The organism is Pseudomonas segetis (genome assembly GCF_900188155.1).
Classification (GTDB): domain Bacteria; phylum Pseudomonadota; class Gammaproteobacteria; order Pseudomonadales; family Pseudomonadaceae; genus Aquipseudomonas; species Aquipseudomonas segetis.
In genome coordinates this window covers 1,054,696-1,169,176 of the sequence record NZ_FZOG01000002.1, presented here as the reverse complement: position 1 = coordinate 1,169,176, position 114,481 = coordinate 1,054,696, and the positions used below count along the sequence as shown (strand labels likewise).

105 protein-coding genes and 2 tRNA genes (1 of these 107 cut by a window edge) are annotated in these 114,481 nt (G+C 56.7%); 47 read left to right on the top strand and 60 right to left on the bottom strand.

Going from position 1 to position 114,481, the window contains the following annotated elements:
* Nucleotides 1-1,034, bottom strand: the 5' portion of a protein-coding gene (locus CHB79_RS11225; protein ID WP_089359915.1) for a cation:dicarboxylate symporter family transporter. It extends 178 nt beyond the left edge of the window; the window shows 1,034 of its 1,212 coding nt (coding positions 1-1,034); the start codon lies at nt 1,032-1,034; its stop codon lies beyond the left edge, outside the window.
* Between the two features lie 124 nt (nt 1,035-1,158).
* Between CHB79_RS11225 and CHB79_RS11220 the strand changes: the two genes are divergently transcribed.
* On the top strand, nt 1,159-2,103 hold the full coding sequence (locus CHB79_RS11220) for a LysR family transcriptional regulator (protein WP_089359914.1): 945 nt from the start codon (nt 1,159-1,161) through the stop codon (nt 2,101-2,103).
* Nucleotides 2,104-2,261: 158 nt separating this feature from the next.
* Nucleotides 2,262-3,890, top strand: coding sequence for a methyl-accepting chemotaxis protein (locus tag CHB79_RS11215; RefSeq protein ID WP_089359913.1), 1,629 nt, complete (start codon nt 2,262-2,264; stop codon nt 3,888-3,890).
* A 76-nt stretch (nt 3,891-3,966) separates the two neighbouring features.
* Here the strand turns inward: CHB79_RS11215 and CHB79_RS11210 are convergent, their stop codons facing one another.
* The 4 genes from CHB79_RS11210 to CHB79_RS11195 all read right to left on the bottom strand — a co-directional run bounded on the left by CHB79_RS11210 (nt 3,967) and on the right by CHB79_RS11195 (nt 6,387).
* Nucleotides 3,967-4,173, bottom strand: coding sequence for a helix-turn-helix transcriptional regulator (locus CHB79_RS11210; RefSeq protein WP_010488672.1), 207 nt, complete (start codon nt 4,171-4,173; stop codon nt 3,967-3,969).
* The gene (locus tag CHB79_RS11205) at nt 4,170-4,544 is read right to left on the bottom strand and encodes a hypothetical protein (protein WP_089359912.1); all 375 of its coding nucleotides are present in this window, start codon (nt 4,542-4,544) and stop codon (nt 4,170-4,172) included. The genes CHB79_RS11210 and CHB79_RS11205 overlap by 4 nt, the downstream gene beginning before the upstream one ends.
* A gap of 86 nt (nt 4,545-4,630) precedes the next feature.
* Complete coding sequence (locus tag CHB79_RS11200) at nt 4,631-5,311, bottom strand: DUF899 domain-containing protein (RefSeq protein WP_089359911.1); 681 nt, start codon at nt 5,309-5,311, stop codon at nt 4,631-4,633.
* A 311-nt stretch (nt 5,312-5,622) separates the two neighbouring features.
* Entirely contained in the window at nt 5,623-6,387 is a 765-nt protein-coding gene (locus CHB79_RS11195) for a 3-oxoacyl-ACP reductase family protein (RefSeq protein WP_089359910.1), read from the bottom strand.
* 120 nt (nt 6,388-6,507) lie between these two features.
* Between CHB79_RS11195 and CHB79_RS11190 the strand changes: the two genes are divergently transcribed.
* Nucleotides 6,508-7,428, top strand: a complete 921-nt coding sequence (locus tag CHB79_RS11190; RefSeq protein ID WP_089359909.1) for a LysR family transcriptional regulator — start codon at nt 6,508-6,510, stop codon at nt 7,426-7,428.
* A gap of 195 nt (nt 7,429-7,623) precedes the next feature.
* Here CHB79_RS11190 and CHB79_RS11185 read toward each other — a convergent pair.
* The 11 genes from CHB79_RS11185 to CHB79_RS11135 all read right to left on the bottom strand — a co-directional run bounded on the left by CHB79_RS11185 (nt 7,624) and on the right by CHB79_RS11135 (nt 17,587).
* A tRNA-Thr gene (locus CHB79_RS11185) sits at nt 7,624-7,699 on the bottom strand.
* A gap of 278 nt (nt 7,700-7,977) precedes the next feature.
* The gene (locus tag CHB79_RS11180; protein WP_089359908.1) at nt 7,978-9,192 is read right to left on the bottom strand and encodes a methyltransferase; all 1,215 of its coding nucleotides are present in this window, start codon (nt 9,190-9,192) and stop codon (nt 7,978-7,980) included.
* A gap of 45 nt (nt 9,193-9,237) precedes the next feature.
* The gene (locus tag CHB79_RS11175) at nt 9,238-9,927 is read right to left on the bottom strand and encodes an ABC transporter permease (protein ID WP_089359907.1); all 690 of its coding nucleotides are present in this window, start codon (nt 9,925-9,927) and stop codon (nt 9,238-9,240) included.
* Nucleotides 9,924-10,619 carry an ABC transporter permease gene (locus CHB79_RS11170; RefSeq protein WP_010488641.1) on the bottom strand — a complete coding sequence of 232 codons (696 nt, stop codon included), beginning with the start codon at nt 10,617-10,619 and terminating at the stop codon, nt 9,924-9,926. Before CHB79_RS11170 ends, CHB79_RS11175 begins: the two co-directional genes overlap by 4 nt.
* A 52-nt stretch (nt 10,620-10,671) precedes the next feature.
* The gene (locus CHB79_RS11165) at nt 10,672-11,424 is read right to left on the bottom strand and encodes an ABC transporter substrate-binding protein (RefSeq protein WP_089359906.1); all 753 of its coding nucleotides are present in this window, start codon (nt 11,422-11,424) and stop codon (nt 10,672-10,674) included.
* A 16-nt stretch (nt 11,425-11,440) separates the two neighbouring features.
* Nucleotides 11,441-12,214, bottom strand: a complete 774-nt coding sequence (locus CHB79_RS11160) for an ABC transporter ATP-binding protein (RefSeq protein WP_089359905.1) — start codon at nt 12,212-12,214, stop codon at nt 11,441-11,443.
* A gap of 448 nt (nt 12,215-12,662) precedes the next feature.
* A tRNA-Phe gene (locus CHB79_RS11155) sits at nt 12,663-12,738 on the bottom strand.
* A 133-nt stretch (nt 12,739-12,871) separates the two neighbouring features.
* The gene (locus tag CHB79_RS11150; protein WP_010488632.1) at nt 12,872-13,144 is read right to left on the bottom strand and encodes an oxidative damage protection protein; all 273 of its coding nucleotides are present in this window, start codon (nt 13,142-13,144) and stop codon (nt 12,872-12,874) included.
* A complete protein-coding gene (gene mutY, locus CHB79_RS11145) occupies nt 13,141-14,208 on the bottom strand; it encodes an A/G-specific adenine glycosylase (RefSeq protein ID WP_089359904.1) in 1,068 nt (355 codons plus the stop codon). Before mutY ends, CHB79_RS11150 begins: the two co-directional genes overlap by 4 nt.
* Nucleotides 14,205-16,418: an AsmA family protein gene (locus CHB79_RS11140; RefSeq protein WP_089359903.1), complete on the bottom strand. Its 2,214-nt coding sequence runs from the start codon at nt 16,416-16,418 to the stop codon at nt 14,205-14,207. The genes mutY and CHB79_RS11140 overlap by 4 nt, the downstream gene beginning before the upstream one ends.
* A 59-nt stretch (nt 16,419-16,477) precedes the next feature.
* The gene (locus CHB79_RS11135) at nt 16,478-17,587 is read right to left on the bottom strand and encodes an NAD(P)/FAD-dependent oxidoreductase (protein ID WP_089359902.1); all 1,110 of its coding nucleotides are present in this window, start codon (nt 17,585-17,587) and stop codon (nt 16,478-16,480) included.
* Between the two features lie 266 nt (nt 17,588-17,853).
* On the opposite strand from CHB79_RS11135, the gene hisB reads away from it, so the two are divergent.
* From hisB to CHB79_RS11100, 7 genes are all read left to right on the top strand, one after another.
* Nucleotides 17,854-18,447, top strand: coding sequence for an imidazoleglycerol-phosphate dehydratase HisB (gene hisB / locus CHB79_RS11130; RefSeq protein WP_010488624.1), 594 nt, complete (start codon nt 17,854-17,856; stop codon nt 18,445-18,447).
* Nucleotides 18,447-19,085, top strand: coding sequence for an imidazole glycerol phosphate synthase subunit HisH (gene hisH / locus CHB79_RS11125; protein WP_010488621.1), 639 nt, complete (start codon nt 18,447-18,449; stop codon nt 19,083-19,085). The genes hisB and hisH overlap by 1 nt, the downstream gene beginning before the upstream one ends.
* On the top strand, nt 19,086-19,346 hold the full coding sequence (locus CHB79_RS11120) for a DUF2164 domain-containing protein (RefSeq protein WP_089359901.1): 261 nt from the start codon (nt 19,086-19,088) through the stop codon (nt 19,344-19,346).
* 82 nt (nt 19,347-19,428) lie between these two features.
* Complete coding sequence (hisA, locus tag CHB79_RS11115; RefSeq protein ID WP_089359900.1) at nt 19,429-20,166, top strand: 1-(5-phosphoribosyl)-5-[(5-phosphoribosylamino)methylideneamino]imidazole-4-carboxamide isomerase; 738 nt, start codon at nt 19,429-19,431, stop codon at nt 20,164-20,166.
* Nucleotides 20,167-20,225: 59 nt separating this feature from the next.
* Nucleotides 20,226-20,996, top strand: a complete 771-nt coding sequence (hisF, locus tag CHB79_RS11110) for an imidazole glycerol phosphate synthase subunit HisF (protein WP_089359899.1) — start codon at nt 20,226-20,228, stop codon at nt 20,994-20,996.
* Nucleotides 20,997-21,134: 138 nt separating this feature from the next.
* Nucleotides 21,135-21,887, top strand: coding sequence for a substrate-binding periplasmic protein (locus CHB79_RS11105; protein ID WP_089359981.1), 753 nt, complete (start codon nt 21,135-21,137; stop codon nt 21,885-21,887).
* Between the two features lie 122 nt (nt 21,888-22,009).
* Nucleotides 22,010-22,765 (top strand): substrate-binding periplasmic protein, encoded by a 756-nt coding sequence (locus CHB79_RS11100; RefSeq protein ID WP_010488612.1) that lies wholly within the window; start codon nt 22,010-22,012, stop codon nt 22,763-22,765.
* A gap of 108 nt (nt 22,766-22,873) precedes the next feature.
* Here CHB79_RS11100 and CHB79_RS11095 read toward each other — a convergent pair whose 3' ends face one another.
* The 3 genes from CHB79_RS11095 to gpmI all read right to left on the bottom strand — a co-directional run bounded on the left by CHB79_RS11095 (nt 22,874) and on the right by gpmI (nt 27,121).
* On the bottom strand, nt 22,874-24,127 hold the full coding sequence (locus tag CHB79_RS11095) for a S41 family peptidase (protein ID WP_425439598.1): 1,254 nt from the start codon (nt 24,125-24,127) through the stop codon (nt 22,874-22,876).
* 95 nt (nt 24,128-24,222) lie between these two features.
* Nucleotides 24,223-25,470, bottom strand: a complete 1,248-nt coding sequence (locus tag CHB79_RS11090) for a murein hydrolase activator EnvC family protein (RefSeq protein ID WP_089359898.1) — start codon at nt 25,468-25,470, stop codon at nt 24,223-24,225.
* A gap of 112 nt (nt 25,471-25,582) precedes the next feature.
* On the bottom strand, nt 25,583-27,121 hold the full coding sequence (gene gpmI, locus CHB79_RS11085; protein WP_010488605.1) for a 2,3-bisphosphoglycerate-independent phosphoglycerate mutase: 1,539 nt from the start codon (nt 27,119-27,121) through the stop codon (nt 25,583-25,585).
* 140 nt (nt 27,122-27,261) lie between these two features.
* Here gpmI and CHB79_RS11080 point away from each other — a divergent pair, with 140 nt between their 5' ends.
* From CHB79_RS11080 to secB, 3 genes are all read left to right on the top strand, one after another.
* Nucleotides 27,262-27,675, top strand: coding sequence for a rhodanese-like domain-containing protein (locus tag CHB79_RS11080; protein WP_010488603.1), 414 nt, complete (start codon nt 27,262-27,264; stop codon nt 27,673-27,675).
* 1 nt (nt 27,676) lies between these two features.
* Nucleotides 27,677-27,928, top strand: a complete 252-nt coding sequence (gene grxC / locus CHB79_RS11075) for a glutaredoxin 3 (RefSeq protein ID WP_010488602.1) — start codon at nt 27,677-27,679, stop codon at nt 27,926-27,928.
* Between the two features lie 111 nt (nt 27,929-28,039).
* Nucleotides 28,040-28,528, top strand: coding sequence for a protein-export chaperone SecB (gene secB, locus CHB79_RS11070; protein ID WP_010488600.1), 489 nt, complete (start codon nt 28,040-28,042; stop codon nt 28,526-28,528).
* An 81-nt stretch (nt 28,529-28,609) separates the two neighbouring features.
* Here the strand turns inward: secB and trmL are convergent, their stop codons facing one another.
* Nucleotides 28,610-29,083, bottom strand: a complete 474-nt coding sequence (gene trmL, locus CHB79_RS11065) for a tRNA (uridine(34)/cytosine(34)/5-carboxymethylaminomethyluridine(34)-2'-O)-methyltransferase TrmL (RefSeq protein ID WP_089359897.1) — start codon at nt 29,081-29,083, stop codon at nt 28,610-28,612.
* Here trmL and CHB79_RS11060 point away from each other — a divergent pair.
* The gene (locus tag CHB79_RS11060; protein WP_089359896.1) at nt 29,082-29,522 is read left to right on the top strand and encodes a hypothetical protein; all 441 of its coding nucleotides are present in this window, start codon (nt 29,082-29,084) and stop codon (nt 29,520-29,522) included. The genes trmL and CHB79_RS11060 overlap by 2 nt on opposite strands.
* Nucleotides 29,523-29,680: 158 nt before the next feature.
* Nucleotides 29,681-30,988: a lactonase family protein gene (locus CHB79_RS11055; protein ID WP_176443167.1), complete on the top strand. Its 1,308-nt coding sequence runs from the start codon at nt 29,681-29,683 to the stop codon at nt 30,986-30,988.
* A 366-nt stretch (nt 30,989-31,354) separates the two neighbouring features.
* Here the strand turns inward: CHB79_RS11055 and CHB79_RS11050 are convergent, their stop codons facing one another.
* The 6 genes from CHB79_RS11050 to glnA all read right to left on the bottom strand — a co-directional run bounded on the left by CHB79_RS11050 (nt 31,355) and on the right by glnA (nt 37,415).
* Nucleotides 31,355-31,813, bottom strand: a complete 459-nt coding sequence (locus CHB79_RS11050; protein ID WP_089359894.1) for an SRPBCC family protein — start codon at nt 31,811-31,813, stop codon at nt 31,355-31,357.
* A gap of 138 nt (nt 31,814-31,951) precedes the next feature.
* Nucleotides 31,952-33,388 (bottom strand): nitrogen regulation protein NR(I), encoded by a 1,437-nt coding sequence (gene ntrC / locus CHB79_RS11045; protein ID WP_089359893.1) that lies wholly within the window; start codon nt 33,386-33,388, stop codon nt 31,952-31,954.
* Nucleotides 33,385-34,470, bottom strand: a complete 1,086-nt coding sequence (gene glnL / locus CHB79_RS11040; RefSeq protein WP_089359892.1) for a nitrogen regulation protein NR(II) — start codon at nt 34,468-34,470, stop codon at nt 33,385-33,387. The genes ntrC and glnL overlap by 4 nt, the downstream gene beginning before the upstream one ends.
* Before the next feature lie 186 nt (nt 34,471-34,656).
* Nucleotides 34,657-35,271 carry a DUF4124 domain-containing protein gene (locus CHB79_RS11035; RefSeq protein WP_089359891.1) on the bottom strand — a complete coding sequence of 205 codons (615 nt, stop codon included), beginning with the start codon at nt 35,269-35,271 and terminating at the stop codon, nt 34,657-34,659.
* The gene (locus tag CHB79_RS11030) at nt 35,271-35,843 is read right to left on the bottom strand and encodes a DUF4124 domain-containing protein (protein WP_089359890.1); all 573 of its coding nucleotides are present in this window, start codon (nt 35,841-35,843) and stop codon (nt 35,271-35,273) included. The genes CHB79_RS11035 and CHB79_RS11030 overlap by 1 nt, the downstream gene beginning before the upstream one ends.
* A gap of 165 nt (nt 35,844-36,008) precedes the next feature.
* The gene (glnA, locus tag CHB79_RS11025; protein WP_089359889.1) at nt 36,009-37,415 is read right to left on the bottom strand and encodes a glutamate--ammonia ligase; all 1,407 of its coding nucleotides are present in this window, start codon (nt 37,413-37,415) and stop codon (nt 36,009-36,011) included.
* 327 nt (nt 37,416-37,742) lie between these two features.
* On the opposite strand from glnA, the gene thiI reads away from it, so the two are divergent.
* From thiI to cptA, 3 genes are all read left to right on the top strand, one after another.
* Nucleotides 37,743-39,197 carry a tRNA uracil 4-sulfurtransferase ThiI gene (thiI, locus tag CHB79_RS11020; RefSeq protein ID WP_089359888.1) on the top strand — a complete coding sequence of 485 codons (1,455 nt, stop codon included), beginning with the start codon at nt 37,743-37,745 and terminating at the stop codon, nt 39,195-39,197.
* A 171-nt stretch (nt 39,198-39,368) separates the two neighbouring features.
* On the top strand, nt 39,369-41,180 hold the full coding sequence (typA, locus tag CHB79_RS11015) for a translational GTPase TypA (RefSeq protein ID WP_089359887.1): 1,812 nt from the start codon (nt 39,369-39,371) through the stop codon (nt 41,178-41,180).
* Nucleotides 41,181-41,401: 221 nt separating this feature from the next.
* On the top strand, nt 41,402-43,147 hold the full coding sequence (gene cptA, locus CHB79_RS11010) for a phosphoethanolamine transferase CptA (protein WP_089359886.1): 1,746 nt from the start codon (nt 41,402-41,404) through the stop codon (nt 43,145-43,147).
* 69 nt (nt 43,148-43,216) lie between these two features.
* Here cptA and CHB79_RS11005 read toward each other — a convergent pair whose 3' ends face one another.
* Entirely contained in the window at nt 43,217-43,618 is a 402-nt protein-coding gene (locus CHB79_RS11005) for a YkgJ family cysteine cluster protein (protein WP_089359885.1), read from the bottom strand.
* Nucleotides 43,619-43,965: 347 nt separating this feature from the next.
* Here CHB79_RS11005 and CHB79_RS11000 point away from each other — a divergent pair, with 347 nt between their 5' ends.
* The 6 genes from CHB79_RS11000 to CHB79_RS10975 all read left to right on the top strand — a co-directional run bounded on the left by CHB79_RS11000 (nt 43,966) and on the right by CHB79_RS10975 (nt 50,229).
* Nucleotides 43,966-45,621, top strand: coding sequence for a histidine kinase N-terminal 7TM domain-containing diguanylate cyclase (locus tag CHB79_RS11000; protein WP_089359884.1), 1,656 nt, complete (start codon nt 43,966-43,968; stop codon nt 45,619-45,621).
* Nucleotides 45,622-45,742: 121 nt separating this feature from the next.
* A complete protein-coding gene (estP, locus tag CHB79_RS10995; RefSeq protein ID WP_281254631.1) occupies nt 45,743-47,644 on the top strand; it encodes an esterase EstP in 1,902 nt (633 codons plus the stop codon).
* 80 nt (nt 47,645-47,724) lie between these two features.
* Nucleotides 47,725-48,732, top strand: a complete 1,008-nt coding sequence (locus CHB79_RS10990) for a class 1 fructose-bisphosphatase (protein ID WP_089359882.1) — start codon at nt 47,725-47,727, stop codon at nt 48,730-48,732.
* Nucleotides 48,733-48,735: 3 nt separating this feature from the next.
* Nucleotides 48,736-49,338 carry a DUF924 family protein gene (locus CHB79_RS10985; protein ID WP_089359881.1) on the top strand — a complete coding sequence of 201 codons (603 nt, stop codon included), beginning with the start codon at nt 48,736-48,738 and terminating at the stop codon, nt 49,336-49,338.
* Between the two features lie 65 nt (nt 49,339-49,403).
* Nucleotides 49,404-49,658, top strand: a complete 255-nt coding sequence (bamE, locus tag CHB79_RS10980) for an outer membrane protein assembly factor BamE domain-containing protein (protein WP_010488568.1) — start codon at nt 49,404-49,406, stop codon at nt 49,656-49,658.
* A 7-nt stretch (nt 49,659-49,665) separates the two neighbouring features.
* On the top strand, nt 49,666-50,229 hold the full coding sequence (locus CHB79_RS10975) for a lipocalin family protein (protein WP_089359880.1): 564 nt from the start codon (nt 49,666-49,668) through the stop codon (nt 50,227-50,229).
* 37 nt (nt 50,230-50,266) lie between these two features.
* On the opposite strand, the gene CHB79_RS10970 is transcribed toward CHB79_RS10975, so the two are convergent.
* Nucleotides 50,267-50,701 carry a hypothetical protein gene (locus CHB79_RS10970; RefSeq protein ID WP_010488566.1) on the bottom strand — a complete coding sequence of 145 codons (435 nt, stop codon included), beginning with the start codon at nt 50,699-50,701 and terminating at the stop codon, nt 50,267-50,269.
* A gap of 69 nt (nt 50,702-50,770) precedes the next feature.
* Between CHB79_RS10970 and pip the strand changes: the two genes are divergently transcribed.
* Nucleotides 50,771-51,742, top strand: coding sequence for a prolyl aminopeptidase (gene pip / locus CHB79_RS10965; protein ID WP_089359879.1), 972 nt, complete (start codon nt 50,771-50,773; stop codon nt 51,740-51,742).
* Nucleotides 51,739-52,176, top strand: a complete 438-nt coding sequence (gene dtd, locus CHB79_RS10960; RefSeq protein WP_089359878.1) for a D-aminoacyl-tRNA deacylase — start codon at nt 51,739-51,741, stop codon at nt 52,174-52,176. The genes pip and dtd overlap by 4 nt, the downstream gene beginning before the upstream one ends.
* A gap of 118 nt (nt 52,177-52,294) precedes the next feature.
* Here dtd and CHB79_RS10955 read toward each other — a convergent pair whose 3' ends face one another.
* Complete coding sequence (locus CHB79_RS10955) at nt 52,295-52,882, bottom strand: 2-hydroxychromene-2-carboxylate isomerase (RefSeq protein ID WP_089359877.1); 588 nt, start codon at nt 52,880-52,882, stop codon at nt 52,295-52,297.
* Between the two features lie 32 nt (nt 52,883-52,914).
* Complete coding sequence (locus CHB79_RS10950) at nt 52,915-53,646, bottom strand: SDR family oxidoreductase (RefSeq protein WP_089359876.1); 732 nt, start codon at nt 53,644-53,646, stop codon at nt 52,915-52,917.
* Nucleotides 53,647-53,749: 103 nt separating this feature from the next.
* Here CHB79_RS10950 and CHB79_RS10945 point away from each other — a divergent pair, with 103 nt between their 5' ends.
* On the top strand, nt 53,750-54,247 hold the full coding sequence (locus CHB79_RS10945; protein WP_089359875.1) for a winged helix-turn-helix transcriptional regulator: 498 nt from the start codon (nt 53,750-53,752) through the stop codon (nt 54,245-54,247).
* Nucleotides 54,248-54,253: 6 nt separating this feature from the next.
* Here the strand turns inward: CHB79_RS10945 and CHB79_RS10940 are convergent, their stop codons facing one another.
* From CHB79_RS10940 to ubiE, 9 genes are all read right to left on the bottom strand, one after another.
* Nucleotides 54,254-54,961 (bottom strand): 16S rRNA (uracil(1498)-N(3))-methyltransferase, encoded by a 708-nt coding sequence (locus tag CHB79_RS10940; protein ID WP_089359874.1) that lies wholly within the window; start codon nt 54,959-54,961, stop codon nt 54,254-54,256.
* Entirely contained in the window at nt 54,958-55,755 is a 798-nt protein-coding gene (tatC, locus tag CHB79_RS10935; RefSeq protein WP_089359873.1) for a twin-arginine translocase subunit TatC, read from the bottom strand. Before tatC ends, CHB79_RS10940 begins: the two co-directional genes overlap by 4 nt.
* The gene (gene tatB, locus CHB79_RS10930; RefSeq protein ID WP_010488555.1) at nt 55,752-56,198 is read right to left on the bottom strand and encodes a Sec-independent protein translocase protein TatB; all 447 of its coding nucleotides are present in this window, start codon (nt 56,196-56,198) and stop codon (nt 55,752-55,754) included. Before tatB ends, tatC begins: the two co-directional genes overlap by 4 nt.
* A 126-nt stretch (nt 56,199-56,324) precedes the next feature.
* The gene (gene tatA / locus CHB79_RS10925) at nt 56,325-56,558 is read right to left on the bottom strand and encodes a twin-arginine translocase TatA/TatE family subunit (RefSeq protein ID WP_089359872.1); all 234 of its coding nucleotides are present in this window, start codon (nt 56,556-56,558) and stop codon (nt 56,325-56,327) included.
* A gap of 26 nt (nt 56,559-56,584) precedes the next feature.
* On the bottom strand, nt 56,585-56,917 hold the full coding sequence (locus CHB79_RS10920; RefSeq protein WP_010488552.1) for a phosphoribosyl-ATP diphosphatase: 333 nt from the start codon (nt 56,915-56,917) through the stop codon (nt 56,585-56,587).
* Nucleotides 56,910-57,311 (bottom strand): phosphoribosyl-AMP cyclohydrolase, encoded by a 402-nt coding sequence (gene hisI, locus CHB79_RS10915; protein ID WP_010488551.1) that lies wholly within the window; start codon nt 57,309-57,311, stop codon nt 56,910-56,912. Before hisI ends, CHB79_RS10920 begins: the two co-directional genes overlap by 8 nt.
* Before the next feature lie 62 nt (nt 57,312-57,373).
* Complete coding sequence (ubiB, locus tag CHB79_RS10910) at nt 57,374-58,963, bottom strand: ubiquinone biosynthesis regulatory protein kinase UbiB (protein ID WP_089359871.1); 1,590 nt, start codon at nt 58,961-58,963, stop codon at nt 57,374-57,376.
* The gene (locus CHB79_RS10905; RefSeq protein WP_010488549.1) at nt 58,960-59,577 is read right to left on the bottom strand and encodes a ubiquinone biosynthesis accessory factor UbiJ; all 618 of its coding nucleotides are present in this window, start codon (nt 59,575-59,577) and stop codon (nt 58,960-58,962) included. The genes ubiB and CHB79_RS10905 overlap by 4 nt, the downstream gene beginning before the upstream one ends.
* Nucleotides 59,577-60,347: a bifunctional demethylmenaquinone methyltransferase/2-methoxy-6-polyprenyl-1,4-benzoquinol methylase UbiE gene (ubiE, locus tag CHB79_RS10900; RefSeq protein ID WP_089359870.1), complete on the bottom strand. Its 771-nt coding sequence runs from the start codon at nt 60,345-60,347 to the stop codon at nt 59,577-59,579. Before ubiE ends, CHB79_RS10905 begins: the two co-directional genes overlap by 1 nt.
* A 144-nt stretch (nt 60,348-60,491) precedes the next feature.
* On the opposite strand from ubiE, the gene CHB79_RS10895 reads away from it, so the two are divergent.
* From CHB79_RS10895 to CHB79_RS10885, 3 genes are all read left to right on the top strand, one after another.
* A complete protein-coding gene (locus CHB79_RS10895) occupies nt 60,492-60,770 on the top strand; it encodes a polyhydroxyalkanoic acid system family protein (RefSeq protein WP_089359869.1) in 279 nt (92 codons plus the stop codon).
* A 173-nt stretch (nt 60,771-60,943) separates the two neighbouring features.
* Complete coding sequence (locus tag CHB79_RS10890) at nt 60,944-61,384, top strand: phasin family protein (protein ID WP_089359868.1); 441 nt, start codon at nt 60,944-60,946, stop codon at nt 61,382-61,384.
* Between the two features lie 10 nt (nt 61,385-61,394).
* Nucleotides 61,395-62,258 (top strand): phasin family protein, encoded by an 864-nt coding sequence (locus tag CHB79_RS10885; protein WP_089359867.1) that lies wholly within the window; start codon nt 61,395-61,397, stop codon nt 62,256-62,258.
* A gap of 59 nt (nt 62,259-62,317) precedes the next feature.
* Here CHB79_RS10885 and CHB79_RS10880 read toward each other — a convergent pair whose 3' ends face one another.
* The 10 genes from CHB79_RS10880 to CHB79_RS10835 all read right to left on the bottom strand — a co-directional run bounded on the left by CHB79_RS10880 (nt 62,318) and on the right by CHB79_RS10835 (nt 75,574).
* Nucleotides 62,318-62,932, bottom strand: a complete 615-nt coding sequence (locus tag CHB79_RS10880) for a TetR/AcrR family transcriptional regulator (RefSeq protein ID WP_089359866.1) — start codon at nt 62,930-62,932, stop codon at nt 62,318-62,320.
* A 127-nt stretch (nt 62,933-63,059) separates the two neighbouring features.
* Nucleotides 63,060-64,742: a class II poly(R)-hydroxyalkanoic acid synthase gene (gene phaC / locus CHB79_RS10875; RefSeq protein ID WP_089359865.1), complete on the bottom strand. Its 1,683-nt coding sequence runs from the start codon at nt 64,740-64,742 to the stop codon at nt 63,060-63,062.
* Nucleotides 64,743-65,020: 278 nt separating this feature from the next.
* Nucleotides 65,021-65,878: a poly(3-hydroxyalkanoate) depolymerase gene (phaZ, locus tag CHB79_RS10870; protein ID WP_010488540.1), complete on the bottom strand. Its 858-nt coding sequence runs from the start codon at nt 65,876-65,878 to the stop codon at nt 65,021-65,023.
* 256 nt (nt 65,879-66,134) lie between these two features.
* Nucleotides 66,135-67,814 carry a class II poly(R)-hydroxyalkanoic acid synthase gene (gene phaC, locus CHB79_RS10865; protein ID WP_010488539.1) on the bottom strand — a complete coding sequence of 560 codons (1,680 nt, stop codon included), beginning with the start codon at nt 67,812-67,814 and terminating at the stop codon, nt 66,135-66,137.
* A gap of 316 nt (nt 67,815-68,130) precedes the next feature.
* Nucleotides 68,131-68,505, bottom strand: coding sequence for a gamma-butyrobetaine hydroxylase family protein (locus CHB79_RS10860; RefSeq protein ID WP_010488537.1), 375 nt, complete (start codon nt 68,503-68,505; stop codon nt 68,131-68,133).
* 195 nt (nt 68,506-68,700) lie between these two features.
* Entirely contained in the window at nt 68,701-70,041 is a 1,341-nt protein-coding gene (hslU, locus tag CHB79_RS10855; RefSeq protein WP_010488535.1) for an ATP-dependent protease ATPase subunit HslU, read from the bottom strand.
* 32 nt (nt 70,042-70,073) lie between these two features.
* Entirely contained in the window at nt 70,074-70,607 is a 534-nt protein-coding gene (gene hslV / locus CHB79_RS10850) for an ATP-dependent protease subunit HslV (protein ID WP_089359864.1), read from the bottom strand.
* Between the two features lie 173 nt (nt 70,608-70,780).
* A complete protein-coding gene (locus CHB79_RS10845) occupies nt 70,781-71,449 on the bottom strand; it encodes an SPOR domain-containing protein (RefSeq protein ID WP_010488531.1) in 669 nt (222 codons plus the stop codon).
* On the bottom strand, nt 71,450-73,189 hold the full coding sequence (argS, locus tag CHB79_RS10840; protein ID WP_010488529.1) for an arginine--tRNA ligase: 1,740 nt from the start codon (nt 73,187-73,189) through the stop codon (nt 71,450-71,452).
* A 165-nt stretch (nt 73,190-73,354) separates the two neighbouring features.
* Nucleotides 73,355-75,574, bottom strand: a complete 2,220-nt coding sequence (locus tag CHB79_RS10835; protein WP_089359863.1) for a primosomal protein N' — start codon at nt 75,572-75,574, stop codon at nt 73,355-73,357.
* Between the two features lie 166 nt (nt 75,575-75,740).
* Between CHB79_RS10835 and rpmE the strand changes: the two genes are divergently transcribed.
* The 3 genes from rpmE to CHB79_RS10820 all read left to right on the top strand — a co-directional run bounded on the left by rpmE (nt 75,741) and on the right by CHB79_RS10820 (nt 78,221).
* Entirely contained in the window at nt 75,741-75,953 is a 213-nt protein-coding gene (rpmE, locus tag CHB79_RS10830) for a 50S ribosomal protein L31 (protein WP_010488526.1), read from the top strand.
* A 26-nt stretch (nt 75,954-75,979) separates the two neighbouring features.
* Nucleotides 75,980-76,780 (top strand): thermonuclease family protein, encoded by an 801-nt coding sequence (locus tag CHB79_RS10825; RefSeq protein ID WP_089359862.1) that lies wholly within the window; start codon nt 75,980-75,982, stop codon nt 76,778-76,780.
* Nucleotides 76,781-76,952: 172 nt separating this feature from the next.
* Nucleotides 76,953-78,221, top strand: coding sequence for a malic enzyme-like NAD(P)-binding protein (locus CHB79_RS10820; RefSeq protein ID WP_089359861.1), 1,269 nt, complete (start codon nt 76,953-76,955; stop codon nt 78,219-78,221).
* A 79-nt stretch (nt 78,222-78,300) separates the two neighbouring features.
* Here CHB79_RS10820 and CHB79_RS10815 read toward each other — a convergent pair whose 3' ends face one another.
* Nucleotides 78,301-80,781, bottom strand: a complete 2,481-nt coding sequence (locus CHB79_RS10815; RefSeq protein WP_089359860.1) for a penicillin-binding protein 1A — start codon at nt 80,779-80,781, stop codon at nt 78,301-78,303.
* A 181-nt stretch (nt 80,782-80,962) separates the two neighbouring features.
* On the opposite strand from CHB79_RS10815, the gene CHB79_RS10810 reads away from it, so the two are divergent.
* The 12 genes from CHB79_RS10810 (at nt 80,963) to CHB79_RS10755 (ending at nt 97,649) form a co-directional block, all read left to right on the top strand.
* Nucleotides 80,963-82,027, top strand: a complete 1,065-nt coding sequence (locus CHB79_RS10810) for a pilus assembly protein PilM (protein ID WP_089359859.1) — start codon at nt 80,963-80,965, stop codon at nt 82,025-82,027.
* Nucleotides 82,027-82,599 (top strand): type 4a pilus biogenesis protein PilN, encoded by a 573-nt coding sequence (gene pilN, locus CHB79_RS10805; RefSeq protein WP_010488517.1) that lies wholly within the window; start codon nt 82,027-82,029, stop codon nt 82,597-82,599. Before CHB79_RS10810 ends, pilN begins: the two co-directional genes overlap by 1 nt.
* Nucleotides 82,596-83,219, top strand: a complete 624-nt coding sequence (pilO, locus tag CHB79_RS10800) for a type 4a pilus biogenesis protein PilO (RefSeq protein WP_010488515.1) — start codon at nt 82,596-82,598, stop codon at nt 83,217-83,219. The genes pilN and pilO overlap by 4 nt, the downstream gene beginning before the upstream one ends.
* The gene (gene pilP, locus CHB79_RS10795; protein ID WP_089359858.1) at nt 83,216-83,740 is read left to right on the top strand and encodes a type 4a pilus biogenesis lipoprotein PilP; all 525 of its coding nucleotides are present in this window, start codon (nt 83,216-83,218) and stop codon (nt 83,738-83,740) included. The genes pilO and pilP overlap by 4 nt, the downstream gene beginning before the upstream one ends.
* Nucleotides 83,741-83,794: 54 nt before the next feature.
* Nucleotides 83,795-85,861, top strand: coding sequence for a type IV pilus secretin PilQ (locus tag CHB79_RS10790; protein WP_089359980.1), 2,067 nt, complete (start codon nt 83,795-83,797; stop codon nt 85,859-85,861).
* Between the two features lie 4 nt (nt 85,862-85,865).
* On the top strand, nt 85,866-86,384 hold the full coding sequence (gene aroK, locus CHB79_RS10785) for a shikimate kinase AroK (protein ID WP_089359857.1): 519 nt from the start codon (nt 85,866-85,868) through the stop codon (nt 86,382-86,384).
* Nucleotides 86,385-86,435: 51 nt separating this feature from the next.
* A complete protein-coding gene (gene aroB / locus CHB79_RS10780) occupies nt 86,436-87,539 on the top strand; it encodes a 3-dehydroquinate synthase (protein ID WP_089359856.1) in 1,104 nt (367 codons plus the stop codon).
* A gap of 10 nt (nt 87,540-87,549) precedes the next feature.
* Complete coding sequence (locus CHB79_RS10775) at nt 87,550-89,097, top strand: AAA family ATPase (protein WP_089359855.1); 1,548 nt, start codon at nt 87,550-87,552, stop codon at nt 89,095-89,097.
* 243 nt (nt 89,098-89,340) lie between these two features.
* Nucleotides 89,341-93,789 carry a glutamate synthase large subunit gene (gltB, locus tag CHB79_RS10770; protein ID WP_089359854.1) on the top strand — a complete coding sequence of 1,483 codons (4,449 nt, stop codon included), beginning with the start codon at nt 89,341-89,343 and terminating at the stop codon, nt 93,787-93,789.
* Nucleotides 93,790-93,891: 102 nt separating this feature from the next.
* Complete coding sequence (locus CHB79_RS10765) at nt 93,892-95,310, top strand: FAD-dependent oxidoreductase (protein WP_089359979.1); 1,419 nt, start codon at nt 93,892-93,894, stop codon at nt 95,308-95,310.
* Nucleotides 95,311-95,508: 198 nt separating this feature from the next.
* Nucleotides 95,509-96,576 carry a uroporphyrinogen decarboxylase gene (gene hemE / locus CHB79_RS10760; protein ID WP_089359853.1) on the top strand — a complete coding sequence of 356 codons (1,068 nt, stop codon included), beginning with the start codon at nt 95,509-95,511 and terminating at the stop codon, nt 96,574-96,576.
* A 299-nt stretch (nt 96,577-96,875) separates the two neighbouring features.
* A complete protein-coding gene (locus CHB79_RS10755; protein WP_089359852.1) occupies nt 96,876-97,649 on the top strand; it encodes a ParA family protein in 774 nt (257 codons plus the stop codon).
* Nucleotides 97,650-97,703: 54 nt separating this feature from the next.
* On the opposite strand, the gene CHB79_RS10750 is transcribed toward CHB79_RS10755, so the two are convergent.
* From CHB79_RS10750 to CHB79_RS10735, 4 genes are all read right to left on the bottom strand, one after another.
* Nucleotides 97,704-98,501, bottom strand: coding sequence for a universal stress protein (locus CHB79_RS10750; RefSeq protein ID WP_089359851.1), 798 nt, complete (start codon nt 98,499-98,501; stop codon nt 97,704-97,706).
* A gap of 251 nt (nt 98,502-98,752) precedes the next feature.
* On the bottom strand, nt 98,753-99,196 hold the full coding sequence (locus CHB79_RS10745; protein ID WP_089359850.1) for a YiiD C-terminal domain-containing protein: 444 nt from the start codon (nt 99,194-99,196) through the stop codon (nt 98,753-98,755).
* 151 nt (nt 99,197-99,347) lie between these two features.
* Entirely contained in the window at nt 99,348-99,776 is a 429-nt protein-coding gene (gene trxC, locus CHB79_RS10740) for a thioredoxin TrxC (protein WP_089359849.1), read from the bottom strand.
* Nucleotides 99,777-99,840: 64 nt separating this feature from the next.
* A complete protein-coding gene (locus CHB79_RS10735) occupies nt 99,841-101,631 on the bottom strand; it encodes an SLC13 family permease (RefSeq protein ID WP_089359848.1) in 1,791 nt (596 codons plus the stop codon).
* A 352-nt stretch (nt 101,632-101,983) separates the two neighbouring features.
* Here CHB79_RS10735 and CHB79_RS10730 point away from each other — a divergent pair, with 352 nt between their 5' ends.
* The gene (locus CHB79_RS10730) at nt 101,984-102,679 is read left to right on the top strand and encodes an aspartate/glutamate racemase family protein (RefSeq protein ID WP_089359847.1); all 696 of its coding nucleotides are present in this window, start codon (nt 101,984-101,986) and stop codon (nt 102,677-102,679) included.
* A 14-nt stretch (nt 102,680-102,693) separates the two neighbouring features.
* Here CHB79_RS10730 and selO read toward each other — a convergent pair whose 3' ends face one another.
* The 5 genes from selO to CHB79_RS10705 form a co-directional block, all read right to left on the bottom strand.
* The gene (gene selO, locus CHB79_RS10725) at nt 102,694-104,154 is read right to left on the bottom strand and encodes a protein adenylyltransferase SelO (protein ID WP_089359846.1); all 1,461 of its coding nucleotides are present in this window, start codon (nt 104,152-104,154) and stop codon (nt 102,694-102,696) included.
* Nucleotides 104,155-104,231: 77 nt separating this feature from the next.
* Nucleotides 104,232-107,630 (bottom strand): mechanosensitive channel MscK, encoded by a 3,399-nt coding sequence (gene mscK / locus CHB79_RS10720; RefSeq protein WP_089359845.1) that lies wholly within the window; start codon nt 107,628-107,630, stop codon nt 104,232-104,234.
* A gap of 33 nt (nt 107,631-107,663) precedes the next feature.
* The gene (locus tag CHB79_RS10715) at nt 107,664-109,409 is read right to left on the bottom strand and encodes a potassium/proton antiporter (RefSeq protein ID WP_089359844.1); all 1,746 of its coding nucleotides are present in this window, start codon (nt 109,407-109,409) and stop codon (nt 107,664-107,666) included.
* A 212-nt stretch (nt 109,410-109,621) separates the two neighbouring features.
* Nucleotides 109,622-111,424, bottom strand: coding sequence for an acyl-CoA dehydrogenase (locus tag CHB79_RS10710; protein ID WP_089359843.1), 1,803 nt, complete (start codon nt 111,422-111,424; stop codon nt 109,622-109,624).
* A gap of 140 nt (nt 111,425-111,564) precedes the next feature.
* Complete coding sequence (locus CHB79_RS10705; protein WP_425439597.1) at nt 111,565-112,731, bottom strand: YbfB/YjiJ family MFS transporter; 1,167 nt, start codon at nt 112,729-112,731, stop codon at nt 111,565-111,567.
* Nucleotides 112,732-112,909: 178 nt separating this feature from the next.
* On the opposite strand from CHB79_RS10705, the gene CHB79_RS10700 reads away from it, so the two are divergent.
* Nucleotides 112,910-113,758: a 23S rRNA (adenine(2030)-N(6))-methyltransferase RlmJ gene (locus CHB79_RS10700; RefSeq protein ID WP_089359841.1), complete on the top strand. Its 849-nt coding sequence runs from the start codon at nt 112,910-112,912 to the stop codon at nt 113,756-113,758.
* Nucleotides 113,759-113,816: 58 nt separating this feature from the next.
* On the opposite strand, the gene msrA is transcribed toward CHB79_RS10700, so the two are convergent.
* Nucleotides 113,817-114,464: a peptide-methionine (S)-S-oxide reductase MsrA gene (gene msrA / locus CHB79_RS10695; protein WP_089359840.1), complete on the bottom strand. Its 648-nt coding sequence runs from the start codon at nt 114,462-114,464 to the stop codon at nt 113,817-113,819.
* Nucleotides 114,465-114,481: the final 17 nt, after the last annotated feature.

Genomic DNA, 114,481 nt, shown 5'->3' with positions numbered 1-114,481 from the left:
GCGGTCAGGGTAATAAACGCCGAACCGGCGACAGAGGTAGCACTCAGCGAAGTCAGCAAGCAGACTAGGAAAATGCTCAGGAGCAACTGTGGGGTGAGCTCGATATGAACCGACTGGGCGAGAAATATCACCGCGACCATCAAGTAGATATTGGAACCATTGAGGTTGAAGCTATAGCCGGTAGTCAGCGTCAGGCGTGCAAGCTTGCTGTTGCAGCCTGCGGCTTCCAGCTTGTCGATCAGGCGAGGCAATGCAGCCACCGATGAGCCAGTGGAAGCGACCAGAAAGAGTTCTTCCTTGATGTAGCCAAGCAGCCGCCACAGGCTGACGCCACTCAAGCCCAGCGCAAATGCGAGCACCACAAGAATATAGAGCAGGCTTGCGGTGTAGGCGGTGGCAATGAATTTGGCCAGGGGAATGGTCGCGGCGGTGCCGTAGGCACTGATGGTAAAGGCGATGGCGCCAAAAGCCGCCAGCGGGGCGAAGCGAATAATAAATCGCATTACCCGAAACACCAGCCCGACAGAATCATCAAGCATCTGCCTGAGTCGGATTGCCTTGTTACCTAAAAGGCCGAGCAAGAGTCCGGCAACCAGCGCCGCGAGCAGCACCTTGAAAATAATGCTGTGGCCAAATGCAGTGGCGAGCAAGGAGGGAATGTGCTCGATAGAGACAAGATCAACAGTTGCAGGCCTGTATATGAAGCCTTGCTCAGCCATGGGCATATCCACACCCGGTTGCAGGAACAAGGTAACCGACAAGCCACAAAGCAAGGACAACAGCGACATTAATTGCCAAAAGCCAACCGTGCTCAGGCCAAGCTTCAAGCTCGCGCCGTAACCTCGCAAGCCGGCGACGCTTGAAGCAATAAGTACGAACATCACAATCGGTGTGATCAAGCGCACCACTGCAATAAACAGGTCACTGAAGGCTTTCATCTCGATCGCCAGCGAGGGCTTCCAGACACCCAGGAGGCTACCAAGCACTACCGCCAGCACTAACTGAGCAAGGCCTGATCGTACAACTCTGAACATCAGCAGTTCTTAATTATTATTGGTTTGACCCCCTGCGCAGACTGGGGCCTGACATCCTATCCCATCACTCGTGGATTCGGTATCGTGCAGCGCAGTTACTCATTCGACACATGGTGAACTGGTCATGGAATTGCGTCATCTTCGTTACTTCGTCATGGTCGCCGAGGAGCAACATTTCACCCGTGCCGCTGCCCGGCTCAACATGCAGCAGCCACCCTTGAGTCAACAGGTTCGTGCATTGGAGCAGGAGCTTGGTTTTGATCTCTTTGTACGCCACCCCAAGGGTGTGGTGCTGACTGCGGGTGGCAAGGTGTTCCTGGGCGAGGCCAAGGATATTCTGCGTAGGGTCGAACTCGGTTCACTCAAGGCGGCGCGAGCCGCTCAGGGCATAGAAGGCACATTGAGCGTCGGCTTCACCAGTTCGGCAGCTTCACACCCGCTGATTCCGCAGATTATCCGCAACTATCGTGAGCGCTATGCAGGGGTGGATATCAGTTTGCATGAGGGCAATGCCAGCGAGCTGACCGAAAACGTCATGGCCGAGCGTACCGATATCGGCATTCTTCGCGCGCCTGTCGCGCACCCCAAGGCTGCTCAGTACCAGCACTTGTTGAATGAAGAATTATTGCTGGTCCTGCCTTCAGGTCACCCGTTGCTCAAAGGGCAATCGTCCGCCATTGAAATGAGTGTGTCGTTGGCCGATCTGGTGGATGAGCGCTTTATCCTGGTTCGTCGCCCTGGGGCACCCGGCATGTATGCCAACCTCGTGCAGGCTTGCCGCAACTCCGGTTTTGAACCGACGATTGCCTTTGAGGTTGAACGCATGTTGACCAACGTCAGTTTGGTGGCCGCGGGTGCAGGCATCTCGGTGGTGCCGGCTTCCATGCAGGGCTTTCATGAGGGGAGCGTCGTCTATTGTCGTATACGCGATGCCAAGCCCCGATTGACCGCGCCTGTCACATTGCTGTGCCGCAGTTTTAACCAATCGCCGCCGATCACCCATTTCATAGAACTGGCCCAGCAGTTAAGCAGCCAATACCGCAAGCGCTCGATGTCCAGGAGCCGTTAATGAAGCTGGATAACGAATAATCCGAGGGCCGTTCCTGATGCCTGGATATTCGATCATGCAGAACTTTTGCCTAGCAGTCAGTGGCTTCGTTGTTATCTAAGTAAAGTTTTTCTCCGGGGGTAACGATAGGTTAGTTACCAACCAAGGAGGGTACTGTGATGATTTTACGAAGACTGAAATTGGCTCCCCGTTCGGTTATTTGCTTTGGCTTTTTTTGTCTGATTATCGTGGCGATTGGACTGCTGTCCTTATACCAGGCAAACAAGCTTAACGACTTTGAAATGTACGTTGAGGTCAACGTCCTTAGCAGTATCAGAATCGTCGGCGAGGTGGGTGAAGAGTTCGCGAGGATCCGAGCCAATAATGCTCGCCTGCGCAACCCTATCGAACCTAAAGCACGTACCACCAAGGCGCTCAATGATATCAAGCAAGCCAGGGTGCGGATAAGCGGTCTTATGAAGTCGCTACTGCCATTCGTGACCACTGCAGGCGGGCGCGAAGCATATGATGCGTTTGTCAAAACACGCGACGCCTACACAGTTGTGCAAGATAGATACTTGGCGACAATCGAGGCTGGGCAGCTAGAGGCTGCTGTCGATCTATCAAGCAGCGAGATGCGGCAGGCCGCGCAGAAGGTCCAGTCTGCCCTGGATGGGTTGACCAAGGTCAATCAAGAAAAGGCGAGGCAGGCAGGTATCGAGGCCGATGTCATTTACCTGCAAGCCCAGATAATGGTTTGGGTCTCGATCGCCATTGGTTTTGCCGCTACTGTGATTCTCGCCTTGCTCTACACCCGCAGCCTAACGGTGCCCATCGGTTACTCATTGGTAATCGCTGAACGTATTGCCGCCAATGATTTGAGTCAGCAGATCACCGTTGATGGCTCGGATGAACCGGCGCGGTTGATTGCAGCATTAGCCACCATGCAGGCCAAGCTGCGTGAGGCCCTGGCAACGATTAGCGACTCATCAACCCAATTGGCAGCAACCTCGGAGGAAATGCATGCAGTCACCGAAGGAGCTGCACAGACAATTCAACGCCAAGGCCATGAAATTGAAATGGCAGCGACCGCCGTCAATGAGATGAGTGCTGCTGTCGAGGAAGTTGCCAGTAATGCGTCCTCGACATCGCAGATGACTTCGCAATCGAGTGATGCGGCTGCAGCGGGCAAGGCTCAGGTCGATGAAACGGTTAGTGCGATCAACCTCGTGGTCTCCAATGTCGAGGCAACTTCCAGCGAGGTGCAGTCACTGGTGGTGATGGCGACCGACATCAGCAAGGTGCTGGATGTGATACGGGCCATTGCCGAGCAAACCAATCTACTGGCGCTGAATGCTGCGATTGAGGCGGCAAGAGCTGGCGAGGCCGGTCGAGGTTTTGCCGTCGTCGCGGATGAAGTCAGGGCGCTTGCACACCGGACCCAGCAATCGACCCATGAAATCGAGCAGATGGTGAGTTCGATCCAGACCGGAACCTCAAATGCCGTGTTGTCCATGTCGCAAACCAATGCGCAGGCTCAGAAAACCCTTGAAATGGCGCATAGCGCAGGCAGGGCCCTTGTTGATATCACTGAATCCCTGACTCAGATAAACGAACGCAACTTTATGATAGCGACGGCGGCAGAAGAACAGGCTCAGGTCGCCCGTGAAGTTGATCGGAACCTGGTCAGTATTCGTGATTTCTCAGGGGAGACATCCGAGGGCGCCAGCCAGACAGCGCTGGCAACGGCTGAACTATCGACCCTGGCCACGGGCCTGAACCAACTGACCAAGCAATTCAAGATTTGAGATGGCATCCTCGCACCGCTTGGCCCTGTCTAGAGCTGGGCGGTGGTTGTGGGGAGGCCATCTGGTCCGAATCAACTCAGCAAGACGTTGGCGCTTCATCATCGAAAATGCTTTCGATGGGTTGCTGGAAAACCCGTCCGATCTGGAATGCCAGCGGCAAGCTGGGATCATATCGACCGTTTTCAATCGCATTGATTGTCTGGCGTGAGACGCCCAGCATTGAGGCCAGATCTTGCTGAGACCATTTGCGTTCGGCGCGAAGCGCCCTGAGTCTGTTTTTCATTGATAGCGGTGCTTGGCGATCATCAGTCCAATTATCCAAGTCGCCCCCATTACCGGCCACACGCAAAGCCATGACAGGTGAGGGGCGCCTACATTTTCCAGGAAGCCATAGCTGAAGGTCAGTAAAGCTGACGCTGCAAATGCAAAACCTAGCGCCTCAAACTGAATGCGCAGCTGCATTTCATCAAGGCGATGCAGTTGCCGAACAATGGCCCAGCAGAGCAAGCCAGCCGGAATCATCGGCGCCAGGGTGATCAATATGCGTAACGCCAACGGGGCGTCCTGGTACTGGCTAAGTAACAGGAGCGATACTGCCAGAACCAGCATGTAGAGGGCGATTGCGCCACCGAGTTCGTAATAGTACTTGGTCATGCCGTTTGCTCTGTGGAAAGGCTGCTTTACATTAGCCTGGTCTGTATTGCATGTAAAGCGCGCTTTCCATTTTGCGTGATCGGCTATTACAGCTCGTATTCGTCGTGGCGCCGATTCCAGCCATAGGGTTCGGTCTGCGGCCAGCCTGGCGGGGACTGCTCCCAGTTCTCCTGACGCCCATAAGGAGTCAAATCCAGGTAGCTCCAGTGCGTGCCAAGGTATTCAACACCGCGTGCGCCCGTGTAATAGGTTCGATAAACAGTGTCGCCGTCACGGATAAATACGCTGGCACCATGCTTTTCACCTGCCTGGGTGGTAGCGCCGAAGTCGTAGTTGAACTCGCTCCGGTATGACGAATACCAAGGGATAGCATCGGACCAGCCCATGCGGGTTCTATACTTTTCGAGCTTTTCCAGGGGCGCACGAGAAACCATCACCAATGATGTATCACGGGCAAGCAGGTGGGCCGGGTGAGTCATCGCATCCGCAACCCATGAACAGCCGTCACACCCGGCATTCCAATCGGGGCCAAACATGAAGTGATAGACAATGAGCTGGCGCCGTCCCTGGAATAGATCAAGCAGGGATGCGGTTCCCTTCGGTCCTTCAAACGAGTAGTGCTGTTCAATTTTTACCATTGGCAGCTTTCTGCGCTCGGCATTCAGGGCATCGCGGGCGCGGGTGAGCTCTTTTTCTTTTACAAGCAGTTGGTCGAGCGCTGCTTGCCAGTCTTGTTGGGACACAACCTTTGGCAGTGGTCGAGACATGACACAACCTCCCTTCTGATGCAGTCGAGGGTCAGACGATGACAATCAACTGCGGGTTATTGAGTGCAAATCCATGAGTTACATAGTCTAGTGCACAAGGCTGTTGATCATGTTTTTGACCTCGATAGGGTGGCTCGTCTGCTCACATGGTTCGCGTGGCAGGCCGTATCGCTCCAGGCGGTCGGGCGCTGCATATACCCGCCTTGTGTTGCTAGCCAGAGACACTGCGATACCCGGAGCTACTGGTAATCATTACGTCGCCATAAGCCCCGCAGGTGAGGCTCTGCGGGGCTTATGGGAATGCCTGTGGCTTATGCGGAGAAGCCACCATCAATCGAGAGGCTGGCCCCGGTGATATAACCGGCTTCAGGACCGGCCAGGTAGGCAACGAATGCAGCGATTTCTTCGGCGCGCCCGTAGCGATCAATTGCCATCAGGCCCTTCAAGGTTTCCGCGAAGTCACTGTTCTGCGGATTCATATCGGTGTCCACCGGCCCTGGTTGCACATTGTTCACTGTGATGCCGCGAGGCCCCAGATCACGCGCCATACCGCGTGTCAGCCCAACAATGGCCGACTTGCTCATGGCGTAGACACTGCCACCAGCGAATGGCATGCGGTCTGCATTGGTGCTGCCGATGGTGATGATGCGACCACCTTCGGTCATGTGCCGTGCGGCTTCCTGGCTGGCAACGAACACGCTACGTACGTTGATGGCCAGGGTCCGGTCGAAATCGTCCAGGCTGAAATCTTCAATCGGTGCAATCGCCAGTACTCCGGCATTGTTCACTAGAATATCGATACGCTCGAAGTGGCTTAACGTCTGGCTGACGGCGCTACGAACTGCGTCGGCGTCGGCGCTGTCAGCCTTGATGGCAAGGGCACGGCCACCAGCCGCCTCGATGTCTCGTACCAACTCGGCAGCTTTTTCTGCCGCGCTTATATAGGTAATGACCACTGCCGCGCCTTCGTGGGCCAGGCGCTTGGCGATAGCGGCACCGATGCCCCGTGAGCCACCCTGGATTAGGGCGACTTTGCCAGTGAGGTTGTTACTGCTGGAAGAGGTGATGCTAGACATGCTCGTTGCTCCGATTGAACGGGCGACTTGCCCGGATGAAACGAGTATCTGCCGCCGATTGCATATTGATAAGCCATCAATCACTCTATTCACTCGATCCATTTGGTTTACGGAGATGATATGGAAACGCTCATGGGGCTCGACTGTTTTGTGCGCAGCGCGGAGGCCGGAAGTTTTGCCGAAGCCGCACGCCGCCTGGGCATAACACCCGCCGCAGTGGGTAAGAACGTGGCCAAATTGGAGGCCAGTGTCGGTGTGCGCCTGTTCCAGCGAAGTACCCGTAGCCTGACCTTGACGGAAGCCGGAGAGCGATTTCTGCTCGAAGTCCGCGGTGGACTGAGCAGCATTCAACACGCCGTCGCCAACCTGGCCAGCTCAGCCGGGCAGCCAGCGGGTACACTTAAGGTCAGCATGGGCGTTACCTTTGGGCGCGATTACGTCCTGCCGATGCTGGATACATTTCTTCAGCGCTATCCGGCGATCACGCCTGATTGGCATTTTGATAACAGCCCGGTCGACCTGATCGCTCAAGGCTTCGATGCCGCCATCAGTGGGGCGATGGATCTATCGCCTGGGGTAGTGGCTCGTAAGTTGGCACCGGCCCGCCGTGTTCTGGTGGCATCGGCTCGCTACCTGGACACTCGTTCTCCTGTGTCAGTGCCAGGCGACTTGGCGCAACATACCGGCATCCTGATTCGCTCTCCGCAAACGGGGCGAGTCCGCCCATGGACGCTACGCAATCTCAGTAACGCAGAAGTGGCTATCGAACTGCCGGCACGCATCACTATGACCGACCCGGATGCGGCTTGCCGCACAGCGGAAATGGGCTTGGGCATCGCTCTGGTCAGTTTGCCCCACGCCCTTCCTTATCTGGATCAAGGCAGCCTGTTGCGGGTGCTGCCCAACTGGTATGTGGATGCGGGGCATATAGCGGTGTATTTCTCCGCGCATAAATTGCTTCCGGCGAAAACTCGCGCCTTTGTGGACTGTCTCGTCGAGCACTTCGAATCGCAGAACCTGGCTGAGCGGTTTTCCTGTTGAGCCAGACCCAGCGTTCGGCAAAATGCAGAACGGCAGTAACTGGACGGCGAGGTCTTGGTGTCTAGGAAGTGGGACTGCCGGCCTAACATGCAAGCCCAATGAGCTGTGTGAAGGCTGTACATTGGGTTTTTATGTCGGATTCTAAGTATTTCAGGCACAAAAAAAGGCCCACATCACTGTGGGCCTTTCTGTATATGGTGCCGGCACCAAGAGTCGAACTCGGGACCTACTGATTACAAGTCAGTTGCTCTACCAACTGAGCTATACCGGCATTTGTGGGGCGCATTATATAGATAAGTTTCTGGCTGACAAGGGCTTTAGGCGCGTTTTTTTGTACGCTTGGCTATGAGCAGCAAAATCCTTATGCACAATGGCTAGGTATTTAATCAATTGGTATGGGGTAAATGTGCTTGCCATCACATTGCTATGCAAGCTTATGTTTTTGTTACTAATTCGCTATTGGTCAAACTGGGTCGGTTTTTTGCAAGGTGGATTTCAGCGGCTTTGGGACGACTTTTGCAGAATCTATCAACAAAGTTATCCACAGCCTTATCGGGCAAAAGCGATACGTTCGGCGACCAGCATCAGGTTGCGCGGAGTGAGCTCCCGTGAGCAGAAGGTACCAAGCTGGACGGCGTAGCCTTGCTCGCGTAAATACAGGGCGCGGTCAAGCAGTAGCCAGACTTCCAGCGGTCGACGAAACAGACTGCGCAGCAACTCCAAATTGCGCACCTGAGCCAGTAACTCCCAGCCTTTTGCTTCGAGTTTTATCCAGTCGGTGGTGGCCGGCGGGGATGCAATATCTTTGAGCTTGGCGAGGTCGATACAGAACTCGGCGAAGGGTTTGTTGAGCCAGGCTGAGGCAAGCGGTGGTGTGGGCAAATATTCGTCGAGCCCACGTATTTCGCGCTGTAGACAGTCGAAGGCCAGGCGCCGGGCCATGGAAATATCGCGCTGCTTTTGCACGCGAGCACCGGCAGTTACCGTTTCGCTCAAGGGCAAGCCGAGGTCTTGTATGGACAGTTCAAGCCCTGCTGCCTTGGCCGGTTGGGACAGCGGTTGATAGTGGCGGGAGCCGATCCGGTTATAGCAACAAGGCGCGATTGCCAGTTGCTGGCAACCGACCTCGCTCGCCAGTTTCATCAACCGCACGTGCAGGTCGCCACAAGCGTGCAACGCTACTGCCGTGTGCTCGCTTTTGAGTCGTTCTATTGCGTTTGGGGCCAGCACATCCTGTTCAATATGCTCGGCATTAATGCCCTGCTTTAGACTGAGCCGCGCACCTTTATCCACAAGCTCGGGATCATGTTCCAAACAGCTCAGGGCTTGGCCTTGTCGGGCTAACAATCGTCCCAGGTGGCCTTTGCCCGAGCACCAGTCGAGCCAGTGCCGTGTTGGCTGGTCAAAGTTCAGGCTGCTGGCGAATGCCTGGATTTGCAGCCATTTACGACCAGGAATGTCGGTGCTCAGGCGATTAGGCCATCGAGGACTGTCAACCTGTGGCAGCGGGGCGATATGGCACAGCGCCCGGGCTTGCTTGGCCAGGCTCGCAAAGGGCTCAGGCGCTTCTAGTGTGTGCGGTTCAGCCTGGGCCTGCTCGGCCTGGGCCAGGCTGCGCGATTTCAGCCAGTTCGCCAATTGCGGGTAGGTGTGTTCCCAGGCCATGGGCCGGTCACTGAATGGGCGCGGGCGCCAGAGCGCCTGGTGATCGCCAAGGAAGCGATTTAGCGCCTCAAAGTGCTCGGCTAGGTCCTTGGTTGGCATGGGCGTGTCTTCGTCAGGCTGCAGGCCGTTGCGGCCTGCAGTGTTTTAGCGACCTTGGCAGGCGTCTACCCGTAGCCAACGCTCAAGCAACCTGAATGCCTGGACGAGGACGTAGGCAATCACCAGGTAGAACATGCCTGCTGCAAAGAATATCTCTACGGGCAGGTAGGTTCTGGCGATGATGGTGCGCGCCATGCCGGTCAGTTCGAGCAAGGTCACTGTGCTGGCCAGGGCGCTGGCCTTGAGCATCAGGATGACTTCGTTGCTGTAGGCGGGCAGGCCTATGCGGGCCGCGCGTGGCAGGATAATGCGCAGCATGGCTTGGCTGCGTGACATGCCAAGTGCACGCGCTGCTTCGATTTCACCCTGCGGGACTGACTGAATCGCACCGCGCAGAATCTCGGCAATATAGGCGGTGGTGTGCAACGTCATGGTAATCACGGCGCACCAGAATGGGTCGCGCAGGATAGGCCAGAACGGACCATTGCGCACCGCATCGAATTGAGCCAGGCCGTAATAGACCAGGAACAGCTGGACCAGCAGCGGTGTACCGCGAAAGAAAAAGATATAGCCGTAGGGAAGGCCACGGACCAGCAGGTTCTTTGAGGAGCGGGCGATGCCCATTGGTATTGCCAGGATCAACCCGGCAATGACCGCGATTGCAACCAGTTCCAGGGTCAGTACCGCGCCTTCTGCCAGGCGTGGTAGCCACTTGATGATCACTTCCCAGTTCATGCGGCGCTCCTGCTAAACCCGCGACCTGCGCGCTTCTCAAGGAAGTACATGCCTGTCATGGCAATGATCGTCAGGCCAAGATAGATAAAGGCTGCAACCAGGAAGAAGGTGAAGGGTTCTTTGCTGGCGGTGACGGCGATTTGCGAGCGGCGCATGATTTCATTGAGGCCGATCACCGAAACCAGGGCTGTGTCTTTCATCAGGATCATAAACAGGTTGCCCAGGCCGGGCAGGGCGATGCGCCACATTTGCGGCAGAATCAAGCGCCAGAAGATACGTGCCTTGGACATGCCCAGCGCCTGGCCCGCTTCACGGTGGCCTTTGGGAATGGCCAGGATAGCGCCACGAAAGACTTCAGTGGCATAGGCACCAAAACAAATGCCCAGGGCGATAACACCGGCAGCGAAAGGGCTGAGTTCGAGGCTTTCAAGCCCAAGGACGTCGGCCAAGGTGCGCATCATATTGACGGTGCCGAAGTAAATCAGCAGCACCCAAAGCAATTCGGGTATGCCACGCACAATGGTTGAATAAGTACCGCCCAACCATTGCACAGGCTTGTAAGGCGATGTTTTGGCCAGCGCGCCAAGCAGTCCAAGTACCAGGCCCAACACCAGCGCAGAAAGCGCCAGCTTAATGGTCATCAAGGTACCGGCAGCGAGTGCGGGGCCGAATCCGTAGAGGTCAAAATTCATGGGGGCTCAGATGCTTGCGCCGCCAGGTGAGTGGCGGCGCAAAGCTAGCAGCTTAGTAAATGCTGAAAGGGAAGTACTTGTCGTTGATCTTCTTGTAGGTGCCGTCAGCGACGATCTCTTTCAGAGCAGCGTTGAGCTTCTCGCGCAGAGGGTCGTTCTTGCGCACGGCAATACCGATCTTGTCGTTGTCGAATACTGGGTCGCCTTTGAACTCGAAGTTCTTGCCAGCATCGCTCTTGAGCCATTCCCAGTTGACGAAGGTGTCAGCCAGTACGCCATCAAGACGGCCAGAGGCAAGGTCCAGGTAAGCGTTTTCCTGGGTGTCGTACAGCTTGATGTCGACAACATCGCGCATGTTGTCTTCCAGCCAGGTGCCGGCGATGGTTGCGCGCTGAGCACCGATCACCTTGCCCTTGAGGCTGGCTTTGTCGGTGGTGAAGGTTTTGTCTTTTGGTGCAATGAATTGCAGCTTGTTGGTGTAGTACGGGTCGGTGAAGTCGACCGCTTGCTTACGCTCTTCGGTGATCGACATGGATGCGATCAGGAAGTCGAACTTCTTGGCGTTCAGGGCCGGGATGATGCCGTCCCAGTCGGAAGTCACGACTTCGCATTCGGTTTTCATCTTGGCGCACAGTGCCTGGCCGATTTCGACGTCGAAGCCGCCGACTTTGCCGCTTGCGTCAATCAGGTTGAAGGGAGGGTAAGCGCCTTCAGTACCGAGTTTTAGTTTGTCAGCGGCGACTGCGCTGGTGCCAAAAGCCAGAGTGGCGGCTGCAGCCAATAAGATTTTTTTGTAGTTCTGCATTCAATGTTGCTCCGTGTTAGCGATTGCTTGACATGAATTGTTTGCAACGCGCCGAGTCAGGGTTGTTAAACACCTGCTCGGGCGTTCCTTGTTCTTCTACCAGGCCCTGATGCAGGAAAACCACTTCACTGGAAACCTGACGAGCAAAATTCATCTCGTGGGTGACCAGTAACATGGTGCGGCCTTCATCTGCGAGTGCGCGGATCACATTAAGCACTTCTTGTACCATCTCCGGGTCGAGCGCCGAAGTAGGTTCGTCGAAAAGAATCACTTTTGGCTGCATTGCCAGTGTGCGAGCAATGGCTGCACGCTGTTGCTGACCGCCAGAAAGCTGGTTGGGGTAGACGTGGCGCTTGTCGGCAATACCCACTTTTGCCAGCAATGCTTCGGCGGTTTCAATCGCCTCGGCCTTGCTTTGACCCAGTACGCGGCGCGGCGCTTCGATGATGTTATCGAGCACGCTCATGTGCGGCCACAAATTGAAATTCTGGAATACAAAACCGATTTCGCTGCGCAGGCGGTTGATCTGCTTGCCATCGGCAGCAACCAGTCCGCCATTTTTTGCGGATTTGAGCTTGAGCTCTTCACCGGAGACGATAATTTGCCCCTGGTGCGGGTTTTCCAGCAGGTTGATGCAGCGCAGGAAGGTTGATTTGCCAGAGCCGGAAGAACCAAGAATTGAGATCACATCGCCATCGTGGGCGGTGAGTGAAATGCCCTTGAGCACTTCGAGGTCGCCGTAGCGCTTGTGCAGGTTGCGGATTTCCAGCGCGGCAGCTGCATCGGCCATGGGTTGTCCTCTTGTTATTGGATTAGCGCCAAGTATCAATTGGCCATCCTAGTAAAGCGCCAAGCTAGCACAGCGTCTTGTGGAGCGCCAAGCAGGCTGGAGCCGGTAACGGGGCTGAGTGTGCAAGGGTGTCGCATCACTGCAGTTGCCTGTCGCGCAGATACAAAAACACCAAGCATGCCCGGCATTTTATCCACCTGGTTAAAACAGGGTGTTCGAGTCTAGGCTAAATCAATTTGCTGGGTACTGCGCGTAAATGTGCGCTAAGGAACTGAATACGCAGCAAAATCCGGCAAATTATGCCCGAGCAATAGCGCTCAATGCCAGCGAGAAGCGACAGACTTGCATGGCAAAGCACGGATGGAAAATTACAGGCAACAAAAAACCCGCACTAGGCGGGTTTCTTGTGGGCTTTCGGGTGGTTTTGGCACCACCTGAAATGAATTAGTGGTGCCCAGAGACGGAATCGAACCGCCGACACGGGGATTTTCAATCCCCTGCTCTACCGACTGAGCTATCTGGGCAACGGGGCGTATTAGACGGATTTGACGAAGGCATGTCAAGCGAAGGTTTGAAAAATATTTAAAGATAACGGGCGCTTACGATGAATTCGGGTGAAATCGATCAAGTTTTGATCAGTTTCACCCTCGCTCGAATTTACTCGCTGGGCGGCACGTAACCTTCAGCCTGCGCGTAATCTTCGCCAGACAGGAATTTATCCATCTCAACCTGGAGGAATTTGCGGTCCTCGGCGTTCATCATGTTCAGGCGGCGCTCGTTGATCAGCAGGGTTTGGTGTTTCTGCCACTCATCCCAGGCTTGCTTTGAGACATTGTTGAAGATGTCTTCACCTTTGGCGCCTGGGTACGGCGGGCGCTCAAGGCCTGGAAGTTCTTGCTTGTGCTTACGGCACATTACGGTGCGGGTCATGACAATTCTCCTGCATTCAAGGCATCTGCCGCGCGCTTGAGCAACTTTTTGACAGGGGCTGCCAGGCCTAGGCGCGGCGGTTGGGCGAGGTTATACCAGAGCCAGTCGGCTTCGGCCACGCTAGCCGGGGCCGTGGTGACCCTGACCAGCCATGGATCGATGGCCAGTTGGAAATGACTGAAGGTATGGGTCAGTTCGGCGAGTTGCTGGCGCGGGCCGATATCCAGTTGATGACTGTTGGCGAGTGATTCCAGTTCTTGCAGGTCAGTCAGCTCTGGCAGGCTCCATAAGCCGCCCCAAAGGCCGCTTGAAGGCCTGCGGTAAAGCAGGATATCACCTGCGTGATTAGCCAAGATTGGCATCAGCGTGCGCTTTTGTGGCAGCGTCTTGCGCGGCTTTGGGACTGGGTAGCGAATTTCAAGGCCCAGCAAGTGGGCCTGGCAGCCAGTCTTGAGCGGGCACAACAGGCAGCTTGGCTTGCTGCGCGTACAGAGGGTGGCGCCAAGGTCCATCATCGCCTGGGTGTAGTTATTTACCCGCTGCTGCGGGGTGAAGCGTTCCGCGACGTCCCAAAGCTGCTGGGCGACTTTGGGCTCGCCGGGATAACCCTCCTGCGCGACATAACGAGCCAGTACACGTTTGACGTTGCCGTCGAGAATTGGGGCGCGCAGGTTCATGCTCAGGCTGGCGATGGCGCCTGCGGTTGAGCGACCAATGCCGGGCAGGGCGATCAGTGCTTCGAGATCCCGTGGAAACTCGCCAGCGTGTTCGCTCATTATCAACCTGGCGGTTTTTTGCAGGTTGCGGGCGCGGGTGTAGTAGCCCAGCCCGGTCCATAAATGCAGCACCTCATCTTCCGGGGCTTCGGCCAGGTCGCGCACCGTTGGCAGCGCAGCCATGAATCGGTCGAAGTAACCCAGGACAGTGCCGACCTGGGTTTGCTGGAGCATGATTTCAGAAACCCAGACGCGATAGGGGGTTATGTCCTGTTGCCAAGGCAGGTCCTTGCGACCATGCAGGTCATACCATTGCAGAACCGCGCTTGAAAACTGCTCGGGACTCATCGCTTGAACAGGCCCTTGAGCGCGTCCTTCAGTTCCGGGCTGACTTTGTCGCCGAGTTTTTCCTCAAGTTTCTCGGTGAGCTTGTCGCCCGCTAGCTTGGCCGCAACCTTGCCTAGGCCGTCTTTATCCAGGCGGCAAGCCTTGGCGCCAAGTTCGAGTGGGCCACGGCAGCGAATCGGCCACTCAAGGCCCACATAGCGTTCGTTAACCTGGCAGGCCGGATCGGGCATTGCACGGGTGTCGCCGAGCAGGGTGACGCCAATGCGGTAGTCCAGGCCCAGCACGCGCAGGTCGAGGTCGCCATCGCCGGTTACATTCAGGCCCGGTACTTCGACTTTCAAGTCTGGATTGCTGGCCACGCCATTGCGAAATGTCAGGTTGCCATTCAGGGTTTTGAATGGCGTGTCCGTGCCGTTGATTTCACGGGTCAGCTGCTTGCGATTGAGTGTGGCGATGCCCTGGCAGATTTGCTGCTCGAGATTGGCGCCGACCAGTACGCCGTTTTCCAGGGCAAAGCTGCTGGTGCCGTTGAGGGCTTCAACCCAGGCTTTTTGACTGTTGCCGCTGGTGGTCAGGTTCGCTTGCAGGTCGAGCAGCCCCCTGACCGGTGCCTTGTTTTCGGCGGTGGTCAGGAAGGGTTCGACTGGCAGGCGCTTGAGGGTGCTTTGCAAGCTGAGTACCGGGGTCGCTGGACGCACATCCACCCGTGCCTTGGCGACGAAACTGCCGCTGCCAAGGCTACCGCTGGCATTGTCGAGCGTGAGCAGGCCGCCTGCGCTTTTTGCTTGCAGGTCGACATTGCTGAAGTTCTGTTTGTCTGCTGTCAATTGATCAAGGTTCAGCGCAACCTGCATGTCGAGTTTGCGCAGGCGGTCGATCGGCAGCACCTGGGCGGAGCTCCATGCCTGCTGGGTCGGTGCATTTGGTAGCTCTGAAGTACCGGCCTTGCCTGCCTTGGCCACACTTTGCTTGACCTCGGCATCACGAGCACTGGCCTCTTTCGACTTTGGTGGCAGGTAGCGATCAAGGTCGAGCTTGTCGCCCTTGAGCTTGACGCGCAGTGCCTGCCTGGAGAAATCGTCCACCGCCAACTCGCCGTTGAACGTGCTGTCGTCGAGCTTGAGTGTCATCTCATTGAATTTGATGCTGCTTGGGCTGCCGCTGAGGCGCGTCACCAGTTCAAACTTGTTCAGTGTGTTTTCGTCGGCCATGGCTGGGATTTCCTGGCCAATGCCCTTGAGGAACTGGCGCAGGTTGACTTCGGCAACCGAGAAGCCACCGCTGAGCTTTGGCTTGTCGCGCAAGTCGGTAACCTTGAGCTCGCCAATTGCCCGCATTTGGTTGGCAGACAGTTTGAGGCTACTCCATTGGGCAATATTGGCGGCCATATCGACACTCAATTGACCTTGCAGGGCATAGGTCAGGGTTTGGCCGTTAAGGGGCTCGCCGGATGCTTCACCGGAAACCTTGGCGTTTTCAAGTTCGTAGCGTTTCAGTACCCGGTCAAAGCGCAGGTCGCCTTGCAGTTCGGTACGGGCGCGCATCACCGGCTTGTTGATGCCAAAGAAAGCGCTGAGCTTGACCGGTACGCTGGCGCCTTCATGAATGGCGCCGGTGGTCAGCTGGATACTTTCAGCGCTGAATTGCTGGCCCTTTTGGGCGTTGTGGTAGTCAACTCGTGCGCTATTGACGATCAGGCTGTCGATATCCAGCTTGATCGGGTCGCTGGGTTTGCTTGGGGCCTGGGGGGCGGCTTCTGCGGTTTTGTCAGCGGAGTCTGGGGCATCAGTTGCGCTGGCGGTCTTTCTTGGATGGCCGACGTTTTCCCAGTTGCTGTGGCCCTTGTCGTCGATTTCGAGATTCAGGTTGAGGCCATCAACGCGGATATCGCTCATCTGCACTTCCTTGCGCAGCAGCGGCAACACACGCACGGATAAGCCAAGCAGGCGCAAGTCTGCAAAAGGTTTGTCCGGGGTATCGGCGCTGGCCAGGGTGGCGTCGGTCAACTCAAGGCCCAGCCAGGGGAACAGGCTCCAGCCGATATCGCCATTGAGGGTCAGTTCAAGGTTGGCTTTTTCGCGGGCGAGGTCGCGGATCTCGTCTTTATAGTCGTTGGGATCGAACAAGTGGGTCAGGGCAAAGCCCAGTGCCACAATGATCAGCAGCAGTCCGAGGAAAAATAGGCCCAGGATTTTGCCGAGCGATTTCATGACCGATTCCTTGTATGCATTAGCTTGAATATAAACGGATAAGTATAGCGTTGCGTGGGTTACAAATTAACGCCTGCAACGCGTTCGGCAATTGCCAGGCTGGCAGTAAGGCCCGGCGACTCTATGCCAAACAGGTTGATCAACCCGTCCAAACCGTGGTCGGCAGGGGTTTGGATGACGAAGTCGGCAGCCGGTTCCCCTGGCCCTGACAGCTTTGGACGGACGCCACTGTAACCCGGCACGAGGCGAGAGCTGTCGAGTTTCGGAAAATATCGGCGGATTGCCTGGGCGAAGGGTTCGAGCAAAGTGGCATCCAGGCTGTAGTCAATGTGTTCGACGTAGCGGGTGTCGGGGCCGAAACGCAGTTGGCCACCCAAGTCCAGCGTGGCATGGACACCCAGTCCAGTCGCATTGGCCTCTGGCATGGGGTAGATCAAGCGACTAAATGGCGAACGTGCGCTGTAGCTGAAGTAGCGACCCTGGCACAGGTGCAGCTTAGGTATCGAGCCCGCATTGAGTCCAACGGTGTTCTGTGCCAGTTGCTGGGCAAACAGCCCGCCCGCGTTTATTACCTGCTGAGCCTTGAGGCTAAAGGGCTCGCCGCAGCTGACACCCTGGACAATCCAGCCGCTGGCCGAGGGCTCGAGTTGCTCAATGCGTGTGTCGAGCACCAGTTGCGCGTCCTTGCGTTCAGCGCTGGCGAGCAGCGATTGCAAATAGACATGACTGTCGATGATCCCGGTGTTTGGCGACAGCAAGGCCTCTACCCCGTGAACTGCAGGTTCGAGGTCGTGCAGTTGTTGCTGGCTTATGGCTTGCAGCTCATCAACGCCGCAGGCGCTGGCATTCTCGGCGATGGCTGTGAGCTGGCTGCGTTCGTCATCGTTGACCGCCACCAAAAGCTTGCCGATGCGTTGATGCGGCACCTGATGCTCGACACACCAGGCATACAGCCGTTCGCGACCTTCAAGGCACAGCTGCGCCTTGAGGGAATTGGCTGCGTAATAAACGCCTGCGTGAATGACCTCGGAGTTGCGGCTGGAAGTGTGGCTGCCGATGAGTTTTTCACGCTCGACAATCAGGGTGCTTTCGCCAGGCTTGGCAAGGCGGGCGGCGCAGGCCAGGCCGAGTGCGCCGGCGCCGATGATCAAACGGTCAATTGTGTCCATGCTGGTTCGTCTAAGTCTGCTGGGGTCATGGAGAAATAGTGCCGCAAAACGATGGCTTGGGCCTATTGCTGTTTTAGCAGCGCCTGTTGCTGTCCCGTGTCGCGCGACAGGCAAGGGCTGCGATGCCTGCATAGGCACTGGGTTTCGGACAATTTCCTACTAACGGTAATTGGCTGGACGTGCGCAATGGTTATCCCCGGTAGCCGCCTAGGATAAGGCTGCCTATAATGGCTACCCTTTTGCATAACGATTGAGTGGAGCAGGTGATGGCCGAACGTACGGCATTCGTCGAGCGCAACACACTGGAGACCCAAATCAAGGTCTCGATCAACCTGGATGGTACTGGCAAGGCACGATTCGACATCGGCGTGCCATTTCTTGAGCACATGCTTGACCAGATCGCTCGCCACGGCCTGATTGACCTTGATATCGAGTGTAAGGGTGACTTGCACATCGACGACCACCACACAGTCGAAGATGTTGGCATTACCCTCGGTCAGGCCTTCACCAAAGCCATTGGCGACAAGAAAGGCATGACCCGTTACGGCCACTCCTATGTGCCGTTGGACGAGGCGCTGTCGCGCGTGGTCATCGACTTCTCGGGGCGCCCCGGCTTGCAGATGCATGTGCCTTTCACCCGTGCGGTGGTGGGTGGCTTTGACGTTGACCTGTTCCAGGAATTCTTCCAGGGCTTCGTCAACCATGCACTGGTGAGCCTGCACATCGACAACCTGCGTGGCACCAACACCCACCACCAGATCGAAACCGTGTTCAAGGCATTTGGTCGCGCGCTGCGCATGGCGGTTGAGCTTGATCCGCGCATGGCCGGGCAGATGCCATCGACCAAGGGCGTGCTCTGATGCAGACGGTAGCCGTTATCGACTACGGCATGGGCAACCTGCACTCGGTGTCCAAGGCGCTCGAACATGTGGGCGCCGGCCGTGTTCTGGTGACCAGCGATGCCCAGGTGATTCGCGAAGCTGATCGCGTGGTGTTCCCGGGTGTCGGTGCGATTCGCGATTGCATGGCCGAAATCCGCCGTTTGGGCTTTGACCAATTGGTGCGTGAGGTCAGTCAGGATCGCCCGTTCCTCGGTATCTGCGTGGGTATGCAGGCCTTGATGGATCGCAGCGAAGAAAATGGCGGCGTCGAGTGCATCGGCCAGTTCCCGGGTTCCGTGCGTTTCTTTGGCAAGGGCCAGGTTGAAGATGGCGAGGCGCTGAAGGTCCCGCACATGGGTTGGAATGAAGTCGCGCAAACGGTCAAGCATCCGCTGTGGCACAACATTCCGGACATGGCGCGTTTCTACTTTGTGCACAGCTACTACGTCGAAGCGGGCAACCCCAAGCAGGTGGTCGGTCGTGGGCATTACGGCAACGATTTTGCCGCAGCGCTGGCTGACGGTTCGCGTTTTGCCGTGCAGTTCCATCCGGAAAAAAGCCACACCCATGGACTGCAATTGCTGCAGAACTTCGCTGCGTGGGACGGTCGCTGGTAAATGGCCCGGGGCAAGGATAAAAGCCCAGTCCTGAGCCTCGAACCGGCCCAGGAAGCGGCTGCGGTTGCCAGCCTGCAGAAGTTTCTCGACCAGCGTTTCGAACTTGAGCTGGGCTCGTTTGAAGTGCAGGAGATTCTCGAACTGTTCAACCGCGAGATCGCGCCGCTTTACTACAACAAGGCTGTTGATGATGTGCAAAGCCTGCTTAGAGACAGGTTCGAGAGCATCGAAAGCGACTTGTGGGCGCTGGAAAAAAGTTAATGAACCGCTGGATCGCCTCGTGCAGGTGGGAGGCTTCAACGGCTCGCTGTGATTAATGCTAAGACTTGAATAGGTTCAACCGATGCTGATTATCCCCGCAATCGACCTCAAAGACGGCGCCTGTGTGCGTCTGCGCCAGGGCCGCATGGAAGATTCCACGGTGTTCTCCGATGACCCGGTGAGCATGGCTGCCAAGTGGGTCGACGGTGGCTGCCGTCGTCTGCATCTGGTCGATCTCAATGGTGCATTCGAAGGCCAGCCAGTCAATGGCGAGGTGGTTACTGCAATCGCCAAGCGTTATCCAAATTTGCCGATCCAGATCGGTGGCGGTATTCGCTCGCTGGAAACCATCGAGCATTACGTCAAGGCAGGCGTAAGCTACGTGATTATCGGCACCAAGGCGGTCAAGCAGCCAGAGTTCGTGGCTGAGGCCTGCAAGGCTTTTCCGGGCAAGGTCATTGTCGGTCTGGATGCCAAGGACGGTTTCGTCGCCACCGACGGCTGGGCTGAAGTCAGCAGCGTGCAGGTTATCGACCTGGCCAAGCGCTTTGAAGCCGACGGCGTCTCGGCCATCGTTTATACCGACATCGCCAAAGACGGCATGATGCAAGGCTGCAATGTGCCGTTCACCGCCGCATTGGCCGCAGCGACTTCGATTCCGGTCATCGCCTCTGGCGGTATCCATAACCTGGGTGATATCAAAAGCCTGTTGGCCGCCAAGGCCCCGGGCATTATCGGTGCAATCACCGGCCGGGCGATTTACGAAGGCACCTTGGATGTTGCTGAAGCCCAGGCATTTTGCGACAGCTACACGGGTTGATCGACTTGCTTCAGTAGGTGGGCAATCCCTGGATTGCCCGCCCCAAACAGGACTCCATCATGGCACTGGCTAAACGTATTATTCCCTGCCTCGACGTCGACAATGGCCGCGTGGTCAAGGGCGTTAAATTCGAGAACATCCGCGATGCCGGTGACCCGGTAGAAATTGCCCGTCGCTACGACGAGCAAGGTGCTGACGAGATCACCTTTCTCGATATCACTGCAAGCGTTGATGGCCGCGACACCACCTTGCATACCGTCGAGCGCATGGCCAGCCAGGTGTTTATTCCGCTGACTGTTGGCGGCGGGGTACGTACGGTGATGGACATTCGCAACCTGCTCAATGCGGGGGCCGACAAAGTCTCGATCAATACCGCTGCGGTGTTCAACCCCGAGTTTGTCGGCGAGGCAGCGCAACGCTTCGGTTCGCAATGCATTGTCGTGGCGATCGATGCCAAGCGGGTTTCCGCGCCTGGCGAGACGCCGCGTTGGGAAATCTTCACCCATGGCGGGCGTAAGCCAACCGGCCTGGATGCGGTGTTGTGGGCGAAGAAGATGGAAGACCTGGGAGCAGGTGAAATTCTCCTGACCAGCATGGACCAAGACGGCATGAAGAGCGGCTTTGATCTTGGCGTTACCCGGGCGATCAGCGAAAGCGTGGGTATCCCGGTGATCGCATCCGGTGGCGTGGGCAATCTCGATCACTTGGCTGACGGCATTATCGAAGGCAAGGCGGCCGCGGTCCTGGCTGCCAGCATTTTTCACTTCGGTGAATACACGGTGCCCGAGGCCAAAGCCTACATGGCCAGTCGCGGCATTGTTGTGCGTTAGCATTGGTCAATGCTCCAACTCGGGTCATGGAGGGTGATCTGGGTCGCAGCTATGAATATCGGATTGTTGTCTGCACAAAAACAGGGCTAGTCTTGCCCGATTAAAAATATGCGTTCTGAACTAGGGTTGTGATTGATGTTGAAGCGTCTGTTGTTGGCAAGTGCTGGGGCACTGCTATTGATGTCTGGGGTGGCGCGAGCCGAAATCGACGAAAACTACCGCATGGTCTTGCTGACCGAAAACTTCCCGCCATACAACATGGCAATCAACGGCAAGAATTTTGCGCAGGAAGATAACCTCGACGGCATTGCCGTGGATATCGTGCGCGAAATGTTCAAGCGGGCGGGGATTCAGTACAACCTGACACTGCGCTTTCCGTGGGACCGCATCTATAAATTAGCCCTGGAGAAGCCGAACTACGGCGTCTTCGTGACCGCGCGCCTGCCTGAGCGTGAGGAACTGTTCAAGTGGGTAGGGCCAATAGGTCCGGACGACTGGGTTTTGTTAGGGCGCAGTGATAGCAACATCAGCCTGAACAACCTTGAAGACGCCAAGCAGTACAAGGTTGGCGCTTATAAGGGGGATGCGATTGCTGAGCATCTCCAGCAGCAGGGCCTGACGCCGATCACCGCATTGCGCGACCAGCTCAATGCCACTAAGTTGGTGTCTGGACAAATCGATCTCTGGGCAACCGGCGATCCAGCCGGGCGTTACCTGGCGAAACAAGAAGGCATTTCTGGTTTGAAGACAATCCTGCGTTTCGATACTGCCGAGCTTTATCTGGCGCTCAACAAGGAGGTGCCGGACGAGGTGGTACAGAAGCTGCAGGCTGAGTTGGACAAGATGCGCAAAGAGGGCTTTGTCGACGACACCCTCAACAGCTATCTGTGATACCAAACGGGCCTTTTCAGGCCCGTTTGTCTAACAGGAGTTTATGAAAGTGAGCCACAGGTCACGCGGATACGGACGTCGCTAACCAAATAATCACAATATATGCGGGCGGGGTAAGCAAGATGTTGAAGAAAGTAAAGAGTGGTCTGTTGCTGGGGCTGGCGCTGATGGCGAGCGTGGCGCATGCCGAGTTACCCGAAGACTACAAGGTAGTGTTACTGACTGAGAACTTTCCACCCTTTAACATGGCGGTGGACGACAAGAACTTCGCTCGCGATGACGGTATCGACGGTATCAGTGCCGACATCGTACGGGAGATGTTCAAGCGTGCTGGCATCAAGTACACCCTGACCCTGCGCTTCCCGTGGGATCGCCTGTATCGCCTGACCCTGGATAAGCCTAGCTACGCACTATTCTCGACCACCTATACCGAAGAGCGTAAACCGCTGTTCAAGTGGGTCGGCCCACTGGCCAAGACCGGCTGGGTATTGCTGGCGGCGCCAGGTAGCGATATCAAGATTACCAATCTCAAGGATTCGGCGAAGTACAACGTTGGTGCCTACAAGAATGACGCGGTCAGCCAGGCCCTGGAAAGTGAGGGCCTGAAACCAATCAACGCCTTGCGTGACCAGGAAAACGTCAAGAAGCTGACCTCCGGCAAGATTGATCTCTGGGCAACGACTGATCCGGTTGGGCGTTATATCGCCAAGCAGGAGGGCGTCAGTGGCCTTAATACAGTGCTGCGCTTCAAGGAAGCCGAGCTGTATTTGGCATTGAACAAAGATACCCCGGATGAAGTGGTGCAGCGTCTGCAAAAAGCGCTGGATGAACTGCGCGCAGAAGGCTTTATTGACGACATAACCAACAGTTACCTGTAATAGCGCAGCATAAAAAACCGGTCTGGCTTAGCACCAGACCGGTTTTTTTGTGGGCGCCGTTCAGGCCGGTGTGACAACGCCAAGCTTCAAACAGCAATGCGTTGATGTTCAGTTACGAGTGATATTCAGGCCTTTGAGCAGGTTCAGAGCCTGGCTCAGTTGGTAGTCATCATCCTGCGGGCGCGCCTGAGCGGCTTTGGCGCTGCTGGTTGGCCTGTCGGCGCCGCCATTGCCATTGCCCAGGTGGCCTTGCAGGTCAGCTTCTTTATAGTTGAGGCTTGACGCGGGACCTTCGCGAGTGAGCTTGGCGCGCGTCACTTCAATGTCAGGGACAATGCCCTGCGCCTGGATCGAACGGCCATTGGGGGTGAAGTAAAGGGCTGTGGTCAGTTTCAACGCACGGTCGCTGCTCAGTGGCAGTACGGTTTGCACCGAGCCCTTGCCAAAGCTGTCAGTGCCCATCAACACGCCGCGCTTGTGGTCTTGCAGGGCGCCGGCAACAATTTCAGAGGCCGAAGCGCTGCCGCCGTTGATCAACACCACCAGCGGTACACCTTCGCTGGCGTCGGCCGGATCTGCGGAGAAGCGCAGCTCGGAGTTGGCGATTCGGCCCTTGGTGTAGACGATCAAGCCTTTCTTGAGGAAGTGATCGGTGACCTCAACCGCTGCCTGCAGCACGCCGCCCGGATTGTTGCGCAGGTCGAGAACCAGGCCGCTGAGCTTCTTGCCGTTCTCTTTGCGCAGGGTGTTCAGGGCTTTTCCGACTTCCTCGCCGGTATTGACCTGGAACTGCGAGATGCGGATGTAGCCGTAGTTCGCTTCGAGCATCTGGCTTTTGACGCTCTTGACCTTGATCGCGGCGCGAGTCAAGTTGACTACAAAAGGCTTGCCGCCGTCGCGGACTATGGTCAACTTGATCTTGCTGCCAGCCTTGCCGCGCATCTTGTCGACGGCGTCGAGCATCGACATGCCTTTGGTTGGTTGGTCGTCAATCTTGATGATCAGGTCACCCGGTTGAATACCAGCCTTTGAAGCCGGGGTGTCATCAATCGGCGAGACGACTTTTACGAAGCCATCCTCCATGCCTACTTCAATGCCGAGGCCGCCGAACTCGCCGCTGGTGCTTTCTTGCAGGTCAGCGAAGTCCTCTGGCCCCAGGTAAGCAGAGTGGGGGTCAAGATTGCTGATCATGCCTTTAATGGCATTCTCCAACAGTTCCTTGTCGGTAACCGGCTCGACGTACGAGCTCTTGATGCGATCCATCACCTCAACGAAGGTGCGTAGCTCATCAAGTGGCAATGGCGCCTTGTCACTGGCTGGAGCGGCTGCTGGTGCGATGATCTCTGCTGCATGGGACATCATTGACACGCCACTGAACAGGGCGATCGCTAAAGCCAGAGAGGTAAGGCGGGGCAAATGCGGCATGTCGAACAAACTCCTACGGAATAAATAAGCGCTTATCCTTGCGCGCGGCACCATTGTGCCGGATCGCTTGGGCGACCCTTTTGGCGGATTGCAAAATACAATGCAGGCGTATTCTGCCCGCCGCTGGTGCCCACTGTTGCGATTGGATCCCCAGCTTTAACCACGTCGCCCGCGTCCTTGAGCAGGCTCTGGTTGTGCCCATACAGGCTCAAATAACCATTACCATGATCGAGAATGACCAGAAGTCCGGCGCCGCGCAACCAGTCGGCAAAAACAACCCGGCCACCATGCACTGCGCGTACCTGGCTGCCGGCGGCTGCACTGATCAGTACGCCATCCCACTTGGTTCGAGCGTCTTCGCCGCGCGGGGTTCCATAACGTGCCAGCAGACGGCCATTAACTGGCCAAGGCAACTTGCCCCGTGCATTGGCGAATTGACCACCGTAGACCGCACCAGAGCTGACTATGGGCCCGCTGTTGCTGGAGGGTGACGCAGCGTTCTGGCGTTTGGCCTGGTTGGCCGCGGCGAGCGCCCGTTGCCGTGCTGCGGCAGCTTCGCGGGCTTGCCTTGCAAGGGTTTCATCGATGGTTTTAATGACTTTGGCCAGTTGCGCCTGATCGCGCTGGCGGGCTTTGAGCTTCTTGTCTCGTGCCGAATAGTCGCTGTTCAGCTTGGCCAGCGCAAGTTGGCGTTGCTTGCGCACTTGCGCCAGCTTTTCGGTCTGGGTGTCGAGGGTGCTTTTGCGTTCAAGCAGCTGGTGCTGCTGGGCGGTGATCTCGTTCTCGACGTTTGCCAGTTGACGCAGTGTTTCGTTGAAGGTGTTCAATTGCTCCATGCGCGCCTTACTTACATAGTCGTAATAGGTCATGGTGCGTGAGAATTTTTCGGGGTTCTGCTGATTGAGCAGCAGCTTGATGTACTCCTGGCGCCCGCTTTGGTAAGCAGCCCGGGCTTGAATGGCGATCAGGCGTTGCTGTTCAATTTGCGCGCTCTGGAGTTTTTTTTTCTCTGTTTCGAGGCGCTTGATCTCTTCTTCGCCGTCGTTGAGCTGCTCTTGTAGGTCCTTGACCTGCTTTTCCAGCTGGCCCATCTCGGTTTCGGTCTGCTTCAGCGATTTCTGTACGCCAGATTTTTCCTGCTGGATTTTCTGCAGCAGTTTTTTCAGCTCGACAACGTCAGACTGGGCGGCATTAAGCTGTTTTTGCGCGTCAGCTTTCTCATCTGCAAACGCAGGGGAGAGCAAGCACGTCATCAATATCAGAACTAGGGCGCGGAACATTGGGCGAAGGCATACCTGTGCATAAAGTGACCCTAGTATGCCCGTGGTCCGGAGCAAAAAAAATGCCCCAGACCAGCGGGCTGAGGCATTTATGCTTTTTATTAACCAATACTCACTTGTTGAAGGTGAGAATGCTGGTGCCGGTCATCTCTTCTGGCACAGGCAGGCCCAGCAGCGTGAGCATGGTTGGGGCAATATCTGCCAGTACAGCGCCATCACGGACCTGGGCGTCGCGCTTGCCAACGTAGATAAATGGCACTGGCTCGCAGGTGTGGGCAGTGTGTGCCTGCCCGGTGCATTCATCTTCCATTTGCTCAACGTTGCCGTGGTCGGCGGTAATCAGAGCCTCACCACCGACTTTGTCGAGCGCGCTGACAATACGGCCGACACAGCTGTCCAGGCATTCAACCGCAGCCACTGCGGCCTCGAAGACGCCGGTGTGGCCGACCATGTCGCCGTTGGCGTAGTTGACCACAATCACGTCGTAACGCTGGTTTTCGATGGCGTCGACTATCTTGTCGGTCACTTGCGGCGCGCTCATTTCTGGCTGCAAGTCATAGGTGGCGACGTTGGGCGATGGGATCAGGATGCGTTCCTCGCCTGTGAATGGTTCTTCGCGACCGCCGGAGAAGAAGAAGGTCACGTGGGCGTATTTTTCGGTTTCGGCAATGCGCAGTTGGGTCTTGCCGTTGTTGGCCAGGTACTCGCCAAGTACGTTGGTCAGTGGTGTTGGCTTGAATGCGCTTGGCGTATCAATGCTCGCGGCGTATTGGGTGAGCATGATGAAGCCAGCCAGTTGCGGTGAGCGCGTGCGCTCGAACTCATTGAAGTCCGGTTCGACGAAGCTGCGCGTCAGTTCGCGAGCCCGGTCGGCGCGGAAGTTCATGAAGATCACGGCGTCACCGTCTGCGACTGACACCGCGTCACCCAGGGTGGTGGCTTTCACGAATTCATCGCTTTCGCCCCGCGCATAGGCGGCTTCCAGGCCGGCGCTGGCGTTGGCTGCGTTGTATTGGCCCTGGCCATTGACGATCAGGTTGTAGGCCTGCTCGACACGGTCCCAGCGATTGTCACGGTCCATGGCGAAGTAGCGGCCAATCAGGCTGGCGATGCGGCCTTTGCCAAGTTTGGCGAAGGTATTGTCCAGCAGGTCGATCGACGATTGCGCGCTTTTTGGTGGCGTATCGCGACCATCCAGGAACGCATGTAGGTAAATTTTTTCAGCGCCACGCCTGGCTGCCAGTTCGACCATGGCGGCAATGTGATCCTGATGACTGTGCACGCCGCCGTCAGATAGCAGGCCGAGGATATGCACGGCTTTGGCGTTGCTCACGGCACTATCGACCGCCTGGGTGATGGCTGGGTTGTCGAAAAACTCGCCATCGCGAATGGCCTTGGTCACGCGGGTGAAGTCTTGGTACACCACACGACCCGCGCCCAGGTTCATATGGCCCACTTCCGAGTTGCCCATCTGGCCGTCTGGCAGGCCGACATCCATGCCACTACCCGAAATCAACCCATTGGGCTGCGTGGCGCGCAGGTGATCATAAACCGGCGTGTTGGCGGCAAAAATGGCGTTGTATTCGGGGCTTTCGCTGTGGCCGAAACCATCAAGAATGATCAGAACCAAAGGTTTTGGCGTGACGCTCATAAAGCTGGCTCGCTCTGCTGTAGGCATAAAGATTGACCATTTTAAGGCCTAGACGCTATCAAGTCACCGCCGGACGGGGTTTGGCCGACTTGTGGGGCTGTGTATACTGGCCGGCATTTTACCGTCCTGGAATATCCCTGATGCTTGCTCACGCGATTGAATTTGTTACTAACCACTATTTGCTAGCCGGTGCTTTCGTCATTCTGCTTGTGCTGCTGCTGGTCACTGAGTTGCAAAAAGGCGGTAAGAGCTTGAGCAGCCGTGAGCTGACAGCGCTGCTTAATAGCGAGCAGGGCGTAGCATTGGATGTGCGTTCGCAAAAAGATTTTTCTGCCGGCCACATTGTTGGCTCGCTGCATATCCCTTATGAAAAACTGGCGACCCGTATCGCAGAGCTGGATAAGCACAAGGCCAAGACCATTGTGGTGGTGGACGCCGCCGGCCAGCACGCCGGTACCGCTGCTCGTGAACTGCAAAAAGCAGGTTTCAGCGCTGCAAAGCTCTCAGGTGGGATGGCTACCTGGCGCGGTGATAACCTCCCGGTGGTGAAGTGATATGGAGGTCGTGATCTACTCAAGCGATTATTGCCCCTTCTGTATACGGGCAAAGCAGTTGCTCGCTCATAAAGGGGTCGCATTCACCGAAATGCGAGTCGATGGCAACGCTGCATTGCGTGCAGAGATGACCCGCAAGGCTGGAAGAACCTCGGTCCCACAGATTTGGATCGGCGAAGTCCATGTGGGTGGCTGCGACGAACTTTATGCCCTGGAGCGCGCCGGTAAGCTCGACGCATTGCTCAAGGCATAATCCTGATATCCGCGGGATCTCAGCAAGAACAGCGAGCGACAGGCGCACAAGGCTGCAAACCGCTGCTCTGGGGTCTCTTCAACTTGGTTTAACTAACAATAAGGCTTTGGTATGACTGAACAAGCAAACACTGGCGCTGGCGCAACTGAAGAGCAAACCCCGCAATTCTCGTTGCAGCGTATCTACGTACGTGACCTTTCTTTCGAAGCACCCAAGAGCCCAGAGATTTTCCGCAAGGAATGGACCCCAGCAGTCGAGATGGACCTCAATACCCGTCAGAAACCGCTGGATGGTGACTTCCACGAGATCGTGCTGACCTTGTCGGTGACGGTCAAGAACGGTGACGAAGTGGCCTTCATCGCTGAAGTTCAGCAGGCCGGTATCTTCTTGATCAAGGGGCTGGATGCGGCGTCGATGAGCCACACCCTTGGCGCTTTCTGCCCGAACATCCTGTTCCCCTATGCCCGTGAAACCCTCGACAGCCTGGTGGTTCGCGGCTCGTTCCCAGCATTGATGCTCGCGCCGGTGAACTTCGACGCGCTCTATGCACAAGAGCTGCAACGTCTGCAGCAGGCTGCACCGGAAAACGCTACCCACTAAGCTCTTCCCGCCAGGGATGACTTGCAAAAAAACGCCTTCACTGGCGTTTTTTTGTGGCTGTAGATCAACGGCTGAATGGTGTTAGCGATTAGCTGGCGGCATGGCAAAGCCCTGCTGTCGCCATGCTTCGTAAACGGCTATTGCAACGGTATTCGACAGGTTCAGGCTGCGGCAGCCTTCGCGCATTGGCAGGCGTACGCATTGCTCAACTGGCAGGGCATCACGCACCTCTTGTGGCAGTCCACGGCTCTCCGGGCCAAATAGAAAGGCGTCGCCGGATTGGTAGCTCACCTCGTGGAAGCCTTGCGTACCCTTGGTAGTGAAGGCGAACACCCGAGGCTGGCCAATGCTGGCGAGGCAGCTCTGAAGGTCTGCATGACGCTGCAGTGTGGCGTATTCGTGGTAGTCCAGCCCTGCGCGACGCAAGCGTTTATCATCCAATTCAAAGCCAATTGGCTCGATCAAATGCAGGTTGCAACCGCTATTGGCACAGAGCCTGATAATGTTGCCGGTATTGGGTGGTATTTCTGGTTGAAAAAGGATGACGTGAAACATGCGCGGCTCCGAGCGTGAAGGCGGGCAATATTCTACTCCTGATATAGGCGATCGGCCTCGTCCTTGGTTGCGAGTGATTGGCTCTCTGGCCATTTTTGGCTTTTTGATCGGCTTGATGTTTGGTGATTTGTTTCGCCCGGATGCACTGCGCCTTGATCGAATCGAGGTGCGCGATGCTGGGCTGCAGCTGTGGTTCAACGAGCAACCAACCCCGCAAAGCGGTGAATACGACGGCGCTTATGTGCTGCGTTTGCGAACGCTGGGGCGTGAGCAGCAAGGCCAGTTGCAGCTCAATGGACGAGCGGTTAACTGGCGGCTGCAAAGAGATGGGCGGGATATGCAGTTGACCGTTATTGCGGCCCGTCCCTTGCGCGGCGAATGGCGCGCTGATCAGGTAGACGGGCAATGGCGGCTAACGGTCAGTCTGCAGGAAAAATAATCCAATTACTTTTTGCGAGATCAGTCCTACGGAGAAACAGGATGGAGGGGGAGGTTTTGTTCTCCCAATTAAATTTATGCTTAACTTCAGACAAGACATTACCGGATTAGATGTCAGTAGCTGTACTTTTTGCAAAATACCTTCAAGGACGAGACCGCATGAAAAAAATATTATGTTGTTTACTGTTTGCCTGTTCGTTACCGGCGTTCGCCAATGAGATAACAGGCGGCGTCTATGTAGCGACCAATAATGCAGATGAAAATTCCGTTGTTGGTTACAAGCAATTCGCTGACGGGACGCTAGCGCAGGTCGGTGAGTACAAAACAGGTGGCAAGGGCACGGGCTTTGTTGAGCTATTCGGCCTGCCTTATGACCCTACAACCGGCCATACCTTTACCGATGGTATCGACCCTTTGGCCGCAGCCTATGGCCTATGGCGCTCTGCGGATAACAAGAATGTTCTGGTTGTAAACGCTGGTAATGGCACGCTTTCGTCATTACGTGTTCAGGACGACCTGTCTCTGAAACTGACTAACGTCGTCAAGGCTGGCGATATCAAGCCCAACGGCATTGCGTCCTACAAGAACCTTGTCTACGTCGTCAGCATGGGCAAGAAGCTTGAAGACCCTAGTGACGGCAATATCAAGGGCTTCACCATTGATGACAATGGCTTTCTTAAAGAAATTCCCAACTCCATTCGCCCGCTTACCGGTCGCCCGGCAAGTGTCGAGTTCACAGGTGATGGCAAGTATCTGATTGTGGTTGAGATCACGACTGGCGTTACTCACGCCTATGCTGTTGACGAAAATGGCTTGCTGTCTGAAAAGCCGGTATCAAGCATCGATTCTCCACAGGCTTCGAAAGACCGTTTCTTCGCCTTGCCGATCGGCACGAAAATCGTAAAAGGTGAAGATGACAATTACACGCTTCTGGTTACCGAGACCCGCTTCATCACCAGCGATCACAAATTTTACAACTCGTCTGCCGAGCATAAAAAGAAGTACCCCTTCCTGCGCTTGTTTGAAGGGCAATCAGGTTCTGTCACTTCATACAACATCGACAAAAACGGCAAGCTCAGCGTTATTTCCCCTGACGTTATTGCCGGCAAAGGCTATTGGGGTGGCCAGCAGGCAGTATGCTGGGTAACTATCTCGCGTGATGGGAAATACGCTTGGACAACCAACCCTTTGACTTCAAGCATTTCCACCTACGCCATCAATAAAGACGGCAGCATCAAGCTTAAGCAAGAGATTGCGTATCAGGACAGTAAGTACGATGAATACTTTCTCGATATGGATCTGAGCGCAGACGGTAACTATGTAAACGTTATCAGCGGAAACACAGGAAAAACCTGGGTGTTTAAGATTAACCACGAGACGGGAGAGTTGACAGTCGTTGATGGTTATCCTGGCAGTGCCCTGACTCACTCTTACGGGATCGTGACTATTCCTTATAAGAGCAACTAAGTTCTACTACAAATAGACAAAAGCCCGGTCCATGCATTTCATGGGCCGGGCTTTTGTCTATTTAGGGTGAAGCAAATGTAATAAAAGAGGGGAATCCCCGGCCTGCCTGTACCAAGGCCCCCGAAACTGGAGTTACTTAGGTATATGCAGGCAGTGTGCCAACTTTTGCATTGTCGCTTGATGTCAGTAAAAACAGGCTGTTTGCGCCATTCAAAGCCTATTGATCCGCGCCTTTGGTCACTGAAAGTGTCTCTGATGAGTGCATGCGCACTGTTTTGAGCGCTGTTATTGGGCATCGCTTAGTCGGCCGCGTAATGGATGGCGGCTGGTTTATTGCCAATGCTGCTGAGCCATGGCCCGTTGTTGTCAGTCATGCTCGGCAATATTCGCTTCCACAAGCCGTGCCAGTTGGCTCAGGGACTCTTGCCAACCCAAATAGCACATTTCCTCTGGGATGGCAGAGGGAATGCCTGTTTGAACAATATGAACATCGGTTCCGCAGCTAACGGCTTTCAGGTCGATCGATACCAGCATTTCACCGGGCAGGTGCTCGCTGTCGAAGCAGTCTCTATGCTGGATCCGCTCGTGGGGTACAAGCTCGGTATATTCAGCACTAAAAGAATGGCTGCTTGCGCTGGCAAAGTGGGTGAAAGACATTCGATAGCCTCCTCCCACGCGGGCATCCATTTCATGGACCGTCCCGATAAAACCATAGGGAGGCAGCCAGCGTTCCAGGGCGCCCTTATCGGTAAAGGCCTTGTAGATGGATTCAGGCGGTGCACGAAGCACGCGGTGTAAGCGGACTGTACCGGTCTTGTCAGGCATGGGGTTCTCCTGCGATTGGATCGCCGTCAAAGGCAGCATTCATCAGCCTAGTCCAAACCCAATGTATCGAATTGATCCCTGTGCATAAAAAAACGGGCCAAGGCCCGTTTTTGTGCTGCTTAAATGTTGATGACTGGTTTAGTTGTCATCGCTGTCGTCGTCATCGCCACCGTCGATGTTCATGCCCAGCTCTTTGATCTTGCGGGTCAGGGTATTTCGGCCCCAGCCCAGCAGGATAGAGGCGTCGCGGCGTCGGCCTGCGGTGTGCTTGAGGGCCGTTTCAATCATGATCCGCTCAAATGCCGGTACGGCTGTATCGAGCAGGTTTGACTGGCCGCGTGCCAGCGACTGGTCGGCCCACTGGCGCAGCGCCTGCTCCCAATTACTGACCGGGGCACTGTCTTGCGGCTGCGACAGCAGTTCGGGTGGCAGGTCGTCGATGTGCACCTCGCGGCCAGAAGCCATGACGGTGATCCAGCGACAGGTGTTCTCCAGCTGGCGCACATTGCCCGGCCATGACAGCTGTTGAAGATAATCTTCGGTTTCGTTTTTCAGCAGCTTTGGTTCGACCGACAGTTCAAGCGCCGCGCGGCTGAGGAAATGGCGGGCCAGTGTTGGAATGTCTTCGCGGCGGTCTGACAAGCGCGGAATATGAATACGAATAACGTTGAGGCGATGGAACAAGTCTTCACGGAATTTACCGGCATGCACCAGGCCCTCAAGGTTTTGGTGAGTGGCGGCAATGATCCGTACATCAACCTTGACCGGTGTATGACCGCCCACGCGGTAGAATTCGCCATCAGCCAGTACCCGCAGCAGGCGAGTCTGGGTGTCGGCCGGCATGTCGCCGATTTCATCGAGAAACAGGGTGCCGCCATCGGCTTGCTCGAAGCGACCGCGGCGCTGGTTGGCTGCACCGGTAAAGGCGCCTTTTTCATGGCCAAAGAGCTCGGATTCCATCAAGTCCTTTGGAATTGCCGCCATGTTCAAGGCAATAAAGGGCGAGGCCGCGCGCGGGCTGTGGCGATGCAGGGCGTGGGCAACCAGTTCCTTGCCCGTGCCCGATTCACCATTGATCAAAACCGTGATGTTGGAATGTGACAAGCGGCCGATGGCGCGAAACACTTCCTGCATTGCTGGTGCTTCACCGATGATTTCCGGTGTTTGCGCTTCAGCAACGGGCACGCTGAGGTTTTGCTGTTCCTGGGCGTGCTGGTTGGCACGCTTGACCAGTGACACGGCTTCATCAACGTCAAACGGCTTGGGCAAATACTCGAATGCCCCGCCCTGATAAGAGGCAACGGCGCTGTCGAGGTCCGAATGTGCGGTCATGATGATGACGGGCAGGCGCGGGTGCAGCTCTTGGATACGCGCCAGCAAGTCAAGCCCACTGACGCCAGGCATGCGGATGTCGGAAATAATCACATCGGGCTGTTGCCGGGCCAGGCGGTTAAGCAGGCCGTCGGCATTGTCGAAGGTTTGCGTGGCCATGCCTTCTTGCTGCAAGGCTTTTTCCAGTACCCAGCGGATAGAACGGTCGTCGTCGACAATCCAGACGGTTTCACTACGGCTCATGGCTGAGTTGCTCCTTGTTCCAGCGGCAGGAAGATCGTAAATACGGTATGGCCCGGATGGCTTTCGCATTCGATCAGCCCTTGGTGCTGACTAATAATGTTCTGGGTGATTGCAAGGCCAAGGCCGGTGCCGTCGGCGCGGCCACTGACCATGGGGAAGAAAATGGTTTCTTGCAGGTCCGGAGGAATGCCTGGGCCGTTATCGATGATTTCAATTTTGGTCACCAGGCGATGACGGACATGGCCAATGGTGAATTGGCGCAGCGCCCGTGTGCGCAGGGTGATGCGGCCCAGGCGCATATCACTGAGCGGGGAAAGCGCCTGCATGGCGTTGCGCACTATATTCAGCACGGCCTGGATCATTTGTTCGCGGTCGATCAACACGTCCGGGATGCTTGGGTCGTAGTCGCGCACCAAAGTAATGCAACCTTGGCTTTCGGCTTCAACCAGGCTGCTGACGCGTTCGAGCACTTCATGTACGTTGGTCATCGATAGCAGTGGCAGCTTGTTTGAACCAAGCATGCGATCAACCAGATTACGCAAGCGATCAGCCTCTTCAATGATTACGTTGGTGTAGTCCTTGAGGTTTTCCTCGGGGAGTTCACGGGCCAGCAACTGAGCGGCGCCACGGATGCCGCCCAAAGGGTTCTTGATTTCGTGAGCCAGGCCGCGCACCAGGAGTTTGGTGGTCTCTTGCTTAGACAGCTGGGCCTCTTCCTTGGTGATGCGCAACATGCGGTCACGTGGGAACACTTCGAGGAGCAACAGGGTTGCGCCGCGGCTGATTACTGGGGTGACGGCGTAGTCTACGGTCAGGTTTTGCCCGGTTATGGAGGTCAATACCGCTTCGCGCTTATTGAACGGATGGGCTTCCTCAACGGCTTGGCGCAAAGAACTCACGGCTTCAGCGGATTCAGTAAAGAGCTCGCTGATGAACTGGCCATGGCTGCGTTGGCCGCTAATGGCCAAAAGCATTTCGGCGGCTGGGTTCATGTACTCAAGGCGCAGTTCCGCATCGAGCAATAATGTGGCGGTTGTCAGGTTGTCGAGTAGCAGGCGGTGCAGTGCGTCGTTAATGATCATAGGCATCGGCTTCCGGCAGTGGTTATAAAAATGCAAGAAGCAAACCAAAGCCCTGAAAAGTAGCGTTTTCCCTGTGTAAATAGCGACAACGCCCACAAATAGATGTAGGCCGCCACGTGCAGGGCGACCCAAAACAGGGAGAGTATAGAAGTGACTGCCTTTATGTGCGCCTAAATGGTGCGTTTGCTACATAAAGGGAACGAAGGGGATGTCTCTTTCTTCTTCAGGCTTGTCTTTGAGTGGGCATTCAGGGCGCACGCCGAAGTCTTTCCGCTTGCAGGGATTGACCTGGCGTTTTTGCGCAAGCGAGGTGCGCAGCAGGTGAAATGGCTGGCTGGGTGTTCGTTCAATGATGCGCTCATGCTCATCGATGATCTCAACCGCCAACTGGTGCGTTCCCCTGTCGATATTTTCCAGCGGGAAAACCGGGCTGCGACCGGCCTCGCCAATTGCATTACCGTCGAGAATCAGGCGAAAGCGATGCCCGGGCAGCAGCTCGGGTTCGCTGGTGGCGCTGACAATCAGGTTACCGGCGTTATCGCGGATCGTTGCATCAGGTTGCGGCACCAGGATGCGTAGCATCTGGTAGGACAGCACCAGGGGTTGCTCGTCTACGACTTCTGGCTTGAGCTTGATGGTCGGGGTGATCCGATTGGTAGGTGCTATCTGCACCGGCTTGGCATTACCGCCCCTGGGTCGGTCGGTAAATACCCGGTTTCCTTCTGCATCTATATAGGTGTAGACCTGTGCCGACGCGGACAGGCTGCTCAGTAGCAATAAACAGGTTAAAAGTGCGCGCATCAAGGGGCTGGCTTAGGTCTTGGGGTGGGTTTGGGTTTAGGGGTGAATGCGGGACTGTTATTGGTGTTGACCCTTTGTACGGTGAATGTGCTGGTCTCGCTTTGCTGCACCGTGCCGCTGGTGCTGATTACCTGTACCGCGAGCGAGTGTTCGCCACGATCAACATTATTGAGCTGGAGTCGCGGCACGTTGCTGGGTTCGCCATAAGGTTGGCCGTCGAGCAGCAGCTGCAAGCGGTGCGCCGGTGACAGGCGTGGCTGAATGTTAACCCCGACGCTGAAGGTGCCGTTGTTGGCGCGCAACGCGGCTTCATCTGGCAGGCCGGTCAGCTCCAGTACTTGATAGGAGGCCTGGACTTGCGCGGGAGCATTATCGCTTGCTTCACTTGTCGGTTGTTTCGGGGTTTGCATCTCCACCGTATTGGTTTTAGGCAGCTCGATGGTTTCGGTGTCTACGCCCTGTGGCGGTTCGTTAGTGAAAACGGTATTGCCGTTGGCGTCGGTGTATTTATAGATTTGCGCGCTGGCCGGCAGGGCGGCGGCGAGTATAAGGCAGGCAACTAGTGTGCGCATGAGCGATCCCTCAACGTGGCTTGTTGATTAAGATTGCACTGCGCGGCGTTACTGGCAAGTGTCGGCATGTTGCAGTGTGTGCGGGCGCATAAAACAATGGGCTGAGCGGTGCATTGGCAAAAACAAAAGGCCACCCGAAGGTGGCCTTTTGTCATACCGGCTGGATTAGACGCTGTAGTACAGGTCGTATTCCAGTGGGTGTACGAAGGTGCGAACTTTGATTTCTTCTTCGTGCTTGAGTTCGAGGTAAGCATCGATGAAGTCGTCGCTGAACACGCCGCCCTTGGTCAGGAACGCACGACCTTTGTCGAGCTCTTCCAGGGCTTCTTTCAGGCTGCCGCAAACCTGTGGGATCAACTTGCCTTCTTCTGGTGGCAGGTCATACAGGTTCTTGTCAGCTGCATCGCCAGGGTGGATCTTGTTCTGGATACCGTCGATACCGGCCATCAGCAATGCTGCGAAAGCCAGGTATGGGTTGGCTGCTGGATCCGGGAAGCGTGCTTCGATACGACGAGCTTTAGGGCTGGCAACGTAAGGAATACGGATCGAGGCCGAACGGTTGCGAGCCGAGTAGGCCAGCATTACTGGAGCTTCGAAGCCAGGGACCAGACGCTTGTAGGAGTTGGTCGATGGGTTGGTGAAGCCGTTCAGTGCCTTACCGTGCTTGATGATACCGCCGATGAAGTACAGGGCGATGTCAGACAGGCCGGCATAGCCTTCGCCGGAGAAGGTGTTCTTGCCGTCTTTGGAGATCGACATGTGAACGTGCATGCCCGAGCCGTTGTCGCCGTACAGTGGCTTAGGCATGAAGGTAGCGGTTTTACCGTAGGCATCGGCTACGTTGTGTACGCAGTACTTCAGGGTCTGAACTTCGTCAGCCTTGTTTACCAGGGTGTTGAACTTGACGCCGATTTCGTTCTGGCCAGCAGTCGCCACTTCGTGGTGGTGAACTTCGATCACCAGGCCCATATCTTCCATGGCATTACACATGGCAGTACGGATTTCGTGGTCGTGGTCGCACGGCGGAACTGGGAAGTAACCACCTTTGACGGCTGGACGGTGGCCCTTGTTGCCGCCTTCGATGTCGCCGTCAGTGTTCCAGGAGCCTTGCTCGGAGTAGATCTTGAACATCGAGCCGGAGATGTCCGACTTGAACTTCACTTCGTCGAAGATGAAGAATTCTGGCTCCGGGCCAACAAATACAGTGTCACCGATGCCGGTCGACTTGAGGAACTCTTCAGCGCGCTTGGCGATGGAGCGTGGGTCGCGGTCGTAGCCTTGCATGGTGCTTGGCTCAACGATGTCGCAAACCAGAATCAGGGTTGGCTCTTCGGTGAATGGATCCAGCACGGCGGTTTCGTCAACCGGCATCAGGATCATGTCGGAAGCTTCGATGCCTTTCCAGCCATGAATGGAGGAGCCGTCGAACATCTTGCCGTGCTCGAAGAAGTCTTCGTCCAGCGCGTCGCGGGCTGGCATGGTTACGTGGTGCTGCTTACCCTTGGTATCAGTGAAGCGCAGGTCAACCCACTTCACGTCGTGTTCTTTAATAAGTTGAATCGACTTCGACATGCTGTCCTCCAGGCGGATAAGGCTCAATCTGTTGAGCCCACAAAATTCGGAAAAGCTCGGCGGATACTCCGCCAGTACTACCTGCCTCACAAGGGAGCAATTTGCATGCCAGTGCACTGTGATGGACTAAAGCCCGCAAACGCAGGCGCACCGGGGGATTATTCCCAGTTGTGCTGATATTGCTGCACCAAGCCGGTGCCAAATAAAACGACAAGGCACCATGATGGTGCGACTAAATGTTTAACTAAGGTTTTTGATCAAACCTTGCACAATTTCCGCTATAATCCGCGCCCCTGTTTTTTCGCGAGCTTGGCGCGCGTTGCTTCCATGAAACTGATCGTAAAAGTTTTCCCAGAAATCACCATCAAGAGTCGGCCTGTTCGCAAGAACTTTATCCGGCAGTTGGCGAAGAATATCCGCTCGGTGTTGCGCGATCTTGATCCGCAGCTCTCGGTTACCGGTGTCTGGGATAATCTGGAAGTTGAAACAACCCTGACCGATGCCAAGCTGCTGGGCGAACTGACTGAGCGTCTTCGCTGTACGCCGGGCATTACTCATTTCCTTGAAGTGAATGAGTATCCCCTAGGCGATTTCGACGATGTGCTGGAAAAGTGCAAGCTGCATTTCGCCGACCAATTACCGGGCAAGATTTTCTCTGTGCGCTGCAAGCGTGCGGGCAAGCATCCGTTCAGCTCGATGGACGTTGAGCGTTATGTGGGCAGCCAGTTGCGCCAGCAGTGCGGCGCTGCCGGGATCTCGCTTAAAGATCCGGATGTTGTTGTGCGCATGGAAATCCGTGACCAGCGCCTGTTTGTCATTCACAACCAGCATGACGGGCTCGGCGGTTATCCACTGGGTTCACTGGAGCAGACGCTGGTATTGATGTCGGGTGGCTTTGATTCAACCGTCGCCGCCTACCAGATGATGCGCCGCGGCTTGGTGACTCACTTCTGCTTCTTCAATCTAGGTGGCCGCGCCCATGAACTGGGCGTGATGGAAGTCGCGCATTATTTGTGGAAGAAGTTCGGCAGCTCGCAGCGCGTACTCTTTATTAGCGTGCCTTTTGAAGAAGTACTCGGTGAGATCCTCGGCAAGGTCGATAACAGCCAGATGGGCGTGGTGTTGAAGCGCATGATGTTGCGCGCCGCCACCCAGATCAGCGACCGCCTGCAAATTGATGCATTGGTGACGGGCGAGGCTATTTCGCAGGTGTCGAGCCAAACGCTGCCGAACCTGTCGGTCATCGATGCCGCCACTGAGAAACTGGTGTTGCGTCCGCTCCTGGCCAGCCACAAGCAGGACATCATCAATACCGCGACGCAGATCGGCACTGCCGACTTTGCCAAGCATATGCCCGAATACTGCGGTGTGATTTCGGTGAATCCGACCACCAAAGCCAAGCCCGACCGGATTGCCTATGAAGAAAAGCAGTTCGACATGGCGGTGCTTGAGCGAGCAGTACAGAGCGCAACCCAGTTGCCGATCGATAAGGTTATCGACGAGTTGGGCAAGGATATTCAGGTTGAGGAAGTCAGCGAAGTCCTCGCCGGTCACGTCATCATTGATATCCGTCATCCGGATAGTGCCGAGGACGAGCCGCTGCGGCTGCCTGGCACCGAAGTGCAGGAACTGCCGTTCTATGCACTCAACAGTCGCTTTAAAGAGTTGGATCCGAGTCGCCAGTATTTGCTGTATTGCGACAAGGGTGTCATGAGTCGCCTGCATGCCCACCACCTGCTAAACGAGGGGCATGCGAATGTGCGCGTTTATCGTCCGACATAAGACGCCCGGGTTGAATGGCGGCAGCATCCGCCATCGCCCTCCCGACATACAGGCGGCGTAAAAGCTTCTGAGTCGCGAGCGGCTCAATGTGCTTTTACGTCGTCTAGCACAACCTTAATACTCGCCGTCTACACTATGCGGCAAACTGAATCCTCTGATCGAGATACACAAGTGATCGATAATCTACGTAACATCGCAATCATTGCCCACGTTGACCATGGTAAGACCACCCTGGTAGACAAACTCCTGCGCCAGTCCGGCACGCTTGACCGTAAAGAGCTTGAAAACGAGCGCGTGATGGACAGCAACGACCAGGAAAAAGAACGTGGTATTACCATCCTGGCGAAAAACACCGCTCTGAAATGGCACGACTACGACATCAACATCGTAGACACCCCCGGCCACGCCGACTTCGGTGGTGAAGTAGAGCGCGTAATGAGCATGGTTGACTCCGTGCTGCTGGTGGTTGACGCCCAAGACGGCCCAATGCCACAGACTCGCTTCGTAACCCAGAAGGCGTTCAAGGCTGGCCTGCGTCCTATCGTTGTAATCAACAAGATCGACCGTCCGGGCGCGCGTCCTGACTGGGTTGTCGACCAGATTTTCGACCTGTTCGATAACCTGGGTGCAACCGAAGAGCAGCTCGATTTCCCAATCGTGTACTGCAGCGCCCTGAACGGTATTGCAGGTCTTGAGCACGATAAGCTCGAAGAAAACATGGATCCGCTATTCCAGGCGATCATCGACCACGTACCGGCTCCAGCCGTAGACGTCGATGGCCCGTTCCAGATGCAAATCTCGCAACTGGACTACAACAGCTTCCTGGGTGTTATCGGCATCGGTCGTATCGCTCGCGGCAAGGTCAAGACCAACACCCCGGTGACCGCTATTGGCACTGACGGCAAGAAGCGTAACGGCCGTATCCTCAAGATCATGGGGCACTCGGGTCTGCAGCGCGTTGAAGTCAACGAAGCGCAAGCCGGCGACATCGTTTGTGTCAGCGGTATGGACGAGCTGTTCATCTCCGACACCCTTTGCGATCCGACGAATGTTGAAGCCCTTGAGCCGTTGACCGTTGACGAGCCAACCGTGAGCATGACTTTCCAGGTCAACGACTCGCCGTTCTGCGGCAAGGAAGGCAAGTTCGTCACCAGCCGTAATATCAAAGAGCGTCTCGACAAAGAGTTGCTGTACAACGTTGCCCTGCGCGTTGAAGAAGGCGATAGCGCTGACAAGTTCAAGGTTTCCGGCCGTGGTGAGTTGCACCTCTCGGTACTGATCGAGACCATGCGTCGCGAAGGCTTCGAACTGGCTGTAGGCCGTCCTGAAGTGATCATCCGCATGGTTGACGGCGTTAAGCACGAACCATTCGAAAACGTCACCATCGACCTGGAAGAGCAACATCAGGGCCCGATGATGGAGCAGATGGGTAACCGTAAAGGTGACCTGACCAACATGGTTCCAGACGGCAAGGGCCGTGTACGCCTTGAGTACACCATTCCTGCGCGCGGCCTGATCGGTTTCCGTAACCAGTTCCTGACCCTGACTTCGGGCTCGGGCATCCTGACCAGCATCTTCAGCCACTATGGTCCGATGAAGTCGGGCGATATGGGCGGTCGTATTCAGGGCGTTCTGGTTTCCAGTGCAACTGGCAAGGCTTTGACCTACTCGCTGGAAACCCTGCAGGCTCGCGGCAAGCTGTTCCTGGGCCACGGTGACGACGTTTACGAAGGTATGTTGGTTGGTATCAACAGCCGTGACAACGACCTGGTTGTTAACCCAACCAAGGGCAAGAAGCTCGATAACATGCGTGCTTCCGGCAAGGACGAAACCATCGCTTTGGTTCCGCCAATCCGTTACACCCTGGAGCAGGCCCTGGAGTTCATCGAAGACGACGAGCTGGCTGAAATCACGCCTAAGTCGATCCGTCTGCGTAAGAAGTTCCTGCTTGAGACAGACCGTAAGCGTGCCAGCAAGAGCTAAGCATTAGTTTTCGCGGCATCTGAAAGCCCCTGGCAGCTTGGCTGCCAGGGGCTTTTTTGTGCCTGTTGCTTTTTGGTTTAGCGACCGCAGGCCAGCACGCCGGCAAACAACATTCTTTTCACAATGTGTCTGATACGGTGGCCGGCTTTATTGCTGGGCCCCGTATTAAACGCAGTCATGCGGGGCGGTTGAGTGTATCGAGAGTGAGTTGGGAGTTGAGTATGCAGGCATCGGCACAGGCCAAGGGGCATAAACGCTGGGATTGGGCAGGGCTTGGCTGGTTATTTCTGTTCTTCTGGTATTTTTCCGGCGTTACCCAGTTATTGATTCAACTGACTGATACCACGGGTTTCGTCAGTTTCCGTCAGGCGTTTCTGGTCAGTGCTATATGGCTGGTTCCGGTCTTGCTGTTTCCCCGGCGCACCAAAACCATCGCCGCTGTTGTCGGCGTGATTTTATGGGCGTGCTCCTTGGTCGGGCTGGGCTATTTCTGCATCTACGGCCAGCAATTCTCACAAAGCGTTATTTTCATCATGTTCGAATCGAACATGGCCGAAAGCATGGAGTATTTTGGCCACTATTTTGTGTGGTGGATGATTCCGGTCTACCTCGGCTATACCTTTGTCGCCTGGCTGCTGTGGCGCAAGATTCGACCCTTGGAGTTCGGCGTTACCCAGGCGCGGGTGCTGAGCGTCGTGCTGCTGCTTGGCTTGATTGGTTATCCGCTGGCCAGGGAAGTCAGCAAACGTCCAACGCTGGGCGTGGCCCTGGAGAAGTTTGAAGAGCGCATTGAGCCAGCAGTACCTTGGCAACTGGTCGTGGGCTTTCGTAAATATCGCCAGCAACTCGATAGCATGGAGAAGCTCCTGGCTGAAAACGCCAAGCTTGCGCCGCTCGATGCTATGAAGGACTCCCGCGCCGGCAAGCCGACAACCCTGGTGCTGGTTATTGGTGAGTCAACCAACCGTCAACGCATGAGTCTGTATGGCTACCCGCGCGAGACCACGCCCGAGCTGGACAAGCTGCGTGATCAACTGCAGGTGTTCGACAACGTCGTTACTCCGCGGCCCTACACGATCGAGGCATTGCAGCAGGTGCTGACCTTTGCCGATGAGAAGAACCCGGACGGCTACCTGACCACACCGTCACTGGTCAACATGATGAAGCAGGCGGGTTACAAGACCTTCTGGATCACCAACCAGCAGACCATGACCAAGCGCAACACCATGCTCACCACCTTTTCTGAACAGGCCGATGAACAGTATTACCTGAATAACAACCTGAATCAGAATGCACGCCAATACGACGGTGATGTGCTTGAACCCTTTGCCAAGGTGCTGGCTGACAAAGCCCCGCGCAAGCTGATTGTGGTGCACCTGCTTGGTACGCACATGCGCTACAAGTACCGTTATCCGGAAAGCTTCGAGAAATTCACCGATAACAAGGGCGCGCCCAAGTGGGTGACCGAGGACCAGTTGGCGACCTACAACAGCTATGACAATGCGGTGCTGTATAACGATTTCGTTGTGTCCAGCCTGATCAAGCGTTTCTCGGCAAGCAAGCCGGATGGTTTCCTGTTGTACCTGTCGGACCATGGCGAGGCGGTGTTCGATAGCCCAAAAGGTGGCGTGATCGGGCGTAACGAAGGCAAGCCAACCTCACCGATGTACACCATTCCATTTATAGTCTGGGCCTCGGATAAGTGGAAAACCCACGCCTCCTTTGACTTCAGCAGCATGCTTGAGCGGCCTTACAGCAGCTCGAACCTGATTCATACCTGGGCTGATTTGGCTGGGCTGAGCTTCAGTGAGCTGGACCGGAGCAAGAGCCTGGTCAGTAACAGGTTCATCGTACGCCCACAGATCATTGGTGATCCCTATGAGCCTAAGTCGTTGATTGACTTCAGTTTGATCAAACCCAAGAAGATCCAGCTGAACAAGGATGATTTAGCGGCCAGTCGACCCTGAACTGGCCAGAGAAAAAGCCCTGCAAATTTTGCGGGGCTTTTTATTTCTGCAACAGGTGCCAGTTCCGCTTCAGCGGGTCGGCTTGGGAATATAGGCGCAGTAGCCGGGGCGCGGGCCGATCTTGGGGTGGTTGCGGCAGGTTTCCGGGCGCACGTCGTAGATGGTGCACAGGCGTGATTTGCGGTCCAGGTAAAGGCAGTCATTATTCGACAGGCGTGTCAGGGTGAAGATGCCGGACTTCTGGTTGAAACGCTCGATAATGCCTTCTTTTTGCAAGCGCTTGGCCACATTTCTCGGTGGGTCGCCTCTTTCAAACTCATCGGCCACGCCCATGCGAATCAGGTCGCTGATGCGCACTTCCACAGGCAACTGGCAGCAACTGGAATTGCAGCTGTGGCACATGTCGCGAGTAAATTTTGCCCAGGTGTCCAGGCGGTCGATTTCTGCGGCGGCAATCAGGTTGTTTTTCATGGGTCTGCTAAGTGTAGGAGGGGGCGCGGCGGGCGATGATAGCGATGTCAGGCGCTTTGTGAAGAGATATCTGCCGACCGGTTGTAGCCGGCAAGTTTAGCAGTGCGCGGGATGCTGGTGTTTATACGAGGTGGTAAACTGCCAAGGCATTGCGCTTCAGCGGTTGGTTGCGCGATTTTGAACTAGGCGATAGGCAGTAGTTTACGGCTATTTAGGCCTACATTTTCTTCTGGTTTAGATCAGGGTGATCGTTTGCACATCGTGGCTTGTGGGGCGTGGTCAAACTCGGGTTTTAGTCGCAGTCCCTGTCTGTGTCTGAGTGTCGTGCCGCTGCGCTCGAGTGCAGTGTGTTGAGTCTTCTCAGTTCTTGCAGTCAGTCTGGCTGGGACTTCCCGGTACAGCTGTTGATCACCGGGGTGGTTTGTTTCGGGGTGCTGCTGTTATCGCGCTGGGTTTCGCAGCAACGTTATTTTCCAGGGCAGAGCAACTTTATCTGGCTGCACCTGGCCTGTCTTTGGTGGATGCTCGCGGCGAGCGTCGAAATGGCTGCGCAAGGCGCCGAGTGCAAAGTGTTCTGGGCGAGCATGGCCTGGCCCGGGATTCTCCTGACGCCCACATTCTGGGCGGTGTTTCTCTGGCAATATATCTATGGCAAGCATCAACGCCTGAGCAGTCCCGTCCTGGCGATGCTGATGCTCGCGCCCGCACTATGCTGGCTCCTGGCGCTGACCAATCCCTGGCACCACCTGATGTACACCGAGCAAACAGCGCCGCTGAGTGGCGACTACGGCTCGCCGATCAAGTATGTCCACGGCAGTGCCTATTACGTCGCAACAGCCTATGGCTACATTTGCATGCTGTTCTGCTCCGGTATTGTGATCCGTGCGGTGCTGCAAAGCAGCGGCCTATATCGCCGCCACTACCTGGTTTTTTTGTTGCTCACATTGGTGCCCTGGGCGGTTAACGCCAGCCATGTGTTCCTCGGCATGTCGCTTTTTGGTTTTGATCCGACTCCGTTCAGTTTCGCATTCACCCTGATGGCCTTTGCCTGGCTGATTGTCGGGGTGCGCCTGTTCGACTTGTTGCCAGTGGCCCGCAATCTATTGCTCGAGGCGCTGTTTGACCCGGTCCTGGTGGTTGATTCGCAGATGCGAGTGGTCGAGGTGAACCCTTCAGCGCTGAAGCTTTCAGGGCTTGAGCGCGGCTGGCAGGGGCGGCGCCTGCAGGATTGGCCCGTGCTGGGGGCAAAGCTCCACGAGCTTATGAGTCAAGCCGATGGGTGCGAGCCGAACCAATTGCTGTCATTACCCTCCCTTGATCGGTACTTCGAGTTGAATATCCGCGCGGTTGAGCGCACCACGCGCCATGAGGTGACACTGCTGGGGCAAATGCTTTATCTGCGGGATGTCTCGCAAAGGCATATCAGCGAGTTGCAGCTGGCTGATGCCCTGGCGGTCAGCGAGCAACGGTTGCAGACCATCCTTGAGCTGCATGAGCAACTGCGTGAGCAGGCGCTCTGCGACCCCCTGACCGGGCTCTATAACCGGCGTTATCTGGAAGAGTTTTTCGCGCGGGAAATAGACCGCGTGCAACGCGAGCAAAAACCACTATCACTGGCTCTGATAGACCTCGATCACTTCAAGCTGCTCAACGACAAGCATGGTCATCTTGAGGGTGACGATGTGCTCAAGGCACTGGCTGATAAGTTGCGCCGCAATGTGCGCAGTTCCGATGCTGCCTTCCGCATTGGTGGCGAGGAGTTTCTCCTTGTGTTGCCGGGAGCGGATCTTGAGGAAGCATCTAAGCGCTTGAATATCATCTGTAAACAGCTGGCGCAGCAGCCATTGGAAACCCGTGGAGGCCTGCGCCAGGTGACCCTGTCTGCTGGTATCGCCTGCTGGCCAACCCAAGGCCTCAACCTTGACGAGCTGCTGGATGTTGCCGATGCCGCGCTCTACCAGGCCAAGCGCGCGGGGCGTAACCAAGTGGTCACATTTGGCTGAGTAACGTCCCGGTAATGACTGCTGTGGGTTATTGAGTCATATAAGCTCGTGCAATCAAGCGCAAAACTGGCTAGATTTGAGCTGTTGGTACTGCCTATAACAATAAAATAAGGACGACCCAGTGAAACGTACCCTAACTCCGCTCGCCTTGGCGTGCATGCTTGCCAGCTATTCGACTTTTTCCAGTGCTGGTCCCTTCAGTAGCCTGATTGTCTTTGGCGATAGCCTAAGTGACGCCGGACAGTTTGCCGATGCAGACGGTCCCGCTGGTGCAACGCGCCGCTTTACCAACCGGGTCGGTCCGACCTATCAGAATGGCAGCGGTGAAATCTACGGTTCAACCTCACCCATGCTGCTCGGTGAGGCGCTTGGATTGGGGCCGCAAGCGCCTTCGACTTCGCAGGTATATGCCGACCAGGGCTTGCCTGATGGCAATAACTGGGCAGTCGGCGGTTACCGCACTGATCAAATCTACGACTCAATCACCCAGGCCGGTGGTTCGGTTGCAGGTACGCGCACGCGCGATGGCTACCTGGTCGATCTGGCAAATCGTGGTTTGAGTCTCGACCGCGATGCGCTGTTCTACGTCAATGGCGGCGGTAACGACTTCCTGCAAGGCACCATCTTCAGCTCGGGCCCGCAAGCGGCGGCAACGCAACTGGCCGATAGCGTGCGCGCGCTGCAGGGTGCGGGTGCTCGCTACATCATGGTCTCGCTGCTGCCGGATGTCGGTACCACACCCGCAATTTCAGGCACTGCCTTAGCGCCGACCATTACCTCGATTGGCCGAGATTTCAATACTGAGCTGGTTAGCCAGTTGTCGCAGATCGATGCGCAAATCATTCCGCTCAACGTTCCGGTACTGTTCAGTGAAGTGCTTGAAAATGCGGCGGCTTTTGGCTTTGACACCACGCAAAACCTGACCGGCAGCTGCTTTGCCGATTGCGGCGACGTGAACGCGACCTGGGGCATCAATAGTGCGACGCCGGACCCAAGCAAGCTGATTTATAACGACAGCGTGCACCCGACCACCGCCGTGCAAGAGATTTTCGCCGATTACGCCTACTCGCTGCTGGCGGCGCCTTGGGAAGCCAGCCTGTTGCCTGAAATGGCCCATGGCACCTTGCGCGCGCATCAGGACCAACTGCGTAACCAGTATGTTGCCGATTGGGAATCCTGGCAGCCTGTTGGCCAATGGCGAGCAATAGTATCGGGCGCCGGTCAGCACTTGGACTTTGACAGCCAGGCCGCATCGCCAAGTGGTGATGGCGATGGCTACAGCCTCAATGTGGGTGGTAGCTATCGTGTCGATGACAGCTGGCGCTTTGGCGTGGTGATGGGGCTATACGAGCAAAACCTTGAAGTCGGCAGTGCGGACTCAGACTACGACATGCGTAGCTATCTGGGCAGCGCATTCGCCCAGTATCAACACAATCGCTGGTGGGCGGATGCGTCCGTGACTGCTGGCTATCTTGACTACCATGACCTCAAACGCAAGCTCGAGCTCGGTCGGGTCACCCGCTCGGAGAAAGGCGATACTGATGGCACCTTGTGGGCATTTTCCGGGCGGGTTGGCTACGACATCGCGCAACCTGGCAGCGAATGGCACCTGAGCCCGTTTGTCAGCGCCGACTACGCGAAAGTCGAGGTCGATGGCTACGATGAACGCGGTGCAAGTTCAACGGCCCTCAATTTCGGTGATCAGGATCGCACCTCGAAGCGCCTTGGTATTGGTATGCAAGGGCGTTGGGCTATCACCCAGGCCACTCAGGTTTTCGCCGAAGTCGCCCATGAAACCGAATACGATGACGACAGCACCGACGTTCGGGTTTCGCTCAATAGCCTGCCGGGCATTGACTACAAGCTGGATGGCTACACCCCGGATGACAACCTCGACCGCGCCAGTCTCGGCTTTAGCCAGCAACTGGCTAGCGACCTTGCATTGCGTGGGGTTTACAGCTTGAGTAAGAGTGACGACAACAAGCAGCAAGGTGTTGCGCTGTCGCTGGCCTGGGACTGGTAAGTACCGATGGGCGGCAGCACAAGACGCTGGCGCCCATAACCGGTTAAACTGCGCGCGATTTCTTATCTCCGGAGCCTCACATGTCCCGCGTTACCCTGAGTCGCTATCTGATCGAGCAAACCCGCAGCCACAACACCCCGGCTGATCTTCGCTTCCTGATTGAAGTTGTTGCACGGGCCTGTAAGGCGATCAGCCATCAAGTGTCCAAGGGTGCGCTTGGCGGCGTGCTAGGCAGCATGGAAACCGAGAACGTCCAGGGTGAAGTGCAAAAGAAGCTCGATGTTATTTCCAACGAGATTCTGCTTGAAGCCAACGAGTGGGGCGGACACCTGGCTGGCATGGCGTCGGAAGAAATGGACAACGCCTACCAGATCCCGGGTCGTTACCCAAAAGGCGCATACCTGCTGGTCTTTGACCCGCTTGATGGCAGCTCGAATATCGATGTAAACGTTTCTGTGGGAACCATTTTCTCGGTTCTGCGTTGTCCTGACCGCAAGGGTGACGAAGGTGATTTGGGCGAAGACGCCTTCCTTCAGCCTGGCACCGAGCAGGTTGCCGCCGGTTATGCAATCTACGGTCCGCAGACCATGTTGATGCTGACGCTGGGTAACGGCGTCAAAGGCTTCACCCTGGACCGCGAGCTGGGTAGCTTTGTGCTGACCCACGACAATATCAAAGTGCCTGAAACGACCCAGGAATTTGCTATCAACATGTCCAACCAGCGCCACTGGGAAGAGCCGGTCAAGCGCTACGTGGGCGAATTGCTGGCCGGTGAAGAAGGCCCGCTGAAGAAGAACTACAACATGCGCTGGATCGCCGCCATGGTGGCCGACGTGCATCGTATTCTCACCCGTGGTGGCTTGTTCATGTATCCGCGTGATGGCCGTGAACCCGAAAAGCCAGGCAAGCTGCGCTTGATGTACGAAGCGAACCCGATGTCCTTCATCATCGAGCAGGCTGGCGGTGCTTCGACCAACGGCGAACAGCGCATCATGGATATCCAGCCGACTTCTTTGCACCAGCGTGTCGCGGTGTACCTGGGTTCCAAGGAAGAAGTCGAGCGCGTTACCTCTTACCATAAGAAGTAAGCCGTGAATCAGCCTTGGCACGAATTGCTTGAGTGGTGGTTTGGTCCATCGACAATTGCTGTCGAGGCTGCTGGAGCACGCTCCAAGCTCTGGTTTGGCAAGCGTGACAGCCAGGATGCCGAGGCGCGCGAGCGCTTCGGTGGCTGGGTCGAGCAGGCGTTGGCGGGGCAATTGCTTGAGTGGCGCGAGCATCCTGAGGGCTGGCTCGCACTGACGCTCTTGCTCGATCAGTTGCCACGCATGATCTACCGTGATGATCCACGTGGCTACAGCGGCGATGCCTTGGCCCAGCAGTATGTTCAAGCAGGAGTCGCGCAAGGCCTCGACCTGCAACTGGCACCTATCCAGCGGGTGTTTATCTATTTGGTGCTGGAACACGCCGAAGACCTGCGCCTGCAGGATCAGGCGGTTGCTGCCTTCGTCGGGCTTTTTGACCAGGCCCCACAGGCTGAACAAGCACTGTTTGCGGACTACCTGGATTACGCCGAGCGCCATCATCGAATTATCGCGCGCTTTCAACGCTTCCCGCATCGCAACAAGGTTCTAGGTCGTCCCTCGACTGAACAAGAACAGTTATTTTTGCAGGAACCCGGCTCGGGTTTCTGACGTCCTATGCGGCAGATGATGGACTATGCCAAGCTAGATTAACTAATAAACAGGGAGCTTTAGTTATGTCGCTGCGTAATTTCGCGTTGCTATGTTTTTGTGTTGTGCTGGCTGCATGCAGCAAAGTCACACAGGAAAACTATTCCAAACTCAAAACCGGAATGACTAAAGCCGAGGTGGAAGCATTGCTCGGTGATCCAACTGATTGCGCGGGCGCCATGGGGCTGTCGAGCTGTACCTGGGGCGATAAAAAGCAATTTATCAGCGTTCAATACGCCGGCGACAAAGTCATGATGTTTTCGGGTGAAGGCCTGAACTGAGGAAACTATGAAACGCATTCTTTTAGGGGTATGCGCGGCTGCAATGCTGGCTGGCTGCGCCAATTCCGGCACCGGAGCCGTGCCGCCAAGAACGGTAGACAAGGTTGACCTGGAACGTTACCAGGGCACTTGGTACGAACAGGCACGCTTGCCGATGTTCTTCCAGCGCAACTGTAAGCAGTCCGAGGCGCATTACGCGCTGCAGGCTGACGGCAGCATCAGCGTGGTCAACAAGTGCCGGGACGCTGAAGGAAAATGGCAGGAGGCCGTGGGCCAGGCAGTGCCCCAGGTCGAGGGCAAGACCGACAAGCTCTGGGTGAGCTTCGACAACTGGTTCAGCGATCTGTTGCCCGGTGTGGCCAAGGGTGATTACTGGGTGCTGTACCTGGATGACGACTACCAGCATGCGCTGGTCGGCAGCCCTAACCACAAGTACCTGTGGGTGCTGTCGCGTAGCACTGAGTTAAACCCGGAGCAGCGCGCTAAATTGCTTGAAGTAGCCCATGACCGCGGTTATGACACCGAAAACCTGATCTGGCGTACGCCGGACGCAGAAATGCCTAAGCAATAACCGGATGCGCCCGGCATTCAATGCACTGCCGGGCGTATTATTGCCAGCCGAGCCGTGCGAGCTTCCAGGTATCATCTTCAAGCCACCACTCAAGCTTGACCGAATAGTGCCGGGCGCTATCGGGGATCAGGCCCTCCCCTCCGGTGAGGGCAACCTGGGCATCGGTATAGGCTTTGCTGTTGTAGGTTGAGTCGATTCGACTGTCTTTACTCAAGGCGATGATGTTGACCTTTTTGTAACCTAAGAACATTAAGGTCATGGTGCGCCTGGCCCAATCAGAGTCAAACTGCTGCTGCGCTGCGAAGTCCGGGTGCAACTGTTCGAGCACCGCGTTGGTCTTTTTCGCTTCAAGGTTGTCCTGGAGTTGCTGTACCGCTCTGTCTAGTGCAGCCTGTGGAGATTCCTTGGCACCGCAGCCGCAGAGTAGGGTGAAACTCATCAATAGCGTCAAGGCGATTGGTTTTACAGGCATACTCGAATCCTACTCCATGGTGGCCGGCACAATGCGCGACACTGTATAAAAAAATTAAAGGAGCTGACCATGCAAAGCTTGTATCCGGAGATTAAGCCCTACGCCCGCCATGAGCTGGCAGTGGAGGCGCCGCATGTGCTTTATGTGGACGAAAGCGGATCGCCGGATGGTTTGCCCGTGGTGTTTATCCATGGCGGCCCTGGGGCTGGCTGTGATGCGCTGAGCAGGCGTTTTTTTGATCCGAACCTGTATCGCATTGTCACTTTTGACCAGCGCGGTTGCGGGCGCTCGACCCCCCATGCAAGCGTTGAGAACAACACCACCCAGGATCTGGTCGCAGACCTCGAGACCATTCGCCAGCACCTGGGGATCGACAAGTGGGTGGTGTTCGGCGGCTCCTGGGGCTCGACCCTTGGCCTGGCCTACGCCCAGGCGCATCCCGAACGGGTCCACGGCTTGATCTTGCGCGGGATATTCCTCTGTCGGCCACAAGAACTGCAGTGGTTTTATCAAGAAGGTGCCAGCCGCCTGTTTCCTGATTACTGGCAAGACTACATTGCGCCGATTCCGCAGGAAGAGCGTGGCGACCTTATGCGCGCGTTTCACAAGCGCCTGACCGGAAGCGACCAGATTGCCCAGATGCATGCCGCCAAGGCATGGTCTACCTGGGAGGGGCGCACCGCGACACTTCGACCCAATCCGCAGGTGGTTGACCGCTTTTCTGATTCGCACCGGGCCTTGTCCATTGCGCGAATCGAGAGCCATTACTTTGTCAACAATGGTTTCCTTGAACCTGACCAGCTCATTCGCGACATGCACAAGATTGCCCATCTGCCCGGCATTATCGTGCACGGCCGCTATGATGTGATCTGTCCGCTGGACAATGCCTGGGAGCTGCATCAGAACTGGCCAAACAGTGAACTGCAGATTATTCGCGATGCTGGCCATGCGGCGGCTGAAGTCGGCATTACCGATGCCCTGGTGCGTGCAGCGGATCAAATCGCCCGGCGTATCCTCAATTTGGCGCCGGATGAAGCATGAAGGCACTGATCCAGCGCGTGAGCAGCGCGCAAGTCACAGTTGAAAGCGAAGTGGTTGGTGCGATTGAACAAGGTTTGCTGGCGCTTGTCGGCGTCGAGCCGCACGATACCCCGGCCAGTGTCAGCAAGATGTTGCACAAGCTGCTCAAGTACCGCGTGTTCAGTGATGCCGACGGCAAGATGAACTGTTCATTGAGCGATGTAGCTGGCGGCTTGTTGCTGGTGTCGCAGTTCACTTTGGCGGCGGATACCAAAAGCGGGCTGCGGCCAAGCTTCTCGACGGCCGCACCACCTGCACTGGCCACTGAGTTGTTTGACTTGCTGGTGCAGCAAGCGCGCAGTCAGCACCCGGTTGTTGCCACGGGCCGTTTTGCCGCGGACATGCAGGTACAGTTGACCAACGATGGACCCGTAACCTTCCTGCTCGAGACCTGAGTGATAGCGACTCGGGTATCACAGCGCATAGCTTGTCCAACGAATACCCAAAAGACTGCCCTGCTTGCGGGTGTAAAAGCGCTGCGTTGCCCAGCCTCGAGCAACGCTGTTTAAGCGGCTAGCGGGCCAGCGCCTCGGCGACAAAGTCGAGGCGATCCTGGCCGAAGTGCAGTTCGCCGTCGACAAAAAAGCTTGGCGCCCCAAATACACCGCGCCCGATGGCTTCCTCGGTATTGGCTTTCAAGCGTTCCTTGACCGTCTCGTCCGCGACCAGTCGCACGAATTCTTCGGGCTCGAAGCCAGCGGCTGTAAGCACCTGTGCAACCTGCTGTGGGTCGGCCAGGTTCTTGCCGTCTACCCACATCGCCTGGAATATGGTTCTGACAAACAACTCGAAGCGCTCGTCATCGAGATATCCGGCTGCGCCGCGCATCAAGGTCAGGGTGTTGATCGGGAAGTTTGGGTTGAACCGCAAGGGCACCTTGTAGCGTTTGGCGAAGCGATCAAGGTCATGCAGCATGTAACGACCCTTGGCTGGGACTTGCACGGGAGAGCTGTTGCCAGTGGCTTTGAATACGCCGCCCAGCAACATGGGGCGCCAGTTGATTTGTGCGCCCGCATTGGCTGCAATCTTTGGCAATTGGGTCCAAGCCAGGTAGCTGGCTGGGCTGCCGAAATCAAAGAAAAACTCGACCTGTTTGCTCATTGGGTAACTCCTGGTATTTAGGGCGCGCGGCTTTAAAAGGTTTCCATCCAGGGACGCAGGTCCAGCTCATGGGTCCAGCTGTCGCGCGGCTGGCAATGCAATTGCCAGTAGCTGTCGGCGATGTGTTCCGGATTGAGAATACCGTCTTGTTCTTTCTGGGCGTAACGCTCCGGGAAGTTGTCGCGGATAAAGGCAGTGTCGATGGCGCCGTCGATGATCGGGTGGGCCACATGGATGCCCTGCGGGCCTAGTTCGCGGGCCATGCTTTGGGCCAGTGCGCGCAAGGCAAACTTGGCCCCGGCAAAGGCGCTAAAACCTTTGCCGCCGCGCAGTGACGCCGTTGCGCCAGTAAAGATGATGGTGCCCTGGCCGCGTGGCAGCATCACTTTGGCAGCTTCGCGGCCGGTGAGGAAACCGGCCAGCGTCGCCATTTCCCACACCTTGCGGTATACCCGCTCGGTGGTTTCGGTGATGGAGAAGTTCACGTTGGCGCCAATATTGAAGATCACCGCATGCAAGGGACCGACTTCACGCTCAATGGTGGCGAACATCTCAATCACCTGTTCTTCAATACGGGCGTCACAACCAAAGGCCCGGGCGCTGCCGCCAGCTTGTTCAATGCTATCGACCAGGGGCTTCAGTTTTTCCGCGTTGCGCCGGGCTACGCAGGCAACAAAACCCTCACGGGCAAACCGTTTGGCGATCTCGCCACCGGTTGCGTCACCCGCGCCTACTACTAAGACTGCTTTGCGTTGAGTTGTCATGGCTGCTCCGATTGTAGGTTCTTTTTTGGAACTAATATGAATAGTCAGTTCCATTTTGGAACCTGTCAAGCTATTCTTGTCCGGGAATTTGTGGAGGCGGCCTATGCGCTGGGAAGAACTTGATCAACAGCCTTGTTCCTTGGCGCGTACCTTATCGGTGGTCGGCGATCGCTGGACATTGCTGGTACTGCGCGAGTGTTTCATGGGGATTCGCCGGTTCGATGACTTCGAACAGCGCCTCGGCGTGACCCGGCACCTGTTGTCTGATCGCTTGAAGAAGCTGGTCGAGGCGCAGGTGTTGAGCAAGCAGGCCTATCAACAGCGACCTGTTCGCGAGGAGTATCGCCTCACCGCCAAGGGGCGCGATCTGTATCCAGCAATCATGGCGCTGGTGCATTGGGGGGATGTGCATATGAGCGAGGCGGGCGAGGCGCCAATTCGCCATCGTCATGTGACATGCGGCGAGCAGATGCACGGGCTAATGGTTTGTTCTCACTGTGCCGAGCCATTGGTGCCGCAAGAGGTGCAATTAGAGGAGTCGCCACAGTATCGCGGCAAGCTGCTGCCTGCGCATTGGTCGGTGCGTGCGCTTGGCGATTAAGCGTTGTTAAAAGAGGCGGGCGAGCAGGGCGGTAACCGCCGTTTCGACGCGCAGGATACGATCGCCGAGTTGAACCGGATCTAGACCGGCTTGCTGCAGTTTTTCCACTTCATAAGGAATCCAGCCGCCTTCCGGACCGATGGCGAGTGTCACCGGGCGCTCCACTGCACGAGGGCAAGATGGATAGTCTCCAGGGTGAGCGATCAGGCCCAGGCTATCGCCAACCATCTGCCCCAGATGATCTTCAACGAAGGGCTTGAAGCGTTTTTCGATACTGATCTCAGGCAGTACCGTATCGCGAGCCTGTTCCAGCCCCAGGATCAGTTGCTCACGAATGGCCTCTGGTTGCAGGAAGGGAGTCTGCCAGAAGCTTTTTTCAACCCGGTAGCTGTTGAGCAGCACCACGCGGGCAACGCCCATTGAGCTGATGCTTTGCAGAACGCGACGGAGCATTTTCGGGCGGGGCAGTGCCAGCAGCAAGGTTAGCGGTAGTTTGGCTGGCGGTGCTTGATCAAGCTCGAAGCGAATATGCGCCTGCTGTGCGTCCATGTGCAGGATCTGAGCGTTGCCCATTAGTCCGTTGATGCGACCGACACGCAGGCTGTCTCCGGCCTCTGCGCGATGCACGTCCTGCATGTGCTTTAGGCGCCGTCCACTGAGTATGGCTTGGTCGGCGCTAATGCAATCGCTGTCTTCGAGCAGCAGCAGGTTCACGGTTTGGTAGCAGGCGGCTGATCGGTTTTATCGTCGGCTTCAGCTGTCTCGGCTTCCTGTTCTTCGCGGCGCTTGACCATGGCCCCGCAGAGCAGGCCTGCTTCAAACAGCATCCACATAGGCACGGCGAGCAGGGTTTGCGAGAAAATATCGGGTGGTGTCAGCACCATGCCAATGGCAAAGCAGCCGACCACGACATAGGGGCGACCTTTGCGCAGGGTCTGCACGTCCACGATACCGACCCAGATCAGCAGGAAGGTGGCCACCGGAATCTCGAAGGCTACGCCGAAGGCGAAGAACAAGGTCAATACAAAGTCGAGGTATTGGCCGATGTCCGTCATCATCTCGACCCCTTCCGGGGTGACGCTGGCGAAGAAGCCGAACATGATCGGGAAGACCACGAAGTAGGCGAACGCCATGCCGCCGTAGAACAGCAGGATGCTGGAGATCAGCAGGGGCACGGCAATGCGCTTTTCGTGCTTGTACAGGCCAGGTGCGATAAAGCCCCAGATCTGATGCAGGATCACCGGAATCGCCAGGAACAGCGCCACCATCATGGTCAGCTTGAAGGGCGTCAGGAACGGCGACGCCACGCCTGTCGCGATCATTGTCGCGCCCGCTGGCAAATAGGTGCGAAGTGGCGCCGCTACCAGCGCGTAGATGTCTTGCGAGAAGTAAAACAGCCCGGCAAACAGGACAAATATGGCCAACACACAACGCAACAGGCGAGTGCGCAGTTCGGTCAGGTGCGAGACGAGCGGCATTTCGTCGTCGTGTTCAGGTAAACGGCTCATGGTTGTCGGGTTTTATCCTGGCTGGCAGCGGTGCTGGGCTCTGGGGCTGGCGTTGTTGCAGCAGGTGCCGTTTCGTCTGGCGAGTTTGCAGCGGGCGACTCACCAAATGGGGCTTGGGCCACGTTGTCTGGCTCTACGCCTGGTACTGCTGGCGGCGTTGCTGCTGCCGGTTTTTCTGCGCTTTTGCCTGGGGCGAGAATGTCGTTGCGCATTGACTTCATTTCGCGCTCAAGGTCGAGAATCTGCTCGTTGTGCAATTGGCGACGAATTTCATCTGCGCCAATCTCACGCTCGACATCAGCCTTGATCGCGTTGAAGCTACGTTTAATCCGGCCAATCCATAAGCCCGCTGTCCGTACTGCGCCCGGCAAGCGCTCAGGACCGAGCACCACGAGCGCCACAAGCCCGCACAAAAGCAGTTCAGTGAAACCGATATCAAACATGAGGCCGACTCTTTGGACCTGTACAACAGGACCTGCTGAAAACGGGTAAACAGCCAGCAAGTGCTACGCGTTGAGCGAGCGTAGCATCAGGCGGCCATTTGGCTGAAGCGAGCGTCTGGCGCTGGCCTAGTCTTTCTTTGCCGGGTCTTCGACCTTGCGCGCCTGGGCGTCAAAGGTCTGGCCTTTTTCGTCTTCGACTGGCGGCTTGTCTGCGTCTTCGTTACCCATCGACTTGCGGAAACCCTTGATCGCGTCGCCGAGGTCGGAACCGACACCTTTCAAACGCTTGGTGCCAAATAACATGATCACGATCAGCAGGATGATCAAAAGCTGCCAAATGCTAATTCCACCGAAACCCATGATGTGTTCTCCGATTTAAATAAGGTTCAGGACTCAGGACGTGCAGCTTTTTCTGCATGCCCGGACAGTCCAAAGCGTCGATCCAGCTCGTCCAGCACGGCTTGGGGATGTTGCCCAAGGGCGGCCAGCATAACCATGCTGTGAAACCACAGGTCGGCTGTTTCATAAATCACGTTGCTGCAATCACCACTGGTTGCAGCATCCTTCGCGGCGATGATGGTTTCAACCGATTCTTCACCGACTTTCTCCAGAATCTTGTTCAAGCCCTTATGATACAGGCTTGCCACGTAGGAGGAATCTGCCGCTGCGCCTTTGCGTGCTTCAAGTACTTCAGCCAGGCGGGTCAGGGTATCAGTCATGGCTGTGTCCTTCGGCATATATTGCTTTTGGGTCCTTGATCACCGCGTCTACTGTTTTCCAGGCGCCGTTTTCGAAGACGCGATAGAAGCAGCTTTCACGTCCGGTGTGGCAAGCGATTCCACCCAGTTGCTCGACTTTGAGAATGATCACGTCGGCGTCGCAATCCAGGCGCAGTTCATGGAGCTTTTGCACATGTCCGGATTCTTCGCCTTTGCGCCACAGCTTGCCGCGCGAGCGCGACCAGTAGATTGCGCGGTTTTCACTGGCCGTCAACGCCAGTGCATCCCGGTTCATCCACGCCATCATCAGCACACGGCCAGTTTGGTGGTCCTGGGCAATTGCTGGAACCAAGCCATCGCTGTCCCAGTTTATTTCATCAAGCCAATCGTTCATTACGGGTTCCGCCCAGTTCGGGCTCTTCGAGTCTCTAGTTTGCCAGTACGGCTCGGGTGTGGCTATCGGCGCAGTACCAGATAAATGCCCGCGACGAGCATTGTCCAGCTCGGCCAGGCCATTAGTTCAAGCGATAGCCCCTGGCTGACCGCACCTGCGATCAAGGCTCCGCCGAGCAGGCGAGCCGGCCAGATAGAATAACTTTGCTCAACGGTCTTGACCGTTAGCTGCTGCTGATTGAGCTTTTCCAGGGTGTCGCGGGCAATTTGCGACAGATGCGGCACCTGCTCGGCCTGCTGCTGCAGGTTGCGTAGCAAATGCAGCGGGCTGATACGCTCGCGCATCCAGCGTTCCAGAAATGGCTGGGCTGTGCTCCACAGGTCAAGATCGGGATAAAGCTGGCGGCCCAGGCCTTCAATATTGAGCAAGGTCTTTTGCAGCAGCACCAACTGCGGCTGGACCTCCATATTGAAGCGTCGCGCTGTCTGGAACAGGCGCATCAGCAATTGGCCGAAGGAGATATCCTTGAGTGGACGCTCGAAGATAGGCTCGCAGACAGTACGAATCGCTGCCTCGAAATCATTGACCTTGGTTTGCGCTGGCACCCAGCCGGAGTCGATGTGCAATTGGGCGACGCGGCGGTAGTCGCGCTTGAAGAATGCCAGCAGGTTACGCGCCAGATAATCCTGATCCTCTGGCGTCAGGCTGCCGATGATGCCGCAATCGATGGCAATGTACTTCGGGTTCCAGGGTTGGCTGGTGCTGACGAAGATATTGCCGGGGTGCATGTCGGCGTGGAAAAAGCTGTGGTCGAAGACCTGGGTAAAGAAAATCTCGACGCCGCGCTCGGCCAGCAACTTCATGTCGGTGCGCTGATCCGCCAGGGTCGCAAGGTCAGTTACCGGAATGCCGTAGATGCGCTCCATGACCAGCACTTTAGGGCGGCAATAATCCCAGTAGATTTGCGGTACGTAGAGCAGTGGCGAGCCTTCGAAGTTGCGCCGCAGCTGACTGGCATTGGCCGCTTCGCGTAGCAGGTCCAGTTCGTCGTAAATGGTCTTCTCGTAGTCGCTTACCACTTCGACAGGTCGCAGGCGCCGGGCATCTGCCGAGGCTTTTTCAGCAACCTTGGCGATGATGAACAGCCAGGCGATATCCTGGCGAATTACCGGCTTGAGGCCGGGGCGGATGACCTTGATCACCACTTCTTCGCCAGTTTTCAGCCGGGCTGCATGAACCTGGGCAACCGACGCGGAGGCCAGAGGTTGTGGATCAAAACGGGCAAAGGTGTCCGCGACCTTGGCGCCGAGCTGCTCTTCGATAAGCGCCAGTGAGTGGGCAGGATCGAACGGCGGCACCTGATCTTGCAGCTTGCTCAGCTCATCGGCGACGTCGAGCGGCATTAAATCGCGGCGGGTTGAGAGCAGTTGGCCAAACTTGATGAAAATTGGCCCGAGTTCTTCAAGGGCCAGGCGCAATCGTTCGCCGCGACTCAGGCCCAGGTCCTGGCGCGGCAGCCAGCGCCACGGCAGGGCATAGCTGAGGATGCGCAGCCACAGCGGCAACGGCAAGGCAAAGAGTAAGTCATCCAGTTGATAGCGGATGATTACACGCAGGATTCGGAACAAGCGACGTGCGGCGAGCAGCTTCATTCGTTGGGCTTATTACGTTGGGCGAGACGTTCGATGCGTGCATCGAGACGGTCGAGGGCTAACTTCAGGTCATCCAGTTCGGCGAAGCGCGCATTGGCTTCACGCTGGCCAACCAAGGTGCGTGACTCCTCGCTGAGATAGTCGGCGAGGTTCAAGCGCAAGGTGTCGAGTGTTTGGGTAGTCCAGTTGACGCGGCTGCGCAGGTGGCTGCCGAGCAATTGGCTGCCGACCGGACCCAGCCAGCGCGACAGTTCGTATTCCCAGTCCAGCTCCAGGTCCTGGAGTACGGCGGCAAGGTCGAGCAATACGGCGCTGTCACCCTCAAGCTCGACATCCGGGCTGTGCAGCACTGCAGTCTTGTCGCGGCTGGTGGCCAGGCGAATCAAGCTGGATGCGGGGGCGCGCAGGCGGCAGTCAACCTCGCCTTCCCAGCGTGCGGCGAGCATCAGGCCTTCGCCATCGGGCATGATAAACAGGCTCGTTGCCGGCGACTGGCAGTCCACGGCAATCACCTTGCCTGCCAAATGCTCAAGGCGTGGCAAGGCTGTGCTGTCCAGTTTCAACACCTGGTTGAGGCCGGTTTCAACCCCGGCCAGTAGCCCGCTCAGCAGCATCAGGGCTTGATACCCCGGTGCAGTGCGACGATACCGCCCGTCATGTTGTGGTAGGTGGTGCGCTCAAAACCCGCATCGACCATCATCGCCTTGAGCGTGTCCTGATCGGGATGCATGCGGATTGACTCGGCCAGATAGCGGTAGCTTTCTGAGTCATTGGTGATCAGCTTGCCCATCAGCGGCATGACGGTGAACGAGTAGCGGTCGTAAATTTTCGACAGCAGGGCGCTAGATGGCTTGGAAAACTCAAGAATCAGCAGGCGCCCGCCGGGCTTGAGTACCCGCAGCATGGAGCGGATTGCATCTTCTTTGTGGGTCACGTTGCGCAGGCCAAAGGCGATGGTCACGCAGTCAAAGTGATTGTCCGGGAATGGCAGCTTTTCAGCATCTGCCTGGACAAACTGGACGTTATTGGCAACTCCGCGATCAAGCAGGCGGTCGCGGCCGACCTTGAGCATGGAGTCATTGATGTCAGCCAGCACCACTTCGCCGGTAGGCCCCACCAGGCGTGAGAACTGGCGAGTGAGGTCGCCAGTGCCGCCGGCGATGTCGAGCACCTTGTTACCGACCCGAACACCGGACAGTTCAATGGTGAAACGCTTCCACAGACGGTGCATACCGCCGGAAAGCAGGTCATTCATGACATCGTATTTTGCAGCCACCGAGTGGAACACTTCTGCGACTTTTTCAGCTTTTTGGCTTTCCGGTACGTCTTTAAAGCCAAAGTGTGTGGTCGGTTCGCTGTCGCTGTTCTTGCGCGGATCGTTCATGTTGCGCTCACTTGAATCATAGTGGGCTACATTCTAAACCTGCGACGAGGCTTATGTCTTGGCATGCGCTGCATGGCCGCGAGCAGAGCGACCAACAGGCCTGCTATAGTCTGGCCAAACAAGGTCGCAGCCCCGAGGAATCCAATGGCCAAAATTGACATTCAACGCCCCCATTCACTGGGCCGTGAAGCCGCCCGCGAGAAAGCTGAGTATCTGGCACAGCGCCTGGCCAACGAGTATGGCGTGCGTTATCAGTGGCAGGATGATGTGCTTGAGTTCAAGCGCAGCGGCGCGGATGGTCGAATTGAGGTGGGCGAGGATCAGGTTCGTGTTCAGCTAAACCTTGGGTTAATGCTTTCGGCATTGAGCGGGACTATCAAGCGTGAGATCGAGCAGGTCCTGGATAAGCACCTCAAGGCATAGCACCCGCTGGCTAGCGCTTTTTACCGGGTTGGTCCGGCAGGTCCATTTAGGTGGCGCGGCAAAAACATCGCATTTTTCGTGCTTAGTATGTGGTTTCTAATTTTCATCGATATGGTGTGTCTCAAGCCTGCACTTTGTGGGCGTTTCCTCTTAATTTCTGAGTGAGGTGCACCATGTCCAAAGTTGCTATCAAAAAGAAAGTTGTGGTCGAAGACAAAGCCTCAGTGCTGAGCGACGCCAAAGTCTATGCGCGGAAAATCTGGCTGGCAGGTTTGGGCGCATATGCCAAAGCCGGTCAGGAAGGCGCCGAGTACCTCAAGGACCTGATCAAGGCCGGCGAGACCGTTGAGCAAAAAGGCAAGAAAATCGTTGATCAACAAGTCGATGCGGCCAATAGCCAGATCGACAGCGCCAAGAGCAGCGTGCGCAGTAATGTCAGCAGCGTCAAAGGCAAAGTCGAATTGCAACTCGACAAAATCGAGAAGGCATTCGACACTCGTGTTGCCTCTGCTCTGAACCGTATTGGTATTCCGTCGAAGCAGGATATCGATGTTCTCTCTGCTAAGCTGGATGAGTTGAGTGCATTGCTTGATCACGTCTCGCGTACCAAATAAGGAGAGTCGGATGGCTGTTAAGAAGAAAGTCGAAAAAGAAGCTAGTTCGTGGATCGGCGGCGTAGAAAAATATTCACGCCAAATTTGGCTTGCCGGTTTGGGCGCCTACTCCAAAGTCAGCAAGGATGGCACCAAGCTGTTCGATACGCTGGTCAAGGATGGCGAGAAAGCTGAGAAGCAAGCCAAGGCTGAAGTTGATAAACAGGTTGGCGCAGCTAAATCATCGGTTGACGCACGCGTGGGCTCTGCCAGGTCGCGAGTCGAAGAAGTACGTGGCAAGGCAATCGGCAAGTGGGGCGAGCTCGAAGAAGCTTTTGACAAGCGTTTGAACAATGCGATTTCGCGTCTTGGTGTTCCAAGCCGCAACGAAGTCAAAGCGCTGAACGCCAAAGTTGAAAGCCTGACCAAACAAATCGAGAAGCTCACTGGCGTCTCGGTAAAGTCAGTCAAGCCGGCCCCTAAAGCTGCAGCCAAGCCAGCACCGAAGGCGGCGGCCAAGCCTGCGGCCAAGCCAGCAGCGAAAAAGCCGGTGGCCAAGGCCGCGGCTAAACCAGCCGCCAAGCCTGCCGCAAAACCAGCAGCAAAAGCCGCGCCCAAGGCCGCAGCCAAGCCTGCCGCCAAACCCGCAGCTAAACCTGCATCCAAGGCGGCTGTAAAACCAGCGGTGAAAACTGCGGCCAAGCCAGCTGCCAAACCGGCGGCAAAGAAACCGGCAGTGCGCAAGCCAGCGGCTAAACCTGCAGCCAAGCCCGCTGTGGCCAAGCCTGCCGCTTCAGCCACGCCAGCGGCCCCGGCTACACCGTCTACACCGGCTGCACCAGCAGCTACACCAACGGCAACGCCAGTAACGCCAGTAACGCCTACCCAGTCGTAAGCGTTTGGCGGTAAAACAAAAAGCCCGGCATCAGTGCCGGGCTTTTTGTTTTCTGTGAATTAGCTTTCGAGGTAGCGTTGAGCCAGATGCTCGGCGGCAAAGCGCGATTCGGCGCTCAGGTGTGGCGCGACCAGCATCATGACCTGATAAACCACCAAGCGGCTTTCGCCTTCACTGCCAATAATGCGCTGATAGTCGAGCGAGAACAGCAGCGTCAGGGTTATCTGCTCAACGAGCTGGCCAAGTGACTGGGTATCACTAAGCAGCTGGTTTTCGGCCTTGAGCCGCGCCAGCAGAGCAGCCAGTGTACGCTTTAGCGCATTCAACCAGTGGCGCATGCCCCGGGCAATCTTGGGCAGGCGCCCAGTCAGGTTCGACAGGTCCTGAAAGAGAAAGCGGTAGTGGGCCATTCGTTCGGCAATCAGGTGCAGGAACAGCCAGTAATCTTCAACATCCAGGTGCGCGTCTTCAGGCGGGTCGAGCAAGGGCGCAAGCTCGGCTTGAAAACGCTCAAACAGTCCAGTGATCAAGGGCTCCTTGCCATGGAAGTGGTAATAGAGATTGCCCGGGCTGATGCCCAGCTCGTTGGCAATTTCAAGGGTTGAGACGTTAGGCTCACCCTCCTGATTGAACAACATCAGGGCACATTCGAGAATCCGTTCACGAGTTTTCATGCTGATTTCTTATGGTTGATGCTCATGGCTTGAAGATAACCGTGCCACGGGATTTGGAACAGTAGCGAATTGTGTCCGCGCTGTATTGGCAAGCGTTTAGCGCCTGCAATGCCGGCAATTGATGGGCTTAGCGCACATGCACATAGTTACCGGGCGCATCAGTCAGCTGCGGATGGTTTTGGTCGCCGATGGCCATGATGGTTTCGCGTTCAGTGCCCGAGCGTGCCTGGATCCATTCCAGCCATTGCGGCCACCAACTGCCTTGCTGATTCTTCGCGTCGTGGTACCAGGCGCGTGGGTCAGAGGTGAGCTTGGGATTTTCGAAGAAGTTGGCCTTGGGGTTGCCCGGTGGGTTGAGAATACTTTGAATATGCCCGCTGTTGGACAAGATAAAGCGCCGGTTGCCGCCCAGGAGCAGGGTTGAGCGATAGACCGCATCCCAGGGTGTGATGTGGTCATTGATCCCAGCGATGTTGAAACTGTCGACATTGACCTTCTGCATGTCTATCGGCGTGCCGCAAATTTCCAGGGCGCCAGCACGGGTCAGGGGGTTGTACTTGAAAAACTCGATCAGGTCGCCATGCAACGCTGCCGGCAGGCGCGTGTTGTCGTTATTCCAGTACAGGATGTCGAATGCTGGCGGTAGCTTGCCCATCAGGTAGTTGTTGACCCAGTAGTTCCAGATCAAGTCGTTGGGCCGCATCCAGGCAAACACCTTGGCCATATCGCGCCCATCGAGCACGCCTTGTTGATAGGAGCGCCGCTTGGCGGCTTCAAGTGTTTTCTCGTCGGCGAATAACATGGCCGGGCTTTCGATCTGGCTGTCGAGCAGGCTGACCATGTAGGTCGCGCTAGAAACTTTGCGCAGTTGTCGCTTGGCCTGCAGGTGGCCTTGTAGGGCTGCAATGGTCAGTCCGCCAGCACAGGCACCGAGCAGGTTGACGTCTTTGCTGCCGGTAATGGCGCGGCAGGTGTCGAGCGCCTCTTCAAGGGCTTGTACATAGCTGGAAAGGCCCCATTCGCGATGCTGCGGGTCTGGGTTGCGCCAACTGACAACAAAGGTTTGCAGGTTGTTTTTCAGGGCGTACTGGATAAAGCTTTTCTCGGGCGAGAGGTCGAAAATGTAGTACTTGTTGATTTGCGGCGGCACGATCAATAGCGGTTTGGCGTATTGCTTTTCGCTCATCGGCTTGTATTGGATCAGTTCCAGCATTTCATTGCGAAACACCACCGAGCCGGGTGTTGTCGCCAGGTTCCTGCCGACCTCGAATGCATGCTTGCTGACCTGGCTGGGCATGCCGCCGTTGTTCAGCAGGTCATCCAGCAAGTGGTTAAGCCCCTTGAATACGCTGCTGCCGCCACTGTTGAAAAGTTCTTTCAAGGCCAGTGGATTGAGCAGGCTGTTGGACGGTGACAGCGCATCGCTCAACAGCGACGAAACAAAACGCGCGCGCGTGCGGTCATCGGCTGACAAGGTGCTTTCATCTATCCAGCTGTTGAGCTGTTTTTGCCATGCCAGATAGGCTTGCAGGCTGCGACGGTAGAAGGGATTGTGATGCCAGGTCGGATCGCTGAAGCGACTGTCTTGCGGGTTGACCTTGTGCGGAGTGTCGCCCACCAGCACGCGGCCTAGTTGACTGCCAAAAGCCAGCAGGTGCTTGGCGCTGTGCACCGGCTGCTTGAGTCCCTGTAGCGCCAGGACGCGGAATGTGGAAATGACATCGCGCCCGCGAAGGCCGGAAATGGCGTTTTGAGCATTCATGGCTCTTGCTGAACGTGGCAAGACGCTTTTGTTAATTTTATCAGGCATGAAATAACACTCCGTCGTTATTACGCTGCGAATCCTTGTATGCATCTCCTTGGCGATCTACAGCGTCAAGCAAAAGGCGAATGCATACCAGGGTGCCAGGACTCGTTGTTTTGTTTGAGCAGCAAGGCTTGTACCAATGTAGGCAAAGCTGCGTTGCAGAGCCTGCGGGGCTTTGAGGCTGAAAATGCCGAGCCCTTAAATGAGTCAACTATAGGGGGCAAGCACTACAAGAGTGCGACAGTCAGATGACGGCGCACTCTGCAGACGGTCCGATACGGCTAGTGGGCCGAGGCGGCAACGGGAACTGGGTGCATGACCGCCCGTTGGCGTTCTTCATCGAGGAACTTCATGATCAGTGGCGCAACCGTTTCAGCCCGGGTTACGAGAAACAGATGGCCGTCATCGATCACATGCAGTTCAGCATTGGGAATACGCCAGGCCAGCATGCGCATGTTGATCAAGGGGATGATCGGGTCGTCATCGCCGGCCAGCACCAAGGTGGGTTGGTGAATCTTGTGCAGCCAATGGATGCTGGTCCAGCCAAGCCCTGCGAACAGCTGCCAGTAGTAGCCGACTTTACCGGATGAGCGCACTTTACTGGCATGGGCCATGGCCAGCTTTGGATCACGACGGAAGGCACCGCCATAGATGGTTGGCGCGATTTGCACCCCATAGGACGGCTGGATATAGCGCCGCGGGCTGGCCATACGCAGCAAGACCTTGGGTTTTCCCGGAACCATAAATGCACCGGCTGAGGTTGCCGCCAATACCAGCTTTTTACAGCGTTCAGGGTAGTCGTAAGCGAATTGCTGGGCCAGTGCTCCGCCCCAGGATACGCCGATTACATTGACCTGGCCGTAGTCGAGGTAGTCGAGCATCCGCGCCGCGAGCTTGGCCAACCCGGGGAAACGATACGGCGTACTGGGCGTGGATGAGCCGCCCACCCCGGGCACATCGAAGGCAATGACTTCAAGCTCGGGGTCGAGTGCTTTAACGAACGGCATGACCAGCTCAAGGTTGGCGCCTATGCCATTGAAGATCAGCAGCGGCGCTATCTTGCTGTTTCCGGGCCGAACCGCAGTCCGGATTGTCTGGCCATCCAGCTCGATGGTGCGAAATACAAATGGTAGCGACATACGCATAACCCTATCAGTTAAACCGTTGGAGTGGACGGTCCCGGCTATAGCCACCAGAGAATCCTGTTCCGCTGAGTTTCAGCGAGCAGCGCTTGGTAGCGCTGCAGGCATGGGTGCGCAGTGCGCAATTAGGCAACCATTGAAAAACTACTGCGCTCGATAATGTGAAGGAGGTTGCGTTCGCCCTTCGGCTACTCCCGCTGGCCGTTGCACCTTGCTCTATCGTCGCGCGCTACATTCTCCAGAGTTCCCAGTGTTAACGTTCGTGTACATAAGTGCCCGGTGCGGCTTCACCGGCCGGGTATTTCTTATTTCCAAGCTGGGCTTTCGCCGGTTTGGTTTCACCTGAGCGCTGCGCGAGCCACTGTTGCCAGTGCAGCCACCAGGAGTCGGTGTGCTTGGTAGCGCTTGCCTGCCAGTCTTTGGCGTCATCGGGCATTTCGCTATTGGTCATGTAGCGTGACTTTGGGTTGCCCGGCGGATTGAGAATGCTCTGGATATGACCGCTGTTGGACAGAACAAACTCACATTCGCCACCAAATAACTTGGCTGACTTGTAGCAGGATTCCCAAGGCGTGATGTGGTCGGTATTGCCCGCGACGCAGAACAGATCGCTTTTAACCTGCTTAAGGTCGATCGGGGTGCCGCAGACTTCCAGCGCGCCCGAGCGTGTCAATGGGTTGGTCACGAACATGTCAATGAACTCGCCATGCAAGGCCGCCGGCAAGCGCGTGGTGTCGTTGTTCCAGTACAGGATATCGAAAACAGGTGGCTCGTTACCCAACAGATAGTTGTTGACCCAGTAATTCCAGATCAGGTCATTGGGTCGCATCCAGGCAAATACCTTGGCCATGTCGCTGCCTTCGAGCACGCCCGCTTGATAGGAACGGCGCTTGGCCGCTTCAAGGGTTTTCTCATCGGCAAACAGTGCGACCTGGGTATCCATCTGGGTATCGAGCACACTCACCAGCAGGGTCAATGCATGGACTTTCTGCTCGCCCAGCGCAGCGTAATGGCCAAGCAAGGATGTTGTGGTCAAGCCGCCGGAACAGGCGCCGAGCATGTTGACATCTTTGCTGCCGGTGATGGCGCAGACCACATCAATTGCCTCTTTAAGGGCTTCGATGTAAGTGCTCAGGCCCCACTCGCGCTGGGCTTTGGTCGGGTTGCGCCAACTGACGACAAAGGTCTGTATGCTGCTGCGCAGGAGAAAGCGGGCGACGCTTTTTTCCGCCGACAAGTCGAATACATAGAATTTGTTGATCTGCGGTGGCACCACCAGCAGTGGCCGCTGGTGCACTTGCTCGGTGACCGGGGCGTACTGAATCAGTTCGAGCAGGTCATTGCGAAAGACCACGGCGCCTTCGGTGGTCGCCAGGTTCTTGCCAACCTCGAAGGCCGACATATTGACCTGGCTTGGCATGCCGCCGTTGTTGACGAGGTCCTTGGCAAGGTGGGAGAGACCGTCGAGCAGGCTTTTGCCGCCCGTTTCAAAGAACCGCTTGACCGCCATAGGGTTGGCCAGGGAGTTGCTTGGCGCCATGGCTTCGGTCATGAGGTTGACCACGAAATGGCCACGGCTGGCGTCCTGGGGTGACAAGGTGCTTTCGTCGATCCACTGGTGCAGTTCCTTGCGCCAGGCCAAGTAGGTTTGCAGGTAGCGTCGATAGAGCGGGTTCTGGCTCCAGGCCGGGTCACTGAAGCGCCGGTCAGTCGGGTCAACCTCCAGGTCAGACTGGCCAAACATGACGTTCTTGAGCTCAAGGCCAAAATGAGCGGCGTGCTTGGCACTGTGCAAAGGTTGTTTCAGCGCGAGGGACAGAACCATCCGCGCCGTTGTGAGCAGGTCTTTGCCACGGATCCCAACAACGGGATTAAGGCCTAGGGTGTGTTCTGAAGCTTGTTGCTTCAGAGCATCATTATTTTTATCAGCCATTTGACGCTCCATTGTCCAGAGACAGCTACCGCAAATGCATTATGCGCATGGACATAATGCAAGGCTCGGTATGACTCGGGTTACCCTGTGTAATTAATATCACTACTGCATGCATCCGGAGCACCAGATGCAGGTAACTTGCCAGTTACTTGGTTACCCGAGTTTTTAACTTTACGCAAGGCGTGCGCAGTTTCTGCTTGGCAGCAGTATGCCTTCAGATATTAGAAAATGCGTTCTAACTGTGCGCCTGGTCTTGATCGCGAGCGCTGAAATGGCCGCTTTGGTGCGCGTCTTTCTGCGCGGCGGACTGCGGTTGTTACTGCATGAGCCGGACAATTGACTCGTTGGGATCGCGCGACTTTCCGGCGGCTCGCAGTTCGGCAAGGTAGTCTGCCCAGAGCTGTTCCTGACGAGTGGCTAGCTGGTACAGGTAGTCCCAGCTGTACAGGCCGCTGTCATGGCCGTCGTCGAAGCACAGTTTTAGTGCGTAATTGCCAGCGGGTTCGATGCGACTCAAGCCAACGTTGATCTTGCCGGTTTGCAGTATTGGGTTGCCATGGCCCTGGACCTCGGCAGAGGGGGAGTGCACGCGCAAGAACTCGGCGGACAAGGTATAGCTGTCCTCGGCGTATTTCAGCGTCAGGGTCTTTGAAGCTTTATGCAGTTCGATTGCGCTGGGGATCTTCGCCATGGAGAGTGCTTACGCCGTGCTGATGAATAAAAACAGTCGTTGGTCTTGCGTAGGGTGTGGCAACGCGAAGCTTGCCCACCATTGTGCATACACCAAAACTTTCAATAGTTAGCAAATAGCTTAGCTGTCTGAAGGTGCGATGGTGGATGACAAAAGCGTCATCCACCCTACGCTACGCCAAAGGCAAGCGCTCGACTAGAGAATGTAGCGCGACAGGTCTTCGTCTTCAGCCAGGTCACCCAGGTGGCTGTTGACGTAGGCTGCGTCGATCTGGATCGGCTTGCCAGTGTGTTCGGCTGCCAGGTCGCCAGCGCTGAAGGATACTTCCTCGAGCAGGCGTTCAAGCAGGGTGTGCAGGCGTCGCGCACCGATGTTCTCGGTCTTTTCGTTGACCTGCCAGGCAATCTCGGCGATGCGCTTGATGCCGTCACCGAGAAACTCTATACCCAGCCCTTCGGTGTTGAGCAGCGCTGCATATTGCTCGGTGAGCGAGGCGTGGGGCTCGGTGAGGATGCGCTCGAAATCTTCCGGGCTCAGGGCCTTGAGTTCGACCCGGATCGGCAGGCGGCCCTGCAGTTCCGGCACCAGGTCGCTTGGCTTGCTGAGATGGAAGGCGCCAGAGGCAATAAACAGGATATGGTCGGTCTTGACCATGCCCAGCTTGGTATTGACTGTGCAGCCTTCGATCAGTGGCAGCAGGTCGCGCTGGACACCTTCGCGCGATACATCGGCGCCGCCGGTGTTACCGCGCTTGGCGACCTTGTCGATTTCGTCGATAAAGACAATGCCGTGCTGCTCAACGGCTTCCAGGGCACGGGTCTTGAGTTCTTCCTCATTGACCAGGCGCGCAGCTTCCTCGTCGCGGACCATCTTCAGGGCGTCCTTGACCTTGAGCTTGCGGCTCTTGGTCTTGCCCTTGCCCATGTTCGAGAACAGGTTTTGCAGCTGGCTGGTCATTTCTTCCATGCCCGGCGGGGTCATGATTTCAATACCGGCTGGGCTGTCGGCGACTTCGATTTCGATTTCCTTGTCATCCAGCTCGCCTTCACGCAAGCGCTTGCGGAACAGCTGGCGGGTGTTGGAGTCGGTGCTCGGCGCTGCTTCTTCCTGGAAGCCAGTGCGTGCAGGCGGCAAGAGGGCGTCGAGGATGCGATCTTCCGCGGCATCTTCGGCGCGGTGACGCACGCGGATGATTTCTTGCTCGCGGAGCATTTTCAGTGCCGCATCGGCCAGGTCGCGAATGATCGACTCGACATCGCGGCCGACATAACCGACCTCGGTGAATTTGGTCGCTTCAACCTTGAGGAAAGGCGCATTGGCAAGCTTGGCAAGACGTCGGGCGATTTCGGTTTTACCGACCCCTGTCGGGCCAATCATCAGGATGTTCTTGGGGGTGACTTCCGCGCGCAATTCGGCGGGCAGCTGCATGCGTCTCCAGCGATTGCGCAGGGCAATCGCGACGGCACGCTTGGCATCATCCTGGCCAATGATGTGACGGTTGAGTTCGTGGACAATTTCACGGGGTGTCATGGACATGGGTAATAGGCTCCAAACGGCGCTCAGGCGGGTTAAACCGCCGAGTCCAGTTCCTCGATAGTCAGATTCTGATTGGTGAACACACAAATAGAAGCGGCAATGTTGAGGGCGCTTTCAGCCACTTCGCGCGCCGACATATCTTCGGTATTTTGCAGCAGGGCGATTGCCGCGGCCTGGGCGAATCCGCCGCCAGAGCCCATGGCGATCAAGCCGTGTTCAGGTTCAACCACATCGCCATTGCCGGTGATGATCAGCGATGCGTCCTTGTTGGCGACCGCGAGCATGGCCTCGAGGCGGCTCAGTGAACGGTCGGTTCGCCAGTCCTTTGCCAGCTCGACAGCGGCACGGATCAAATGCCCCTGATGTTTTTCCAGCTTGCCTTCAAAACGTTCAAACAAGGTGAAGGCGTCTGCAGTTGCGCCTGCGAAACCTGCAAGGACCTGGCCGTGGTAAAGGCGGCGAACTTTTTTCGCGTTGCCTTTCATCACGGTATTACCCAAGGAAACCTGGCCGTCGCCGCCCATGACGACTTTGCCGTGGCGGCGCACTGATACGATTGTGGTCAAGGGGAGAGTCTCCACGCTGCGGGGCGAAAATGCCCAATGTAGAAACAAATGGGGGGGCGATGGCGGCTTTTCAACCGGGGCAGGGGGATTTTTGCTTGAACGGAGCTTGAGGGCGTAACAGAAAATTGCTGACCGGCTATGATCAGCCGGTCATATACAGGGCTTGCCGTTGCCTAGTTGGCCTGGCGCTGTTGCAGTAACAGATTGCTGAAACCGTTGGCGGCCAAGGTTTTTTGCGACTGCGACAGTTGCTCGCGCGACGAGAACGGCCCGACTAAAACGCGGTGCCAGGTTTCGTCTTTTACGGTGCCGGCTTCCACTCGTACGTTTTGCCCGAGCAGGGTGATTTGCGCACGCACGCTTTCGGCGTCGTCCTTGCGCCGGAACGAACCGGCCTGCAGGAAAAACTGGGTCGTCACCGGTGCGACCTGGGCGATAACCGGTGGCGGTGGTGGCGTTTCACCCTTGAGCGCAGCTTCAGCCCGTGCAGCATCGATCTTTGCGGCTTCCGCAGGGGTTACCGGTTTCTGCGCTGGCTTGCTTGGCGGAACCGCTTCAGGCGGTACTATGACTTCCGACTCGGGCAACAAGGTATAGAAGTCATACTTGGGCTTGCTTGCTTCAGGCTTGGCCACAGGTTTGGCCGGTTTTGCGTTGCGCGCATGTTCCGTGCGATCGCGTTGCACCTCGCCGCTGCCAGGCTTGAGGTTCATCAGGAGCATGACAAACACGCCGATAGCCAAGCCACAGGCGAGCCAGATCCACCCGGGAATGGGTTTCTTTGCGGGTGCTTTATAGCGACTGGCTCCGCGCTTGGGGGCCGGTTTTTTGCGGGCTGCCACTTACATGCGCTCCAAGGTTTCCAGGCCGAGTAATTGCAGACCTTGTTTGAGTGTTCGGCCGCTCAGAGCTGCAAGGCGCAGGCGGCTTTGTTGAGTTTCCGGACTTTCGGCGGTGATGATCGGGCAGTGCTCGTAGAAGCTTGAGAACAAGCCAGCCACATCGTAAAGGTAGCTGCACAGGATATGCGGCGTGCCTTTGTCGGCGACACTGTTGAGTACTTCGCCGAACTGGGCAAGCTTGCCTGCCAGGTCGATTTCTTGCGGGGCCTGCAGGTCGAGCGGGCCGTTGATCTCGTCAAATGACTTGCCGAGCTTGCGCAGCACGCTGGCGACACGGGTATAGGCGTAGAGCAGATAGGGCGCGGTGTTGCCTTCAAAACTGAGCATCAGCTCGAAGTTGAAGCTGTAGTCGCTGGTGCGATGCTTCGACAGGTCGGCGTATTTAACGGCGCCAATGCCAACGGCGTGGGCAATGGTGCGCAGCTCGTCTTCGGCGATATCGGGGTTTTTCGCTTTGACCAACTGATAGGCGCGCTCTTCGGCCTCGTCGAGCAGGTCGATCAGCTTTACCGTGCCGCCATCGCGGGTCTTGAAGGGGCGACCGTCTGCGCCATTCATGGTGCCAAAGCCCATGTGTTCAAGCTGCATGTGTGGTGCGACAAACTCGGCGCGGCGCGCCACTTCAAATGCCATCTGGAAATGCAGCGCCTGGCGCTGGTCGACAAAATACAAAGCGCGGTCAGCCTTGAGCGTCTGGCTGCGATAACGCATGGCGGCAAGGTCGGTGGTCGAATACAGGTAACCGCCGCCGGCTTTCTGCACTATCACTGGCAAGGGATTGCCTTCGGCGTTCTTGAACTCATCGAGGAATACGCACTTGGCGCCTTCGCTTTCGCTGAGCAGGCCTTTGCTTTGCAGGTCTGCGACTATGTTGGCCAGGTCGTCGTTGTAGGCGCTCTCGCCGCGAACATCGGCTGGGGTCAGTTTGACGTTGAGGCGGTCGTAGGCTTTCTGGCAGTGGCTCAGGGAGATTTCATTGAAGCGGTGCCACAGGCGCATGCATTCGGGTTCACCGGCCTGCAGTTGGACCACCAGCTCGCGGGCGCGGTTGGCGAAGTCTTCGGATTCATCAAAGCGCTTTTTCGCGGCCCGGTAGAACACTTCGAGGTCGGACAGCTCGCTCTTTGCCGCCTCGGGATTCTCTTCCATATAGGCCAGCAGCATGCCGAACTGGGTGCCCCAGTCGCCAACATGGTTTTGGCGGATGACTTCATCACCAAGGAATTCGAGCACGCGCGCCACGGCGTCACCAATGATGGTCGAACGCAGGTGGCCGACGTGCATCTCCTTGGCCAGGTTGGGTGACGACAGGTCGATAACAACCCGTTGCGCCGCGCCAGCCTTGCGCACATTCAGCTGTGGATCAGCCAGCGCGGCTTCAAGGCGCTGGGCCAGCGCTGCGCTGTTTTGATAGAAGTTGAGAAAGCCTGGGCCGGCAATTTCGACCTTGTTGATTTGCGGGTCGGCCGGTAGCGCGGCAACCAGTTTTTCAGCCAGGTCGCGTGGTTTCATCCCGGCGGGCTTGGCCAGCATCATGGCGATATTGCTGGCGAAGTCCCCGTTGCTCTTGTCTTTGGTGTTCTCCACCTGGATCGTCGGGGTCAAGCCTTCTGGCAGCACGCCGTCAGCGGTCAGGACGGTCAGGGCTTGTTGGATCAGGTGGCGAATGCTGTCTTTCATGGTCTGCTCTGTCGGCCGATCTGGCGCGGCTGCGCGTGGGGCACTGGTTGAAAACTGCACATTATCGGCAGCTTGGGGGGCTCGCATCAAGGGCAAAGCTCTCAGTGGTGGCTAAAACCCTGATTGATTGCTTATCAAGCCTAGCCTGTTGGCGCCTGCAATGGGTTAGAACAAGTCAATTGGATCGACATCCAGTGACCAGCGCACGGCTCGGCCGCTGGGCATTTGTTCCAGCGCGTTGAGCCAACTGTGAAGCAAACGGTGCAGGGGTGCCCGGGCATTGCTTTGGATTAGAAGTTGCGCACGGTAACGTCCAGCTCGACGCTCCATTGGTGCGGGGACAGGCCCCAGTAATTCGATGCCGCTCAGTTGCAGCTCTTCAAGTTGTAACTCGGCCTCGGTGCAGGCCTGATCGAGAAAACCTTCAGCCTGGCCTGGCTTGTGCGCCTCTGCACGGAGCAGGGCCAAGTGAGTGAATGGCGGCAAGCCTGCACTGCGGCGCTCGCTGAGGGCTTGTTCGGCGAATGCGAAGTAGCCTTGCTCGGTGAGCTGTACCAGCAGCGGATGATCAGCTAAATGACTTTGAATGATGACCTTGCCTGGTTCTTCAGCCCGTCCTGCGCGCCCGGCGACTTGCACAATCAACTGGGCCATACGCTCGCTGGCGCGGAAGTCCGCGGAGAACAGGCCGCCGTCGGCATCAAGAATGGCCACCAGTGTCACGCGGGGGAAGTGATGCCCCTTGGCGAGCATTTGCGTGCCGACCAAGATGCAGGGCTCGCCTTTCTGGATGGTGTTAAACAGCTTGGTCATCGCGTCCTTGCGTGAAGTGCTGTCACGGTCGACGCGCAGTACCGGGATATCCGGAAAGAGTATTTCCAGGCGCTCCTCGGCACGCTCGGTGCCTGCACCAACTGGTCGCAGGTCGACGCTTTGGCATTTCGGGCAGTTGTGTGGCTGGCGTTCAGCGTGGCCGCAGTGGTGGCAACGCAGTTCGCGAGAGCGCTGGTGTACAGTCATCCTGGCATCGCAGCGCGGACACTCCGACAGCCAGCCACAATCATGGCATAGCAAAGTTGGCGCAAAGCCGCGCCGGTTGAGAAATACCAAGACTTGTTGGCCTGCCTCCAATGTCTTGCGTATGGCTTGCTGCATGGGGCCGGAAATCCCGGAGTCGAGCGGCAGGCTCTTTACATCAAGCCGCAGAAACTTGGGCGCCTTGGCGCTTCCCGCGCGCTGATTGAGGCGCAACAGGGCATAGCGGCCTATGTTGGCGTTGTGCAGGCTTTCCAGGGATGGCGTGGCCGAGCCGAGCACAATCGGGATGTTCTCTTGGTGGGCGCGGACAATGGCCAGGTCGCGGGCGTGGTAGCGCAGGCCTTCCTGCTGTTTATAGGAGGCGTCGTGTTCTTCATCGATGATGATCAGCCCCGGATTTTTCATCGGCGTAAACAGTGCTGAGCGGGTGCCGATAATAATATCGGCCTCGCCGTCGCGTGCCGCCAGCCAGGCATCGAGCCGGTCGCGATCATTGACGGCAGAATGCAGTAAGGCGATGCGGGCATTAAAGCGCCGTTCGAAGCGCTCCAGGGTTTGGGGGCCAAGATTGATTTCCGGGATCAAAATCAGCGCCTGCTTGCCAGCCTCCAGTGTTTCGCGGATGAGTTGCAAATAGACTTCGGTCTTGCCGCTGCCGGTCACGCCTGCGAGCAGGTAGGTATTGAAGCTACCAAGCCCTGAGCGGATCGCTGTGGCGGCTGCGCTTTGTTCGGGGTTCAGGGTCAGCTCGGGTTGCGCCAGCCAGTTGGTCGGCCGTGGATGGGCTGCATGGCGTCGCACCTCGATGCGTACCAGATCCTTTTCGCGAAGTAACTCAAGGCTGTCTTTATTAAGCTGCAACTGGCTGAGCAGGCCGTGTGCCACGCCGTGCGGGTGTTGGGCGATGGTTTTCAAGGCGTCTCGCTGGCGCGGGGCTCGGCTCAGGCGTGGGTCGTCGATGCTGGCACCATCATTGGCCAGCCAGAAGCGCTCCTGGCGTGCCTGCGCCGGTTCGCCTTGGCGTAGCAGGATTGGCAGCGCCCAACTGAAAGTGTCACCCAGGCTGTGTTGGTAATACTGCGCCGTCCACAGGCAGAACTTGAAGAATGCGCTTGGCAGCGGTGATTGCGGGTCGAGCAGTTCCAGCGCCGGCTTCAGCTTGTCGGCCGGTATGTCGCTATGTGTGCAGACCTCGACCAGAATGCCGACCATCTCTCGGCGGCCAAACGGCACGCGCAGCCGGCTGCCTGGCTGCAAAGCCTCAAGCGCGACGCCCGCGGGCGGCAGGTAGTCGAATAGTCGGCGCAGTGGCGAAGGCAATGCGAGGCGCAAGATGGCGTCGGTCACACACAGGCTCCCGGTGAGAAGGAGCCAAATATTAGCATGTGATCAAGCGACAGCCGGTGCTTTACACTGCTTGCGTGGGTTTGTGGGTCTGGTATAGTCCGCAACCCGTTCCGTGCGGTACCTGACATCCGGTTAGGTGGCGGCACACATTATTGAGGAATACCCGATGAAAGCCGATATCCATCCAGAATACGTCGCTATCGAAGCTACTTGCAGCTGCGGTAACGTTATCCACACGCGTTCGACTCTGGCCAAGCCACTGAGCCTCGACGTTTGCTCTGAGTGCCACCCGTTCTACACCGGTAAGCAGAAAGTCCTGGACGCTGGCGGCCGTATCGACCGCTTCAAGCAGCGTTTCGGTGTGTTCGGCGCCAAGTAAGCAGCCGAATCGTCAAGAGTCGCCCGATGGTGCTCTTCTCGAAACTGAAAAAGGCGTCCCTGGTGGGCGCCTTTTTTGTTTCCGGGCTTTACCTTTCTCCTGCCCTGGCGCTTTGCCCTGCAACGATTGTTGGGGCGCCGGTGGAAGTCAGTCGGGTAGTCGATGGTGACACGCTGCGTCTGGTCGATGGGCGAAGCGTGCGCTTGATCGGTATCAATGCGCCCGAGATGGCCCGCAAAGGGCGAAGCGTCGAACCCTATGCGGTGCAGGCACGGCGCCGCCTCAGTGCATTGGTCGCTGCCAGTGGCGGGCAGGTAACCCTGCAGCTTGGGGTTGAGCCCAAGGATCGCTATGGGCGCACGCTTGCCCATGTATTTGATGTTCAGGGACGCAGCCTTGAGGCGCAGTTGCTTGTCGAGGGACTTGGCTATTGGGTGGCGCTAGCACCCAATCTTGGACAGTGGCAGTGCTTGCAAGGCGCAGAACAATCTGCCCGGGAGGCCGGGCTTGGGTTATGGCGCAAATCCCCGGTGGTTGAACCTGAATCGCTGCGCTCAGGTGGTTTCGCCATGGTGCGCGGCAAGGTCAGGCAAGTGCAGCGTAACCGTGGTGGCCTTTGGCTGGAGATGGGGGGCTCGCTGGTGTTGCGTGTTCCGGTAGAGCAGGTTGATGACTTTATCAGGGTGCATGGCAGCGCCTTGACTGGGCGATCAATCGAGGCGCGCGGCTGGGTGGTCGACCGAACCCGGCGTTCAGCCAAAACGAAAAAGCAGGCACGCTGGATGTTGACCCTGGGGCATCAGTCAATGATGCAGGTGCTGCCTTGACGCCGTAATTATGCACAACCAAGGTTCGGATTTAGCTGGATTTAAGAACCTTCGCAGTAGGCAAGGCCGGGGTGTTTAGTGCTAAGGCTGACCGAACAGTCTTGTGCAGCTGTATACAATTTGCGTATCCTCGACGGTCTGCATTAACAGCCCAAAAAAGCGGAACGCCAATATGTCTGATTTGAAAACTGCCGCTCTCGAATATCATGCCCAGCCACGTCCGGGTAAGCTTAGCGTAGAGCTGACCAAGCCAACTGCAACTGCTCGTGATTTGTCTTTGGCCTACAGCCCAGGCGTTGCCGAGCCTGTGCGTGAAATTGCCCGAGATCCTGAGTTGGCCTACCAGTACACCGGCAAAGGTAACCTGGTTGCGGTGATCTCTGACGGCACCGCGATTCTGGGGTTGGGTAACCTGGGTCCATTGGCTTCCAAGCCTGTTATGGAAGGTAAAGGTGTTCTGTTCAAGCGTTTCGCAGGTATCGATGTGTTCGATATCGAAGTCGATTCTGAAAGCCCGCAGGCCTTTATCGACACCGTAAAGCGTATCTCCATCACCTTCGGCGGCATCAACCTTGAAGACATCAAGGCCCCTGAATGCTTTGAAATCGAGCGCGCGCTGATCGAACAGTGCGATATTCCGGTGTTCCATGATGACCAGCATGGCACCGCGATCGTGACAGCCGCAGGCATGCTCAATGCGCTGGAAATCGCCGGCAAGACTGTCGAAGAAGCCAAGATTGTTTGCCTCGGTGGCGGCGCTGCAGCCATCTCATGCATGAAGTTGCTGGTGAGCATGGGCGCCAAGGTCGAAAACATCTACATGATCGACCGCAAGGGTGTTATCCACGCTGGCCGTGATGACCTCAACCAGTACAAGGCTGTCTTTGCCAGCGAAACTGACAAGCGCACCCTGGATGACGCGCTTGACGGTGCTGACGTATTTGTAGGTTTGTCCGGTGCAAACCTGCTCAGCCCTGAAGGTCTGCTGCGGATGGCGGCAAACCCAATCGTCTTTGCCTGCTCCAACCCGGACCCGGAAATCAAGCCAGAACTGGCGCACGCCACACGCAGCGACGTGATCATGGCGACGGGTCGTTCCGACTATCCAAACCAGGTCAACAACGTACTCGGCTTCCCGTTCATCTTCCGTGGCGCCCTTGACGTTCGTGCTACGCGCATCAACGAAGAGATGAAAATCGCTGCTGCAATTGCGCTGCGTGACCTGGCCAAGCTGCCAGTGCCCAAGGAAGTGTGCGACGCCTACGGTGGCATTGAGCTGTCCTTTGGCCGCGAGTACATCATTCCGAAGCCGATGGATGCCCGCTTGATCACCCTGATCTCTGATGCTGTTGCCAAGGCGGCAATCGAGAGCGGCGTGGCCACGCTGCCATACCCTGCGCACTATCCGCTGCAATCGGTGGATGATGTGTTCAAGGGTTAAGCCTGACGCATAAAAAAACCGCTTCGGCGGTTTTTTTATGCGCGCTGTTCGGGCTCACGCATGTTGTGAGCCCGGCGCCTCAGAACAGGTCGATCGGGGCCGAGTCATCGGCTGGCAATGGGCTGCCGGGTACGCCGAGGTTGGGATCGATCTCTCCCATCGAAGGTGGCGTATCTTCGTTCTTGAACAGTTCGAAATAGGCGCCAGGCGTGCCGGGCGATGCGGTGCGCCCACTGAAAGGATCGATGCGCAGCGTCAGTATTCCAGGTGGCTCTTTCGGTGGATTGCTGGGTTTGTCCTTGAGTGCGGCGCCCATGTACTTCATCCAGATTGGCAGGGCGACGGTGCCGCCAAACTCGTGCCGACCGAGGCTTTCCGGTTGGTCGAAACCGGTCCATACGGTGGTGACGTAGTCGGCGTTGTAGCCTGAGAACCAGCTGTCCTTCGACTCGTTGGTGGTGCCGGTTTTGCCGGAAAGATCGTCGCGACCAAGTGCCAGCGCGCGCCGTCCGGTGCCGCGTTTGATCACGTCTTGAAGCATGCTGGTCATGATATAGGCGGTGCGCGCGTCAATGATGCGCTTGGCAACAGCGGGTTCTACCGGGGCTTGTGGATCTGTAGCTTCGGTTGGTGCTGCAACGTCGGTTTCCAGTGCCGGTGCTTCAGGTGCTGCCTGGCCGGCGCTGTCTTGGGCCAGTTCTTGCAATTGCTCGTCTTCAGTTTGCTCTACGCTGGGCACCGTCGGCGGGTTGGCGGTGAATACGGTTTTGCCGTGACGATCGTCAATTTTCTGGATCAAGTAGGGTTCGGTCTTGTAGCCGCCATTGGCGAATACCGACCAGCCTCCTGCAACTTCCATCGGCGTCAGGTCGGCGGTGCCGAGGGCCAGGGACAAGTTTGGCGGCAGGTCTTGTTTATTGAAGCCGAACTTGGTCGCATAGTTGCGGGCGTATTCAACGCCAATCGCCTGTAGCAGTCGGATCGAAACCAGGTTGCGCGACTTGTACAGGGCGACGCGCAAGCGGATCGGGCCCAGGAAGGTGTTGTTGTCATTCTTGGGGCGCCAGACTTCATCGGTGTTGCTGCTGGCAAAGACGATCGGGGCGTCGTTAACCAGGGTCGCAGCGGTGTAGCCTTTGTCGAGGGCGGCGCTGTAAACGAAAGGTTTGAAGCTTGATCCTGGCTGGCGCTTGGCCTGAATTGCGCGGTTATAGTTGCTTTGCTCGAACGAGAAGCCGCCAACCAGCGCGAGAATTGCACCGTTCTTGGGGTCAAGCGAAACCAGCGCGCCTTGGGCGGCCGGCATTTGTACAAAGTTAAGGCTGCCATCTTCCTGGCGTTGCACGCGGATAAGGTCGCCGACCTGGGCTACGTCACTCGGCTGTTTGGGGCGAGGGCCCATGCTGTTGGTATTGAGGAAGGGGCGTGCCCATTTCATGCTTTCCCAGTTGACGGCTTCTTCTTTGCCGTCGCGGGTCAGGACCAGAATACCGCTCTTCTCAACCTGGGTGACAATTGCGGGTTCAAGGCCGCCAAGCTGGGATTTCTTGGCCAGCTCAGCCAGCCAGGTTTCCTTGGTCATGCCCGGCAGGCGGCTTTCAGGGCCGCGATAGCCGTGGCGTTGGTCATAAGACAGCAAGCCGCTGCGCAGCGCACTGTTGGCCGTTTCTTGCAGGTTGCTGGGTACAGTGGTGTAGACATTGAAGCCTTCGGTATAGGCATCGCTGCCGTAACGGCCGACCATTTCGGCGCGGGCCATCTCGGCGATATAGGGTGCAGCGAGTTCCGGGGCGGCGACGTGGTAGCTGGCGTTGACTGGCTCGGCGAGTGCTTCCTGATAGCGTTGTTCGTCAATTTTTCCGAGCAGGTGAAGACGGCCCAGAATCCAGTCGCGACGTTCTTTGGCACGGGTCGGGTTTACCAGTGGGTTATAGCGCGATGGTGCCTTGGGGAGCCCGGCAATCATTGCCAGTTGGGAGAGCGTCAACTCACCGATGGGTTTGCCGTAATAAACCTGTGATGCTGCTTCTATACCGTATGCGCGTTGGCCGAGGTAGATCTTATTGACGTACAGCTCGAGAATTTCGTTCTTGCTGAGTTCGCGTTCTATTTGCAGGGCCAGCAGGATTTCGTTGATTTTCCGGGAAAAACTGCGCTCGTTGGTCAGGAAGTAGTTTTTGGCGACCTGCATGGTAATAGTGCTACCGCCGGTTTGAATTTGGCCGCTTTTTAAAATTTGCGTGGCAGCGCGCATCAAACTACTCGGGTCGACGCCATAATGGTGCTCGAAGTTATCGTCTTCGGCAGCCAGTAATGCGTTGATGAAGTCAGGCGGGATATCTTTGAATTCGATGGGGGAGCGTCGCATCTCACCAAATTCGGCGATCAGTTTTCCGTCGCTGCTAAATACTCTCAAGGGTATTTGCAGCTGGATACTACGCAATGAGTCGACAGAGGGCAGGCTCGGGCTTAGGTAGAGGAACGCACCACTTAAACTGAGTAGCAGGCCACAAAAAATGGCGACACAGGACCAAGCAAAGAATTTCAGCAAACGCATCAAGATTTTTGGATTTCCAGATAAAAGAATGAGTTAAGAACAAGACAAAGCTAAAAGGAAAAAATCGATCACATTATAAGCGTTTTTTTCCACTGGGAGCCATTTGCGCTTCTGTCAAGACTGTTATTTAATGTAGAAAAACATAAATAGTCCGTAAGTAACGGATGCCAATAGGAAATCGGTCGTGCTAGGGCTCTTCAATAAGAAAGCGAATACGCTGCTGGGGATTGATATCAGTTCGACCTCGGTAAAGCTCCTCGAGTTGAGTTGCTCAGGAGGCCGCTACAAAGTAGAGGCCTATGCTGTTGAGCCACTCCCACCTAATGCTGTAGTTGAAAAGAATATCGCCGAGATGGAGGGGGTCGGCCAGGCACTGACGCGCGTGCTCGCTAAAGCCAAAACCGGAGTCAAGACTGTCGCGGTTGCAGTTGCGGGTTCTGCGGTGATTACCAAGACCATCGAAATGGAAGCCGGGCTTTCCGATGATGATCTTGAGAATCAATTGAAGATCGAGGCGGATCAATACATTCCTTATCCACTGGAAGAAGTTGCTATCGACTTTGAAGTCCAGGGGTTGTCGCCGCGCAATGCTGAACGAGTTGAGGTGTTGCTCGCGGCATGTCGCAAAGAGAATGTCGAGGTTCGCGAAGCCGCCTTGGCCCTCGCTGGCCTGACTGCCAAGGTGGTGGACGTTGAGGCCTATGCGCTCGAGCGCTCCTTCGCCCTGCTCGCAGAGCAACTGGGCTCCGGTGATGATGACTTGACCGTGGCGGTTGTCGATATCGGTGCAACCATGACCACCTTGAGTGTCTTGCATAACGGCAAGACCATCTATACGCGTGAGCAGATGTTCGGTGGCAAGCAGCTGACTGAAGAAATCCAGCGTCGCTATGGCTTGTCTGTCGAGGAAGCTGGCCTTGCGAAAAAACAAGGCGGATTGCCAGATGACTACGACAGCGAGGTTTTGCAGCCGTTCAAGCAGGCGGTTGTGCAGCAGGTCTCGCGTTCGTTGCAATTCTTCTTTGCAGCTGGCCAGTACAACGATGTCGATTACATCCTGTTGGCTGGAGGCACGGCTTCTATCCCTGATCTCGATCGCCTGATTCAACAGAAGATCGGCACGCAGACATTGGTCGCTAATCCGTTCGCTGACATGGCGTTAAGTAGCAAGGTCAATGCGGGGGCGCTCGCCAGTGATGCGCCGGCACTGATGATTGCTTGTGGTCTGGCGATGAGGAGTTTCGACTAATGGCACGGATCAACTTACTTCCGTGGCGAGAGCAGTTACGCGAGGAGCGCAAGCAGCGTTTCCTGGTTGCTCTCGGCGGCGTGCTGGCGGTATCTGCTGGCCTGGTGTTTTTGGGCGATCAGTACTTAAGCAGTGCGATTGAACAGCAAAATGCGCGTAATGAATTTGTGCGTAAAGAAATTGCTGTGCTCGACACCCGGATCAAGGAAATCAGCGAGCTGAAAAAACGCCGTGAGCAATTGCTTGAGCGGATGAAAATCATTCAGGACTTGCAGGGCAATCGGCCGATTATTGGCCGGGTTTTTGATCAGTTAGTGAGAACTCTGCCCGATGGCGTTTACTTCACCGGGCTTAAAATGACCGGTAAGAACATCGCGATTGTCGGTGCCGCTGAATCCAATAACCGTGTATCCAATTTAATGCGCAATCTCGACTCATCACCATGGTTGACCGAACCTAACTTGACCGAAGTTAAGGCGGTGACTGCTGGAGCGGTTGATCAGGCAAACGTGTTTCAGCTGACGGTGCAGCAAACCCAGCCGAAGCTTGATGGCGAGGAAGTTAAAAAATGAGCCTGAGAGAATCGCTGGAAAGTTTGAAGCAGGTCGATCTAAACGACCTTGATTTGAATAATGTTGGCTCCTGGCCTGCAGCGGTCAAGGTGATTGCGGGTGCACTGCTGTTAGTTCTGGTGCTGGCACTGGGCTATAAATTCCACTTGGAAGATTTGCAAACCCAGCTCTCGGGCAAGCAGCAGGAAGAGGTCACGCTCAAGGAGCAGTTCTCGTCCAAGGCTTTTCAGGCTGCAAACCTGGAGGCTTATAAAGAGCAAATGAAGGAAATGGAAGTTTCCTTCGGCGCGCTGCTCAAGCAACTGCCGAGTGACACCGAGGTGCCTGGCCTGCTCGAAGACATTACGCGCACCGGTCTGGGCAGTGGTCTCGAGTTTGAAGAGATCAAGCTCCTGCCGGAAGTGACGCAACAGTTTTATATCGAGCTGCCGATACAGATCAAGGTGGTTGGTACTTATCACGACCTGGCTACCTTCGTCAGCGGGGTCGCCAGCCTGCCGCGTATTGTAACGCTGCATGACTTTGATCTTGTGCCGGCCAGTAAAGACACAACGAGCAAGCTGCGTATGTCGATTCTTGCTAAAACCTACCGTTATAACGATAAGGGGGTGCAGAAATGAAGCGCGCCCATTTAGCAACTTTCCTAACGGTATTGACGCTTAGCGGCTGTGGTTCGAGCAGTGATTTTGCTGATTTGCAGGCCTATATGGATGAGGTACGAGCTCGGCCAAAGGGTTCCATCGAACCGCTGCCGAAGTTCCAGCCTTATGAAAGCTTTACCTACAGCGCCGCGTCGCTGAGGAGCCCATTCCAGCCGCCAGTGAAGATCGAAATGATGCAGCGAGCCAAGGGCTCGAAGGAAATCAAGCCCGACGAAACGCGGGTGAAGCAGTTCCTTGAAGGCTTCAATATCGAGGTTTTCGAGATGGTCGGCACTTTGGCCAACGATCGTGGGACCTATGCCCTGGTTAGCGGTGCAGGAGGCGTTCACCGGGTCAAGGTTGGGGATTACCTTGGTCGTAATAATGGGCGCATCACTGCTATCAGCGAATCACAAATCGATGTGATTGAAATCGTTCCCGATGGTGAAGGTGGCTGGCTGGAACGTCCGCGAAGCCTCTCCCTCAAGGAGCGCTCTTAAATGAGCGGAGAGAACATGAAAAAAAATAATCTGTTTGCCAAACGGAACCTGAGAATGAATAGCTCCCTTACACGTCTAAGTATCTCCTTGTTGGGAGTTCTGCTTTCGCCTGTGCTGTTGGCAGCTAATCTAGAGGCGCTTGATGTCGCTGCGTTGCCAGGTGATCGCGTTGAGTTGAAGATGTCGTTCGACGAACCTGTGGCGGCGCCACGTGGATACACTATCGAGCAACCGGCGCGCATTGCGCTCGACCTGCCTGGCGTGTCCAACAAGCTGGGCACCAAAAATCGCGAGCTGGGCGTCGGTAATGCGCGCAGCGTGACGGTTGTCGAGGCCAAGGATCGCACGCGTTTGATCATTAACCTGTCGGACCTGGCCCCGTACAGCACCCGTGTCGAGGGCAACAACCTGTTCGTTCTGGTTGGTGCAGGTGCGGCAACCGCTTCGGCGGCTCCGGCCCAGGCGGCCACTACTTATAAGAAGCCACGAACCAGAAGTTATGTCGCTCAGACTAAGGCGATCAGCAACATTGATTTCCAGCGTGGCGATCAGGGCGAGGGTAATGTTGTCATCACCTTGTCCGATCCTTCGGTAAGCCCGGATATTCAAGAGCAGGGCGGCAAGATCCGCCTGGACTTTGCCAAGACCCAATTGCCTGAAGCGTTGCGCGTACGCCTGGATGTCAAGGACTTCGCCACGCCTGTGCAGTTTGTTAGCGCCACTGGTTCGGCGGATAAAGCCAGCATCGTCATTGAGCCAACCGGCTTTTATGACTACCTGGCCTTCCAGACCGACAACAAGCTGACGCTGAGCATCAAGCCGCTGACCAAGGATGATGCTGAAAAACGCAAGACCGAGCGCTTTGCCTACAGCGGTGAAAAGCTCTCGCTTAACTTTCAGGACATCGACGTGCGTTCGGTGCTGCAGTTGATCGCTGACTTTACCGATCTCAACCTGGTCGCCAGTGATACCGTTGCCGGTAACATCACCCTGCGGTTGCAAAACGTGCCTTGGGACCAGGCGCTGGACCTGGTACTGAAAACCAAAGGCCTGGATAAGCGCAAGGTGGGCAACGTCCTGCTGGTCGCTCCGGCAGATGAGATCGCAGCGCGCGAGCGTCAAGAACTCGAGTCGCAAAAGCAAATCGCCGAGTTGGCGCCACTGCGTCGTGAGTTGATCCAGGTCAACTACGCCAAAGCCTCCGACATGGCGAAGCTGTTCCAGTCGGTGACCAGTGCCAACGGCAGTGCAGATGATCGTGGTTCGATCACGGTCGACGACCGCACCAACAGCATCATTGCCTACCAGACCCAAGAGCGTCTTGATGAGTTGCGTCGTGTTGTTGCCCAGCTTGACGTTGCTGTACGCCAGGTCATGATCGAGGCGCGAATTGTTGAAGCCAACGTCGACTATGACAAGTCCCTGGGCGTTAACTGGCGCGGTGCGCAGGTCGGCAATGGCAACTTCATTGTCGGCGGCAGCGGTGGTAACCGTACCGGTTCCGGCGGCAACCCGGCGACTGCATTGGGTAACTTCGTCGATATGGGGGTTACCAACGCCACTTCATCGCTTGGTATTGGCTTTGTAACCGACAACACCATTCTCGACCTTGAATTGTCGGCGATGGAAAAGACCGGTAACGGCGAGGTTGTATCGCAGCCTAAGGTTGTGACCTCGGATAAAGAAACCGCGAAGATCCTCAAGGGTGCGGATATTCCCTACCAGGAAGCTTCATCAAGCGGTGCGACTTCCACAACCTTCGTTGAGGCCGCTCTGTCGCTCGAAGTGACTCCGCAGATCACACCTGACAACCGGATCATCATGGAAGTCAAAGTGAACAAGGATGAGCCGGACTTCGCCAACCAGGTCAACGGCACGCCAACCATTCGTAAGAATGAGGTCAATGCCAAGGTGCTGGTCAACGATGGCGAGACTATCGTGATCGGTGGCGTGTTCTCCAACGAGCAGCGCAAAGGGGTTGATAAGGTGCCGTTTTTGGGTGACCTGCCATACCTTGGCCGCATGTTTAGACGCGATATCGTCGAGGACTCAAAATCTGAGTTGCTGATCTTCCTCACCCCGCGCATCATGAACACCCAAGCTGTCGCGGTGAGCCGTTGATTAAGTGCAAAATCTGATACTTGTTGGCCCGATGGGCGCTGGAAAAAGCACCATCGGGCGTTTGTTAGCCAAAGAGTTGCGTTTACCCTTCAAGGATTCCGATAAGGAAATCGAACACCGTACCGGTGCCGATATTCCCTGGATCTTTGATGTTGAAGGTGAACAAGGCTTTCGTGAGCGTGAACAGTCGGTAATCGTTGAACTGTGCGAGTCTCAGGGCATAGTGCTGGCCACCGGTGGTGGTGCGGTGATGCGCCCGGAGAACCGTGCAGCTTTGTATCGTGGCGGCAGGGTGGTCTATTTGCATGCCTCGGTCGAGCAGCAGATCAACCGCACTGCGCGAGACCGTAATCGCCCCCTGCTGCGTGCCCATGATCCAGGCAAAGTCCTGCGTGACCTACTGGCTCTGCGTGACCCGCTGTACCGTGAAATCGCCGATGTTGTCATCGAAACCGATGAACGCCCGCCGCGAATGGTCGTGCAAGAGATACTTGAACGACTAGAAGCGCTTCCTCCCCGTTAAAGCGCAGCCAGAACTGCGCTATCCTAGAGCCCTTTTCTGACAGGGGGCGGCATGCAAATTCTTCAAGTCGAGCTAGGTGAGCGTAGTTACCCTATTTATATCGGTGCCGATCTGCTTGCGCAGCCACAATTGCTTGCCCAGCATATTGCTGGCCGCCAGGTGGCTATTGTTACCAATGAAACCGTTGCCCCCTTGTATTTGCAGGCTTTGGAAACCGCGCTGAGTGGTTATAGCCTGACCTCGGTCGTATTGCCCGATGGCGAGGAGTTCAAGACCTGGGAAGTGCTGCAGCAGATCTTTGACGGGCTGTTGACCGCCCGGCATGACCGGCGCACCACAATTATTGCTCTGGGTGGTGGTGTTGTGGGCGACATGGCAGGCTTTGCCGCTGCCTGTTACCAGCGCGGCGTCAACTTTGTGCAAATCCCAACGACACTGCTGTCGCAGGTGGATTCCTCGGTGGGAGGCAAGACCGGGATCAACCATCCGCTTGGCAAGAACATGGTTGGAGCCTTTTATCAGCCACAAGCGGTACTGATCGACACCAAGAGCCTGATGACCTTGCCGCAGCGAGAGCTATCCGCTGGCTTGGCTGAGGTGATTAAATATGGCCTGATTTGCGATGAGCCTTTTTTGCAGTGGCTCGAAGCGAATATGCCCGCGCTGCGTGAGTTGGATCAAGCAGCCTTGACCCAGGCAATTGAGCGCTCTTGTGCGGCAAAGGCGCGTATAGTCGCGGCCGATGAGCGGGAGTCCGGGGTGCGGGCAACGCTCAACCTGGGGCATACCTTCGGCCATGCGATCGAGACGCACATGGGTTATGGCGTATGGCTGCATGGTGAAGCGGTTGCCGCCGGAACTGTCATGGCGCTGGAGATGTCGACGCGCCTGGGTTGGATCGAGCCAGCTGAGCGCGATCGTGCCATCCGTCTGTTCCAGGCTGCCGGCTTGCCAGTCGTTCCGCCGAAAGTTATGACGCCGGCGCACTTTCTTGAGCATATGGCTGTCGATAAGAAAGTGCTCGATGGTCAGTTAAGGTTGGTGTTGCTTCGTCAGATGGGCGACGCAGTGGTCACCAGTGAGTATCCACGCGAGATTTTAAGTGCCACGCTAAACGCCGATTATGCAGCGATGGCTGAACAGCTAAAAAATTAAAGAGTGTCCCATGACTAGTTTGCACGCTGACGAGGCGTTCCTCGACCATTACCAATTTAGCCATGACCCATTTGCTGCGCGGGTGCCAGGCTTCAAGTTCTTCCCTGCACAACGCAAGCCGGTGTTGGGGCAACTGCATCACCTGGCGCGTTACAGCCAGTTATTGCTTGCCGTAACTGGGCCGCAAGGTAGCGGCAAGACGCTGTTGCGCCAGGCTCTGGTCGCCAGCACAAATAAGCAGGCGGTGCTGAGCGTTGTGGTTACCCAGAATGCCGGCGAGGGCATGGGCGTTTTACGTCAGGTGGCTCAAGGCCTGCAGGTCGCGCAACCGGACATGCAGTCCATCCTGGCCCAAGTCGGGCAGTTGGCCATAACCGGCCAGGAAGTTTATGTCCTGGTGGATGACGCCGAGCAGCTCAGCGACAGTGACTTGCGTAACCTGGTGACATTGTCCGCTGGTGGTCCGGAGGGGCGCCCCCATGTCTTTCTGTTTGCCGATACAGCAATGCTGCCACGGTTTGACCAGGTATCTGACGGCGAAGAGCACTTCCATGTAATCGAGCTGCAGCCTTATACCGAAGAGGATACGCGCGAGTACCTTGCGCAGCGTCTTGAAGGTGCCGCGCAAGGCTTGGAAGTCTTTTCCGAGGAGCAACTCGCGACTATTTATGAGCAATCCGAAGGCTGGCCGGGCGCGATTAACCAGGCTGCACGCGAGGTGCTGGTAGACGCCATGCAGGCCAAGCGTGCTGCGGGTAAAAGCGCGGGGTTCTCTTTGAATATCCCGCGCAAGCATATGCTCGCATTGGCCGTGGTAGTGGTCGGCGTATTGGTTGCCTGGATGATGCAGGGGCGCGAGCAGCCAGCGGTGCCTGAACAGCAGGTTCAGGCACCGACAGAAAATGCCCAGCCTCAGCAGCAACCGACGGCAGAGCCCGCCTCTGGTAGCGTTGCCCAAAACAGCAATCCGGATGCTCCGGCCATCGAGTTTGCGGGCTCCGGCGAGCCAATGCCGCTGCCTCTCGTGGGCAAGGCGCAGCCGGTTATTCGTGATCCTGAAGTGAGCAACAACCAGGCGCAAGAGGCAGTAGAGCCTGAGCCCGTTGCCAAACCCGCTCCAGACACCAACCCGCGCTTGCTCGTCGACACCCGTAAACAGGTGCCTGCCGAGGTTCCGGTTACACCAGTGAAAACAACGCCCGCCACTGCCCCCGCAACAAAGCCAGCGGCTAAGCCGGAAAGCACAGCGCCCGCGGCCAAGCCGGCAAATATCACCGGCTGGTATGCTGATCAGGCCGGGTCGCGCTACACCTTGCAAGTTGTGGGTACCAGTTCGGAAAGCAATGCCAAGGCATTTATCAGTGAAAATGGCGGCGACTATCACTACTTCAAGAAACTCTACAATGGAAAGCCCTTGTACGTCGTAACCCATGGTAGTTTTGCAACTGCCGAAGCTGCCAAGGCCGCTATCGCTAAAATGCCGGCCAAGGTGCAGGCAGGAAAGCCCTGGCCGCGTACCTTTGCCAGCATCAAGCTGGAGATCGCTCAGGCACGTTAATTCCAAGGCTTGGGTTGAAATGACCAGATGGTCGTTAGCACGACTGTCTGGTCTAAAACATCGTTTTCGCGACATATGATTGCATTAGGTCGTCACTAAAATTTGTGACGATCCGATCTGCTATGTACAATGACCACCCTTTTGCCTGCGCAAAGTTGGGGCTGTGCCCTGCGTGCGTGGTAAGTTGTTGAATTAGAAAGTAATTACCTCCCTAAAAAAGGAGGCAGCCTGGTGAGAGTCCCTATGAAAGCAGGTTTGTACCGTCCTGATGAGTTCAAGGATAACTGCGGCTTCGGCCTGATTGCCCATATGCAGGGCGAGGCTAGCCATCACCTGCTGCAGACCGCTATCGAAGCCCTGACATGCATGACCCACCGTGGTGGGATCAACGCTGACGGTAAGACTGGCGATGGCTGTGGTCTGCTGATGCAGAAGCCTGATGCGTTCCTGCGGGCAATTGCCCAGGAGCAATTGTCGGTTGAGTTGCCTGGGCAATATGCCGTTGGCATGGTTTTTTTAAACCAGGACCCGGCCAAGGCAGATGCTGCTCGCGAGAACATGAACAAAGAGATTCTGGCCGCAGGCCTGAGTCTGATCGGCTGGCGCAAGGTTCCGGTCGACACCAGCGTGCTGGGCCGACTGGCGCTTGAGCGCTTGCCGCAGATCGAGCAGGTGTTCATTGGTGGTGAAGGTCTTAGCGATCAGCAGTTCGCGATCAAGCTGTTCTGTGCCCGCCGCCGCTCCTCGGTCGCCAATGCCGACGACACTGAGCACTACATCTGCAGCTTCTCGCACAAGACCATCATCTATAAAGGCCTGATGATGCCGGCTGACTTGCAACAGTTCTACCCGGACCTGGGTGATGAACGCTTGCAGACGGCCATTTGCGTCTTCCACCAGCGCTTCTCGACCAACACCCTGCCAAAGTGGCCTCTGGCGCAGCCGTTCCGCTTCCTGGCGCATAACGGTGAAATCAACACCATTACCGGCAACCGTAACTGGGCGCAAGCGCGTCGCACCAAGTTTGCCAATGGCCTGATTCCCGACCTCGACGAGCTGGGCCCATTGGTCAATCGCGTGGGTTCGGACTCATCGAGCATGGATAACATGCTCGAGTTGATGGTCACCGGTGGTATCGACCTGTTCCGTGGCGTGCGCATGATCATTCCGCCTGCCTGGCAAAACGTTGAGACCATGGACGCCGATTTGCGCGCGTTCTATGAGTACAACTCCATGCATATGGAGCCTTGGGATGGTCCGGCCGGCGTTGTGCTGACCGATGGCCGCTATGCGGTGTGCCTGCTTGACCGTAACGGTCTGCGCCCAGCTCGCTGGGTAACCACCAGCAATGGCTATATCACCCTCGCCTCGGAAATTGGCGTCTGGGATTACAAACCTGAAGATGTGATCGCCAAAGGACGTGTCGGCCCTGGCCAGGTGCTGGCTGTCGATACCGAAACCGGCCAGGTGCTCAATGCCGACGACATCGACAATCGCCTGAAGTCACGTCACCCATACAAGCAATGGTTGCGTAAGAGTGGCGTGCGTGTGCAGGCGACCATGGACGACCACGACCATGGTTCGGATTTCTACTCACCAGAGCGCCTGAAGCAGTACATGAAGATGTACCAGGTGACTTTCGAGGAGCGTGACCAGGTCCTGCGCCCGCTCGGCGAACAAGGCCAGGAAGCCGTCGGCTCCATGGGCGATGACACGCCAATGGCGGTATTGTCGCAGCGCGTTCGTTCGACCTATGACTATTTCCGCCAGCAGTTCGCGCAGGTGACAAACCCGCCGATCGACCCGCTGCGTGAAGCTATTGTCATGTCGCTGGAGATTTGCCTCGGTGCCGAGCGCAACATCTTCGAAGAGTCGCCAGAGCACGCAACCCGCGTGATCCTGAGCTCGCCAGTGATCTCGCCAGCCAAGTGGCGGACGCTGATGAACCTGGACAGCCCGGGCTTCGAACGTCACTTCATCGACATGAACTATGACGAAAGCATCGGCTTGCAGGCTGCAGTCAGCAATATGGCTGACCAGGCAGAAGAGGCGGTGCGTGGTGGCAAGGTCTTGCTGGTGCTCAGCGACCGTAACATCGAGCCAGGCAAATTGCCGGCGCATGCCTCTTTGGTGGTTGGCGCGGTGCATCACCGCCTGACCGAGAAAGGCCTGCGTTGCGATTGTAATATCCTGGTCGAAACGGCCACCGCGCGTGACCCGCATCACTACGCCGTATTGCTCGGCTTCGGTGCCTCGGCGGTCTATCCGTTCCTGGCCTACGAAGTGCTGGGTGACCTGATCCGCACCGGTGAAGTGCTGGGCGATCTTTACGAAGTGTTCAAGCATTACCGCAAAGGCATTTCCAAAGGCCTGTTGAAGATTCTCTCCAAGATGGGGATCTCGACCATTGCCTCGTACCGCGGTGCTCAGTTGTTTGAGGCGGTTGGCTTGTCCGATGAAGTGGTCAACCTCAGCTTCCGCGGCGTTGCCAGTCGCATCAAGGGCGCGCGCTTTGTCGATATCGAGGCCGAACAGAAGCTGTTGGCCCAGGAAGCCTGGAGCAACCGCAAGCCGATCCAGCAGGGTGGCTTGCTGAAGTTTGTGCACGGTGGCGAATACCATGCCTATAACCCAGATGTGGTCAATACCCTCCAGGTTGCAGTGCAGCAGGGCAGCTACGAGAAGTACAAGGAATACAGCGCACTGGTTGATACGCGTCCGGTGTCGATGATCCGCGACCTGCTCAAGCTGAAAATGGCCGACAAGCCATTGAGCCTTGACCAGGTTGAACCGCTGGAATCGATCTTCAAGCGCTTTGACTCGGCGGGGATTTCGCTGGGCGCATTGTCGCCAGAAGCTCATGAAGCCATCGCCGAGGCGATGAACCGCCTGGGTGCGCGCTCCAACTCGGGTGAGGGCGGTGAAGATCCGGCGCGTTACGGCACCATCCGTACCTCGAAGATCAAGCAGGTGGCTACCGGCCGCTTCGGGGTTACCCCGGAATACCTGGTCAATGCCGAAGTGCTGCAGATCAAGGTCGCCCAAGGCGCCAAGCCGGGCGAGGGCGGACAACTGCCGGGCGGCAAGGTCAATGGCCTGATTGCACGGCTGCGCTATGCAGTGCCGGGCGTCACCCTGATTTCGCCACCTCCGCACCACGATATCTACTCGATCGAGGATTTGGCCCAGCTGATCTATGACCTCAAGCAGGTCAATCCATCGGCATTGGTTTCGGTCAAGCTGGTGGCCGAGGCTGGCGTTGGTACTATCGCGGCGGGTGTGGCCAAGGCTTATGCAGACCTGATCACCATTTCCGGCTACGACGGCGGTACCGGTGCCTCGCCACTGACTTCGATCAAGTATGCCGGGGCACCCTGGGAACTGGGGCTGGCTGAAACTCACCAAACCCTGCGCGGCAACGATCTGCGCGGCAAGGTTCGGGTGCAGACCGACGGCGGCTTGAAAACCGGTCTCGACGTGATCAAGGCAGCAATTCTCGGCGCTGAAAGCTTCGGCTTTGGTACGGCGCCAATGGTTGCGCTGGGCTGTAAATACCTGCGTATTTGCCACCTCAACAACTGCGCTACAGGCGTGGCAACCCAGAACGACAAGCTGCGCAAGGATCACTTCATCGGCACGGTTGAAATGGTCATGAACTTCTTCAAGTTCATCGCTGAAGAAACCCGTGAGTGGTTGGCGTTGGTTGGTGTGGCCAGTCTGGAAGAACTGATCGGTCGCACCGACTTGCTGGATATCCTGCCGGGCGAAACGGCCAAGCAGAACAACCTGGATATCAGCCCGCTGCTGGGCAGTGACCTGATTCCGGCAGACAAGCCGCAATTCTGCACTGTGGATCGCAACCCGCCGTTTGACCAGGGCCTGCTTGCCGAGAAAATGGTCGAGTTGGCCTCGGCGGCTATCGAATCGGCCAGTGGCGGTGAGTTCGAGCTCGACATCTGCAACTGCGACCGCTCCATCGGTGCCCGTGTTTCCGGTGAGATTGCCCGTAAGCATGGCAATCAGGGCATGGTCAAGACGCCTATCACTTTCCGCTTCAAAGGCACTGCTGGCCAGAGCTTCGGGGTGTGGAACGCAGGCGGCTTGAACATGTACCTGCAAGGCGATGCCAACGACTACGTCGGTAAAGGCATGACGGCCGGCAAGCTGGTGATCACGCCGCCGCAAGGCAGTCCGTTTGCAACCCAGGAAAGCGCCATCATCGGTAACACCTGCTTGTACGGCGCAACCGGCGGCAAGCTGTTCGCCGCAGGCACTGCCGGCGAGCGTTTCGGTGTACGTAACTCCGGTGCCCATGCCGTTGTCGAGGGCACGGGCGACCATTGCTGCGAGTACATGACCGGCGGTTTCGTCTGTGTGCTGGGCAAGACGGGCTATAACTTCGGCTCAGGCATGACCGGCGGTTTCGCCTATGTGCTCGACCTGGACAACAGCTTCTACGACAAGGTCAACCATGAGCTGGTTGAAATCCAGCGCATCAACAGTGAAGCGATGGAGGCGTATCGCAGCCATCTGCAAGCTGTGCTGGCCGAGTACGTGGCTGAAACGGCCAGCGAGTGGGGCGCTAACCTGCTTGAAAACCTGGACGATTACTTGCGTAAGTTCTGGTTGGTCAAGCCGAAGGCGGCGAGCCTCAAGTCCTTGCTGTCGAGCATGCGCGCTAACCCGCAATAACACAGCTTCAAGCGCCTGACCTGAATATGCAGGCCAGGCGCTCACCGTGATTGTCTTGCTGCGCCGCTTCAAAACGAGCGCATGCTGTTGAGAGGTTTTGAAATGACTGAACGTCTGAATAACGACTTCCAGTTCATCGAAGTTGGGCGTAAAGACCCAAAGAAGAAGCTGTTGCGTCAACGCAAAAAAGAGTTTGTCGAAATCTATGACAGCTTCAAGCCGGCTGTTGCTGCTGATCAGGCGCACCGTTGCCTGGGCTGCGGCAACCCCTATTGCGAGTGGAAGTGCCCGGTGCACAACTTCATCCCCAACTGGTTGAAGCTGGTTTCCGAAGGCAACATCCTGGCCGCTGCCGAACTGTCCCACCAAACCAACACCCTGCCGGAAGTTTGCGGCCGTGTGTGCCCGCAAGACCGTCTTTGCGAAGGGGCTTGCACCCTTAACGATGGTTTCGGCGCGGTGACCATTGGCTCGGTCGAGAAGTACATCACTGACACCGCTTTCGCCATGGGCTGGCGCCCGGATATGTCCGGTGTCAAGCCGACTGGCAAGCGAGTTGCCGTGATTGGTGCCGGCCCTGCTGGCCTGGGTTGCGCCGACGTTTTGGTACGCAGCGGCGTGACCCCGGTGGTATTTGACAAGAATCCGGAAATTGGCGGGCTGCTGACCTTTGGTATCCCAGAGTTCAAGCTGGAAAAGACCGTGCTCAGCCATCGCCGCGAAGTCTTCACTGGCATGGGTATCGAGTTCCGCCTCAATACCGAGATCGGTAAAGACATCAGCATGGAACAGCTACTCGCCGAGTACGATGCTGTGTTCATGGGCATGGGCACCTACACCTACATGAAAGGTGGTTTCCCGGGCGAAGACTTGCCGGGTGTGCACGATGCGCTGGACTTCCTGGTTGCCAACGTCAATCGCAACCTCGGTTTCGAAAAGTCGCCTGAAGACTTTATCGACATGAAGGGCAAGCGCATTGTCGTGCTTGGCGGTGGTGACACGGCCATGGACTGTAACCGTACCTCGATCCGCCAGGGCGCCAAGTCCGTGACCTGTGCCTACCGCCGTGACGAAGAGAACATGCCGGGCTCGCGCAAGGAAGTGAAGAACGCCAAGGAAGAAGGGGTCAAGTTCCTCTTCAACCGCCAGCCAATCGCCATTGTCGGTGAAGACAAGGTCGAGGGCGTCAAGGTGGTTGAAACCCGCCTTGGCGAGCCAGACGCCCGTGGCCGTCGTAGCCCAGAGCCTATTCCGGGTTCGGAAGAAATCATCCCGGCTGAGTCGGTGTTGATCGCATTCGGCTTCCGTCCAAGCCCGGCGCCTTGGTTTGCTCAGTTTGAAATCGAAACCGACAGCCAGGGCCGTGTGGTTGCGCCAGAGCAGAGCACCTTCAAGCACCAGACCAGCAACCCGAAGATCTTCGCCGGTGGCGATATGGTTCGCGGTTCCGACCTGGTGGTGACGGCGATCTTCGAAGGTCGCAACGCCGCAGAAGGCATTCTCGACTATCTGGGCGTCTGATCAGGTCATTGCAGGCCCGGCCAGACGCGGCAAATCGTCACGATTGACAAAAGGCACGGCACTCGCCGTGCCTTTTGCATTGCGGTCTGCGAAAATACCCGCACTTTTTTCTCTTGCTGGCGATTGCGGGCTGTTGTGAATGTCCCCGCGCAGGCTGTGAAAGCTAATGAATTTGATGAATTACCGAGAACTCTGAACATGACTGCCTTGAAAAACGACCGTTTCCTGCGCGCCCTGCTCAAGCAGCCTGTGGATGTCACCCCTGTGTGGATGATGCGCCAGGCTGGCCGCTACTTGCCCGAATACCGGGCAAGCCGGGCCAAGGCCGGTGATTTCATGAGCTTGATGATGAACCCCGAGTTCGCCTGCGAAGTCACCTTGCAGCCGCTGGATCGTTATCCACAGCTGGACGCCGCCATCCTGTTCTCTGACATCCTGACCATCCCGCACGCGATGGGCCAGGGCCTGTACTTTGAAACCGGCGAAGGCCCGCGCTTCAAGAAAGTCATCAGCTGCGCCGCCGATGTCGATGCCTTGCAGGTAACTGATCCGGAGAAAGACCTGGGTTATGTGATGGATGCCGTGCGTACCATCCGCCGCGAGCTTAATGGTCGCGTGCCGTTGATTGGCTTCTCGGGCAGCCCCTGGACCTTGGCCACCTATATGGTTGAAGGCGGCTCCTCGAAGGATTTCCGCAAGTCCAAGGCCATGCTGTATGACAACCCGCAGGCCATGCACAGCTTGCTGGATAAGCTGGCGCAGTCCGTCACGGCTTACCTCAACGGGCAGATTCTGGCGGGTGCCCAGGCGGTGCAGATCTTTGATACCTGGGGCGGCAACCTGTCATCTGCGGCCTATCAGGAATTTTCGCTGGCCTATATGCGCAAGATCGTCAGCGGTCTGATTCGTGAGCATGAAGGGCGCAAGATCCCGGTCATCCTGTTCACCAAGAACGGTGGCCTGTGGCTGGAGTCTATGGCTGCAACTGGTGCTGATGCGCTGGGCCTGGACTGGAGTTGCGATCTTGGCGAGGCGCGCAATCGTGTGGGCCATCAGGTTGCGCTACAGGGCAACATGGACCCGACCGTGCTGTACGCCAAACCTGACGCGATCCGTAAAGAGGTCGCACGTATTCTCGCCAGCTACGGCAGCGGCACAGGCCATGTTTTCAACCTTGGTCATGGCATCACTCCGGAAGTCGACCCTGCCCACGCAGGCGCCTTTCTGGAAGCTGTGCACGAGTTGTCGGCGCAGTACCACCAATAAGCTGTATTGCTGCGCGGCCTGGCCGCGCAGCAACTTGGCGCCGCCACTTACTTGATCTTCGCGAGTTTGCCCTTGAGTGCAACGCCCGCGACGAACGCGCCTGCGTGGCATTCGTTAAGTATTCCTTGCTGATTCTTTGTTACGGTTTTCTTGGCCGTGATCAGTCCAGTCCTCACATTTTGCTGACTAATATCTAAACTAGTGCTTTTGTGCCAGCAGGCTGAAGTGCTAGGTTACATCAGCCTTGTCATGTACTTTTGCTAGTGTTCACGATTATTCAGGGATTGGGAGCAATTAACATGCGGCGTGTGGTCTTTAACCAGAAGGGTGGTGTCGGTAAATCCAGCATTGCCTGCAATTTGGCGGCTGTGAGCGCTTCGCAAGGCTATCGGACACTGCTGATTGACCTTGACTCGCAAGCCAACTCGACCCATTACCTAACGGGTTTGACTGGCGAAGAGATCCCATTGGGTATCTCGGAGTTCTTCAATCAAACATTGTCGGGGGGACCTTTCGCCAAGAAAGGTAAGGTCGATATCTATGAAACTCCATATGACAACCTGCATGTAATCACCGCCACGGCTGAGCTTGCGGACCTGCAGCCCAAGCTTGAGGCCAAGCACAAGATCAACAAGCTGCGAAAGCTGCTCGAGGACCTGTCCGAAGATTACGAACGGATCTACCTCGACACTCCGCCGGCCTTGAATTTCTATACGGTTTCGGCACTTATCGCGGCGGATCGCGTGCTTATTCCGTTTGATTGCGACAGCTTTTCCCGTAATGCCCTTTATGGCTTGTTGCAGGAGATTGAAGAGCTGAAGGAAGATCACAACGAGGGCCTGGAAGTCGAGGGCATCGTGGTCAATCAGTTCCAGCCGCGCGCGACCTTGCCCCAACAATTGCTTGATGAATTGATTGCCGAGGGGCTGCCCGTGCTCCCCATTAACCTGATGAGTTCGGTGAAAATGCGCGAGTCGCATCAAGCCTGCATGCCGCTGGTCTACCTTGAACCCCGGCACAAGCTGACTCAGCAGTTTATCGAGTTGCACGATTTGCTTGAGAGCGCTGGTTAAGTTGACGGCTAAACAAAAGCGCCTCGAAGGCGCTTTTTTATGGCTAGGAAAGGCCTAACGCACGACAAAAATATCGCAGGGTGCCTTATGCAGAAAATGCTGGGCAAGGCTACCAAGCAGCGCTTGGGATAACGCACTGCGTCCATGGCTGCCAAGTACCATCAGCTCTGTTCGGCGGCTATTGAGCTGTTCCTGCAGCGCTCTCAATATGCCTCCTTGTTGCACCGAATGGCTCAGTTTTGGGCCATTTGGTGGCAGTTTGAGCGCTTCGTCTTCCATTAACTGATCGATCAATGCGCTCTGGGTCTGCAGTTGCAGCTCGTTTTGTTTGGCGTTGCCCTTGTCTGGCTCGAACACATGCAGGGCATGCAGCTCTGCCGAGTCGGGCAGCAGGTCATAGGCTTTGCTGAGGGCACAGCAGGCACAAACCGAGAAGTCGATGGCGGCCAGCGCGCGCTTGTAAGGCTTGAAATCATTACGCGCCACAATCAGCATTGGGACATTGCTGCGCCGGGCTATGCGGTCGAGGCTGGTGCCGGAAAAATAATCATGGCGCGAGTGGTGGGCACCGAGAACCAGTAGATCGCAGCCAAGTTCGTTGATTTGCTGCAAGACTATTTCCGAGGGCTTGCCGCTGAGTATGCGCAGCGCCGCCGTTTTCGGAGCGAGTGTACTCAGGCTGTGATCCAGGGCGCGCTTGGCCGCTTCATGTTGCTGCTTGCTTTGTGCGGGATCAAGGACGTGCAGGACGGTAAGCCGGGCGTTATGTTGCGTGGCCAGTTGAGCGGCCCTACTCAAAGCGAGATCGGCGGTTTCTCTTAAATCGTGGGCAATGAGAATATGTGCAGTCATTAAAGATTTCTCCGGTCGACACGCCTTGGACTCTCTGGAAAAGGTAACGAACGAAGATAGAACGAGGCGCAACGACCAATGACTGCCGAACTGAAGTTCAGCCAGCCCAAGGATTGTGAGCCGTATTTATCGCAGCATGGCCTGCCCCTGCACGGGCTACCCCAGTACTATCAAGCGCAGTCGTTTTCCAGAGATTCCTTTATTGTTACCCATCAATTAGCTGGTCTTGCGAGCTTTAGCAAGGTCATGTGTCAGTGCATGCGTAACTGGTAATGACCACAACTTTCGGCGACCACTTCCCCGCTTGAGTCCTTTAGCTGGAGTTCCAGCCGGTACTCGGCTTTTCCCTGGCGTTGGGCTTCATCTTGCAGCTGTTGTATTTCGCTTGAACTTAAACGGGCCTCGACAGTGATATCACCTTTGGCCGGGCGTCGAAAGCGCAGGTTCATTTCTTTGACGATTGGATAGAAGCGCTTTACATCAAAGCTCGTGAGAAATAGCGCGCCACCGGGGATTTCCGCAAGGGTGAACAGCGCGCCGGCGTACATGCTGCCGATATGGTTTTCATTGCCTGCCATGGGCATGCACAGCCGGATAAAACCAGGCTCGAGGACCAGGGCTTTGAGGCCGCTGCGCTTTACAAAGGCAATTTGCTCTTCGGTCAGTTGGCGGGCTATTTCAAACGGCAGTGACATAGGTAGACCCTTGGTTGCACGAACAAGCTGCTGAAAAGCAGCATTTCAGAGGTTTCCCAAGCCTAACCTCTGGCTGCCTGCGTGCAATTGACCAAATCTGTCGTTGGGCTTGACCGCAGTGCTCGCTCACACAGTCTTTTTCAGTGGTTCCTTAGTGGCTTTGCAGCCAGGCCATCAGTTGCGGCAGTGCCATTGCTCCGGCCTGGCGAGCGACTTCTTTACCCTGGCGAAACAGGATCAAGCTCGGAATGGAGCGGATACCCAATTGTCCCGCTAGCTGCTGATGGGCCTCGCTGTCGAGTTTGCCCAAGCGGTACTGCCCTTGCAGTTGTGCGGCAGCCTGGTTGAACGTGGGGGCAAATGCCTGGCATGGACCGCACCAACTGGCCCACACATCGACCAGCAATGGCAGGTCGCCTTTGGTCTGGCTGGCAAAGTTGGCCTGGGTCAGTTCAATTGGCGTGTGTCTCAGCACTGCTTGCTTGCAGCGGCCACAGCTTGGCTTGTCTGCCATGCGCTGGCTTGGAATGCGATTCAGTGCATTGCAGCTGGGGCAGGGAATAAGCAATGGTTCGGACATGATTAACTCCAGGGCTATGGCTGCTATCTGCGGTCTGCGTTGGGCCTTTTCAAGGTGCAGGTCATTAGACTGGAACCAATGGCCAGAACAGCGGAATGACCAGGGTTGCCACCACCCAGAGCAATAGGTTGAGCGGAATACCGACTTTCATGAAATCGGTAAAGCGATAACCCCCGGCGTTATAGACAAAGGTGTTGGTCTGGTAGCCGATCGGCGTGGCGAAGCTGGCGCTGGCGGCGAACATGACCGCGACCACAAAGCCGCGCGGGTCGACACCAAGATGTTGCGCCAAGCCGATTGCAATAGGCGTCACCAATACGGCGACCGCATTATTCGAGAGCATCTCGGTCAGTATCGAGGTGAACAGGTAGAGCATTGAAAGCATGAGCAGTGGACCCGCCCATGGCAGCCAGCTCATCATGTTCTCGACCAGTATCTTGACCAGCCCGACTTTGTCCATGGCGATGCTGATGGCCAGCATGCCGAAAATCAGGCTGAGAATTTTCCAGTCGACCGCTTTGTAGGCGTCCTCGACATCCAGGCAGCGGGTGGCCAGAACGGTGACCGCACCGATGATGGCCAGCCCTTCAATTGGCATTACGCCGAAGGCTGCCAGGATCATCACGGCCAGTGTGGCAATGATGGCTATCGGCGCTTTGTCACGGCGGAATGCGCGTTCTTGCACGGCGTTGAGGCTGATCAGTTCGCCGTTGTCAGCGAAGCGCTTGATCTGCGCTGGGGTGCCTTCGACCAGCATCACATCGCCAAATTGCAGTTCGAAGTCGTCCAGGTTGCCTTGTACATTTTCATCCTGGCGATGCACGGCAAGCACGGCGATACCGTAACGTGCGGTCAGGTCGAGGTCGCGCATTGGCCGGTGGCTGTAGCGTGAGTTGCGGCCGACTATGGCTTCGGCAAGGATCACATCATGGCTGCTGATGGTTTCAAAGGCGTCGGTGCGATTGAACGACAAATGCCCGCTCTCGCGCAGTTCGACCACATTTTTGACCTGGCCGTGCAGCACCAGGCGATCGCCGTTGGCGAGCAGGGTATCGTGCGCGGGCTCGGTGAACTCCTGGTCGGCTCGAAACAGTTTGAGCACTTGCAGGCCGCTGCCGCCATTGAGATTGGCTTCGCTCAGGGTTTTGCCTATCACTGGCGAGTCATGGGGCACCAGCAGTTCGGTCATGAAGGTGCGGTCGAGATCTGGGCGCAACTGTCGCGATAGTGTGTCGCGATTGGGTAGCAGGTGGCGGCCAACCAGCAGCAAGTAAACCATGCCCGCCGTCGCCAGGATCAGGCCCGCGCCGGTTATCTCGAAGATGCCAAAGGGGGCCAGGCCAGCTTTACGGGCAACGCCGTCAACCAGGATATTGGTCGAGGTCCCAATCATGGTCAGCGTGCCGCCAAGAATGGTGGCGTATGACAGCGGGATAAGCAGCTTGGAGGGCATGGTCCCGGCACGGCGCGCCAGTGATATGGCAACCGGCGTCAGAATCGCAACGACTGGCGTGTTGTTCAGGCAGGCCGAGATAACCAGCGCAGTGACTGTCAATCCGGTCAGCACGCGAACCGGGTTGGTGCCGACCAGATTACCAAGCCAGTTGCCCAGTGCGTCGATGCATCCGGTGCGTTCAAGTGCTGCCGAGAGCACGAACATGCAGGCAATAGTCACAGGGGCCGAGTTGGATAGCACGCTGAGTACTTCTGCCGGGGTCAGTAGCTGCGTGACCAATAGCGCGGCCACCGCAATCGCGGCAACGATATCCGGGCTCCACTTTTCCCTGATGAAGGCAACCAGCACCCATATAAGCAGTGCGCCAACAAATAACAGTGGTAGTGAGTCCCCGAACATGGGTGTCCTTTAAGCGTTGAATCTCGTGTGAGGCATCAAGCGTTATGTTGCCGATTGCGCTAGGTCGCCAAGATAGTTGGGTTTGCTTAGAGAGTCTAAGAATGTTTGAGAAGGTTTATATGCCTTTTCGGTTTAACAGATAAGCTGTACCGCTAAGCGCATTCAGCACTGTTACTGTGCGCTGCGCTTGATGCACGGTAGGCTCGAAGCTCCTGATAAAACGATTATCCGGGGCAATGTAGGGAGCAGAGCGGCAAGCAGTCTGTAAGCCTGCAGCGCTTCGAGTTGCTGATCGCTGCCTTGGTTCACTGGCGGCAGGGCACCTACAAGTTGAGTTAATAAGGAGCAGGCAATGCGTCAGCTGGGTATTTTGGGAGGGATGAGCTGGGAGTCGACCAGCAGTTATTACCGTTTGCTTAATCAAGGTGTGCGCCAGCGCCTGGGCGGCCTGCATTCGGCGCCACTGCTGCTTCACTCGGTTGATTTTGCGCAGATTGCAGCGCTGCAACAGCAGGGCGACTGGGATGCGGCGGGCCAGGTTCTGGCTGAAATCGCCCAGCGTTTGGAGGGCGCCGGCGCAACTGCCTTGCTACTTGCTACCAACACCATGCACAAGGTTGCACCCGCGATTGAGGCGGCTGTGGATATCCCGCTGTTGCATATAGGCGATGCTGTGGGGCAAGCCCTGCAACAGCGTGGCATCAAGCGTGCTGCCTTGCTCGGGACGCGCTTTACCATGCTTGAGGATTTTTATCGTCAACGCCTGGCTGAGCGTTTTGCTATCGAAGTGCTGATCCCGCTTGAAGACCAGGTGGAAGAAGTGGATCGGGTGATTTTTGCCGAGTTGTGCCAGGGACGCTTCGAGACCGCCTCGCGTGACTACTACCTCAAATGCATGGCGCAATTGCGTGAGCGTGGCGCCGAGGTCGCAATACTGGGCTGCACTGAGATCGGTTTGTTGCTTGACGGCAGCCAGGCCACGCTGGAGATGCTCGACAGTACCGAGCTGCATGTCGAGATGGGCCTCGACTGGCTGCTTGGCGAGTAGGCTGGCGCATTGGTTCAAGACGAGCAGCTGATCTCCAGGTGCTTGCCCCAATCTGGCGGGCGCTGGGCGAAACGTTCTTTACCCGGTTGCTCGGCAAAGGGGTGGCTGAGCACTTGGTGCAACTCGCGCACGACACTGTAGTCGCCTTTTTCCGCAGCCTCGATGGCTTGCTGGGCCAGATAATTGCGCAGGATGAACTTGGGATTGACCCCATGCATGCGTTCGCGCCGCTGTTGTTGTGATTGGCCCTGTAATGGATCGCGATCCATATATCGCTGGCTCCAGGCATCGAACCCGGCTAAATCAGTAAAGTCATCGCGCAAGCGTGCCAGGGCTGCCTGTGGTTCACTTTCACCCAACTCGCGGAAGAACAGGCTGTAGTCAATGGCGCTGTTCTGCATCAATTGCAGAAGCTCCTGGACCAGGGCTTGGTCGTCGTCCTTGGCGCTGGTAAAGCCCAAACGACGACGCATCAGATCCAGATAGTGGCTTTGATACAGCGGTAGAAATAGTTCAAGACTGGCGCGTAGTTCATCGACACCAGCCAGTGGTGTTAACGCCTGGCCGAGTGCCGCAAGGTTCCACTGTGCGATAGGCACTTGATTGCTAAAGCTATAGCGGCCGGTATCGTCGGAGTGATTACAGATGTGCTTGGCATCAAAGTCGTCGAGAAAGGCGTAGGGGCCGTAGTCGAAGGTGATGCCCAGGATCGACATGTTGTCGGTGTTCATTACGCCGTGGCAAAAGCCATAGGCTTGCCAGTAGGCAATCATTTCAGCCGTGCGCTCAACGATCTGGCGGAACATCGCCGAGTAGGGGGCCTGCTCTTGCAAGCAGGCCTCGAAGTGGTTGTGCAGCACATGCTCAGCCAGTTGCTCCAGCAACTTATGTTGCTGGGTGTAATAGAAGTACTCGAAGTGGCCGAAGCGAATGTGGCTCTGGGCAAGGCGCAGGACCATGGCGGCGGTTTCTTGTTTTTCGCGCCAGACGGGCGTGCTTGAGCCCGTCACGCAGAGTGCGCGTGAGCTGGCGATACCCAGCGCATGCAGGTGTTCGCTGGCAAGAAATTCGCGGATTGAGCTGCGCAGTACGGCACGGCCATCGCCCATGCGCGAGTAGGGTGTGGCACCGGCGCCCTTGAGGTGCAGGTCCCAGTGCTCGCCAGCTTGATTGACCACTTCGCCGAGCAGTAGGCCACGGCCATCACCCAGGCGTGGGGTGTAGCCGCCAAACTGATGGCCGGAGTAGACCATTGCCCGTGGCTCGGCATCACTCCATAGCTTGTGGCCGGCGAATATCTGCGCGAAAACCTCGGTGTTGGCCTCTTCCGGGTCCAGGTCGAGCAGTTCCATGGCCGCCTGGCTGGTAACGACCAAGCGTGGCTCGGCAATCGGCTCGGGCAGCACATGGGTTGAGAATGCATCCCCCAGGCGTGCAAAGCGGTTGTCAAAAGTCAGTTCGCTGAGTTGTTTCAAGGCGCTACTCCGGCCAAGCAAAGACGGCTGAGGGGTTAGCTCAGCCGTCGAATTGAAGCACTACAATAACGCGATGCTTAGTTCGGGTCGACCGCAGGCGGTGTCGGCTTGGCCAGAGTCACCTGAGTCTTATCTTCCGATTCAGACTCTACCTCCGGTTCGGCCTGGGGGCTGTTTTGCACCACGATCGGGCTGGTGGTCTTCAGGTTCAGCTCGGCGCCGTTGAGGTTCTTGACCATCACATCCAGCTGGTTGAAGGCCATCTCGATGTTGTTTTCGCGGAAGCTCATGGCAATGCGGGTCAGTAGCTCGTCGGTCGCGGCGTTGCGGTCACCGAGATCACGCACGTGCACCCGCAATTCATAATTGAAGGTGCTTGCGCCAATCGTCAGGAAAAACAGCAGCGGCTCGGGGTCACGCAATACGCGCGGGTTTTCCATGGCCGCCTGCATCATCAGCTTGCGCGCCAGCTCAAGGTCGGACTCATAGGCCAGGCCGATCATGATGGTGATGCGGGTAATGGTGTCGTTGAGCGACCAGTTGACCAACTGGTCGGTGACGAAGGTCTTGTTCGGCACAATGATTTCTTTACGATCAAAATCGGTAATGGTGGTTGCCCGAATGCGGATTTTGCTCACCGTGCCGGAGAGGTTGCCTATGGTCACGACATCGCCGATGCGTACCGGACGCTCGAACAGGATGATCAGGCCGGAAATAAAGTTGGCGAAAATCTCCTGCAAGCCAAAACCCAGGCCTACAGACAACGCTGCAACCAGCCATTGCAACTTGTCCCAGCTCACACCCAGGGTCGAGAGGGTTGTCACAGTACCTATGGCGACGATGGCGTAGGACAACAGGGTTGTGGTTGCGTATGAGCTGCCCTGGGCGAGCTTCATGCGCGACAGCACCAATACTTCAAGCAGACCGGGCAGGTTGCGCCCCAGGGCAATGGTAATACCGACGATCACCAATGCGCCGAGCACGTCACTGAGGCTGATGGGCACCATGCTGGCCATCGCTCCGGTACCACTGACATATTCGTACAGCGTGACGTTATCGAGGTAGGAAAACACCGAGATCAGGTCGGCCCAGATCAACCAGAGCAGGCTGATAAACACGCCCAGCAAGGCCAGGCGCACTAATCTCAGCGACTGCTGGTTAACCTGATCGATATCCAGGGTCGGTTCTTCGATCACCGCCTCGCCAGTGTCGGACCCTTCGGCAGCCTGAGCCGCTTGGCGTTTGGCGATGGCACGCTGGTAGGCGAGGCGGCGCGCCGCAACCGAAAGGCCGCGAACAAAGGTCGCCTCGACGATCAAGCCGATCATCATCAGGCCGAGGGTAAAGAGTAAACGGTCGGTGAGCTTGATCGCGGTGTAGAAGTAGCCCATGGCGACCATCACGATCAGTGCCAGTGGCAAGAGGCAGATCGCAACCGCCATGACCGTTCGGAACAGGGAGCTGTTTTCACGGGTAGGGCCGGTCAACAGCACGCGACTGAGCAGCCAGGCCATCAGTGCATAGCAGGTGACGGACGTGGCTATGCCCAGTACGTCGTCGGCCAGCTCTGCGGGTTGATGCCCGGCAATGGTTACCACGGCGACCAGGGTCAGAACGATCAGGCCCAGATACCGAACGTAGCGGCGCAAGTAGGCGACATGGGGGCGTGACCAGCGAAAATGCAGCTCAGCGACACCGCTGGGCGATAAAATTCGGTAGCAGGTGTACAGCACCATCCAGGCTTGCGCCATGCTGAAGAACGCTGAGCTGAGGCTGGCGTTCTGTCCACGGGCATCTATTTGCAGCGCGAAGCCGCAGAGCGTCAGGAATAATCCGCCTGGTAATGCCAGCAGGATATTCAGCAAGATCGCCATCGGCGTATGCAACTGGTTGTCGTTTTTGTAGTGGCCGATATCCAGGTGAATGGCTGACAGCTTGCGAGTAATTGCATTACGTTGCCATAACAGCAAGGTAATCAGGAGCAGCAATGGCAAGAACAGCAGGGGTGCGCCTATCAACCCGGCGCCGAAGTCCCGGGTGCTTGATAGCCAAGGCATGTTGGCCATTTGGCGCTGGAGCTTGGCCGGGACGCTTTTAAACCACTCCAGGTTGAGTGGTTTATTGCTGGGGATCCAGAACATCTGCTCGTCGAGTGTTTCACTCAGCGCCTTGGCAGTGCTCTGCAGCTGCTTTTGGGTGAGCTGCAGGGTAATTGATTCATTGAGTAGCGCACCCAGTTCGGTACTTACCCGGTCGAGCAATTCGCGGCGGCTTTCGAGGATATTCTGCAGGGCCTTGCGCAGTTGCGGGCTCACCTCGTCTTCAGGCTGGGCTTGCAGCAGGTTGTCGATATAGGTTTCGGGATTGCTCACCAGCTCGCGTTGTTGGTTGAGCTCAAACTGGTAGAGGCGAATGTCGGCTATATCATTGGACAAGTCTTTGTCGATATCCAGCTGCGGCAGGGCCTGCTTTTGCTGGTAGAGAATCTTCGACAATAAAATACTGCCCTGCAGCACGCTGATCTGCTGATCCAGTGCTTGATCGCTTTGGTTCAGGGCGTCCAGTTGCTGTTTGGTCTGCAGGTTTTTCTGGGTGATCTGGTTGAGGCGATTGGTGGCCTTGAGCAAATAGTCAGAGTATTTGACGTTCAGCGCACTTTCGCGGCTCAACAGCCCGCTGTTGCCCAGTTTTTCGGCGCTTTGGGCTTGCTCGGCAACAGTCATCTCGGACTGTTCGCGTCGTTTTTGGTTGATCAGTTGCTGGAGATTGATCAGTTCCTGCTCAAGACGCTTGATGCGTTCATCCAGCAGTGCACGTTGGCTGGTGCCCAGGTCTTGCAACAGGCTGTTGCCGCTCAGCTCCTGGCGGCGCAGCAGGGTCTGTGCATTCAATTGAGCCAGTTCGGCGTTGAGCTGGTCACGGGTTTCGCTGGTCAGTGGCGAGCCGGCCAGCTTGCCGGCCTTGAGTGCTTCACTGATTTCGCGGGTGCGGGTCTGGTTGCTGCTGATTTCCGCCTGTGCTCGTTCGGGGCGTGTCTGGGCGGTGATGATCAGGCTGTTGGCGTCAATGATCTGTTTTTGCCAATCGCTGAGCTGGTTGTTGCGGTCGCTGAGCATTTGCTCAAGTTCCGACACCTTTCTGTTGCCATAACGCTCGGCAACCGGTGTCGGCTGGCTCGCCTTGAGACGTGCCAGCTCTCGCTGGGCCTCACCGATCAAGCGGGGCGCTGCGTCCAGTTGCTTGTTGAGATCCTCAAGGCTTTTCTCGCTTTGCGCTTTGAGGCGCAGCAGGCTGAGGGTTTTCTCAAGGGTTTGCTTTAGCTGGGTTTGTTCAGCTTCAGGCAGCTTGCTGTCGGCCAGTGAGGACAGCTGGCTTTGTACGTCGTCATAGGATGGCGGCGCAGCGGCGAATGCCAGGGAGTTTCCCAGCAAAAGGCTGAACAAAGTGATGGCGATGAAATGACGAAATGGGGGCATGGTCGCGTTCGGGCGGCTCGAAGTTAAATGAGTTTAGAGGAATAGACCGGGGCCGGGGCGGCTGCCTTCAGGGAATTTAACGCCAACCTTACGGATTTTGTTGCCTTCCATAGCAGCGACTGTCCAGGTTAAACCTTGCCATTCGACCTGATCGCCAATAACTGGTTCACCGCCGATTTTATGGGCGATGAAACGACCGAGCAGCATATCGCCCTCGGAATCATTGAGCTTGAGGCCGTAAAGAGCAGCAACAGCGCCAACCTCGGCGTCGCCTTCGAGGACAAAATCGCCGAAGAAACGAAGGTCCTGGCCGCGTTTTGGGGCTTGGCTGAACAGTTTGCCTAGTGCTTCCAGGTCGTGCGCGTGGCCGATGACGCAGAGTAGGTCACCGGCATCCAGCTTGGTGCTGCCCGACGGATGGAGTAGTTCGTTGCCGCGAAACAGTGCCGCAACCCGGGTGCCTTCAGGCATTTTCAGGTCACGCAGCGGTGAGCCGATGCACCATTTCTCGGCACCGAGGCGGTAGACGAACAGTTCCCACTGGCTGGTCGGGTGGATTTCCAGGCCCGAGCGTGAAAAGGGCGCTGGCTCGGGCGGTACCGTAACCCGGAGAAACTTGGCCGCGAGTGGCAAGCTGGTGCCCTGGAGCAGTAGCGAGACGATGACGATAAAGAATGCAACGTTGAAGAACAGCTGGGCATTCTCCAGACCGGCCATCAGTGGGAATACTGCAAGAATGATGGGTACCGCGCCGCGCAGGCCGACCCAGGCAATAAATGCGCGTTCCCGGTCATGGAAGGCCTGGAAGGGCAATAATCCCAGGTAGACCGAAAGTGGCCGTGCGATAAAAATCATCCACAGCGCCAAGCCCAGTGCAGGGAGTGCGATTTTCAGCAGCTCGTGGGGTGTTACCAGCAAGCCAAGGACCAGAAACATGCCGATTTGCGCGAGCCATGTCAGGCCGTCGAGCATATGCAGGATGCCGTGGCGCGAGCGGATAGCCTTGTTGCCTAGCAACAGGCCGCAGAGGTAGACCGCAAGGATACCGCTGCCGCCCAGGGCGTTGGTGATGGCAAAGATGATCAGACCGCCGCTGACCACCAGCAACGGATACAGGCCATTGGCCAGGGTGATGCGGTTGATCAGGTTCAACAGCAGCCAGCCCCCGACCAGGCCGAGAAATGCCCCAAGGCCAAACTGCAGTCCGAGATGGATCAGCAGGTCCCAGCTGAACCCGGTTTGTCCTGCTTGCAGCATGGCAATCAGGGTCACGGTCAGGAATACCGCCATCGGGTCGTTGCTGCCCGACTCAATCTCCAGGGTCGAGCTTACCCGTTCGTTCAAGCCTCGCCCGCCCAGCAAGCTGAATACGGCGGCGGCATCGGTTGAACCGACGATCGCGCCAATAAGCAGGCCTTCCATCCAGCTCAGCTTGAATAGCCATGCAGCTGCCACGCCGGTGAGCCCGGCGGTAATCATGACGCCGACCGTGGCCATCGAGAGTGATGGCCAAAGGGCTACACGAAAGCTTGAAACCCGGGTTCGCATTCCGCCATCGAGCAAAATAATGGCCAGCGCGAGGTTGCCGACCAGATAGGCCAGCGGGTAATTGGAGAAGCTTATGCCGCCAGGACCGTCGACGCCTGCAAGCATGCCCACGGCGAGGAATATAACCAGAATCGGGATGCCGAAACGCGAGCCAAACGCACTCACCAGGATGCTCATGGCTACCAGCAACGCACCGATCAAGAACAGACTGTTGATGGTACTGGCATCCAAAGCGGCACTCTCCTTTATCGACTGGCTGGGCGCCTATGCATGGCACGTGCCACAGATAATAACCTGTGAGTTTGACGCGTGGTTAAAAAAACACATGGCGTTATATGTGTGAGGCTTGGCAGGGGGATTTACCTGGGCCAGCCAGGTATCTGTGACGCGCGCGGTGAAGAAAAGATCCCCTTGCACACATTGCATGTGCAAGGTGGGGTCGGTCAGAACCAGTTGTCTTGCATCTTCAGGCAGGTATCGTCGCGGCTTTCGAGTATGTCCAGTTCATGCTGGCAACTCGGCACTTCCCAGGTGAGGAAGTAGCGGGCGGCTTGCAGCTTGCCCTGATAGAAGTCCTGGTCCGCGCTATTGCCTTTTGCCAGCCCTTGCTCGGCGCGTATGGCTTGCTCAAGCCAGCGCCAGCCGATGACTGCATGGCCGAATACGTTCAGGTACAGGGCCGAGTTTGCCAGGCCTTGGTTAACCTTGCCGGTCATCAGGTCGCCGAGCAGCCCCAGGGTCACCTTGGACAGCCTTGCCAGCAATTGCTCGAGGGGCAGGCGTAGGCTGTTCAGCGACTCGTAGGCGCTGGCGCGCTCACAACATTGCTGGATCAGCTTGACCAACTGTTTGAGCGCTGCGCCCTGATTCATCGAGACCTTGCGGCCCAGCAGGTCGAGTGACTGAATGCCATGGGTGCCTTCGTGAATCGGATTGAGGCGATTGTCACGGTAATACTGTTCCACCGGATATTCACGGGTGTAACCGTGGCCGCCGAGGATCTGGATCGCCAGCTCGTTGGCCTTGAGGCAATACTGCGATGGCCATGACTTGACAATCGGCGTCAGCAGGTCCAGCAGCTCCAGGGCGGCGCCGCGTTGCTCTTCGGTTTCCAGCGTCTGGGTGTCATCGAATAGCCGGGCAGCGTACAGGCCCAGGTCGAAAGCACCCTCGACGTAAGCTTTTTGGGTCAGCAGCATGCGGCGTACGTCTGCATGCTCAATGATTGCGACCTGTGATGAGGCGGGGTCCTTGCCATCCGGCAGGCGCCCTTGCGGGCGTTGCCGGGCATACTCCAGCGAGTACAGATACCCCGCGTAGCCGAGCATGACCGCGCCCATGCCGACGCCAATCCGCGCCTCATTCATCATTTGGAACATGTAGCTAAGGCCATGGTGTGGCTTGCCCACCAAATAGCCGACACAGTCGCCATTATCGCCGAAGTTGAGTGCAGTTGAGGTGGTGCCGCGCCAGCCCATCTTGTGGAACAACCCTGCCAGCAATACATCATTGCGCTTGCCGAGCGAGCCGTCGTCGTTAACCAGGAACTTGGGCACGATAAACAGTGAAATCCCTTTCACGCCGGGGGGCGCGTCGGGAAGCTTGGCCAACACCATGTGCACGATATTTTCTGACAAGGGATGATCGCCGCCAGAAATGAATATCTTGTTGCCCTTGAGCCGGTAGCTGCCATCTGCGGCCGGTTCGGCACGGGTGCGGATGTCTGAAAGCGAGGAGCCGGCATGGGGCTCGGTCAGGGCCATGGTGCCGAAAAAGCGCCCTTCAATCATGGGGGCTAGGAAACGCTTCTTCTGCGCCTCGTCGCCGAAGGCTTCGATCAGGTTGGCAGCACCCATGGTCAGCATCGCGTAGGACGATGTGGCGATATTGGCAGACTGGAAATGGGCAAAGCAGGCCTGGGATAGCAGGTTGGGCAACTGCATGCCACCGACGTCAAACTCGCGGGTGGCGTTGAGAAATCCAGCCTCAAGGAAGGCATCGACCGCCGGTTTGATTTCCGGGATCAGCTTGGCTGCGCCATCTATGTATTCAGGCTCATTCTCATCATTCTTGCGGTTATGCGGAGCAAACAGGTTTTCTGCGATGCTGCGGGCCGTATCGATTGCCGCGTCGAATGTTTCACGGCTGTGCTCGGCAAAGCGCTCGCGTTGGGTCAATGCCTGGGCATCGAGCACTTCGTAAAGTTCGAACGCAAGGTTGCGGGCGTTAAGCAGAGTCTCGGACATGGTAGGCCTCCTGTTTGTCGCGCCGAGTCTAGGCAGGCGCCACGGCACTGCCCAGCATTATCCATTGGCGTGATAAAGCTCTACATGCTTGATTGTTCGGGCATATGGCAATCTAGATCGCTTGTTGCCTTCGCGTTTGCCTAGGCTGTTTGGCGGCCTGGAATCGCAAATGTCCAGCACAGCCCCCAGAACAGAGCAGCCGCGCCAATGGCAAAGCATTGGGTGAGCGTGGCGCCCATCTGCAACGCTTGCTCTGCCAGCCAGGGACCAAGTAACTGGCTGGCGCCATACAAGGCAATAAGCGCTGCAGACAAGCGAGGCCCCTGGTGCGGGTGAAGCTGCCGGGCCAGGCGTTGGGTCAGGAAGACGGTACCGATAAAGCCGCCGCCGACTAACACAGCGCAAAGCAGTATGCCCACAGAGCCAGGCCAGAGCATTGGCGCTGCGGCCCCCAGTCCTTGCGCGGCGTAGTTGCACAGCAAGGCTCGGCGATCACCAATGCGTGCGCCCAGGCTATTCCACAAGGCAATAGATATGAGGCTGGCGCTTGCCGTCCACAACCATGCGCCGTTGACCAGTGGATCGCCCGGCGCCAGTTGTTCCTTGGCCAGGGAGGGTAAAAACGTCATTGGCAGGATGTAGCCCAGCCCTGCGCCGGTATAGGCGAGAAACAGCGGTGTGCTCGCCCGGTCGAACAGGCTGGAGCTAGAGTGCTGTTGGACCTTTACTGCGGGCTCGTGCAGTTTAAGACGGCTCAGCAAGCCAATGCTCAATAGCGCCAGCGGCAGGCTCAATATTGCCATTGGCCACCAGCGATCCGGACCGCTCAGCCAGGCGTGTGGCCAGGTCACTGTTGCGCTTGAAAGCAGCAGGCCGCCACCCAGGCCCAGGTAGATCAGGCCGCTGAGCCGGGTACGCTGGTGCTGTGCGAGCCATTCGAGGACCAAGGCCGGGGCCTGGACAAACACTACGCCGTTACTGATGCCATTGGCCAGGCGCAACCAGGTCAGGCTTTCAACCGAGCTTGCATAGACTTGTGCCAGCGTCAGCAGGGCATTGGCCAGCAGTGCCAGGGGCAGGGCGATACGCATGCGTGATGGCGCATGCAGAACCAGCGCGAGCAAGGCGCCGATCAGGTAGCCAATATAATTCCAGGTTGCGACCCTGGCACCTTGTTCAAGCGTCAGCAAGCCATCGCTGATCAGGTAGGGCAGCAATGGCGTGTAGGCAAAGCGGCCCAATCCATGGACGACCACCAGCGCGCTTGCGCCAGCGAGTAGGGCCAAGATCACGTGGCGCTGCGGCAGAGAGTTCATGCAAAGGCTTAATGATTAGCTACCTGCAATCATACTGGTTGCAGGCAGGGGTTAACTGGAGAGTGCGCCGGGCAGGCAATTGTAGAACATGATGAAAGCGTGCGAATAAACAACAACTGCGAAAATCAGCCAAGCAGTTAAACTGTAAGGCTTCGAGGAGCCTATTGCCATGAATTACCGCCACGCCTATCACGCCGGCAACCACGCCGATGTTCTTAAACACCTGGTTTTATGCCGGATAATTGCCCTGTTGTCGCGAAAGGAGGCGCCATTTGCCTATCTCGACAGTCATGCAGGTGTGGGTTTGTATGATCTGCGAGGGGACCAGGCGTCGCGTACAGGTGAATGGCTTGAGGGGATTGCCAAGATTTGGCAGGCCGAGGATGTGCCTGAGCCGTTTGCTGATTATCTGGGCGTGATTCGCGCAATGAATCCAGAAGGTGAGTTGCGCCATTACCCAGGTTCGCCAGAGCTGGCACGCAGGCTTTCCCGCGAGCAGGACCGTTTGCAGCTCAATGAGAAACACCCGGAAGACGGGCGCTTGCTCAAGGAGAACATGAAGGGCGATCGGCGTGTGGCTGTGCACCTGGGAGAGGGTTGGCATGTGCCCCGTGCGTTGTTGCCGACCCAGGAAAAACGCATGCTGATGCTGATTGATCCCCCCTTTGAGCAAGACGATGAACTGGAGCGCTGTGTCGAGTCACTTGGCGATGCGATTGCACGCATGCGCCAGGCAATAGTTGCGATCTGGTACCCAATCAAGGATTTGCGGCAACTGCGCAAGTTTTACCGCGACCTGGAAAAAAGCGGCGCACCCAAGCTGCTGCGCGTTGAGCTGTATGTGCACCCAACCGATGAGTCGCTGCGTTTGAATGGCTCCGGGCTGGTGATCAGCAATCCACCATGGGGACTGGAAGACGAACTCAAGCAACTGTTGCCCTGGTTGGCAGAACGGCTGGGGCTGAGCCAGGGTGGCTGGCGCATGGACTGGCTGATCGAAGAAAAAACCTCGGCTTGAGCCATCCATGAAAAAGGCGGCCTGGTCGAAACCAGGCCGCCTTTTTGTGTACGCTTAATTACGCTGGCAGGCATACTCCGGTGCCGCCCAGGCCGCAGTAGCCGCTTGGATTTTTTGCCAGGTATTGCTGGTGATAGGCCTCGGCATAATAGAAATCACCGGTCTTGGCGATTTCAGTGGTGATGCTGCCCAGGCCGGCCTTGTCCAGTTCAGCCTGGAACATCTCCTGGCTTTGAAGTGCCTTGGCAAGCTGCTCATCGCTGTTGCAGTAAATCGCGGAGCGATACTGGCTACCTTGGTCGTTGCCCTGGCGCATGCCTTGGGTCGGGTTGTGCGCTTCCCAGAACACCTTGAGCAAGGCCTCAAAGCTGGTGATCTGAGGGTCGAAAACCACCAGTACGACTTCGGCATGCCCGGTCAGGCCGGAGCAGGTTTCTTCGTAGGTCGGGTTTGGAGTGATGCCGCCTGAATAACCGACAGCGGTGCTCCAGACACCTGGCTGTTGCCAGAAGCGGCGCTCCGCTCCCCAGAAGCAGCCAAGGCCAAACACGGCTGTTTCCAGGCCATGCGGGAATGGGCCCTTGAGTGGGTTGCCGTTGACGAAGTGAGCGTCTGGAACTGTCATCGGCACATCACGGCCCGGCAATGCCTGTTCGGCCGTTGGGAGTTCTAGTTTGTTTACAAGGATTTGCGAACGCAGAGCCATGAGCCATTTCCTCAACA

Coding starts and splice junctions, on each gene's coding strand:
- CHB79_RS11175 (WP_089359907.1), bottom strand. CDS start 9,927: ATGAACTGGGAAGTGATCATCAAGTGGCTACCACGCCTGGCAGAAGGC.
- CHB79_RS11205 (WP_089359912.1), bottom strand. CDS start 4,544: ATGACCAAGTACTATTACGAACTCGGTGGCGCAATCGCCCTCTACATG.
- ubiB (WP_089359871.1), bottom strand. CDS start 58,963: ATGAAGCTGCTCGCCGCACGTCGCTTGTTCCGAATCCTGCGTGTAATC.
- CHB79_RS10710 (WP_089359843.1), bottom strand. CDS start 111,424: ATGTCCGAGACTCTGCTTAACGCCCGCAACCTTGCGTTCGAACTTTAC.
- pip (WP_089359879.1), top strand. CDS start 50,771: ATGCAAAGCTTGTATCCGGAGATTAAGCCCTACGCCCGCCATGAGCTG.
- CHB79_RS10920 (WP_010488552.1), bottom strand. CDS start 56,917: ATGACTGATACCCTGACCCGCCTGGCTGAAGTACTTGAAGCACGCAAA.
- hisH (WP_010488621.1), top strand. CDS start 18,447: ATGCAGACGGTAGCCGTTATCGACTACGGCATGGGCAACCTGCACTCG.
- CHB79_RS11095 (WP_425439598.1), bottom strand. CDS start 24,127: ATGATGTCCCATGCAGCAGAGATCATCGCACCAGCAGCCGCTCCAGCC.
- CHB79_RS10975 (WP_089359880.1), top strand. CDS start 49,666: ATGAAACGCATTCTTTTAGGGGTATGCGCGGCTGCAATGCTGGCTGGC.
- CHB79_RS10955 (WP_089359877.1), bottom strand. CDS start 52,882: ATGAGCAAACAGGTCGAGTTTTTCTTTGATTTCGGCAGCCCAGCCAGC.
- hemE (WP_089359853.1), top strand. CDS start 95,509: ATGACTGCCTTGAAAAACGACCGTTTCCTGCGCGCCCTGCTCAAGCAG.
- phaC (WP_089359865.1), bottom strand. CDS start 64,742: ATGCCTGATAAAATTAACAAAAGCGTCTTGCCACGTTCAGCAAGAGCC.
- ntrC (WP_089359893.1), bottom strand. CDS start 33,388: ATGAGCCGTAGTGAAACCGTCTGGATTGTCGACGACGACCGTTCTATC.
- thiI (WP_089359888.1), top strand. CDS start 37,743: ATGAAACTGATCGTAAAAGTTTTCCCAGAAATCACCATCAAGAGTCGG.
- CHB79_RS10755 (WP_089359852.1), top strand. CDS start 96,876: ATGCGGCGTGTGGTCTTTAACCAGAAGGGTGGTGTCGGTAAATCCAGC.
- CHB79_RS10820 (WP_089359861.1), top strand. CDS start 76,953: ATGTCTGATTTGAAAACTGCCGCTCTCGAATATCATGCCCAGCCACGT.
- CHB79_RS10905 (WP_010488549.1), bottom strand. CDS start 59,577: ATGCTGCTGAGCGGGCTACTGGCCGGGGTTGAAACCGGCCTCAACCAG.
- CHB79_RS11060 (WP_089359896.1), top strand. CDS start 29,082: ATGCGCGGCTCCGAGCGTGAAGGCGGGCAATATTCTACTCCTGATATA.
- CHB79_RS10765 (WP_089359979.1), top strand. CDS start 93,892: ATGACTGAACGTCTGAATAACGACTTCCAGTTCATCGAAGTTGGGCGT.
- CHB79_RS10790 (WP_089359980.1), top strand. CDS start 83,795: ATGAATAGCTCCCTTACACGTCTAAGTATCTCCTTGTTGGGAGTTCTG.
- hisF (WP_089359899.1), top strand. CDS start 20,226: ATGGCACTGGCTAAACGTATTATTCCCTGCCTCGACGTCGACAATGGC.
- glnA (WP_089359889.1), bottom strand. CDS start 37,415: ATGTCGAAGTCGATTCAACTTATTAAAGAACACGACGTGAAGTGGGTT.
- CHB79_RS10950 (WP_089359876.1), bottom strand. CDS start 53,646: ATGACAACTCAACGCAAAGCAGTCTTAGTAGTAGGCGCGGGTGACGCA.
- phaZ (WP_010488540.1), bottom strand. CDS start 65,878: ATGTCGCTACCATTTGTATTTCGCACCATCGAGCTGGATGGCCAGACA.
- msrA (WP_089359840.1), bottom strand. CDS start 114,464: ATGGCTCTGCGTTCGCAAATCCTTGTAAACAAACTAGAACTCCCAACG.
- CHB79_RS11005 (WP_089359885.1), bottom strand. CDS start 43,618: ATGAAAAACAACCTGATTGCCGCCGCAGAAATCGACCGCCTGGACACC.
- CHB79_RS10945 (WP_089359875.1), top strand. CDS start 53,750: ATGCGCTGGGAAGAACTTGATCAACAGCCTTGTTCCTTGGCGCGTACC.
- CHB79_RS10990 (WP_089359882.1), top strand. CDS start 47,725: ATGTCCCGCGTTACCCTGAGTCGCTATCTGATCGAGCAAACCCGCAGC.
- phaC (WP_010488539.1), bottom strand. CDS start 67,814: ATGGCTGATAAAAATAATGATGCTCTGAAGCAACAAGCTTCAGAACAC.
- CHB79_RS11215 (WP_089359913.1), top strand. CDS start 2,262: ATGATTTTACGAAGACTGAAATTGGCTCCCCGTTCGGTTATTTGCTTT.
- hisA (WP_089359900.1), top strand. CDS start 19,429: ATGCTGATTATCCCCGCAATCGACCTCAAAGACGGCGCCTGTGTGCGT.
- CHB79_RS11100 (WP_010488612.1), top strand. CDS start 22,010: ATGTTGAAGAAAGTAAAGAGTGGTCTGTTGCTGGGGCTGGCGCTGATG.
- CHB79_RS11055 (WP_176443167.1), top strand. CDS start 29,681: ATGAAAAAAATATTATGTTGTTTACTGTTTGCCTGTTCGTTACCGGCG.
- cptA (WP_089359886.1), top strand. CDS start 41,402: ATGCAGGCATCGGCACAGGCCAAGGGGCATAAACGCTGGGATTGGGCA.
- dtd (WP_089359878.1), top strand. CDS start 51,739: ATGAAGGCACTGATCCAGCGCGTGAGCAGCGCGCAAGTCACAGTTGAA.
- trxC (WP_089359849.1), bottom strand. CDS start 99,776: ATGTCCGAACCATTGCTTATTCCCTGCCCCAGCTGCAATGCACTGAAT.
- tatC (WP_089359873.1), bottom strand. CDS start 55,755: ATGAGCCGTTTACCTGAACACGACGACGAAATGCCGCTCGTCTCGCAC.
- CHB79_RS10880 (WP_089359866.1), bottom strand. CDS start 62,932: ATGAAAACTCGTGAACGGATTCTCGAATGTGCCCTGATGTTGTTCAAT.
- gpmI (WP_010488605.1), bottom strand. CDS start 27,121: ATGAGCGTCACGCCAAAACCTTTGGTTCTGATCATTCTTGATGGTTTC.
- CHB79_RS11035 (WP_089359891.1), bottom strand. CDS start 35,271: ATGCGCGCACTTTTAACCTGTTTATTGCTACTGAGCAGCCTGTCCGCG.
- CHB79_RS10750 (WP_089359851.1), bottom strand. CDS start 98,501: ATGACTGCACATATTCTCATTGCCCACGATTTAAGAGAAACCGCCGAT.
- CHB79_RS11140 (WP_089359903.1), bottom strand. CDS start 16,418: ATGAAATCGCTCGGCAAAATCCTGGGCCTATTTTTCCTCGGACTGCTG.
- CHB79_RS11200 (WP_089359911.1), bottom strand. CDS start 5,311: ATGTCTCGACCACTGCCAAAGGTTGTGTCCCAACAAGACTGGCAAGCA.
- hisI (WP_010488551.1), bottom strand. CDS start 57,311: ATGAACGATTGGCTTGATGAAATAAACTGGGACAGCGATGGCTTGGTT.
- CHB79_RS11080 (WP_010488603.1), top strand. CDS start 27,262: ATGCTTGCTCACGCGATTGAATTTGTTACTAACCACTATTTGCTAGCC.
- trmL (WP_089359897.1), bottom strand. CDS start 29,083: ATGTTTCACGTCATCCTTTTTCAACCAGAAATACCACCCAATACCGGC.
- mutY (WP_089359904.1), bottom strand. CDS start 14,208: ATGAGTCCCGAGCAGTTTTCAAGCGCGGTTCTGCAATGGTATGACCTG.
- hslU (WP_010488535.1), bottom strand. CDS start 70,041: ATGTCCATGACACCCCGTGAAATTGTCCACGAACTCAACCGTCACATC.
- pilO (WP_010488515.1), top strand. CDS start 82,596: ATGAGCCTGAGAGAATCGCTGGAAAGTTTGAAGCAGGTCGATCTAAAC.
- secB (WP_010488600.1), top strand. CDS start 28,040: ATGACTGAACAAGCAAACACTGGCGCTGGCGCAACTGAAGAGCAAACC.
- CHB79_RS10735 (WP_089359848.1), bottom strand. CDS start 101,631: ATGTTCGGGGACTCACTACCACTGTTATTTGTTGGCGCACTGCTTATA.
- CHB79_RS10730 (WP_089359847.1), top strand. CDS start 101,984: ATGCGTCAGCTGGGTATTTTGGGAGGGATGAGCTGGGAGTCGACCAGC.
- CHB79_RS11190 (WP_089359909.1), top strand. CDS start 6,508: ATGGAAACGCTCATGGGGCTCGACTGTTTTGTGCGCAGCGCGGAGGCC.
- gltB (WP_089359854.1), top strand. CDS start 89,341: ATGAAAGCAGGTTTGTACCGTCCTGATGAGTTCAAGGATAACTGCGGC.
- CHB79_RS11195 (WP_089359910.1), bottom strand. CDS start 6,387: ATGTCTAGCATCACCTCTTCCAGCAGTAACAACCTCACTGGCAAAGTC.
- CHB79_RS10700 (WP_089359841.1), top strand. CDS start 112,910: ATGAATTACCGCCACGCCTATCACGCCGGCAACCACGCCGATGTTCTT.
- grxC (WP_010488602.1), top strand. CDS start 27,677: ATGGAGGTCGTGATCTACTCAAGCGATTATTGCCCCTTCTGTATACGG.
- CHB79_RS11150 (WP_010488632.1), bottom strand. CDS start 13,144: ATGACCCGCACCGTAATGTGCCGTAAGCACAAGCAAGAACTTCCAGGC.
- CHB79_RS10895 (WP_089359869.1), top strand. CDS start 60,492: ATGGCCAAAATTGACATTCAACGCCCCCATTCACTGGGCCGTGAAGCC.
- aroB (WP_089359856.1), top strand. CDS start 86,436: ATGCAAATTCTTCAAGTCGAGCTAGGTGAGCGTAGTTACCCTATTTAT.
- CHB79_RS10890 (WP_089359868.1), top strand. CDS start 60,944: ATGTCCAAAGTTGCTATCAAAAAGAAAGTTGTGGTCGAAGACAAAGCC.
- argS (WP_010488529.1), bottom strand. CDS start 73,189: ATGAAAGACAGCATTCGCCACCTGATCCAACAAGCCCTGACCGTCCTG.
- CHB79_RS11090 (WP_089359898.1), bottom strand. CDS start 25,470: ATGTTCCGCGCCCTAGTTCTGATATTGATGACGTGCTTGCTCTCCCCT.
- pilP (WP_089359858.1), top strand. CDS start 83,216: ATGAAGCGCGCCCATTTAGCAACTTTCCTAACGGTATTGACGCTTAGC.
- tatA (WP_089359872.1), bottom strand. CDS start 56,558: ATGGGTTTCGGTGGAATTAGCATTTGGCAGCTTTTGATCATCCTGCTG.
- CHB79_RS11165 (WP_089359906.1), bottom strand. CDS start 11,424: ATGCAGAACTACAAAAAAATCTTATTGGCTGCAGCCGCCACTCTGGCT.
- CHB79_RS10745 (WP_089359850.1), bottom strand. CDS start 99,196: ATGTCACTGCCGTTTGAAATAGCCCGCCAACTGACCGAAGAGCAAATT.
- CHB79_RS10825 (WP_089359862.1), top strand. CDS start 75,980: ATGGTGCTCTTCTCGAAACTGAAAAAGGCGTCCCTGGTGGGCGCCTTT.
- CHB79_RS11120 (WP_089359901.1), top strand. CDS start 19,086: ATGGCCCGGGGCAAGGATAAAAGCCCAGTCCTGAGCCTCGAACCGGCC.
- CHB79_RS11170 (WP_010488641.1), bottom strand. CDS start 10,619: ATGAATTTTGACCTCTACGGATTCGGCCCCGCACTCGCTGCCGGTACC.
- CHB79_RS10885 (WP_089359867.1), top strand. CDS start 61,395: ATGGCTGTTAAGAAGAAAGTCGAAAAAGAAGCTAGTTCGTGGATCGGC.
- tatB (WP_010488555.1), bottom strand. CDS start 56,198: ATGTTTGATATCGGTTTCACTGAACTGCTTTTGTGCGGGCTTGTGGCG.
- glnL (WP_089359892.1), bottom strand. CDS start 34,470: ATGATCATTAACGACGCACTGCACCGCCTGCTACTCGACAACCTGACA.
- CHB79_RS11220 (WP_089359914.1), top strand. CDS start 1,159: ATGGAATTGCGTCATCTTCGTTACTTCGTCATGGTCGCCGAGGAGCAA.
- CHB79_RS11030 (WP_089359890.1), bottom strand. CDS start 35,843: ATGCGCACACTAGTTGCCTGCCTTATACTCGCCGCCGCCCTGCCGGCC.
- ubiE (WP_089359870.1), bottom strand. CDS start 60,347: ATGAACGATCCGCGCAAGAACAGCGACAGCGAACCGACCACACACTTT.
- CHB79_RS10970 (WP_010488566.1), bottom strand. CDS start 50,701: ATGCCTGTAAAACCAATCGCCTTGACGCTATTGATGAGTTTCACCCTA.
- CHB79_RS11050 (WP_089359894.1), bottom strand. CDS start 31,813: ATGCCTGACAAGACCGGTACAGTCCGCTTACACCGCGTGCTTCGTGCA.
- pilN (WP_010488517.1), top strand. CDS start 82,027: ATGGCACGGATCAACTTACTTCCGTGGCGAGAGCAGTTACGCGAGGAG.
- CHB79_RS11210 (WP_010488672.1), bottom strand. CDS start 4,173: ATGAAAAACAGACTCAGGGCGCTTCGCGCCGAACGCAAATGGTCTCAG.
- CHB79_RS11160 (WP_089359905.1), bottom strand. CDS start 12,214: ATGGCCGATGCAGCTGCCGCGCTGGAAATCCGCAACCTGCACAAGCGC.
- rpmE (WP_010488526.1), top strand. CDS start 75,741: ATGAAAGCCGATATCCATCCAGAATACGTCGCTATCGAAGCTACTTGC.
- CHB79_RS11180 (WP_089359908.1), bottom strand. CDS start 9,192: ATGCCAACCAAGGACCTAGCCGAGCACTTTGAGGCGCTAAATCGCTTC.
- CHB79_RS11135 (WP_089359902.1), bottom strand. CDS start 17,587: ATGGACACAATTGACCGTTTGATCATCGGCGCCGGCGCACTCGGCCTG.
- hisB (WP_010488624.1), top strand. CDS start 17,854: ATGGCCGAACGTACGGCATTCGTCGAGCGCAACACACTGGAGACCCAA.
- CHB79_RS10860 (WP_010488537.1), bottom strand. CDS start 68,505: ATGGCGAAGATCCCCAGCGCAATCGAACTGCATAAAGCTTCAAAGACC.
- CHB79_RS10775 (WP_089359855.1), top strand. CDS start 87,550: ATGACTAGTTTGCACGCTGACGAGGCGTTCCTCGACCATTACCAATTT.
- mscK (WP_089359845.1), bottom strand. CDS start 107,630: ATGCCCCCATTTCGTCATTTCATCGCCATCACTTTGTTCAGCCTTTTG.
- bamE (WP_010488568.1), top strand. CDS start 49,404: ATGTCGCTGCGTAATTTCGCGTTGCTATGTTTTTGTGTTGTGCTGGCT.